The sequence below is a fragment of the Shimia isoporae genome (genome assembly GCF_004346865.1).
Lineage (GTDB): Bacteria > Pseudomonadota > Alphaproteobacteria > Rhodobacterales > Rhodobacteraceae > Shimia > Shimia isoporae.
The window spans coordinates 1-114095 of record NZ_SMGR01000004.1; the positions used below are offsets into that span (position 1 = coordinate 1).

112 protein-coding genes and 1 pseudogene (1 of these 113 running past the window's edge) are annotated in these 114095 nt (G+C 54.3%); 67 read left to right on the forward strand and 46 right to left on the reverse strand.

Translation table 11 applies throughout. The features are described 5' to 3' along the window. Window positions 1–82 (forward strand): annotated as a pseudogene (locus BXY66_RS16860) (IS5/IS1182 family transposase); the annotation flags it as partial. A gap of 9 nt (window positions 83–91) precedes the next feature. Here BXY66_RS16860 and BXY66_RS16865 read toward each other — a convergent pair. Continuing rightward, window positions 92–430, reverse strand: coding sequence for a Rossmann-fold NAD(P)-binding domain-containing protein (locus BXY66_RS16865; protein WP_207911346.1), 339 nt, complete (start codon window positions 428–430; stop codon window positions 92–94). Between the two features lie 147 nt (window positions 431–577). Between BXY66_RS16865 and BXY66_RS16870 the strand changes: the two genes are divergently transcribed. From BXY66_RS16870 to BXY66_RS16885, 4 genes are all read left to right on the forward strand, one after another. Beyond that, on the forward strand, window positions 578–1471 hold the full coding sequence (locus BXY66_RS16870) for a LysR family transcriptional regulator (RefSeq protein ID WP_132861577.1): 894 nt from the start codon (window positions 578–580) through the stop codon (window positions 1469–1471). 312 nt (window positions 1472–1783) lie between these two features. Next, window positions 1784–2899, forward strand: coding sequence for an AI-2E family transporter (locus BXY66_RS16875; RefSeq protein WP_132861578.1), 1116 nt, complete (start codon window positions 1784–1786; stop codon window positions 2897–2899). Next, window positions 2880–3974 (forward strand): HlyD family secretion protein, encoded by a 1095-nt coding sequence (locus BXY66_RS16880; protein ID WP_132861579.1) that lies wholly within the window; start codon window positions 2880–2882, stop codon window positions 3972–3974. The genes BXY66_RS16875 and BXY66_RS16880 overlap by 20 nt, the downstream gene beginning before the upstream one ends. Window positions 3975–3989: 15 nt before the next feature. Next, window positions 3990–5024 carry a hypothetical protein gene (locus tag BXY66_RS16885; RefSeq protein ID WP_132861580.1) on the forward strand — a complete coding sequence of 345 codons (1035 nt, stop codon included), beginning with the start codon at window positions 3990–3992 and terminating at the stop codon, window positions 5022–5024. 151 nt (window positions 5025–5175) lie between these two features. Here the strand turns inward: BXY66_RS16885 and BXY66_RS16890 are convergent, their stop codons facing one another. From BXY66_RS16890 to BXY66_RS16915, 6 genes are all read right to left on the reverse strand, one after another. Next, complete coding sequence (locus BXY66_RS16890; RefSeq protein WP_132861581.1) at window positions 5176–6813, reverse strand: class I adenylate-forming enzyme family protein; 1638 nt, start codon at window positions 6811–6813, stop codon at window positions 5176–5178. After that, window positions 6810–7592 (reverse strand): enoyl-CoA hydratase/isomerase family protein, encoded by a 783-nt coding sequence (locus BXY66_RS16895; protein ID WP_132861582.1) that lies wholly within the window; start codon window positions 7590–7592, stop codon window positions 6810–6812. Before BXY66_RS16895 ends, BXY66_RS16890 begins: the two co-directional genes overlap by 4 nt. An 18-nt stretch (window positions 7593–7610) precedes the next feature. Continuing rightward, window positions 7611–8399: an ABC transporter permease gene (locus BXY66_RS16900; protein ID WP_132861583.1), complete on the reverse strand. Its 789-nt coding sequence runs from the start codon at window positions 8397–8399 to the stop codon at window positions 7611–7613. After that, window positions 8399–9220, reverse strand: coding sequence for an ABC transporter permease (locus tag BXY66_RS16905; RefSeq protein WP_132861584.1), 822 nt, complete (start codon window positions 9218–9220; stop codon window positions 8399–8401). Before BXY66_RS16905 ends, BXY66_RS16900 begins: the two co-directional genes overlap by 1 nt. 67 nt (window positions 9221–9287) lie before the next feature. Next, window positions 9288–10340 carry an ABC transporter substrate-binding protein gene (locus tag BXY66_RS16910; protein WP_132861585.1) on the reverse strand — a complete coding sequence of 351 codons (1053 nt, stop codon included), beginning with the start codon at window positions 10338–10340 and terminating at the stop codon, window positions 9288–9290. 23 nt (window positions 10341–10363) lie between these two features. Continuing rightward, window positions 10364–11419, reverse strand: a complete 1056-nt coding sequence (locus tag BXY66_RS16915; protein ID WP_132861586.1) for an ABC transporter ATP-binding protein — start codon at window positions 11417–11419, stop codon at window positions 10364–10366. 75 nt (window positions 11420–11494) lie between these two features. Here BXY66_RS16915 and BXY66_RS16920 point away from each other — a divergent pair, with 75 nt between their 5' ends. Both BXY66_RS16920 and BXY66_RS16925 read left to right on the forward strand, forming a co-directional pair. Continuing rightward, complete coding sequence (locus tag BXY66_RS16920) at window positions 11495–12196, forward strand: TetR/AcrR family transcriptional regulator (protein WP_132861587.1); 702 nt, start codon at window positions 11495–11497, stop codon at window positions 12194–12196. A gap of 325 nt (window positions 12197–12521) precedes the next feature. After that, the gene (locus BXY66_RS16925) at window positions 12522–13826 is read left to right on the forward strand and encodes an FAD-dependent oxidoreductase (protein WP_132861588.1); all 1305 of its coding nucleotides are present in this window, start codon (window positions 12522–12524) and stop codon (window positions 13824–13826) included. Between the two features lie 67 nt (window positions 13827–13893). Here the strand turns inward: BXY66_RS16925 and BXY66_RS16930 are convergent, their stop codons facing one another. Next, on the reverse strand, window positions 13894–14415 hold the full coding sequence (locus BXY66_RS16930) for a glutathione peroxidase (RefSeq protein WP_132861589.1): 522 nt from the start codon (window positions 14413–14415) through the stop codon (window positions 13894–13896). Window positions 14416–14773: 358 nt separating this feature from the next. Between BXY66_RS16930 and BXY66_RS16935 the strand changes: the two genes are divergently transcribed. After that, window positions 14774–16024: an ABC1 kinase family protein gene (locus tag BXY66_RS16935; RefSeq protein WP_243694421.1), complete on the forward strand. Its 1251-nt coding sequence runs from the start codon at window positions 14774–14776 to the stop codon at window positions 16022–16024. 306 nt (window positions 16025–16330) lie between these two features. Next, window positions 16331–17083, forward strand: coding sequence for a hypothetical protein (locus tag BXY66_RS16940; protein WP_132861591.1), 753 nt, complete (start codon window positions 16331–16333; stop codon window positions 17081–17083). A gap of 152 nt (window positions 17084–17235) precedes the next feature. Here the strand turns inward: BXY66_RS16940 and BXY66_RS16945 are convergent, their stop codons facing one another. Both BXY66_RS16945 and BXY66_RS16950 read right to left on the reverse strand, forming a co-directional pair. Continuing rightward, on the reverse strand, window positions 17236–17985 hold the full coding sequence (locus BXY66_RS16945; RefSeq protein ID WP_132861592.1) for an SDR family oxidoreductase: 750 nt from the start codon (window positions 17983–17985) through the stop codon (window positions 17236–17238). After that, on the reverse strand, window positions 17982–18317 hold the full coding sequence (locus BXY66_RS16950) for a darcynin family protein (protein WP_132861593.1): 336 nt from the start codon (window positions 18315–18317) through the stop codon (window positions 17982–17984). Before BXY66_RS16950 ends, BXY66_RS16945 begins: the two co-directional genes overlap by 4 nt. Window positions 18318–18395: 78 nt before the next feature. Here BXY66_RS16950 and BXY66_RS16955 point away from each other — a divergent pair, with 78 nt between their 5' ends. Then, window positions 18396–18995: a TetR/AcrR family transcriptional regulator gene (locus BXY66_RS16955; protein WP_132861594.1), complete on the forward strand. Its 600-nt coding sequence runs from the start codon at window positions 18396–18398 to the stop codon at window positions 18993–18995. Window positions 18996–19171: 176 nt separating this feature from the next. Here BXY66_RS16955 and BXY66_RS16960 read toward each other — a convergent pair whose 3' ends face one another. The 3 genes from BXY66_RS16960 to BXY66_RS16970 are packed head-to-tail and all read right to left on the reverse strand — an operon-like array spanning window position 19172 to window position 21062. Continuing rightward, window positions 19172–20005, reverse strand: a complete 834-nt coding sequence (locus BXY66_RS16960) for an SDR family NAD(P)-dependent oxidoreductase (RefSeq protein WP_165929227.1) — start codon at window positions 20003–20005, stop codon at window positions 19172–19174. Then, window positions 20005–20427 (reverse strand): DUF6326 family protein, encoded by a 423-nt coding sequence (locus BXY66_RS16965; RefSeq protein ID WP_132861596.1) that lies wholly within the window; start codon window positions 20425–20427, stop codon window positions 20005–20007. Before BXY66_RS16965 ends, BXY66_RS16960 begins: the two co-directional genes overlap by 1 nt. Then, entirely contained in the window at window positions 20424–21062 is a 639-nt protein-coding gene (locus BXY66_RS16970; protein WP_132861597.1) for a DUF2306 domain-containing protein, read from the reverse strand. The genes BXY66_RS16965 and BXY66_RS16970 overlap by 4 nt, the downstream gene beginning before the upstream one ends. An 87-nt stretch (window positions 21063–21149) precedes the next feature. On the opposite strand from BXY66_RS16970, the gene BXY66_RS16975 reads away from it, so the two are divergent. The 4 genes from BXY66_RS16975 (at window position 21150) to BXY66_RS16990 (ending at window position 26376) form a co-directional block, all read left to right on the forward strand. Next, window positions 21150–22055 carry a LysR family transcriptional regulator gene (locus BXY66_RS16975; RefSeq protein ID WP_132861598.1) on the forward strand — a complete coding sequence of 302 codons (906 nt, stop codon included), beginning with the start codon at window positions 21150–21152 and terminating at the stop codon, window positions 22053–22055. Between the two features lie 352 nt (window positions 22056–22407). Continuing rightward, complete coding sequence (locus BXY66_RS16980; RefSeq protein ID WP_132861599.1) at window positions 22408–22896, forward strand: fasciclin domain-containing protein; 489 nt, start codon at window positions 22408–22410, stop codon at window positions 22894–22896. Between the two features lie 170 nt (window positions 22897–23066). Further along, complete coding sequence (locus tag BXY66_RS16985; protein WP_132861600.1) at window positions 23067–23960, forward strand: phosphate/phosphite/phosphonate ABC transporter substrate-binding protein; 894 nt, start codon at window positions 23067–23069, stop codon at window positions 23958–23960. A 10-nt stretch (window positions 23961–23970) separates the two neighbouring features. Then, window positions 23971–26376 (forward strand): response regulator, encoded by a 2406-nt coding sequence (locus tag BXY66_RS16990; RefSeq protein ID WP_132861601.1) that lies wholly within the window; start codon window positions 23971–23973, stop codon window positions 26374–26376. A gap of 78 nt (window positions 26377–26454) precedes the next feature. Here BXY66_RS16990 and BXY66_RS16995 read toward each other — a convergent pair whose 3' ends face one another. Genes BXY66_RS16995 through BXY66_RS17005 form a run of 3 tightly spaced genes read right to left on the reverse strand, consistent with a single transcriptional unit; the run spans window position 26455 to window position 29986 of the window. Continuing rightward, window positions 26455–27936: a heme biosynthesis protein HemY gene (locus BXY66_RS16995; RefSeq protein WP_132861602.1), complete on the reverse strand. Its 1482-nt coding sequence runs from the start codon at window positions 27934–27936 to the stop codon at window positions 26455–26457. Window positions 27937–27946: 10 nt separating this feature from the next. Next, on the reverse strand, window positions 27947–29194 hold the full coding sequence (locus BXY66_RS17000; RefSeq protein WP_132861603.1) for a COG4223 family protein: 1248 nt from the start codon (window positions 29192–29194) through the stop codon (window positions 27947–27949). Between the two features lie 45 nt (window positions 29195–29239). After that, a complete protein-coding gene (locus BXY66_RS17005; RefSeq protein ID WP_132861604.1) occupies window positions 29240–29986 on the reverse strand; it encodes a uroporphyrinogen-III synthase in 747 nt (248 codons plus the stop codon). Between the two features lie 76 nt (window positions 29987–30062). On the opposite strand from BXY66_RS17005, the gene tsaD reads away from it, so the two are divergent. Genes tsaD through BXY66_RS17030 form a run of 5 tightly spaced genes read left to right on the forward strand, consistent with a single transcriptional unit; the run spans window position 30063 to window position 33252 of the window. After that, window positions 30063–31160 carry a tRNA (adenosine(37)-N6)-threonylcarbamoyltransferase complex transferase subunit TsaD gene (gene tsaD, locus BXY66_RS17010; protein WP_132861843.1) on the forward strand — a complete coding sequence of 366 codons (1098 nt, stop codon included), beginning with the start codon at window positions 30063–30065 and terminating at the stop codon, window positions 31158–31160. Further along, entirely contained in the window at window positions 31157–32110 is a 954-nt protein-coding gene (locus BXY66_RS17015; protein ID WP_132861605.1) for an NAD(P)H-dependent glycerol-3-phosphate dehydrogenase, read from the forward strand. The genes tsaD and BXY66_RS17015 overlap by 4 nt, the downstream gene beginning before the upstream one ends. A 3-nt stretch (window positions 32111–32113) precedes the next feature. Then, on the forward strand, window positions 32114–32389 hold the full coding sequence (locus BXY66_RS17020) for a YciI family protein (protein WP_132861606.1): 276 nt from the start codon (window positions 32114–32116) through the stop codon (window positions 32387–32389). Beyond that, on the forward strand, window positions 32389–32808 hold the full coding sequence (locus BXY66_RS17025) for an EVE domain-containing protein (protein ID WP_132861607.1): 420 nt from the start codon (window positions 32389–32391) through the stop codon (window positions 32806–32808). Before BXY66_RS17020 ends, BXY66_RS17025 begins: the two co-directional genes overlap by 1 nt. Before the next feature lie 48 nt (window positions 32809–32856). Then, window positions 32857–33252 (forward strand): DUF1761 domain-containing protein, encoded by a 396-nt coding sequence (locus tag BXY66_RS17030; RefSeq protein WP_132861608.1) that lies wholly within the window; start codon window positions 32857–32859, stop codon window positions 33250–33252. A 235-nt stretch (window positions 33253–33487) separates the two neighbouring features. Here BXY66_RS17030 and BXY66_RS17035 read toward each other — a convergent pair whose 3' ends face one another. Continuing rightward, complete coding sequence (locus tag BXY66_RS17035; RefSeq protein WP_132861609.1) at window positions 33488–33829, reverse strand: DUF2853 family protein; 342 nt, start codon at window positions 33827–33829, stop codon at window positions 33488–33490. 353 nt (window positions 33830–34182) lie between these two features. Here BXY66_RS17035 and BXY66_RS17040 point away from each other — a divergent pair, with 353 nt between their 5' ends. From BXY66_RS17040 to BXY66_RS17060, 5 genes are all read left to right on the forward strand, one after another. Next, window positions 34183–35439 carry a DegT/DnrJ/EryC1/StrS family aminotransferase gene (locus BXY66_RS17040; RefSeq protein ID WP_132861610.1) on the forward strand — a complete coding sequence of 419 codons (1257 nt, stop codon included), beginning with the start codon at window positions 34183–34185 and terminating at the stop codon, window positions 35437–35439. A gap of 19 nt (window positions 35440–35458) precedes the next feature. Continuing rightward, entirely contained in the window at window positions 35459–36496 is a 1038-nt protein-coding gene (locus BXY66_RS17045) for a sulfotransferase (RefSeq protein ID WP_132861611.1), read from the forward strand. A gap of 35 nt (window positions 36497–36531) precedes the next feature. Continuing rightward, a complete protein-coding gene (locus BXY66_RS17050; protein WP_165929228.1) occupies window positions 36532–37245 on the forward strand; it encodes a WbqC family protein in 714 nt (237 codons plus the stop codon). Between the two features lie 92 nt (window positions 37246–37337). Next, window positions 37338–38321 (forward strand): Gfo/Idh/MocA family protein, encoded by a 984-nt coding sequence (locus BXY66_RS17055; protein ID WP_132861613.1) that lies wholly within the window; start codon window positions 37338–37340, stop codon window positions 38319–38321. 195 nt (window positions 38322–38516) lie between these two features. Beyond that, window positions 38517–39875, forward strand: a complete 1359-nt coding sequence (locus tag BXY66_RS17060; protein WP_132861614.1) for an FAD-dependent oxidoreductase — start codon at window positions 38517–38519, stop codon at window positions 39873–39875. A 164-nt stretch (window positions 39876–40039) separates the two neighbouring features. On the opposite strand, the gene ahcY is transcribed toward BXY66_RS17060, so the two are convergent. After that, on the reverse strand, window positions 40040–41422 hold the full coding sequence (ahcY, locus tag BXY66_RS17065) for an adenosylhomocysteinase (RefSeq protein WP_132861615.1): 1383 nt from the start codon (window positions 41420–41422) through the stop codon (window positions 40040–40042). Between the two features lie 58 nt (window positions 41423–41480). Next, window positions 41481–41816, reverse strand: coding sequence for a hypothetical protein (locus BXY66_RS17070; RefSeq protein WP_132861616.1), 336 nt, complete (start codon window positions 41814–41816; stop codon window positions 41481–41483). A 299-nt stretch (window positions 41817–42115) separates the two neighbouring features. Here BXY66_RS17070 and BXY66_RS17075 point away from each other — a divergent pair, with 299 nt between their 5' ends. The 3 genes from BXY66_RS17075 to BXY66_RS17085 all read left to right on the forward strand — a co-directional run bounded on the left by BXY66_RS17075 (window position 42116) and on the right by BXY66_RS17085 (window position 44259). Beyond that, complete coding sequence (locus tag BXY66_RS17075) at window positions 42116–43063, forward strand: glycosyltransferase family 8 protein (RefSeq protein ID WP_132861617.1); 948 nt, start codon at window positions 42116–42118, stop codon at window positions 43061–43063. Between the two features lie 93 nt (window positions 43064–43156). Beyond that, window positions 43157–43720, forward strand: a complete 564-nt coding sequence (locus BXY66_RS17080) for an HD domain-containing protein (RefSeq protein WP_132861844.1) — start codon at window positions 43157–43159, stop codon at window positions 43718–43720. A 47-nt stretch (window positions 43721–43767) separates the two neighbouring features. Continuing rightward, on the forward strand, window positions 43768–44259 hold the full coding sequence (locus BXY66_RS17085; RefSeq protein ID WP_132861618.1) for a GNAT family N-acetyltransferase: 492 nt from the start codon (window positions 43768–43770) through the stop codon (window positions 44257–44259). Here BXY66_RS17085 and BXY66_RS17090 read toward each other — a convergent pair. Beyond that, window positions 44256–44711 (reverse strand): Lrp/AsnC family transcriptional regulator, encoded by a 456-nt coding sequence (locus BXY66_RS17090; RefSeq protein WP_132861619.1) that lies wholly within the window; start codon window positions 44709–44711, stop codon window positions 44256–44258. The genes BXY66_RS17085 and BXY66_RS17090 overlap by 4 nt on opposite strands. Before the next feature lie 145 nt (window positions 44712–44856). Here BXY66_RS17090 and BXY66_RS17095 point away from each other — a divergent pair, with 145 nt between their 5' ends. Next, window positions 44857–45903, forward strand: a complete 1047-nt coding sequence (locus tag BXY66_RS17095) for a Glu/Leu/Phe/Val family dehydrogenase (protein WP_132861620.1) — start codon at window positions 44857–44859, stop codon at window positions 45901–45903. A 164-nt stretch (window positions 45904–46067) separates the two neighbouring features. Here BXY66_RS17095 and BXY66_RS17100 read toward each other — a convergent pair whose 3' ends face one another. Continuing rightward, complete coding sequence (locus BXY66_RS17100) at window positions 46068–46622, reverse strand: ActR/PrrA/RegA family redox response regulator transcription factor (RefSeq protein ID WP_132861621.1); 555 nt, start codon at window positions 46620–46622, stop codon at window positions 46068–46070. Window positions 46623–46689: 67 nt separating this feature from the next. Then, entirely contained in the window at window positions 46690–47319 is a 630-nt protein-coding gene (locus BXY66_RS17105; protein WP_132861622.1) for an SCO family protein, read from the reverse strand. Between the two features lie 84 nt (window positions 47320–47403). On the opposite strand from BXY66_RS17105, the gene regB reads away from it, so the two are divergent. From regB to trxA, 8 genes are all read left to right on the forward strand, one after another. Next, complete coding sequence (gene regB / locus BXY66_RS17110) at window positions 47404–48777, forward strand: sensor histidine kinase RegB (RefSeq protein ID WP_132861623.1); 1374 nt, start codon at window positions 47404–47406, stop codon at window positions 48775–48777. 87 nt (window positions 48778–48864) lie between these two features. Next, the gene (locus BXY66_RS17115) at window positions 48865–50346 is read left to right on the forward strand and encodes a PAS-domain containing protein (protein WP_132861624.1); all 1482 of its coding nucleotides are present in this window, start codon (window positions 48865–48867) and stop codon (window positions 50344–50346) included. A gap of 38 nt (window positions 50347–50384) precedes the next feature. After that, the gene (gene tsaE, locus BXY66_RS17120; protein ID WP_132861625.1) at window positions 50385–50849 is read left to right on the forward strand and encodes a tRNA (adenosine(37)-N6)-threonylcarbamoyltransferase complex ATPase subunit type 1 TsaE; all 465 of its coding nucleotides are present in this window, start codon (window positions 50385–50387) and stop codon (window positions 50847–50849) included. Continuing rightward, window positions 50842–51864 (forward strand): aminoglycoside phosphotransferase family protein, encoded by a 1023-nt coding sequence (locus tag BXY66_RS17125; protein ID WP_132861626.1) that lies wholly within the window; start codon window positions 50842–50844, stop codon window positions 51862–51864. Before tsaE ends, BXY66_RS17125 begins: the two co-directional genes overlap by 8 nt. Continuing rightward, the gene (locus BXY66_RS17130; RefSeq protein ID WP_132861627.1) at window positions 51840–52532 is read left to right on the forward strand and encodes a nucleotidyltransferase family protein; all 693 of its coding nucleotides are present in this window, start codon (window positions 51840–51842) and stop codon (window positions 52530–52532) included. Before BXY66_RS17125 ends, BXY66_RS17130 begins: the two co-directional genes overlap by 25 nt. After that, entirely contained in the window at window positions 52525–55452 is a 2928-nt protein-coding gene (addB, locus tag BXY66_RS17135; RefSeq protein ID WP_132861628.1) for a double-strand break repair protein AddB, read from the forward strand. The genes BXY66_RS17130 and addB overlap by 8 nt, the downstream gene beginning before the upstream one ends. After that, window positions 55449–58847 carry a double-strand break repair helicase AddA gene (gene addA / locus BXY66_RS17140; RefSeq protein WP_132861629.1) on the forward strand — a complete coding sequence of 1133 codons (3399 nt, stop codon included), beginning with the start codon at window positions 55449–55451 and terminating at the stop codon, window positions 58845–58847. Before addB ends, addA begins: the two co-directional genes overlap by 4 nt. Window positions 58848–58889: 42 nt before the next feature. Then, window positions 58890–59210, forward strand: coding sequence for a thioredoxin (gene trxA / locus BXY66_RS17145; protein WP_132861630.1), 321 nt, complete (start codon window positions 58890–58892; stop codon window positions 59208–59210). A gap of 49 nt (window positions 59211–59259) precedes the next feature. Here trxA and BXY66_RS17150 read toward each other — a convergent pair whose 3' ends face one another. After that, window positions 59260–60165: a hypothetical protein gene (locus BXY66_RS17150; protein ID WP_132861631.1), complete on the reverse strand. Its 906-nt coding sequence runs from the start codon at window positions 60163–60165 to the stop codon at window positions 59260–59262. 99 nt (window positions 60166–60264) lie between these two features. Between BXY66_RS17150 and hslV the strand changes: the two genes are divergently transcribed. From hslV to BXY66_RS17175, 5 genes are all read left to right on the forward strand, one after another. Then, window positions 60265–60822: an ATP-dependent protease subunit HslV gene (gene hslV, locus BXY66_RS17155; protein WP_132861633.1), complete on the forward strand. Its 558-nt coding sequence runs from the start codon at window positions 60265–60267 to the stop codon at window positions 60820–60822. Then, window positions 60819–61853 (forward strand): aldo/keto reductase, encoded by a 1035-nt coding sequence (locus tag BXY66_RS17160; RefSeq protein WP_132861634.1) that lies wholly within the window; start codon window positions 60819–60821, stop codon window positions 61851–61853. Before hslV ends, BXY66_RS17160 begins: the two co-directional genes overlap by 4 nt. Beyond that, the gene (hslU, locus tag BXY66_RS17165; RefSeq protein ID WP_132861635.1) at window positions 61850–63160 is read left to right on the forward strand and encodes an ATP-dependent protease ATPase subunit HslU; all 1311 of its coding nucleotides are present in this window, start codon (window positions 61850–61852) and stop codon (window positions 63158–63160) included. Before BXY66_RS17160 ends, hslU begins: the two co-directional genes overlap by 4 nt. A 152-nt stretch (window positions 63161–63312) precedes the next feature. Continuing rightward, complete coding sequence (locus tag BXY66_RS17170) at window positions 63313–64335, forward strand: alpha/beta hydrolase (RefSeq protein ID WP_165929229.1); 1023 nt, start codon at window positions 63313–63315, stop codon at window positions 64333–64335. Further along, window positions 64332–65546, forward strand: coding sequence for an MFS transporter (locus BXY66_RS17175; protein WP_132861637.1), 1215 nt, complete (start codon window positions 64332–64334; stop codon window positions 65544–65546). The genes BXY66_RS17170 and BXY66_RS17175 overlap by 4 nt, the downstream gene beginning before the upstream one ends. Here BXY66_RS17175 and BXY66_RS17180 read toward each other — a convergent pair. From BXY66_RS17180 to BXY66_RS17190, 3 genes are read right to left on the reverse strand one after another with little or no spacing between them, the layout of a single operon-like run. After that, window positions 65543–66130, reverse strand: a complete 588-nt coding sequence (locus tag BXY66_RS17180; RefSeq protein WP_132861638.1) for a Smr/MutS family protein — start codon at window positions 66128–66130, stop codon at window positions 65543–65545. The genes BXY66_RS17175 and BXY66_RS17180 overlap by 4 nt on opposite strands. Then, entirely contained in the window at window positions 66127–67164 is a 1038-nt protein-coding gene (mltA, locus tag BXY66_RS17185; RefSeq protein ID WP_132861639.1) for a murein transglycosylase A, read from the reverse strand. The genes BXY66_RS17180 and mltA overlap by 4 nt, the downstream gene beginning before the upstream one ends. Further along, window positions 67161–67817 (reverse strand): Tim44/TimA family putative adaptor protein, encoded by a 657-nt coding sequence (locus BXY66_RS17190; RefSeq protein WP_132861640.1) that lies wholly within the window; start codon window positions 67815–67817, stop codon window positions 67161–67163. The genes mltA and BXY66_RS17190 overlap by 4 nt, the downstream gene beginning before the upstream one ends. A 104-nt stretch (window positions 67818–67921) precedes the next feature. Here BXY66_RS17190 and BXY66_RS17195 point away from each other — a divergent pair, with 104 nt between their 5' ends. After that, complete coding sequence (locus BXY66_RS17195; RefSeq protein WP_132861641.1) at window positions 67922–68410, forward strand: FxsA family protein; 489 nt, start codon at window positions 67922–67924, stop codon at window positions 68408–68410. A gap of 57 nt (window positions 68411–68467) precedes the next feature. After that, entirely contained in the window at window positions 68468–68953 is a 486-nt protein-coding gene (gene secB, locus BXY66_RS17200) for a protein-export chaperone SecB (protein WP_132861642.1), read from the forward strand. 30 nt (window positions 68954–68983) lie between these two features. On the opposite strand, the gene dnaQ is transcribed toward secB, so the two are convergent. The 4 genes from dnaQ to BXY66_RS17220 are packed head-to-tail and all read right to left on the reverse strand — an operon-like array spanning window position 68984 to window position 71733. Beyond that, window positions 68984–69721: a DNA polymerase III subunit epsilon gene (gene dnaQ, locus BXY66_RS17205; RefSeq protein WP_132861643.1), complete on the reverse strand. Its 738-nt coding sequence runs from the start codon at window positions 69719–69721 to the stop codon at window positions 68984–68986. Next, window positions 69714–70307, reverse strand: a complete 594-nt coding sequence (coaE, locus tag BXY66_RS17210) for a dephospho-CoA kinase (RefSeq protein WP_132861644.1) — start codon at window positions 70305–70307, stop codon at window positions 69714–69716. Before coaE ends, dnaQ begins: the two co-directional genes overlap by 8 nt. After that, window positions 70304–71137 carry a shikimate dehydrogenase gene (locus BXY66_RS17215; RefSeq protein ID WP_132861645.1) on the reverse strand — a complete coding sequence of 278 codons (834 nt, stop codon included), beginning with the start codon at window positions 71135–71137 and terminating at the stop codon, window positions 70304–70306. Before BXY66_RS17215 ends, coaE begins: the two co-directional genes overlap by 4 nt. Beyond that, entirely contained in the window at window positions 71134–71733 is a 600-nt protein-coding gene (locus BXY66_RS17220) for a Maf family protein (protein ID WP_132861646.1), read from the reverse strand. The genes BXY66_RS17215 and BXY66_RS17220 overlap by 4 nt, the downstream gene beginning before the upstream one ends. Before the next feature lie 411 nt (window positions 71734–72144). Between BXY66_RS17220 and BXY66_RS17225 the strand changes: the two genes are divergently transcribed. From BXY66_RS17225 to BXY66_RS17255, 7 genes are all read left to right on the forward strand, one after another. Continuing rightward, complete coding sequence (locus BXY66_RS17225; protein ID WP_132861647.1) at window positions 72145–72594, forward strand: CopD family protein; 450 nt, start codon at window positions 72145–72147, stop codon at window positions 72592–72594. 122 nt (window positions 72595–72716) lie between these two features. Next, on the forward strand, window positions 72717–73988 hold the full coding sequence (gene rho, locus BXY66_RS17230; RefSeq protein WP_132861648.1) for a transcription termination factor Rho: 1272 nt from the start codon (window positions 72717–72719) through the stop codon (window positions 73986–73988). 10 nt (window positions 73989–73998) lie between these two features. Continuing rightward, entirely contained in the window at window positions 73999–75297 is a 1299-nt protein-coding gene (gene mnmE / locus BXY66_RS17235; protein ID WP_132861649.1) for a tRNA uridine-5-carboxymethylaminomethyl(34) synthesis GTPase MnmE, read from the forward strand. A 24-nt stretch (window positions 75298–75321) separates the two neighbouring features. Next, window positions 75322–77184, forward strand: a complete 1863-nt coding sequence (gene mnmG / locus BXY66_RS17240; RefSeq protein WP_132861650.1) for a tRNA uridine-5-carboxymethylaminomethyl(34) synthesis enzyme MnmG — start codon at window positions 75322–75324, stop codon at window positions 77182–77184. Next, window positions 77184–77807: a 16S rRNA (guanine(527)-N(7))-methyltransferase RsmG gene (gene rsmG / locus BXY66_RS17245; protein WP_207911347.1), complete on the forward strand. Its 624-nt coding sequence runs from the start codon at window positions 77184–77186 to the stop codon at window positions 77805–77807. Before mnmG ends, rsmG begins: the two co-directional genes overlap by 1 nt. Beyond that, window positions 77800–78609 carry a ParA family protein gene (locus BXY66_RS17250; RefSeq protein ID WP_132861651.1) on the forward strand — a complete coding sequence of 270 codons (810 nt, stop codon included), beginning with the start codon at window positions 77800–77802 and terminating at the stop codon, window positions 78607–78609. The genes rsmG and BXY66_RS17250 overlap by 8 nt, the downstream gene beginning before the upstream one ends. Before the next feature lie 15 nt (window positions 78610–78624). After that, on the forward strand, window positions 78625–79518 hold the full coding sequence (locus tag BXY66_RS17255; RefSeq protein WP_132861652.1) for a ParB/RepB/Spo0J family partition protein: 894 nt from the start codon (window positions 78625–78627) through the stop codon (window positions 79516–79518). On the opposite strand, the gene BXY66_RS17260 is transcribed toward BXY66_RS17255, so the two are convergent. The 4 genes from BXY66_RS17260 to rph are packed head-to-tail and all read right to left on the reverse strand — an operon-like array spanning window position 79508 to window position 82332. Next, the gene (locus tag BXY66_RS17260) at window positions 79508–79861 is read right to left on the reverse strand and encodes a YbaN family protein (RefSeq protein WP_132861653.1); all 354 of its coding nucleotides are present in this window, start codon (window positions 79859–79861) and stop codon (window positions 79508–79510) included. The two genes, BXY66_RS17255 and BXY66_RS17260, sit on opposite strands and share 11 nt — an antisense overlap. Further along, window positions 79861–81018, reverse strand: a complete 1158-nt coding sequence (gene hemW, locus BXY66_RS17265) for a radical SAM family heme chaperone HemW (RefSeq protein WP_132861654.1) — start codon at window positions 81016–81018, stop codon at window positions 79861–79863. The genes BXY66_RS17260 and hemW overlap by 1 nt, the downstream gene beginning before the upstream one ends. Continuing rightward, window positions 81011–81622, reverse strand: coding sequence for an RdgB/HAM1 family non-canonical purine NTP pyrophosphatase (gene rdgB, locus BXY66_RS17270; RefSeq protein ID WP_132861655.1), 612 nt, complete (start codon window positions 81620–81622; stop codon window positions 81011–81013). Before rdgB ends, hemW begins: the two co-directional genes overlap by 8 nt. Then, the gene (gene rph, locus BXY66_RS17275; RefSeq protein ID WP_132861656.1) at window positions 81619–82332 is read right to left on the reverse strand and encodes a ribonuclease PH; all 714 of its coding nucleotides are present in this window, start codon (window positions 82330–82332) and stop codon (window positions 81619–81621) included. Before rph ends, rdgB begins: the two co-directional genes overlap by 4 nt. A gap of 139 nt (window positions 82333–82471) precedes the next feature. Here rph and hrcA point away from each other — a divergent pair, with 139 nt between their 5' ends. The 3 genes from hrcA to BXY66_RS17290 are packed head-to-tail and all read left to right on the forward strand — an operon-like array spanning window position 82472 to window position 85213. Beyond that, a complete protein-coding gene (gene hrcA, locus BXY66_RS17280) occupies window positions 82472–83536 on the forward strand; it encodes a heat-inducible transcriptional repressor HrcA (RefSeq protein ID WP_132861657.1) in 1065 nt (354 codons plus the stop codon). A gap of 9 nt (window positions 83537–83545) precedes the next feature. Beyond that, window positions 83546–84106, forward strand: a complete 561-nt coding sequence (locus BXY66_RS17285; protein WP_132861658.1) for a nucleotide exchange factor GrpE — start codon at window positions 83546–83548, stop codon at window positions 84104–84106. A 54-nt stretch (window positions 84107–84160) separates the two neighbouring features. Next, on the forward strand, window positions 84161–85213 hold the full coding sequence (locus BXY66_RS17290) for a TPM domain-containing protein (protein WP_165929230.1): 1053 nt from the start codon (window positions 84161–84163) through the stop codon (window positions 85211–85213). Between the two features lie 2 nt (window positions 85214–85215). Here BXY66_RS17290 and mutS read toward each other — a convergent pair whose 3' ends face one another. Beyond that, window positions 85216–87828, reverse strand: a complete 2613-nt coding sequence (gene mutS / locus BXY66_RS17295) for a DNA mismatch repair protein MutS (protein WP_132861846.1) — start codon at window positions 87826–87828, stop codon at window positions 85216–85218. A 162-nt stretch (window positions 87829–87990) separates the two neighbouring features. Between mutS and BXY66_RS17300 the strand changes: the two genes are divergently transcribed. After that, the gene (locus BXY66_RS17300; protein WP_132861661.1) at window positions 87991–88860 is read left to right on the forward strand and encodes a ribokinase; all 870 of its coding nucleotides are present in this window, start codon (window positions 87991–87993) and stop codon (window positions 88858–88860) included. A gap of 51 nt (window positions 88861–88911) precedes the next feature. Here BXY66_RS17300 and msrA read toward each other — a convergent pair whose 3' ends face one another. Then, complete coding sequence (gene msrA / locus BXY66_RS17305) at window positions 88912–89574, reverse strand: peptide-methionine (S)-S-oxide reductase MsrA (RefSeq protein WP_132861662.1); 663 nt, start codon at window positions 89572–89574, stop codon at window positions 88912–88914. Between the two features lie 163 nt (window positions 89575–89737). On the opposite strand from msrA, the gene BXY66_RS17310 reads away from it, so the two are divergent. The 7 genes from BXY66_RS17310 (at window position 89738) to rfbA (ending at window position 95530) form a co-directional block, all read left to right on the forward strand. Next, complete coding sequence (locus BXY66_RS17310) at window positions 89738–90652, forward strand: D-amino acid aminotransferase (RefSeq protein WP_132861663.1); 915 nt, start codon at window positions 89738–89740, stop codon at window positions 90650–90652. 63 nt (window positions 90653–90715) lie between these two features. Then, the gene (locus tag BXY66_RS17315) at window positions 90716–91438 is read left to right on the forward strand and encodes a sulfotransferase-like domain-containing protein (protein WP_132861664.1); all 723 of its coding nucleotides are present in this window, start codon (window positions 90716–90718) and stop codon (window positions 91436–91438) included. An 83-nt stretch (window positions 91439–91521) separates the two neighbouring features. Next, window positions 91522–92079: a dTDP-4-dehydrorhamnose 3,5-epimerase gene (gene rfbC / locus BXY66_RS17320; protein WP_425057078.1), complete on the forward strand. Its 558-nt coding sequence runs from the start codon at window positions 91522–91524 to the stop codon at window positions 92077–92079. Window positions 92080–92084: 5 nt separating this feature from the next. Next, a complete protein-coding gene (gene rfbB, locus BXY66_RS17325; protein ID WP_132861666.1) occupies window positions 92085–93134 on the forward strand; it encodes a dTDP-glucose 4,6-dehydratase in 1050 nt (349 codons plus the stop codon). A 6-nt stretch (window positions 93135–93140) separates the two neighbouring features. After that, entirely contained in the window at window positions 93141–93803 is a 663-nt protein-coding gene (locus BXY66_RS17330) for a sulfotransferase family 2 domain-containing protein (RefSeq protein WP_132861667.1), read from the forward strand. After that, window positions 93775–94653 carry a dTDP-4-dehydrorhamnose reductase gene (gene rfbD / locus BXY66_RS17335; protein WP_132861668.1) on the forward strand — a complete coding sequence of 293 codons (879 nt, stop codon included), beginning with the start codon at window positions 93775–93777 and terminating at the stop codon, window positions 94651–94653. The genes BXY66_RS17330 and rfbD overlap by 29 nt, the downstream gene beginning before the upstream one ends. 1 nt (window position 94654) lies before the next feature. Next, complete coding sequence (gene rfbA, locus BXY66_RS17340; RefSeq protein ID WP_132861669.1) at window positions 94655–95530, forward strand: glucose-1-phosphate thymidylyltransferase RfbA; 876 nt, start codon at window positions 94655–94657, stop codon at window positions 95528–95530. Between the two features lie 9 nt (window positions 95531–95539). Here rfbA and BXY66_RS17345 read toward each other — a convergent pair whose 3' ends face one another. The 5 genes from BXY66_RS17345 to BXY66_RS17370 form a co-directional block, all read right to left on the reverse strand. Beyond that, window positions 95540–96394 (reverse strand): sulfotransferase domain-containing protein, encoded by an 855-nt coding sequence (locus tag BXY66_RS17345; protein WP_132861670.1) that lies wholly within the window; start codon window positions 96392–96394, stop codon window positions 95540–95542. 58 nt (window positions 96395–96452) lie between these two features. Beyond that, complete coding sequence (locus BXY66_RS17350) at window positions 96453–97106, reverse strand: hypothetical protein (RefSeq protein ID WP_132861671.1); 654 nt, start codon at window positions 97104–97106, stop codon at window positions 96453–96455. 123 nt (window positions 97107–97229) lie between these two features. Then, window positions 97230–98474, reverse strand: coding sequence for a calcium-binding protein (locus BXY66_RS17355; protein ID WP_132861672.1), 1245 nt, complete (start codon window positions 98472–98474; stop codon window positions 97230–97232). A 42-nt stretch (window positions 98475–98516) separates the two neighbouring features. After that, a complete protein-coding gene (locus tag BXY66_RS17365; protein ID WP_132861673.1) occupies window positions 98517–99119 on the reverse strand; it encodes a calcium-binding protein in 603 nt (200 codons plus the stop codon). A 60-nt stretch (window positions 99120–99179) separates the two neighbouring features. Next, window positions 99180–100175 (reverse strand): hypothetical protein, encoded by a 996-nt coding sequence (locus tag BXY66_RS17370; RefSeq protein ID WP_132861674.1) that lies wholly within the window; start codon window positions 100173–100175, stop codon window positions 99180–99182. 538 nt (window positions 100176–100713) lie between these two features. Between BXY66_RS17370 and BXY66_RS17375 the strand changes: the two genes are divergently transcribed. Together BXY66_RS17375 and BXY66_RS17380 are read left to right on the forward strand one after the other, a co-directional pair. Beyond that, on the forward strand, window positions 100714–101757 hold the full coding sequence (locus BXY66_RS17375) for a glycosyltransferase (protein WP_165929231.1): 1044 nt from the start codon (window positions 100714–100716) through the stop codon (window positions 101755–101757). A 29-nt stretch (window positions 101758–101786) separates the two neighbouring features. Beyond that, complete coding sequence (locus BXY66_RS17380; protein ID WP_165929232.1) at window positions 101787–103001, forward strand: glycosyltransferase; 1215 nt, start codon at window positions 101787–101789, stop codon at window positions 102999–103001. Here BXY66_RS17380 and BXY66_RS17385 read toward each other — a convergent pair. Further along, window positions 102992–103729, reverse strand: coding sequence for an ABC transporter permease (locus tag BXY66_RS17385; protein WP_243694422.1), 738 nt, complete (start codon window positions 103727–103729; stop codon window positions 102992–102994). The two genes, BXY66_RS17380 and BXY66_RS17385, sit on opposite strands and share 10 nt — an antisense overlap. Window positions 103730–104185: 456 nt before the next feature. Here BXY66_RS17385 and BXY66_RS17390 point away from each other — a divergent pair, with 456 nt between their 5' ends. Then, window positions 104186–105268 (forward strand): KpsE/RkpR family capsule polysaccharide export protein, encoded by a 1083-nt coding sequence (locus tag BXY66_RS17390; RefSeq protein WP_132861678.1) that lies wholly within the window; start codon window positions 104186–104188, stop codon window positions 105266–105268. Beyond that, a complete protein-coding gene (locus BXY66_RS17395) occupies window positions 105265–105966 on the forward strand; it encodes an ABC transporter ATP-binding protein (RefSeq protein WP_132861679.1) in 702 nt (233 codons plus the stop codon). Before BXY66_RS17390 ends, BXY66_RS17395 begins: the two co-directional genes overlap by 4 nt. 133 nt (window positions 105967–106099) lie before the next feature. Here BXY66_RS17395 and BXY66_RS17400 read toward each other — a convergent pair whose 3' ends face one another. After that, window positions 106100–106702: a sugar transferase gene (locus BXY66_RS17400; RefSeq protein ID WP_132861680.1), complete on the reverse strand. Its 603-nt coding sequence runs from the start codon at window positions 106700–106702 to the stop codon at window positions 106100–106102. A 215-nt stretch (window positions 106703–106917) separates the two neighbouring features. On the opposite strand from BXY66_RS17400, the gene BXY66_RS17405 reads away from it, so the two are divergent. Continuing rightward, complete coding sequence (locus BXY66_RS17405) at window positions 106918–107883, forward strand: hypothetical protein (protein WP_132861681.1); 966 nt, start codon at window positions 106918–106920, stop codon at window positions 107881–107883. A 32-nt stretch (window positions 107884–107915) separates the two neighbouring features. Here the strand turns inward: BXY66_RS17405 and BXY66_RS17410 are convergent, their stop codons facing one another. Together BXY66_RS17410 and BXY66_RS17415 are read right to left on the reverse strand one after the other, a co-directional pair. Then, the gene (locus BXY66_RS17410) at window positions 107916–108626 is read right to left on the reverse strand and encodes a sulfotransferase family 2 domain-containing protein (protein ID WP_132861682.1); all 711 of its coding nucleotides are present in this window, start codon (window positions 108624–108626) and stop codon (window positions 107916–107918) included. A gap of 25 nt (window positions 108627–108651) precedes the next feature. Continuing rightward, window positions 108652–111849 (reverse strand): glycosyltransferase, encoded by a 3198-nt coding sequence (locus BXY66_RS17415; RefSeq protein WP_132861683.1) that lies wholly within the window; start codon window positions 111847–111849, stop codon window positions 108652–108654. A 290-nt stretch (window positions 111850–112139) separates the two neighbouring features. Here BXY66_RS17415 and BXY66_RS17420 point away from each other — a divergent pair, with 290 nt between their 5' ends. Continuing rightward, the gene (locus tag BXY66_RS17420) at window positions 112140–113576 is read left to right on the forward strand and encodes a mannose-1-phosphate guanylyltransferase/mannose-6-phosphate isomerase (protein ID WP_132861684.1); all 1437 of its coding nucleotides are present in this window, start codon (window positions 112140–112142) and stop codon (window positions 113574–113576) included. A 20-nt stretch (window positions 113577–113596) separates the two neighbouring features. Here BXY66_RS17420 and BXY66_RS17425 read toward each other — a convergent pair whose 3' ends face one another. Beyond that, window positions 113597–114095: the 3' end of a type II secretion system F family protein gene (locus BXY66_RS17425; protein WP_132861685.1), read on the reverse strand. It continues 716 nt past the right edge of the window; only the last 499 of its 1215 coding nucleotides appear in the window; its start codon lies off the right edge, out of view — the gene reads right to left on this strand; the stop codon is at window positions 113597–113599.

Below are 114095 nucleotides of genomic sequence, written 5' to 3' on the forward strand. Positions count from 1 at the left end.
GGTGGCTACTCGATACGACAGGTGCCCAAAGGTCTTCCTGTCGGCAATCGCGTTGGCAGCCCTTGTCATTTACTGGTTATGAGTCCTGAGCCTAGTCCAGGACCTTTTGGTGGTCCAAATCGCGGATCGTGATGCCTGACAAGAAGCGCGAGAGGACTTTGGCAGTGTCGTAGTTTCCTTCATAGCCGGTGCCGAGGTGGATTTCGCCGGGTCGCAGGTATTGGGCGTGGCCGCCAAGTTTGGTCAACGCCGCCTCGAAGGAAACGCGGGTGCGGGTAGATTGTTCGGCAAAGATCATGCCTACAGAGTGACCTTTGAGAAGTTCGGGTAGGGTGCCTTTCTTGTCCAGTTTCTTGAACAGGAAGCCCAATTCAACCATGTCTTTCAGCTCGTCAACAGACCAATCCCAAGTGTCGAGAAAGTGTTTCATCATGTGCTCCATACGCGTTTTGGCGGGGTGACCAGTGTGGGGGTGAGCAGCGGTTTTCTGCTCTTGAAAATTAGGTAGTTGACGGTGTTCGCGATTGGAAATTACAAAACCCAAGGAGGGTATTAGCTGAAGTAATGAGGTGTGCTTATGCGCCATCACTTACCATCCCTGAACGCACTTCGCGTCTTCGAAGCTGCCGCCCGCCACATGAACATGAGCAACGCTGCGGATGAGCTCGGAATTTCACAGAGCGCCGTCAGTCAACAAGTCCGCCGCCTCGAGGAGTGGATGGGCACAGACCTTTTTCGTCGAGAGAAGAGTCGACTTCACCTAACTCAAGCCGGAAGCGATCTCGGGGCGCTCTTGAAGCGCCAACTCAATGAATTGTCAGAGACAATAAACGTGCTCTCGCAAACAAATGTTCCGGACAAGCTTGTCTTGCGCGTCGAGCCGGCTTTTGGCGCCAAGTGGCTCCGTCGCAGGTTACAGCCCCTTAGTGTTCATTTGGGAGGTGTTCATATGGAAATGCGCACGGATCATCTCATCCCTGCAAAGTTTCCAGAGGAGGCAGATGCCCTTATTCACTACGGTGAAGCGCCGGATTGGGCAAATGTAACAGTCTTTCCCTTGTTGGAGTTGCATGGATTCCCAGCCTGCAGCCCGTCATTGGTCCAGAAACATGGACCTCTCGCGTCCGCTGAAGACATTGCGTCTTACCATTTGTTGCACGGGGAAGATCGAACCAATTGGCGTGATTGGCTGAATGCGGCTGGTGTCGTCTCTGCCAGCCATCTTGGCGGCACTCTCTACGATGACTTCGGACTCACCATAGAAGCAGCGGTAGATGGCGAAGGCGCCCTGATTGCAGATCCTGTGCTCTGCGAACGCGAATTGGCCAACGGCATGCTGGTACCGCTTTCGAGTCGTAAAGTCTTTTGCGCGCGCTTTTTTCTCGCGATTAAGGACACTTCCATGCAGCGGGCCGTAGTCCGCAAAATGCGTGATTGGTTATTGGCAGAGTCGGATGCGATGAACCGATAAGTGAGACGATTTTCTGTCCTCTTAAAAGCCATACGTCAGTTAAGGGCGGAAACCGAAAGTTCGCTGCACGGCGCGTCAACGGCCGAATTTGGAGTAAAGTGTTACAAGCGAAAGGGACGTGATCTTCGTCTTTAGGAGCATGCCTTCAATATGTTCCGATGAACGCCTTCGCTCATCTGTTCCATTGGAAACAGACAAAATTCTTGAAAAAAAACGTTTTTTTGGGGAGTTTGGATCTGCAGCAATTTGAATTGATGTGACAGCGAAGCTGTAACGTCGCCGACAAAATCTCCTATTTAGAGAGGCGCTCTCATGGAAAGATCGACAGAAGACCTCAGCAAGGCCCTAACCGACGCCTTCACAGCTTCCCTCATTCGTTTCGCTTTAATCGCCTTTGTGCTTTTGGTGTGCACTTGGGTTTTTGCTCCGTTTTTGCCAATTATGCTTTGGGGTATTGTGCTTGCAGTCGCGCTCTATCCGGCCCAGACAGCCCTCCAGAAAAGGTTCGGATGGTCGCCCGGTCGAGCGGCCACTGTGATCGTTTTGATCGGCATTGTCCTCATCGGTGTTCCTACCTGGTCTATTGGCAACGCGTTCGCGGTTAGAACTCTTGAGGCCTATTCGGCATACGAGGCGGGAACCCTTACAGTACCTGCAGCAAACCCCGCCGTTGCCGAGTGGCCTCTGATTGGTGAAGATCTGCACGCGGCGTGGGTCGCTGCTGCCACCGATCTTCCCGATTTCTTGGAAACAAAACAGCCACAGCTGAGCAAATTCGCTTCGTGGGTGCTTTCCATGGCGTCCAGCACCGCGGGCAGTGTCTTCCAACTCATAGGTGCTCTTATCATTGCGGGTATCATGTTGGCGTGGGCAGAGGCCGGGACAAAATCGATCCGTCGCATTCTGATTGGGTTGTCTGATGCCCAGCTCGCGCCAGAGCTGCATGAACTCGCAACGAAAACAATTCGCCAGGTCGCAATTGGGATCATCGGCATCGCCTTTATCACGGCCATAGTGTTTGGCATCGTTGCCTTCATTGCAGGTGTGCCAGCCGCGCCTCTGTTGACCATCATCGCTCTTTTGCTGGCCATAATGCAGGTGCCGGTCACACTCGTCGCTCTCGTGGCTGCCGGGCTACTATGGGCAGGGGATAATTCGGTGCCTTGGAATGTGACCTTCACGATCCTTCTCCTAGCGGCAAGCATGACGGACAACTTCCTCAAACCGATGGTGTTGGGACGCGGGCTGGATGTGCCAATGCCCGTTGTGCTGATCGGCGCCATTGGCGGCATGATGGCCGGTGGCATTCTGGGAATGTTCATCGGCGCGGCGTTCCTGTCGGCCGGATATCAAGTGTTTATGAAATGGGTCGATTCCGAAAACCAACCCGCTGACGCAGAGGTCGCAAATGACGCAGGAGCAGGCTGACAAATCCACAAATCGCACCACAGCCATCATTTTGGCTGTGCTTGCGCTTGTGTTTGTTTGGTATCTGGTTGCTGACCGAGCAACCCCATACACGGCCTCTGGACGGGTCAAGATGTTCACCGTTCCGGTGGTCTCTGATGTGTCAGGTTTTGTCGTCGATGTGCCGGTTTCTCAAAACGCTTTGGTCGAAGCCGGGCAGACCTTGTTGCAACTCGAAACCACGCGGTTCGAGACAGCGGTGGAAGTCGCCGAAGCGGCATTGGAGGCCGCTGGTCTGAATGTCGGCGCAAGCACGGCAAGCGTTGCCGCAGCGACGGCGGGGCTGACCAAGGCGCGTGCGCAACTCGAAGAAGTGCGCACGCAGGCGGCCCGTATCTTTGAGCTGGAGCAGAAAGGCATTTACGCAAAGGCCCGAGGCGACCAAGCCCGCGCGGAGATCGAAACGGCAGAGGCAGGGGTGTCAGCCGCTGAAGCTGAACTGAACCGCAGTCGGGAGCAGCTTGGGCCGCAGGGCGCAGACAATCCACAAGTCCGTCAAGCAGTGGCCGCATTGGCAGAGGCACAGCTCAACCTCGAGCGCACGCAAATTCGTGCTCCGATGCAATCCGTGGTTGGAAACTTGCAAATTGATGCAGGGTATTACGTCAATGGCGGACAGCCGGTCATGACACTGATCTCTGGCGATGAGGTTTGGATCGAGGCCAATCTCTCGGAAAACAATCTCTCGCACGTCAAGCAGGGCGACCGTGTATCGATTGCTTTTGACGCTTTCCCCGGTCAGTTGTTTGAGGGCCAGATCCGCAGTGTAGCCGTCGGTGTTTCGACCGGCGAGCAACCCAATCTCGGTGCTTTGCCCATGCCAGAAGAGGTCACCGGGTGGCTGCGGCCTGCCCAAGTGTTTCCCGTGATCATTGAAACCACCAACTACGAACTGGCTGAAGACATCCGACAAGGGGCCGCTTTGCGCCTCAACGCGCGGGCAAACGTCATGGTGTTTACTCAGGAGAGCGGCTTGTGGAACGCGCTGGGGGCCATGTGGATCCGATTGGTGAGTTGGTCACTATATCTGTATTGACAGGGCACAATCCTGATGACGGATGACCAAGACACACAGGTTGGCTTTCATCGAATGGCTTTGCGTCTGACACTTGGTGTGGGCGGAGCTTTTCTGATTTCGCAGATTTGGCCCTGGCCGCTCAGCTACGTGATGCCGGTCTTTGTGGCACTGTTGCTGCAGGAAAAGCACCCGATGACCTACCGCGCAGGGATCGGCGCTGTCGGGTTGGCCTGGCTGTTGATGGCTATCGGCTATGGTATGGCCGTTATTCTCACGCCCTTCCCAGTGCTGTTTCTGGCCGCTGCGACTTTCCTGTTGTGGAGCCTGTATATGTTCATGCTGACGTCCGGCGCGCCGATGTTGGCCGTTGTCGGCGGCATCATCGGGGCTCTGGTCATACCAGTATTGGTGCCCAACCTGCCTGATGTCGCGCGGAGTGTAACAATCGGGTTGATGTTCAATACATTGGTCGCACTCTTGATCACACAAGTTGCCTTCCTTTTGGTGCCGCCCCTTCCAAACACACCGACTGAAGCGAAACCGCTGCCCAGTCGTGAAATGGCTGCATCGATGGCCTCGAAACTTGTCGTGGCCATTGGTCCAATTATGGCAGTGTTTTTGCTGTTTGGGTTGACTGACATTCTGTTGCTCAGCGTCGCGGCGATGATTGCTCTGTCCATGGGCGCCAAAGGAGGATGGTCCATGGGTATGGGGCTGGTGATTGCCAACTTGGCTTATGGCGGTGTCGTAATGTTGCTGTTTTACGAAGCGACGGTCATCGCTCCCGTACTACCGCTATTTTTGGCCACTAGTTTTTTCGTGGTCTGGATTTTTGCGTCCCGTATTGCACAAGGAACAGCGAAGTCCGCGATGTGGTCCAGTGCCCTCACTGGCTTCCTAATCCTCTCGGGCAGCATCATGTTGGCAACTGATGTCGATGCAGGCCAGAAGTTCGCTACCCGCGTTGGGCAATTGCTCGCAGCCGCGCTTTATGTCGCTTTGGCGTTCCAAACCGTTGATCTACTCTCGAGTGTTCTCAAGAGCAGAAGTAACCGAGAGGCGCCTTGAAGGCTCAAATGTGCCCATCGCACAGATTTTCCCTATCTGCGCGCTCGGTCGATAGCAAAGAACTTAGGGACTGGGACTTCTACAAACTTCAGATCGAGCGGATGAGTTCGCAATTCGCTGGCAGTCTTTGTCTATACCTGCTTTCAAGTCTTCACCGCTTGAGAAGGTCAAACGCTGTTTTCTCACTGATTTGCGCCATTGACTGGCAATCAAAGATTGGCCCAGAAACATCGCTCACGGTTATCTGAGATTTGGCGATCTTGTTGGTGGCGGTGCGTGGGAATTCCTGCACAAAACCTATATAGCGCGGACGCTTAAACGCAGCGAGACACTCGGCGTGGTTCTTGACAGCGGTAGCGGGCATATCGGCCTCTGAAAACCCCTCCGCCAGCTTCACCAAAACCATCACTTCTTCACGTCGCATGTCGTCGGGCACGGCAAAGGCGGCGGCTTCGGCAATTTGCGGGGCTTCGCGCATGGCGGTTTCAACCTCGGTTGCAGAGATGTTTTCGCCAGCGCGTTTGATCATTTCTTTCAGGCGGCCAACGATGCGATGATAGCCGTCCTCGTCTTTGACAAAGAGATCGCCAGAGCGGAACCAATCTCCATCAAAGCTGTCGGCGTTCGCATCGGGGCGTTTGTAGTAGCCCAACATGATAGCACGACCGCGAATCTGCAGCTCTCCGGGATCGCCGGGCGCACATTCCTGTCCGTCATCTCCGACCACACGGGTCTCGCGATAGGGCGCGGCGATGCCACAGGTGTTATTTTCCAATTTTTCCTGACTGTTCTGCGGACAAATGATCGCCGGGCCGACTTCGGTCATACCGAAGCTGTCGCGTGCCGCGAGATTGAAGCGTGCCTCGGCCTCGGCCCGGGCCGAAGGGCGCCAACCGAAGGCATGCACAAACTTGAGTGGGATGTTGGCATCCTCTGGTGCTGGCGGCACGGTCTTCAAGATCGGTTCCGGCAGCACACAATAATGCGCGTCATGTTCATGCATCCAGCCCAGGAACTTTGTAAGGCTCATTTTCGAGGCTACAATTGCCTTGCCACCAATCGCCATCGCAGACAGGAAAGACCATTGTCCGTCCATGTAAAAGAATGGCGCCCAGAAGAAGAGATTGCGGTTGCCATAGTGGTTGTGCACCTGCGCAATCGAGTGGCTGAGCACAATCCAATAGTCCTGTGTCAGCATGCAGCCTTTCGGGAAACCGGTGGTGCCGCTGGTGTATTGCAGGTTGGCGAGGTCAGTGGCCACGACAGGGTAGCCGGGGTCAAAATCCGCTAGAGGCCCGCCTTCTTCGAGGGCACCGAGATCTCCGTTCCGAACCACAATTGGCGTATCCAGCAGCGCGGGACGTTTGGACATGGCGTCAAAAGCGTCACGGAATTGATCCCCGAGGATCAGCGCCTGTGCGTCAGATTGGTTCAGGATATAGTCCAGCTCTTTGCCGCCGTAAGCAATGTTCACCGGCACAATGACCGCACCGATCTTCATGATCGCAAACCACAAGAGCACAGAGGCTGGTCCATTGGGGAGCATCACTGCGATATGTGCGCCTTTGCGATAACCAAGGGCCAACAGATTTGCTGCCACCCGGTTGGAGCGTTCGTGCAAGGCGCGGTAGCTGAGTTGTACCCCGTCCTGAAAATAGTCCACAGCAATGGCTTCGCCGTACTTTTTTGCCTGTTCCGCACAAAAGGCCGGCAGACTTTCCGGGAAACCGGACGCGGCGAGGTTCGCTGCCAAACCGTCAACTTCGATCTGTCCTGGGTGTTTGGTCATTCTGCGGCACCCTTTTCGGCCAGCGGAGGCTGTGTAGGCTGAACAGAGCGGGCAAGGCGGTACATATGACCCGCGGTAGCCATGGCATCGGATCGGCTCATGTCAAAGCTGCGCTGGTAGCTTTCCATCTCAACGCGAACACCCAAAGGCGGGTGAGATGCAATGCGTTCGGCCGCAGCCTGCGCGGTTTCCATCAGCTTCTCCGGAGCAACAACCTTGTTCACAAGGAACATGCGCGCTGCCTCCTCGGCATCTACTTTTTCTCCAAGCAGCAGCAACTCCATTGCCGCCGTGTGCGGGATCATGCGCCCAAGCGACAAAGCCGCGCCCGCGCCGCCCATGCCAAAAGCAATTTCCGGCATTCCGAAGACGGCATTGCTGGCTGCATAGCGGATGTCGCTAAGCAGATTGAAATAGATGAAGCCTTGCCCGAAACAATACCCGTTCGCCGCCCCCACAATGGGTTTGAAACGCGCCATATTCATAACTTCGTGTTCCCACCCAGGATACTCTTCGGTGTCAAAGGCCCGCGAAGGGGTCAGGTGACGCTCTACAACCTCTTCGCGGCTGCGGTCCGGGCGTTTGGATTTGATATCATCTCCTGCAGAAAACGACCGCTCGCCGGCACCGGTAAAAACACCACAGCGCACGTCGCGGTCAGCAGTGAATTCCTGCAGGATCTCAAACATCTGCTTGTGCATCGAAGGCGTGAAGACATTTACCGGTGGATTATCGATTGTGATCGTGGCGACATGGCCGGATTTTTCGTATTTCAGCATCTTTTCTATTCTCCGGTCTTAGTCGTGGTGTTTGGTTTCGGTGCGGCGGCGAAGGAGTTCTGCTCCAGTCATGGCGACGGTTGTCACCAGCACAAAGAACACGCTCACTGCAGCGATGGTCGGATTGATTTCAAACCGCAGGTCGTTCCAGATCCGCATTGGAAGCGTCTCGGCGCTCGACATCAGGAAGAGCGAGATGATCAACTCGTCAAAGCTGACAAAGAAGGCAAAGATGCCAGCCGAAAGGATTGCCGGTGTGAGAGGTGGGAGAGTTGCGGTCAGAAAGGCGCGTACGGGGCCTGCGCCCATGATGCGGGCAGCTTTTTCAAGTGTCGGATCGATCTGCCGATAGGCAGAACCGACCATCAACACCACAAACGGCAGACCAATGGCGGCATGGGCACAGATCAGGGTGAACTCGTTGTCGCTCACACCCATGCGGATTGCGAAGATAAAGACGCCCAGCGCGACGATGATGTTGGGCACGATGGCGGGTGCCACGAAAACGCCTGTCAGGATGCCCGCGGTTTTGGTACGGCGGCGGCCAAGCCCGACGACGGACAGGGTACCGACAAAAGTCGCCAGAAGGCTGGCGCCAAGGGCCACACGCAAACTGCGGAAGGTGGCGGCCATCCAGACAGGATCACTGAAATAGGCCTGATACCATCGGAGACCGAACTCCTGTGGTGGAAAGCTCAGAAAGCGCCCGTTGGAAAAGGAGATCGGCACAACGATCAGGATCGGGAAGAAAAGGAACAGCACAACCAGCACATAGAAGGTCAGCAGAAGCGGGTTTCTGTCACGCATCAGTGCGCCTCCTCGTTGTGGTGCACAAGTCTCGTCGACAGGCCGCGCACCACCGTCAGGATCAAGAGTGTCGCAACCAAAAGTACGATCGCGAGCGCCGCAGCAAAACCCCAGTTGGTCTGGCTAACCTGGCTGCTGATGACGTTGGCCATCAGCACATCTTTCCGGCCGCCAATCAAGGCGGGCACAATGAAGAAGCCCATAGACAGGATAAAGACAATCAACGTGCCGGTGATCGCACCCTCGGCAGAAAGCGGAAGAAAGACTTCGCGGAACGCTTTGCGCGGGCTGGCGCCCATGATGCGCGCCGCGCGCAGCAGGGATTGGTCGATTTCGGTCATGGAGGAGAAACAGGTCACAATCAGGATCGGCAGCATGATTTGAACCATACCCACATAGACTGCGCCTGTGGTGAAGAGCATCTTGACCGGTTCGTCGACAAACCCAAGCGCCATGAGAATTTGATTGATGATGCCCTCTTTGCCTAGCACCACCATCCACGCATATGTGCGGGCCAAAATGGACATCCACATCGGGACCAGCACAAGAAACATCAGGAATGGGCGGCGGTTTGGTGGTTGGCGCACGATGAAATAGGCAATCGGATAGCCAATCAGCAAACAGGCCAACGAGACAACCGCAGAAACCTGAAGCGTGTTCCAGAATATCCGCATATAGGCGCCACGAGTCGCGAACCTCTCGAAATGATCCATCGTGAAAACGGGATCAAACAGCCCCTGCTGAAACACGATCCCGACCGGGATCAGAAACATCACAGCAATCAGGACGATGCCCGGTATCAATGTCAGCCGCTTGCGCATGACGAGGCTCCGATAGAGGAAAGGAAGGCCACCGGAGGAGGATTCGGTGGCCCCGGGGGTAACAAGATTATTCGAAGATCCAGTCTTCCCAGCGCTCCTTCAGTTCTCCAAGATGCATACCCCAGAACACCGCGTCGGTGACGAACTGGCCGCTGACGTTGTCCGGATGTGTTGGCATCATCGCGCCTTTTTCGGCAGGCAGGTGGTCGTACAAACCGTTCACCATGCCTGGATATGGCACCATCGAAGCGAACTGCGCCGCGCGCTCGGGATCAGTCATCATGTAGCTGATGTATTGCTGGCCCAATTCCGCTTTCTCTGAGCCTTTCACGATGGCAACGTAAGACGCCTTGATACCGCCGCCGTTCCAGTTGATTTCAACCGGTACACCTTCTTCAGCCAATTTGGTGATGCGGCCGTTCCACGCCGATGTGTAAGCGACTTCGCCGTCGGACAGCATCTGTACCGGTTGCGCGCCAGCAGTCCACCATGCGGTGACATGTGGCTTGATTTCATCCAGCTTGGCAAAGGCACGGTCCTGCCCTTCTTCGGTCGCCAACACGGTGTAAATATCAGCGGGCGCCACGCCATCTGCGAGCAGCGCGAACTCAAGGTTGTCTATCGGCTGGTTCTGAAGTGCACGGCCGCCGGGGAACGTTTCCACATCCCAGAAATCCGCCCAGGAAGTCATCTGCTTGCCTTCAGGCAGCTTGTCGGTGCGCACCGCCATAATGGTCGAAAAGGTTGCAGCGATTCCGGCGTCTTCGAGTTTCGCCTCCGCCGGAAGCACGCCATCGGGGTCCATCGCGGCCCAATCCAGCGGCTCCAGCCAACCCGAGAGAGACGCGGTAGCGTATTCAATCGGGTTCAACTCGGCTACGTCCCAGGTGACCTTGCCCGCCACTTGCATCGCTTTCAGTGCAGACGCGCGGTCAGAAGTCGCGAGTGCATTCACAGTGACGCCTGTTTCTGCGGTGAAGGGATCGTCAAAAACTCCCTTCATGACTTGCGCCAGACCGCCGCCGGAACCGGCATAGGTCAGACTGTCCTCTGCCACGGCGGCACCTGCCACCAAGGTTGCGCCAAAGGTCAGCGCCGTAAGTTTGGTTGTCAGTGTCATGTCTCTCTCCCTGTTATATTTTCTCAATCAGCCAGAGGCGCGGCATCTGCCGGATCAAAGGCCAGCTTGATCGCTTCGCCCGCATGCGGCATCCGGTCATGCCCTGACCGTTGGCTGCGCACTTCGAGCAACCGGCCCGAGGTAAGGCGCACCATCTGCGCGACCACTGGACCGAAAAAAGTTTCTTCCTGCACGACGCCTTCAAAGATTGTCTTGTCAGCGGGCTCTTCCCCCAACACCACGCGGATTCGCTCTGGGCGGAGACTGATTGCGACAGCGGACTCGTCGGACATCGGAATATCGATGCCCATATCCGGCACAGACGCGCGGCCATCTTTGACATCTCCAAGACTGAACATGTTGGACTGGCCGATGAAGTCAGCGACAAAACGCGTGCGCGGACGATCATATAAGGCCTCAGGCGCATCGATTTGTTCGATCTTGCCGCCTTCGAGAATGGCGATCCGATCCGACATGGTCAGCGCCTCGGTCTGGTCATGGGTCACAAAAAGAACCGTTGTTCCGATCTCGCGGTGAATGCGGCGGATCTCTCCCTGAAGCTCTTCGCGCAGCTTCAAATCCAACGCGCTAAGGCATTCGTCCATCAGCAGAACCGGCGGCTCGAACACGACGGCACGGGCTAAAGCGACACGCTGCCGCTGCCCACCTGAGAGCGCTGCGGGTTTGCGTGCCGCAAATTCGCCCAACCGCACCATTTCGAGGGCGGCTTTCACGCGCTTGTCGATTTCGGGCTGGGGCACCTTCCGCATTTTAAGCGGAAAGGCGACGTTGTCGGCCACCGTCTTATGCGGGAAAAGTGCGAAGCTTTGGAAAACCATGCCCACGTTGCGATGCTCCGGCGCCACTCCGGTCAGGGGTCGATCATCGATAAAGACCTCTCCCGATGAGGCGTCCGAAAACCCCGCGAGGATGTTGAGAGCGGTAGACTTACCAGATCCGGAGGCACCAAGAAGCGTCACGAATTCTCCCGGCGCGATATCGAGATTGAAGTCCGAAAGCGCCACCGTCGCCCCGAAGGACTTGGTCACATTTTCAAAGCGAACGCGGGAACCCTGCATGCGTGATCCATTTTTGAACATCGTGTCTTATTTTCAAAGGTTGACCAAAATTAGACACTGTGTCAATAAAAATTCATGCAGACGAAACTCGATACTGAAGTTCACGAAAAAATATTTTCTTTGGAAGGGTTTAGCGCCGCCGAAGTTCTAGAAGATCGGGCGCGGGCCATGCAAAATCGCCGCAAGCGCGTCCGTACCCGAGCGGCATTGTTGGCCGTTGCAGCGCGAGAAATCGAAGTTGTCGGATATGATTCACTCACTGTGGATCACTTGGCAAACGCCGCAGGGATGGTGCGCGGAACGTTCTACCTCTACTTCCACAGCCGATCAGATATCATCAAAGCGGTATTGCGAAAGTACTGGGCATTGATGCGCGTACACCGACCTCGCGGTGGCGGGCTGGACCTGAAAGCCTCTATCCATCGCGCCAACACCTACTCCGTGATGCTGGCCGCGAAAAACCCGCGCCTTTTGGAAGCGAGAGAACGATTGTTGCGGGAAGAGCCGGAGGTTGCCGCCCGAATGGCATCGGTTAATCGAATTTGGTCCGAGCGCATCGTGCGCGACCTGATCAAACGCGAGTTAACCGCGCCAGACGATACCGATCATCAGTTTATTCGGCTCAAAGCACGCGCGGTGATCAACATGTCTGACACACTCCTGTCCGACGTGCATCGTCTGTCGGGTTGGGACGACGCTGAAGGTCCGATAGACCACGACCTGATAATCCGAGTGATGGACGATCTTTGGTACCGGTCACTCTACTTGACGGAATAGACGGCAGCTTTGATCGGAACCTCGGCTTATGAGACTACGTTGGCTCACAAAGCGCAAAGTTCAAAGCGACGCCAAGCTTTCTTGCACCCATCAGGAAAACTGACGTTTGGCGTATACGCAGCGAAAGCCTGCTGTTCGCATTATGCAGCTGGGCCGAGTGCGGCGACATACTGGCCACACACGCCATTTCTGGAACATGGCTGCGCCGAAACCGATGGTTTGTGTTGCGCACCACCAAACTTTCTTTTCTTGACGGATTGTGCGTGCAGGATCAGCGTCGAGACGGAACGGACTGCTTTCTCAACACTCGGGAAACCAAACAGCGATGAAGACAGAACACACTGAAGTCCTTGTTATCGGCGGCGGTACCGCTGGTTTCGGGGCTGCCATCGCGGCGGCGCGTGAAGGGCTTCAGGTCACATTGTTGGAAGCGACCAGCAAGATCGGCGGCGTAATGGCCTTCTGCCCCGGTATGCCTTGGGGCGGTGCGTACCCGATGGATCAGATTATCGGCGGCATAATTGAAGAACTCACAGATCGCCTCATATCGATGGACCCACCAGCCGCCGAAAAACGCGCCTGCACGCTAGACAATTTCGGGCCTGAAATCATTTACGACCATGACATGGCGACGCTCACAATGTTCGAGATGCTCGAGGAAGCAGGCGTACGTGTCAGGCTGGGAACCATCGCGCTCGAACCCGACATGGACGGCACTAAAATTGCATCGGTCTCCTGCTGTGATCGACATGGGCCTTTCGTAATTCAGCCAAAGATCGTTATCGATTGCTCCGGAGACGGCGACATCTCCGCAAAGGCTGGAGTGCCATATGTTCTTGGTGATGCATCCGGCAACATGATGGCCGTGACGATCTCCTTTTTCATGATTGGGGTCGACTGGGACCGCGCTTTCGCCAATCCGGACCCGTACTTTCAGAAATACGCAGCGATTGGTGTCGCAGATGGCAGGTTGCACAAGGATCTAAGGAAGCTGTACCTCATGCGAGGATTTCATGAGGGCACCGTCTTTTGCAATTCAGTCCATGTCCGCGATGTGGACGGCACCGACTCATTAGCCGTGGGTGCCGCGACCCAAGAGGGGCGTCGTAGGTGCCGCCAGCTAGCTATGTTTCTACGTACTGAAGTTCCAGGTTTTGAGCGTGCGCATATGGCAATGCTTTCACCAACAGTCGGCGTGCGTGAGACGCGTAAATTGCAAGGCATTTACCGCCTGACGGGCAAGGACTTGGCACGTGCGACCAAGTTCGCAGATGGGATCGTCGCCTGTGACAATCCTATCGATGATGTGATGCGCGCCGAGGGTGACATGACTCATCTCGCCGCCCTCCGATCTGGGCAATACTATACAATTCCGTTCCGGTCTCTGGTTCCCGAGGAGATCACGAACCTGATGTTCGCGGGCCGCATTTTGTCAGCAGATGCTGTTGCTTTCGCCTCAGTACGCGGCATGCCCCAATGCATGGCAATGGGACAAGCCGTCGGAACAGCAGCGGCGATGGCCATACAATCAAACATCGCCGTTCAATCAGTCCCGACTACCAACCTCATTCAGCGCTTGTCTTCAAATGGCATCAACCGATTGAACGTGCTTGAACACGACGTTCCGTGACAGTTGCGCAGGCAATTGCGTGGACCTGGCCAATGCCGGTTTTCAGCTGCCGGGTGTGAAAGTTCGTTCAGTCCAGCAAAGCTTCTATCTGGCCGACGATCTTGTTAGACATCGGTTCTGTTTTTGAGCTGTATGTGGCAACGACCGTACCCTCTGGGCCAATCAGAACCTTGCTGAAATTCCAGCGTGGCACATAATTCTCTTCCTCACGCAAGGACGCAAAAAGAGGATGCGCCGTCTTGCCTTTTACGGAAGTGATCCCGGTCATCGGCATATCGATGCCATACTGCAATTCGCAAAACTCTTTGACTTCTGCGTTCGATCTCAACTCTTGCTTAAAGTCGTCAGAAGGAACCGCAAGCACCACCAGGCCTTGATCGCGATAGGCATCATACAAGTCTTGCAGACCACGATATTGCTTGGTGAACGCGCATTGAGAGGCTGTGTTCACCACCAACACGGGCTGGCCTGCCCAATCGGACACCGCAATCTCTCCACCGTCGATAGACTCAAACGTCGCGGATAAATCCAACGCGTCGGCCGTTCGTGCCAAGGACATCACCGCAATCAAAGCAATCAGATATTTCATCTCAGCCCTCCATTGATAGTTTTACGTCATGGAAACGGGTTCGGATGTCATTGCTGCATTTGTTGGTCACTCATCAACGAATAGAACTCACCAACGAGTTGTTGCAGAGAGATCTTATCACGACGTGAGAGCGTATGACTTCCGTCATCAGCCAACTGGCGGGGGAGGCCCTGCGTTTCATGGTATTGCACGCGTCACTTCTGGTCCGGCATTCGTGAAACCCCCCGCTCAAACGGCGCAAGAGCAAATTTTTGGGCACGATTTGATCGGGAAGAGCGATATGAGTGTTTTCAGAACCACCCCACGTGCTTCGAACGTGCCCTCGGGACGACTGACTCGTTTGGCCCTCTTGGGCACCATGACGACGAGCGTTGCGGGCAACATGGCAGTGGCCGGTTTGCGTGAGGCTGCGCGTGGGAAAAAGCTGGATGCGAAAGACCTCTTGCTGACACCCTCAAACATACGACGGATTGCCGATGATCTCGCGCGGATGCGGGGTGCGGCCATGAAAATTGGCCAGCTTCTCTCTATGGATACCGGTGACATTCTACCACCAGAGCTCAATCAAATCATGGCGCGGCTCCGAGCAGATGCGGATTACATGCCACCAAAACAACTCAAAACCGTTCTGAACAAGAGCTGGGGCGACAAATGGTTGAGGCAATTTGAACGCTTTGATGTACGGCCAGTGGCGGCCGCATCAATTGGCCAAGTTCACCGCGCCAAAACGCGGGACGGGCGAGACATGGCAATCAAGGTTCAATATCCCGGTGTCGCCCGCAGCATCGACAGCGACGTCGCCAACGTCGCCGCGCTGATCAGGGTGTCAGGACTAATCCCAAAGGGTTTTGAGCTGAAACCATACATGGAAGAAGCTCGTCGCCAGCTGCATGAAGAAGCGGACTATGAGCGCGAAGGCCAGTTTCTTCAAAGCTTTCGGCGGCTGTTACGGGACGACAACGCTTTCGTCGTTCCCGAGCTTCACGCGGACTACACAACCAAGCACGTGCTTGCGATGTCCTTTGTAACCTCGCACCCCATTGAGGACGCCTTCAAACTGGACCAGAAGCAACGAAATCAGATTACGGAAAATCTAGTGACCCTCTTGTTGCGGGAACTTTTCGAATTTGGCTTGATGCAAACCGACCCAAACTTCGCCAACTACAGGTTTGACCCAATTACAGGCCGGATTGTCTTGTTGGATTTTGGCGCCACTCGACGCTTCCAGTCCAAAATTGTGGATCAATATCGGCGGCTCTTTCAGTTTGGCATTGCCGGGGACAGTGAAGGTCTTCGCGCAATTGCGCTGGAAATCGGCTTCATTGTACCGGAGACAGAAGCTCATCATCAACAAGCCCTGCTCGACATGATTGAAATGGCTTTCACCGCGTTCCGCGACCAAGAAGCATTCAACTTTGGAAACACGGTGCTCGTGCAAAAAATGAATAACGCAGCGAACGCTTTGGCCGCGGACGGTTTTGTTCCGCCACCCGTTCCAATGGACGTCCTGTATCTTCAACGAAAATTCGGCGGCATGTTCCTGCTGGCCAATCGTTTGAAAGCACACCTGCCAATCACGGAAATTGTCAGACGTTTTGTACCAATCTAACCGCGGCGCAATTGTTTTTCTGCGGCTCCTTCACCCGAAACTGATTAGCTTGACTGCGCTGGTGCACCCATGGGGCCGAAGGGAACACTCTGAAACCTAAAGGTTTTGCCAGCAAACTTTATACCGTCTCGGTTGCAAAGGCACATTGTGGCCAGTGCAGCAACCATGCTCGTTACCTGCCGTTGATGATGCCCTGCGTCGGCTAGCCTGCCACGGCCGGTGAAGTGAGGATGCGCCGGTAAACGGTTTATCAAGACTACTTCAGCATATAACGCGAAACATCCCGCGAGTAGAAACCCGGTTAATATGTCTTCAGTCTCATCACTACGTTTCAGTCTTCTGATCCTTTGCCTTGCGGCTTCAGATGTGCAGGCAAACAATGTCTCGCTGATCCAGAACGGTTTCTTTGGGCAGCGCGCCTCCCACAGCGACACCTCTCAGGTTGAGGCGCACCGCCCTGCCCTTGTGCAGCCGTCGGGTGCCCATCTCGGACGTGGCGCGGTGGCACTGCGCCCCGGGGTTGCGAGCCTTTTTCGCGGTCGCGCAAGCGGTGGCCTTTTTGCGCCAGTGCTGGCCGTACCGTCCACTGCCAAGCAGCTTTTGACCCTTATCGCTGGAGCGGAAGCCGGCAAAGGCGAGTATGATGCTGTGCAGCATGGTGCACGAACGCAACCTGGCAAACGGCCAACCGAGATGACGATCGCCGAGATTTACCAGTGGATCGAAGACACCCCGGGACAGCCTCATGCAATCGGGCGCTATCAGCTTATCCCCGCCACTTTGCGACGTCTCGTCGGTCATCAAGAAGTGCCGCTCAGCGAGCGATTCAGCCCGGAATTACAAGATCAGCTTGCACTCCAGCTGTTGGAAGAGGCCGGACTAAGCGATTTCCTGTCCGCCGATATGCCGCGCGCAGATTTCATGCTCAATCTGGCCAAAATCTGGGCGGGTCTGCCCACATTGAACGGCAGATCTTACTATGAAGGCTATGCTGGGAATAGCGCAGTCTACACTTGGGATTATTTCGATACCCAATTCAGAAAGATCTTTCCTGGCTGACACCGGAACCAGTTTAGGAGCCCGCGCGCATTGAAACGCTGAACGTCCGGGTTAGTCGCACTACGGGCACCTCGGGGACCTGCTCTGTTGCAATTTGGTCTATGCTGCACGGCGTTGAAAATATTGAGAGTTATCGACCAAACTTCGATATTCTATCGCATTACCCGTTCCGCGACTTTAGGCGACACCCGATGTAAAAGGCGCAGCAGTTTAGCCTTGGAAACCCAGATTTCGTCTTTTTCTTTTTCAAGTCCTGAAATGACTTCGGCGGCAGCTTGTTGTGCCGAGATTTTTCTGGATGCCCTCCCAGCAGTCATGTCCGTCTCAACCAGAGCCATGATGGCTTCAACAACAATAATATGCGCTGCACGCTGACTACATTGATATCGCAAGGCCTTTGTAAATGACCGGACGGCTGATTTTGTCGCGCTGTAAACCGGGGACGCAGCTTTGGGCGCAATCGCAAGACCAGAACTGATGTTCACAATTGCTGCACGCTCGTGATGCTCGAGCAAAGCCAGTATGCCCAACGTGAGTGCTACGACCGCATCAAAGTTTGTCGCTATTTCCAGACGCGCCAAATCGATGTTTGGCCTCTGATCAAACCCGAATAGGTCCATCTCGAATTGGACACCTGCATTGTTGATCAGGATGTTGATGTCCGGGTGATCCGCTGCAAGACCGGCCACGAGCGCATCGACCTCAGCTGAGGAAGAGATATCCGCGACCCAAGTCGTAACGGCGCTCGGGAATGCTGCACTTAGCTCATCCAGTTGGCGCTGGTTTCGACCAACGGCGACCACCTCGCAACCTTTGGCGACCAGTTGCTTCGTTAACTCCAGTCCAATCCCACGTGCGCCGCCAGTGACAAGCGCCTTGCTCTGGCTGATATCGAATTTCATGTGCTACGAGCCAACTCAGATTCTTGAAAAGCCTGAAAGCCGTTTTCCAGTGCCGGAATAATGTCGAGGATTTCGAAATAGGGCTCAGAGAGCAAAGCTGTGTTTCGGAACCGCTCCATAACGAAATAATAGGAACCCATGTCATCCGTTTCGAAAACGGCGAGGTCGGAACAAACACCGCTAAACGCCTCTGCGTCGTAAAATCGCATTTTGACCCGTTCATCTGTCGCCGCTTGACCAAGACAGCTTGACGCAATTTGGTCCCGCTCCTTCAGCGAGAGGGACAGCCACTTAGGAGTGGCGCGTAGAGAAACGAAAATTGTCCAATTCATAGTGGTTGCCTTTGCGGTTGCGTTTCACACAATGATGAGTAATTGCTCGGGTAATCCAACTCGTATTTCAGGCAGACCATGGACCCCGCGATAAACCCCAGAAAAAAACCAAAACAAGAAAGGGCGCGCGCAACTTACGAGGCCATTCTGGAAGCGGCTGCTCGCATTCTTGTGCGTGGCGGCCTTGATGCATTGAATACCAACCGCGTCGCGGAGGTCGCCGGTGTCAGCATTGGGACGCTGTATCAGTATTTCCCAACGAAGCAGGCAATCTTGACCGAGATAATCCGCGAGAAAAGAAAGCTATTGCTCGATGATCTGAGGGTCGCGTCTGACAACATGAAGAACGAGACGTTCGATGAAACTTTGGACAAGCTGCTTTCGGCGGCGATCGCCCATCAGTTGCGCTGGCCAAAACTGGCAAGAATCTTGGAATTTGCAGAGGCTTTTCTGCCTTTGGAAGCCGAAACCAACGAACTTAACCTGGCAATTCATGACGTAGTTGCGGATTTTCTAACCCATGCAGGTCACCCGGAGCCTGACCAGAACGCACGTGACCTCGTCTCGGCTCTAAGAGGCCTAATTGACGCAGCGGGTCTAGCTGGTGAAACCGACTCGGCGGCCCTGTTTACTCGGGTGAAGAAACTGGCCACTGGCTTTTTGGCGCATGATCAGTAAGCCATTCTGCAAGAAATACACGTTGCCCAGCTTCCAATAGGAGTGAAGGCGGTGCCGAAGAGGCGCAAACGGCCCATCGGTGCGCAATCAATGAGCAGCTGAGAGCCCAATGTAGCTGATGAAGAGACGAATTCTAAGGTCGGCGCGGGTATTTTCGCCAACGTGAATGGACCGAGCTAAATCAGTTCTTCGCTATGCTCCCACAATTTTTTCCCCATCACATCATCGACAGCCCAAGCGCGTGGATTTGTGATCTTTGAATTGCGCAAGTAAACACCGGAAACGCCGTCGAGATCATGAGATGCACAAGCATAAATAGACGTGCGGGCTCCTTTGACGGGATTTTGCAAAGTAAGCGACAGGACATGTTTGAGTCCCCACCCGATCCACCCGTTTTGCGTGCCCAAATTGGTAGAGACTTCACCCGGATCGACAACATTCGAGGTCACACCGGTCCCTTGAAGCCGGTACGCGAGAGTATGCCCGAACAGGCAGTTTGCAAGCTTCGAATGGCTATAGACTTTGAGCGCAGAAAATCCGTCCTCAAAGGTCACGTCACTGAAGTTTATGGACTTCACCAGCATATGCGCACCCGATCCAAGGGTAACGACACGAGCCCCGCCCGCCTCTTGCAAGAGATCAAGCAACTCCGTCGTCAGTAGGAAATGTGCAAGGTGATTGACCGCAAACATCTCTTCGTGCCCGTCCACCGTCAACCGGCGGCTTAGGTTGAAGACACCCGCATTGTTGACCAGAACGTGCACGGGGCAATCGAGCGCGCGTACTGCGGCGGCAATCATGCGCACCTGTGCGAGATCGGCCAAGTCACCAACAATCAGTCGCGCTCGATCTTCGCCCGTCGCCAGGCGAATACGTTCCGTCACACGCCGGCCCTTGTCGCGGTTACGACACACCAAAATGAGATCGGCGCCGAGACTCGCCAAGGCGTATGCCGTTTGCTCACCTATTCCGCTGGTCGCACCCGTGACAACACATGTCTTTCCGCGCATCAGCTCGCCTCGATCGCGGTTTCTTCCAGCGGCTTGGTCTCCCATCCCCACGCCAACCACCAGATGACACAGAATGTGACAATTTCGATGGCCGCAAAAATGAAATCGTCGGGATCGCTCGGGCGTGACGCGAGGGTTCCGAGTATAGCAATCGGCGCGAGAAACAAATTGAGACGACGCGCAATGCTTGGGCGGGCAAAACTGGAAAACAGGAAGCCCAACAACAGCAACTCGACGATGATGGCCCCGACAACCAGAAGCCCTTCGGACATTGCCACACCATTGAGATGCCCCGTCAGAATCTCTTCGATCGTCGAAGACATGGTGAGCTCATGGACGTCACGGAAGAGAATATTGAGAATTGCGAACAGCCACAAAAGCGACAGTTTTGTACCAAGTAACAGGGGATTTTTGTAACTCATCTATCATTCCTTTTCAGTGACTTATGGTCCAACTGGACCTCGACAAAGGCGAGGCAGGCCAGCCAGCTAACGCCGAATGCGAATGCGCGGTGAACTCCTTCCGGATTTTCGCCAATGGCGTGCCAGAAAAAGACGACATAGGACTGAACGCCAGTCGCTACGCACAAGGCGTAGGCCCGCATCATCCATTTGCGGTGGTGTCCAAGGTGACGCGCTCGAACAGCCCGGTAGCCCATGACGATACACGTCGCGATCCCCGACGCGGCGAAGACCCGAATGACATTCAGCACCGGCCCGTCTTGGGGCGCGTGCGGGTAGAAGAACGTCAGCCAAATCGCCGAGAGTCCTGTAAGCAAGGCGGCGCAGGCCGCGAAGCGACCTGCCGCTCGATGCCAACCCAGGGTCCGAGGGTTTCCGTGGGTAGTGAACTGGAACGCGCCAAGCCCGACAAAGAGAAAGGCGCAAACGATATGGGCGACAAAAACGGCCTGAAGGCCCGTCGATACAGGCGGATAAGCAGTGAGTGGAGTCTCTACGCCCGCGATCTGGAGGAGCCGCGCCAATCCTGCGGCAAGCGGCAAGGTACAGATCGCGATCAATTTTGCTGGAAGCGGAATGTTTCTGAGCAGTGACATTGGTCTCTCTTTTCTTTTGAGACCAAATAACCCATACAAATAAACAACATAATTGCGCAAATATCTATACTAGGCATACGTAAATATATGAATATTCACGGGAGAGAGTTCGACTGGAACCATATTCGCGCCTTTCTAGCCGTCGTAGAGGAAGGGTCTCTTTCCGGTGCCGCACGGGTGCTTGGCCAAACTCAACCAACTCTCAGCCGTCAGATCGGCAACCTCGAAGAGGCCCTAAACGCGAGTCTCTTTATCCGCGGAACACGCGCCGCGCGCCTGACCGATACCGGAGCAGCACTTTTTGAACAGGTGCAGACCATGGCCGACGCGGCCACCCAAATTTCACGAATTGCAAAAGGGCGGAACCAGACACTCGAGGGCACGATCAGGATCGCCGCAACCGATGCGATGGTGTCCTACGTCTTGCCGCAATGCCTCGACACGCTCCGCAGGAACCATCCGGGAGTGGATGTCGAGCTCGTTCCCTCCAACGCTCTGGCAGATCTGACTCGCCACGAAGCAGACATCGCCGTGCGACATGTAAGACCGTCGCAGCCCGATCTGATTGCGCGACAGATCGGAGAATTTGACGTTTCTCTATTCGCGTCCGAACGGTACCTCACCGCGTTGGACGGTGACCTGACATCTGAGACAGTCGCCAACGCCGATTTCATTGGCTTCGAACACCGTGACCGATTGGTCCGGCAAATTCGTGATCTAGGGTTGGACGTCTCGCCTGCCAACTTCAAAATCGTCGCCCATTCAGGCGTAGTTCTGTACGAACTCGCCGCGGCCGGCCTTGGAATAGCACTCTTGCCGTCGGTGGTCGCCACACGGCATTTCGGACTGACTCGTGTCCTGCCTGATCTGGGGGAAATGCGTCTGCCAATTTGGCTGGTCTCCCACAGAGACGTTCAAACCAACATGCGGATCCGCCTGTGCTACGACCTGCTCGCAAACGCCCTGAAAGACTACCTGAAAGCTGACGGTTGACGACGGTCGTGTGAAAAAGCCGCAAAATAGGGAACAAGGCCTTGTGACGCCCGGCGCTTTCTGTGTGCCATGCTCAATGTTGCTCTGCCATTTTTTCACCCACGTGCCTGTGATTGATTTGTGATCAGCTTCGCCGCCATGAAAGCCCCACACCCAGATCCGCAGATTGCGCGCCCTGCAATTTCGCCCTTAAAACAAAGGAAAATGCGCAACCTGCGTCTCGTCTGACCTATTTGTGATCCGTTCGAGTTTGGCGCTACCACCGGAATTCCACCGATGATCCATCCCAACCGGGTTGCCGTAGCCCGACACATCAGCATTCCCGCTGGCAATCATTTTTGGGAGACAACTTATGTTCCGTCGTCAATTCTTGGCAGCCACTGCTGCCGTAACGCTTTTCGCCTCCGCACCTGCCTTCGCCGATGGCCATTCAAAAGACATCGTCGACACGGCCGTTTCTGCGGGCTCGTTCACCACTCTGGTCGCAGCGGTTCAGGCGGCGGGTCTCGTGGACACTCTCAAGGGCGATGGCCCATTCACAGTCTTTGCACCGACAGACGAGGCGTTTGCCGCTCTGCCCGAAGGTACCGTCGAAATGCTCCTGAAGCCCGAGAACAAGGACCAGCTGATTGCCGTTCTGACCTACCACGTTGTACCGGGCAAAGTGATGAGCGGTGACCTGTCCAACAACATGATGGCACCAACCGCTCAAGGCGGTGACGTCACGATCATGACCGAAGGCGGCGTGATGGTGAACGAAGCCAACGTTGTTACCGCAGACATCGGCGCATCCAATGGCGTTATCCACGTCATCGATTCGGTGCTTCTGCCGAAGTCGTAAGGTCTTTCAATCTTCAGAAACGCCCTTTGCCACCGGCAGAGGGCGTTTTTTGTGGGGCAAAACTCACCCAACGTCAGCGCAAAGCCGCTGAAAGGCCGAAACTCCATAAAATTAAGCATCAATCAAGATTTTGAGTCTACCCGTCAAGCAACGGGAACAAGGACGTAGAAATGAACTTGATGAAACGCCTGGCTTTGGCGCTGGTGTGTCTGCTGCCCACGCATGTGGTGACGGCTGAAACACTCGTTCTCGGAAGCCTCGAAAATGACATTCGTCGCGAGGTGGTCCGTTTCACTCCGCTTGCAGAGTATTTGAAACAAGCGTTGGCACCGCACGGCATCACTGACGTGCAAATCACGGTCAAACAAGAAGATCACGACATTGCAGGCGCGATCGCGAACGGTGACATAGACCTCTACTTCGACACACCAGTCGTTGCAGCCAAGGTCGCGCGCGATTCCGGAGCCGTGCCGCTGTTACGACAGTACCGCGACCGTCACGCCGCCTATCGCTCGCTCATCGTTGTACCTACGGATGGTCAGATTCAGTCTTTGAACGACCTAGTTGGCCGCAAGATTGCGTTTGAGGAACATTCGTCCTCTTCCGGCTTTCTTCTGCCCGTCTATCTTCTGGACCAAGCGGGACTTGAGGTCGCCAAACTCCGCACCCGTAACCGCAATGTACCAGACGGCAAGGTCGGCTACGTGTTCACCCGTGACAGCGCCAACACCATGTACTGGATGGTTCGTGGCTGGGCTGACGCCGGTGCAATGAACGACATCGACTTCCGCCATCTTGATGCAGCATTTCCCGGACAGTTCCGCGCAATTGCCGAAAGCCCGCTGATCCCCCGCGAGGTGGTCATGCAACGCCCGAGAATGGATCACGATTTGTCAGATGCGATCGCCGAAGCGCTGACCACAATGCACCACACCCAAAAGGGTCGCGAAGCAATCAGGGCCTTCTCCGATATGGACCGTTTCGTGAGCTTTCCCAGCGTCTACGACACCTTTCAGCCGATCTTTGCGATCCTCAATCGCCTGACGACCATTGGCATTATCTAGGAAGACCGATTTGACCTACGTTTCGCATATGGATGCGCCGTCCTTCTGGCGCCGGGCAACCCACGGTCTTCGCCGCCGAATGCTGTTCTATTTCGGCGCGCTGTTCACGGCCTGCGTCACCGCGCTGATCATCTCCAACACGTTGACACAACAGCAATTGGTGGAACAGAGGTTTCAAGAACGTGCCGAGTCCCTTGGCAAGCTGATCCTCGAAGTGTCGCTGCCCTACCTGTTCGAAGGACATCCGTCCGAACTGGACGTCATCTACGAGGAGCTCGAGGAGCAACCCGACGTGGTGTCGCTCTCGCTCGTAGATGCGGAGAACCATCTGATCGTAACAGGTGCAAACTTCGGCCACTCGCTGTTCCTCGGCAAGATTGAAGATCCACTTGTGGAAGAAGCGCGCCGCACAAACCAAGTCGCCTACCGCGACAACGACGGTCTGATTGAAATCGCTTTGCCTGTGAACTACGGCAACTTCAATTTTGGCACCATCCGGTTCGATCTGGACGGGACGATAGCATTGCGAGAGGTCGCCCTGTTGCGACAGCGTAACATGATGCTTGGCACCCTGTTCATCCTCGCCGGTTTGGGGCTCAGCTTTTTTGTGTCGCGCCGCCTGACAAATCCGCTGGCAAAGCTCACGCAGGCCACCGAACAAGCTGCCGCTGGCAGCCTTGATCACCGCATCACGATCCGCACCAACGACGAAGTCGAAAGCCTTGCCAAGTCTTTCAACACAATGATGGATCACCTTGCGGAGAGGGTTCAGAAACTTGAGGACACCAAGGAACAACTCAAGGCCTTTTCTGACGAAGTGCACCAGAAAAACCAGCAGCTGCAAATTGCGGTTGAAACGGCACAGCATGCTGAGAACGCCAAGTCACAGTTCCTTGCCCGCATGAGCCACGAGATCCGAACGCCAATGAACGGTGTTTTGGGCATGGCAGAACTCTTGTCCGATACCGATCTAAATCCGGCACAGCGCGGCCTGTTGGAGTCGATGCACTCTTCCGGATCGTCCCTGCTCAATATCATCAACGATATTCTGGACTTCTCCAAAATTGACAGCGGCCACATGACGGTTCGTCAGGAACCTTGCAAACCTGTAGATGTGATCGAAAAAACCGCTCAGATCTTGGCGTTCCAGGCATCTGACGCCGGCGTTGATCTGATCACCCGTATTGATCCGACCCTGCCGGAACACATTCTTGGCGATAGCCCTCGCCTCAAGCAGATCATCATCAACCTGGCCGGAAACGCGCTGAAATTCACCGACGAAGGGTACGTGATGATCGACGCCCGTCGCGTTGAGGATGACGACGGCCGAGCCCACATGCAGGTCAGCGTCTGCGACACGGGTGTCGGCATTCCTCAGGACAAGATCGACACAGTCTTTGACCAGTTCACCCAAGTGGACGGCAGCTACAGCCGTAAACATCAGGGTACCGGTTTGGGTCTCGCGATCTCCAAGGGCTTCGCAGAATTGATGGGCGGTCGCATCTGGGCGACGTCCTGTGTTGGCGAGGGATCAAAGTTCTGCTTCTCGATCCCGATCGTCGAACCATCCTCTGATCAGGTTCCGGCACCCACCACGGTGGACCTCGAGAAAATGCGGGTCCTAATTGTCCAGAAAGAGCCGATGGCCCTGTATGTGACCAACGAACAGCTGGAACACTGGGGAGCAAAACCGGAGGCCTGCGAGGATGGCGCCACCGCGCTTTCAACGCTCAAGGACGCAACAAAAACAGATGCTCCTTTCGACGTGGTTCTGGTCGAGAGCCGCCTTCCGGACATGAATGCAGAAACCTTCCTTCGGGCCTGCCGGACACTCAAGGGAATCAAGCAACCGCGCGTGATTTTTATCAACGAGCTTCAGGACAGCATCGAAGATGGCCACGCGCCCGACGTCACGCCCGACGCTGAGCTGCAGAAACCAATTCTGCTCGGCAACCTTCTCCGCTCGTTGACCAATTGTCCCGAAGCACAGGACGATTTCGGACCTGAGAAAGAAGCGAAAGACGTTGAGGTTGCAAAAGAAAAGAAAGACATCAAACCGATCCTGATCGTTGACGACAACCGCACCAACCGTAAGTTGATAGAGGTTTTCCTCGACCGTCACGGCCTGCCACATGCAAGTGCGGAAAACGGGATCGAAGCGATCGCGCAGAATGAAAGCCTGCGTCCCGACCTGATCCTGATGGATGTTTCCATGCCGGTGATGAACGGCCTGGATGCTGCGCGCAAAATCCGCGCACGCGAACAAGGCACCAACGACAGTCCTACGCGCATCATCGGTCTCACTGCCCACTCTGCGCCCGAGGACAGACAAGCCTGTCTGGACGCCGGAATGGACGAGCATATGGCCAAGCCGATCAAGTTGGCCTTGCTCAAGGAAATTGTCGCCGAGTTGTAAAAACCGGCTTCCGGGCGAATTGAAAAAAGGCGGGATCCCATGATCCCGCCTTTTTCACTTGTCCCTTCAAGCGGATCCTCATCCGGCCTTCGTGTCAGTCTCCTCGACCACCTCGGCGTCTACGGTTTCGACATCCTCGTCAGACGTCTCGCTTTCTTCCGCATCATCGCGCGTCTGATCGGCGATCGCGCCAACGATCAACGGTAGCATTTCGACACCGGAGCCGGACTTCGCCTCGGTCTCTGGCGGGGCTACCCAACTCAGGGTGTCAAAGCTGCCGCAATTCGCACACGTAGGCGCCCATTCCGCATGAATGTTGTGGCAGTTGTCGCAAACCCACTGAGGACCTCGCGGCGCTGTAAGCGCCTTCGCCAGAAAGCCCTTGACCACCGCATCGTCTCCCCCTTCACCACGCACAATCGCCGCCATAATGGTCAGCGAGCGCTGCGTTGGCTCCTTTTCGTAAAGGTCGCCCAGCGCGCGGCGTGCCTCAGGGAAATCTTCCGCCGCAATCTGCAACTCGGCATTCAACATCCGGGTCTCGGGATGATCCTGTGTGGCCTTGGTCAGTGTCTTGAACCGTTTGATCCGTTCTTGAGGAGTCTCGTTCGGCTCAATTGCGGCAAAAGCAGCGGCGAGATCCGGATGCGGACTCACATCCCATGCCTTACGCAACAGGCGGGCCGCGTTTCGAGGACGGCCTTGTTCTATATATCCTTTCGCCGCCAATGCTGCTGCGGGCACGAGATCAGGCGACAACCGGTTTGCCTCGATCGCGCGTTCGCGGGCTTCGATGGAGCTATCTTCGTCAAGAATACCTTTAGCCTCACCCAAGGCCAGAACCGCATCCCGTCGACGATGTACGTCTCGCGGCAACGTGCCATGCTTGAGTTTGGCATTCAGGGTTCCGCGCGCACCACTCCAGTCTTCATTCTCCGTCTGAAGGCGTAGGAGTGTATCCTGCACTTCCTCATGCCTTGGTTTTAGAGCAAACGCCGTTTCCGCAAGCTTGAGGGCCACATCGGTTTTGCCTTCAACCAGCTTCTGCTTCATCAGGCCGCGCACGCCCACGAACCGCGTGTTGTCGTCCTTGAGCAGGGTTTTGTAGACTTCCTCCGCCTTTTTGGTGTCACCGCTCATCTCAGCGGCCTGCGCCACGATCAGGTTGGTCAGTTCCGGCTTTTTCAGGAACTTTTCCGCCTTGCGGGCCTTGTCCATGGCCAGGCGCCCTTCGCCCGAAGACAACGCCATAAGACCGTCGGCCAACGCCTGATAACCTTTCTTTTCGCGGTTGCGATCGAAATAGCGGCTGATTGCGGTCTCGTCGCCATTCAGAAATTTCAATGTCGCCACCAAGAGCGCAAGCAATTTGATCGCCAGCCACGTGGCCGCCACCAGCGCGATCAAGGCCAAAGCAGTCTGGAACGGTCCAAGCGTGAACTCGACACCGCCCATGGTGATCATCACCCCGCCTTCGCTTTCAAGCAGATGGATCGCGCCAAAGGTCACAGCCCCGATAATGGCGACAAAAACAAGTATCTTAATCAAAGACCACAGCATGTTCTGACTTTCAGTTTGTGTTCAGGGCTTGCGCCATTGCTTCGGCTGCCTCGGTCGCCGCCAGTCGAGTTTCCGCCTGCGCCCGCCATTCCGCAATTTCAGCTTTGGGAGCATCGGCGAGACTGTCCAGTTCGGCCAATGCATCAAAAAGTTGCCCATCGCGCAGCGCAGCTTCCGCACGGCTCAGTATGGCATCGGTATCAGTGCCGTCCTTGGCTTCTACAGACCGCGCACCAAGCTGGTTTTTCAAAAAATTCCCAAGCGCGCTGCCCTGGGCATCATCAATTTTCTCCGCACGGGCCTTTGCCAACGCCGCGCGCGCAGCCTCAGGATAGCCCTCGATCAAAGCCGCCAAGGTGATCACGCCGGTACCAGCATTCTCTGCAAGCACCTCAGGCACCTCTTCACCAGTTGCGGAACGGTAGTCCACCAATGCACCGCTGTAAGCCGCACCGCTATCCAAAGCCGCCACAATCCGTGTTGTTGCCGACCGCGCAAGCGCCGCTTTGGCGGACAGATCGGCCTTGTCTTTCAGCTGTGCCGCTTCCGCCTTCTGCTCGGCTACCAGCGCCTTCAAGTCCTCGACCTCTCGCTCGTATGCGGCAATTGCCGCGGCCCCAAGGCCTTCGTTCAATGGTCGTTTCTCAATGTCGTTCAGCCGGCTGTCAAATTCGGCCACAGTCTGCGAAAGCGTGCCTAATTCGGTCGTGTAGGCGTCCAGAAGTTCACGTAGTTTCGCCACCTCCGCTGCCGCATCACTGGCGTTTTGCGATGCGCTCGAGGCACGCTCAGATGCCGACCCGGATTGCTCACCCAAAGAAGCAAGCGCTTGTTTTTGGGCTTCCAGCTCGACGGCCACCTTTGCCAACGTTTCTTCGGTGTCTGAACCGATCCCCAACTGGTCACCAAAAAAAACAGCGCCACCAAACCCGATAGCCGCGGCCACGACACCACCCAACACCATGGGAGCAAATCCGCCGCGCTTCTCTGGCGCTGAAGCAGCGTCAGGTGTTTCTTCTACGTCGGGAGCATCAGCATCAGGCGCCGTCTCTTCCACAACGTCTGATACGGCTTCGCTAACCACATCTTCCGTCGCCTCGACCGGTTCGGCATCAGGTTCATCAAGCTCTACAGGCGTTTCCCCGTCCGCGTTCGTTTCCTCGTCAACGAGTTCGGCGTCCTCGATCTCTTCAGCCTTGGCGTTCTCAGCCTTAACCTGATCGTCTTCCGGTTTGTCGGTCTTGTCAGAGTTACCCACCTGAAGTCCTTTCGAATCCGGTTATTTCGCAGTTGCAGCACCAATCTAGGTCAGGCGACTGCGCTCCTCAACATGAACTGCCGCGGCCAACAGTCTCGACACTGCGTCAATCATCGAATTGACATCAGATTTTTCCGCCACAACGACGTCTTGGGTCAAATTCTCGCTCAACGCCTCGGCAACAGCTGCGCTCATTGCAGCCACAAAAACGTGCGACGTCGTCGTCAGAAGCGCCGCCTCTTTGGAAAACTGCGCCGCCGTCCGCGGAGAAAAAAGGGGAACTATTACCGGATTTTCCCGCAACAACAATGATTTGGCCGCTTGCGTCAACGGAACCAACCGCTGTTCGTAGACGACCGCTTCCCCTGTCTCAACTTCTGCTGCGCAAAGTCTCTTGGCAATGTCACCACGAGCAAAGGCACCCCGAAAGTGCAATAAGGGACCGAAGACCTTGCCCGCTCGCTTGTCGGCCAAAACCCGCTCGACCAAAGCCTCCGCATCACCGCCTGCCGCAATCGCATGCCACCCTTTTGCCCGTGCCGCTTCCGCAGTTGCCTCTCCAACGCACCATGCAGGCAGGTTTCCTTCAGGTGCGAAGGCGACACCATTCGCAGAGGTAAAAATAACGCCCGACACGCCGGCCAGCGGCACACCTGCATCTGTCGGTTCCACCTTCATCAAAGGAGAGATTACCACCGGAGCGTCAATTCCCGCCCCTTGCAACGCCGCCGCAAACCGCTCCGCCGCAGCCAAAGGGCGCGAGATCAGGATGGTTGGGGACAATTCACTCATGAAAAATGCGCCGGGATTGTTTGAACCGCCTTCCGGTGTTACCTGCCTGACAGCACCGGTGCAACGGCAAGGACAGATGACAAAGCCTCTCACAATCCTAGGACTGGAAAGCAGCTGCGACGATACCGCCGCCGCAGTCTTGCGCCAATCAGGTGACGATGCGCCGGAAATTCTGGCGTCGATTGTCTATGGACAGACCGAATTGCACGCGCCGTTTGGCGGAGTCGTGCCTGAAATCGCCGCACGGGCACATGCCGAAAAGCTCGATCTCTCTGTCCAAGAAGCACTCTCCGCCGCCAACCTAAGCTTGTCCGAGATCGATGCCATCGCAGTCACGTCGGGTCCGGGTCTAATCGGTGGAGTGCTCTCAGCTGTAATGTGCGCAAAGGGTCTGTCCGCCGGGCTGAACATTCCCCTTGTCGGCGTGAACCATCTTGCCGGCCATGCGCTGACCCCGCGTCTGACCGATCAGGTGACTTTCCCTTACCTCATGTTGCTTGTTTCAGGTGGCCACTGCCAGTTCCTCATTGCGCACGGTCCCGAAAAATTCACACGTCTGGGCGGCACAATAGACGATGCACCAGGCGAGGCTTTTGACAAAACCGCACGTTTGCTCGGACTGCCCCAGCCCGGCGGCCCGTCTGTTCAAAAAGAGGCCGAGGCAGGTGATCCGAAAGCACACCGTTTCCCGCGCCCTTTGCTGGATCGTCCGGGATGCGACATGTCTTTCTCTGGTTTGAAAACGGCACTGCTGCGCGCTCGGGACGCAATCATCTCAGAAAAAGGCGGTCTGACGATCAAAGATCGCGCTGATCTTTGCGCCAGCTTTCAAGCCGCCGTGGTTGATGTGCTGGCGGAAAAGACGCGGCGTGCGCTCGAGGTCTACATGGCCGAAAACCCGTCTGAACCGTTGCTCGCCGTAGCCGGCGGAGTTGCTGCAAATTCGGCAATTCGGGCAAGGTTAGAGACTGTTTGTGCGGAATCTGGTGCTGCCTTTACCGCACCACCTTTGGCCCTCTGCACTGACAATGCCGCCATGATCGCTTACGCAGGTCTTGAGCGATTCAAATCCGGTGCACGGGATGACATGGGTCTGTCCGCACGTCCGCGCTGGCCACTTGACCAAACAGCGCCGGCACTGCTGGGCAGCGGAAAAAAAGGAGCCAAAGCATGATTTCGGTTCTTGGCGCTGGAGCTTTTGGTACCGCACTCGCCGTCGCCATTGCTCGCAACGATAATCCCGTGACGCTTTGGGCCCGCGACCCTTCTGCGACTGCTCTTATGCAAGATACGCGTCAAAACCCTCGATTGCCTGGGGTCTCGCTGCCTGAATCCATTACCTTCACATCTGATTTCTCGGCAGCACTCTCGGAAGTTGTTCTGCTCGCGGTTCCGATGCAAAAACTTCGAAGTCTGTTGCAGGAGCACCCCGAGCTTGCAGGACGGACCCTCGTTGCCTGTTGCAAGGGGGTTGAGCTCGGCACGCAATTGGGCCCAGTGGCCGTGATCCGTGATGTTCTACCCGACGCCATACCGGCCATTCTGACCGGCCCCAGTTTTGCTGCCGACATTGCGCGTGGCCTTCCAACGGCACTGACACTAGCGGTTGCAGACGAGACGGCCGGAAAAAACCTGCAACGCCGCCTGAAGTCGCCAAATATTCGCGTTTATCGCACAACCGATACTGTCGGCGCGGAACTGGGCGGCGCGTTGAAGAACGTGATTGCAATTGCCTGTGGCATTGCCATCGGCGCTGGTCTTGGTGACAGCGCCCGGGCCGCGCTCATGACACGCGGTTACGCCGAAATGCAACGCATGGCCCGTGCGCTGGGCGCCCAGCCTGAAACTCTGTCCGGCTTGTCCGGCTTCGGTGATCTCACCTTGACCTGCGCGTCCGAACAGTCGCGCAACTACCGCTTTGGGCTTTCGCTGGGGCGGGGTGAAACCTTTGATCCGACCGTCACCGTCGAAGGCGCCGCCACTGCCCGTGCGGCTCTGGATCGGGCCAAAACCATGAACATCGAGATGCCCATCACGGCCGCCGTTGTCGCAGTGCTGGATGGGGACTTGCAAATTCGCGACGCCATGGAAATGCTGCTCGCAAGACCACCCAAGGAGGAATAACTTATGCTGATCGCGCTCATCGCCAAGGACAAACCCGGCGCTTTGGAGATCCGCAAAGCCAACCGTGACGATCACGTCGCCTACCTCAAAGGGTCCGGCGACACGATCATGATGGCCGGCCCGTTTCTAGACGACTCTGGCGACATGTGCGGATCACTTATCATCCTGAACGTAGCGGACATGTCCGAAGCGGAAAATTGGGCTGCGAACGACCCCTACAAGGCTGCCGATCTCTTCGAGAGCGTCGAACTGAAGCCTTGGAACAAGGTTCTGGGCTGATGCGCTACTGGCTGTTCAAATCCGAGCCGTCGACCTGGAGTTGGGACCAGCAAGTTGCCAAGGGAGATGTAGGCGAAGAGTGGGACGGTGTACGAAACTATCAGGCACGCAATTTTATGCGGGAAATGGCCGTGGGTGACCGCGGCTTTTTCTACCACTCGCAAAAGGAGAAATCCGTTGTTGGCATCGTCGAGGTTTGCGCAGAAGCCCACCCCGACAGCACAACCGATGACGAGCGCTGGGAATGCGTGGACATCAAAGCTGTTGCGCCAGTGAAAACGCCCGTCAGTTTGGACATGATCAAAACAGACCCGCGTCTTGCGGACATGGTTTTGGTCAGAAATTCCCGACTTTCCGTTCAGCCGGTAACCGAAGCAGAGTGGCAGATCATCTTAGAGATGAGCGGTTCTCAAACCTGATTTTTCCGGCATACTCCCCGAATAAACCTAAAAAACGGGGAGACAGTTATGGAATATGTCGCAGTGCTGGCCGCAGCAGTGGCCTCATATGTGTTTGGATCAATCTGGTATATGGCGCTGGCCAAACCTTGGATGGAAGCCGCCGGTGTGGAAACAGGCGACGACGGGCGCCCCGTCAATTCCAAGGATCCAACGCCACACATCCTGGCCTTCGTCTGCGCCATAGTAGTGGCTGGAATGATGCGCCATGTTTTCGCCCTTTCCGCTATCGATACCGTGGACAAAGGGCTGACTTCCGGCCTTGGCATTGGTCTGTTTCTGGCCGCTCCGTGGATCGTCACGAACTATGGTTTTGCCGGTCGTCCGCGCAAACTGATGCTGATCGACGGTGGCTACGCCACTATCGGATGCACCATCATGGGCACTGTGCTTACACTGTTCTGAAACGCACACGGGGGTCCCGACGACCGCGCCAGAACCCCCGTGACCCCACGCGCTCCCATACCAACGCACGTGTATTCAAACTCTCGGTTCTGGCCGTCCTGGCCCGATGCTCTTTTGCTACCCCACGGTCGCTGAGTCGCACAAACACGAACTGCTTAGAAGTTGACTCAAAGGGCAGAAATGCAAGGCGCCCGCCGACGGTTGCGGCGGGCGTTGCTGAAGTCTCTGGGCAATCTCAGCCGTACACGGACTCTTTGCCGAAATGCTTAGTCAGCATGTAGTAAACCACTGCGCGATATTTATTGCGCTCCGATTTGCCGTATGTCTCGATCACGGCATTGATGCCTTCCATCAGTTCCGGACCATCTTTCAGCCCCAGCTTCTTGACCAGAAAGTTATCTTTGACAGTTTCCAGCTCGCTCTCCTGAGAGCTCGCAACGGTGGACGCGTCATCATTATAGATCGCCGGACCACAACCGATCGTGACTTTGGTCAGCAGGTCCATATCGGGTGTCATCCCGCATTTGTTCTTCAGATCATCCGCGTATTTTTCGATCAACTCGTCGCGTTTGCCCATTTTTTTCTCCCAGGTTTGGCCCTCAAGCCTTGTTCATTTTGGCGCCCTTTTTGGCTGGTTCGGACAGTAAACAGGGAACTGGTACAGACAAAGGGAAATCTAGTACGCATTTCCCCTCAAACCACGAAACGCATGTTAAAACATGAATGGGTCGGTCCATTAGCTTGGCAATAGCTCGCAAATCAATCGGCCAAGAAACGCCCGCCAACTGACATAATCATTGAAAGCGGCTTGGTGATTTAATAGGTCCGATTAACTAGGATTCAGCTTTTCTGTCCGAACCGTAGCTACTTGCCACGTTCAACAGTCTTTTGGTGTACAACCGAGTCCACGCAAACCGGAGCGCATGCATCGTGTCCAACTATCCTTTTAAGGCCTCGTCTGACGACAACTCCGAAGGTGGGGAATTCCAAAAGTCCCGCACACCTGCCGGCGAGTATGGCGTTAGAACCTCCGGCCTTGTTGAGATTGCGTCAAGCCATGGAGTTCCGAAGCCAACGTCCTGCGATGACATTCCCGTTCCTATGCCCGATCTGGAACAACCTCTGCCGTTCATCGAAAACAAGGCCTATGATCACAGCCGCATTGCAGATTTTCTGTCCCTGTCCGTCGCACGCAATCACCATGCAAATGGTGGTCCCGTCGCCGCCCTGCTGGAAAAGGTCGTTGCGGCAATAGTCGGCTTGCCCGACAGCCGCGAAGTCGTGGCCGTCTCCAATGGCACATTGGCGCTGCATCTGGCAGCCGCCGCGCATAGCCCCGACGGCACGCCATTGCGCTGGGTCGCAAGTGCCTTCAACTTTTTCTCCTGCGGCGTCGGTCCCCTCAGCAACACACGCATCATTGATTGCGACGAAAACGGGCGATTTGATCTCGACCGACTGAAATCACTGCCTGAAGACAGCTATGACGGCGTCATCTATACAAACGTCTTTGCCCAACAATCGGATTGGGACGCGGTTGCCGACTTCTGCGCAAGTCGGGGCAAAGCATTCATCGTCGACAACGCCACCGGTCTTCTCGACCGCCCCCGAAGCGCCCTCTCCTCAGATGGACCGATCGAGACAATCTCAGCCCACCACACAAAGCCATGGGGTGTCGGTGAAGGCGGCTTAGTTATTTGCGATAAGACACAGGCAGCACGCATTCGCGCTCTGGCAAACTTTGGGTGGTCGCATGACGAAAACTGGAACGGCTTGGCCAACAATGCCAAGATCAGTGACCTCGCAGCGTCGGCAATTCTGGATCGCTTGGAAAAAATGGAGTTCTGGGCTGCATTGTATCACGCTCAAGACGGAAGAATGCGCGAGATCGTCGCTGACGCAAATTGCGGTGCGGCGCCGTTTTCCGTCAAAGTACCAATCCATTCTCCCAGAACCCACACCCCGTTTCTTGCAACAAACCCAGTAGATGTTTTTGCAGAGCGTGCCGCCGGTCCTGTGATCCTGCGCAAATACTATCTGCCAATGAAAACCAACCATCCGGCCAACGAGCCTGCACCAATGGCGGAGTCGCTCTTTGCACGCATATTCTGCCTGTCCAATGCGCCGGAAATGTCTCTGATCCCCAGCGCCAAGATCGCGGACCAAGTCCGCCGCTTGTGCGAATAATCCCAAGAGCCCGCAATTCATGCCCGTCAAACTCACCAGCCCAATTGTTCTTTTGTGTTCCGAACGCTCGGGCAGCAACTTGATCGCCAAAGTTTTTGACGCGCACCCGAAAGTAAGCGGACCCGGCGCAGCGCATCTCTTCAAGGTCATGAGCGAAGTGGCACATACCTTTGATCCCGATAGCGAGGATCTTCGCGAAGCGGTTCTGGAACTCTTTCAAGCCAAAGTCAGCGCGTGGCAAATAGATGAAATGGGCATCGAAACGCACCGCGGCCTTTTGGAAAATTGCGAGACCGCTGCACAGATGTGCGCCTCCCTCTATCAGGCCGAAGCCGACAGACAGGGCAAGCAGCACGTACTGCTAAAAGAAAACTCGGCTTTTGCATATCTGCCTATGTTGTCGGGAATATCCAGTGATTTGCGGTTGCTGTTCATGGTCCGCGACCCTCGTGACATGGCCGTGTCATGGATCAACGGACCGGTAATGCGCGGAGGTGCGATTAGGGCCGCAGAGCGTTGGCTGAAAGATCAAAGCGGGACGTTCAGAACCTTTGCCACCACTGGCGCCGACATCAAAAAGGCGACCCTGCGGTATGAAGACCTGCTTGCTGACCCCGAGATCCATCTCAAGCGTGTGTGCACTGAACTAAAGCTCGACTTCTCAGAGGAAATGTTGCGCTTTTCAGAGAAAAGCACCTCGGCCAAAAAAGATTCCGGAAGGTCCTCCATGTGGTCCAACCTGAACAAACCCCTGATCTCGGGGAACACGCAGAAATTCCGAAAATCGCTGACGACCGAACAAATTCAATACATCGAGACCGTTTGCGGAGACTACATGGAGGTGTTGGGGTATCCTTTGGTGAACGACCCTGCGACTCTACCAGGCACACCTGAGGAACTGGCGGAACTTCGCAGATCAATCGAGCCGATCGAACCGTACGACAAACCCGCTTATCAGGAACTGCCACAGGAAGAACGTGACCGGTTCGAAAAATGGTCGCGTCTCTATAAGCAGCTCTCCGCGCGCGCGCCGCGTCCCGTTCAAGTGAGCAAATGATGACCACATCCGGAAAAAGCGGACGCATAGCAATTATGCAGCCCTATTTGTTTCCTTACATTGGCTACTTCCAACTCATGGCGGAAGTTGACGAATTCTGGTTGCTAGACACTGTTCAGTTCATTCGCAGAGGCTGGATGAACCGCAACAACCTGAATTCGGCAACCGGGAAAAAACTATTCACGATCCCTACGGCGCAGGCAGACAGGGATGCACCAATCACAGCGATCAGCTATGCGCCTGACGCCGGTCGAGCCGTAAAAAAGCTCTGCGCTACAGTTGGCCACACCTATGCTTCAGCGCCCTTCAAAAATCAGGTTCTGGAGATATTGGAATCCGTGCAGACCGCTTTGGAAGCCTCCAACGCAGGCCCAGACTTTACCGACGTTACCGAACTCGCTCTTCAGAAGTGTGCACATCGAATTGGCATCAAGACGCCCATTCAACGCGTTTCACAATTGGGACTTGATGCGACGCTTTCCGCTCAAGATCGCATTGTCGCCGCATGCCGCGAGATCGGGGCGCGACAATATCTCAATATGATCGGTGGAAGTGACCTGTACGATGCAGAAACTTTTGAACAAGCAGGGATAGAGCTTCTATTTCTCGAACCTGCTTTGCAGCACTACGATCAAGGGTCTTCCGACTTCTTGCCCGGTCTCAGTATCCTCGATGCGATCGCGTATGTCTCACCCGACGCATTTCCAGAATTGATAAGCGCTGGCAACGTCGTAAAATCAGGCGTTTGACCTCGCTTTCGACCAACGGAAAGGCGTTCGCCTTTTTTTGGCGACGCCTCAAACCGAAACAAAATCCAAACCAGTAAAAGGTGCCATCACACATGATCCGTTGGGGAGTTGTCGGAACAGGGTTCATTTCGCACGCCATGTTGGGCGCAATTGCAAAATCCGAAAGATCCGTCACAACGGCTGTCGCCGGTCGGAACGAAACCGCCTTGTCTGGCTTGCAGGCTCAATACGCGATCCCCAATGCCTTCACGGACATTGCCGATTTGCTGTCCAGTGATGACGTCGACGTGGTTTACATCGCGCTGCCCAACCACATGCACGCCGACGTTACAACGGCGGTGATAAATGCAGGCAAACCCGTTCTGTGCGAGAAGTCCCTGACGGTAACCATGGCCGATGCCAATAGACTGTCAGAGGCGGTAGAACCTTCGGGCCTGTTTTTTGCCGAAGGTCTGATGTACCTGGCCCACCCCTTGATAACCCAACTTGTCTCTCTGCTTCAGGATCCCTCTTTTGGGGACCTGCGTTCGGTCTCCGGCAGCTATGCAGCCGACATCTGGAAAGTCGTGAATCCGGCCGGTGGCGGCACACTCTATAATCTTGGCTGCTATCCTGCTTCCCTGCTGCATCTTGTGGTGCAAACCATGTGTGGCGAAAAGGCGTTTGCCCAACGCCGGATCGCAGCATTCGGCAGTCTGAACAAGGACGGGAATATTCAGGATACCGCAGCCACGGTCCGCTTTGACAACGGCGTCATGGCCACATTGCAAAGCACGGACAGCCACGGAATGTCGCATAGCTTCGAGATTGTGACCACCAAAGGGATGCTCCGCTTTGCAACCAATCCGTGGCTACCGGCAGCAGGAGACAACCGCATGATCTGGCAGCCTTTCGAGGGACCGGCGCGGGAGATTGTGGTCACGGATGACAACGACGCGTTCTATCACCAGACACGCATGGTCGAACGCGCATTGGCGTCGGGTGCCGCAGAAGCTCCTCGCCCCTCACCGCGCCTTAAGGACAGCATGGAAATCATGCAATTCCTGGCAGATTGGGAAGCGGCGGCTCGAGGATAGACGCCTCTAGCGGAATGAGAGTTGGCATTTCCCTGTGAAGGATATGACCACAATGCGGTCTGTGCTGCTGTTCTTTGCTGCAGCGAGATCGACCATTTTCTGGCGCGGTTTCTTGAACTGAACCGTCGCTAAACAGATAGAATTGCGCACCCAGCTCGCTTAGCCGGAAATTGAGTCAACTTGAATGAGGCAGAAATGAAGATCACCGAACCTTCCCGTCAGATAGACGTCGTACATCGCACGGATGTGTTGGTTGTAGGCGCGGGCCCCGGTGGTTTGGCTGCGGCCTTGGCTGCAGCGCGGTCGGGCGTGGACGTCACGCTGGTGGAACGCTTTGGTTGCTTTGGCGGGAACATTACGACCGTTGGCGTCGAGGGCTTTGCTTGGTATCGCCATGAAAAGACCGTTGAAGCGAACGGCGTCGGGCGTGAATTTGAAGAACGGGCCAAAGCGATGGGTGCCGCCGTTCCTGAATCGCAATCGCTAAGCTATGAACTCGACAGTGAAGGGTTCAAAGTTGTTGCAGATCAGTTGGTTGAGGAAGCTGGAATAACACCAATGCTGCATCGTCTATTCGTCGCTCCGATCATGGAAGGCGATCGGATCACCGGAATCATCACAGAATCCAAGGCTGGGCGCGAGGCGATCTTGGGAAAAGTTGTGATCGACGCAACAGGAGACGCAGATATTGCCCATCGGGCGGGGGCGCCGGTGACACATCCCCCGCGCGAAGAGTTACAGGCCGCCAGTGTTATGTTCCACGTCGCAGGCGTCGATAAGGCCCGCTTTATGGAGGACGTGCGCGCCAATCCGCAAACCTATTCGGATTGGTCATCGGGAGAATGGACGGTCGAGACCGACGGAAAGGAAGACGAAATGTTTTCGCCCTTCCTGAAGAAACCATTTGAGACTGCGCGCAAGGCAGGGGTTATCCCCGCCGATCTGACGACCATCGCGGGAACATGGGGCGCTGTGCATGATAGCGGTGAAATGACTTACATGAACCTCGTCCATCTGGACAATTGCGATGGTACCGACCCCGGGGATCTGACTCATTTTGAAATTGAAGGTCGACGTCAGGCGATGATGGCCATCGAGGCACTGCGCCGCTTTGCCCCGGGGTGCGAAGGCGTCCGTTTACGTAACTTCGGAATGACTTTGGGCGTGCGGGACACGCGAAAAATTGATGCGGCCTATAACATGACCGAAACTGACGTGCGCAACGAGGCGCGTTTCGAAGACAGTATCGGCATTTATCCAGAGTTCATTGACGGTTATGGAATCCTGATTTTGCCAACAACAGGGCGCTATATGCACATTCCGTACCGGTCATTGCTGCCGAAAAAGATCAAGGGATTGCTGGTGGCAGGACGCGCTACCGGCGGAGACCGCATCGCCCATGCGGCCACGCGCAACATGGCTTGCTGTGCAGTAGCGGGCCAGGGCGCTGGCATCGCGGCGGCGCAGGCGGTCAAATCGAATACAGAGCTGGATAGCGTCGATCTAGTTGCCATCCACAAAGAGTTGGATCGGCAGGGCGTGCGCAGGGTGTAACTTAGTATCAAATCTCGTTGAATCGAGCTCGGACGATAGTACAGCCCGCACAATTCTGCTCTTTGGGCTCTCATTTTCCCTTCGCTGCAACCGCAGCTTAATTTAAAAAGCAAAACGGCGCCCCAATCAGGAGCGCCGTCTTAATCTCTCAATCAAACACTTGATTAGTAGCGGTAGTGCTCCGGCTTGAACGGGCCCTCAGGCGTTACGCCGATATAAGCCGCCTGCTCCGGCGTCAGCTTCGACAGTTTCGCACCCACCTTGGAGAGGTGTAGCGCAGCCACTTTCTCGTCCAGATGCTTGGGCAGGATGTAAACTTCGTTGTTGTACTGCTCACCTTTGGTGAACAACTCGATCTGCGCCAGCACCTGGTTGGTGAAGGAGGCAGACATCACAAACGACGGGTGACCGGTGGCGTTTCCGAGGTTCAGCAGACGCCCCTCAGACAGCAGGATCAACCGGTTGCCGTTTGGCATCTCGATCATGTCCACCTGCTCTTTGATGTTGGTCCACTTGTGGTTCTTCAGGCTTGCTACCTGAATTTCATTGTCGAAGTGGCCGATGTTGCCAACAATCGCCATGTCCTTCATCTCACGCATATGCTCGATGCGGATCACGTCCTTGTTGCCGGTGGTGGTGATGAAGATGTCTGCATCCAGCGACTCTTCGAGCAGCACCACTTCAAACCCATCCATTGCCGCCTGCAAGGCGCAGATCGGGTCGGCTTCGGTCACCTTCACGCGCGCACCTGCGCCCGCCAGCGAAGCAGCAGAGCCTTTGCCGACGTCGCCGTAGCCACAAACAACAGCCACTTTGCCTGCCATCATGGTGTCTGTGGCGCGGCGGATGCCGTCAACGAGGCTCTCTTTACAGCCGTATTTGTTGTCGAACTTCGACTTGGTCACAGAGTCGTTCACGTTGATCGCAGGGAAGGGCAGCTGGCCGTTTTTCTGCAGGTCATACAGACGGTGCACACCGGTGGTGGTTTCCTCGGACACACCCATGATCGCTTCGCGGGTTTTTGTGAACCAGCCCGGGCTTTCCGCCATGCGTTTAGCGATTTGCTTGTGGATGACTTCTTCTTCCTCGGAGGTCGGCACGCCGAGGTCTTCGCCCGCTTCGGCGCGCGCGCCCAGCAGGACGTAAAGCGTTGCGTCGCCGCCATCGTCAAGGATCATGTTCGGGCCCTCAGGGAAAAGGAACGACTTGTCCAGATAGTCCCAGTGCTCTTCCAGAGATTGACCCTTGATTGCAAAAACAGGCACGCCAGCTTGCGCGATTGCAGCCGCAGCATGGTCTTGGGTGGAGAAGATGTTGCAGCTCGCCCAGCGCACGTCCGCGCCCAAAGCCACCAGCGTCTCGATCAGACAGGCGGTCTGGATCGTCATATGAAGCGATCCGACAATACGCGCGCCCTTGAGCGGCTGTTGTGCGCCGTATTCCTCGCGCAGTGCCATCAGGCCCGGCATTTCGGTTTCGGCAATATCAAGTTCCTTGCGGCCAAAATCAGCCAGCGAGATATCTTTTACAATATAGTCGGTCGCCATTGCGCCCAGCTCCTTACGGGTTATCCATTCGCGCTGAGATAACACCGAAGGGCCTTTTCTACAACGGCACCTCGCCCGGTTTGATGGCGTCACTTTGTAATAGTTGTCCCTGACGCCAGTCGGTACCGGCGGCAACGATGCAGCTCACGCCCTGTGGGTTGGTCAAGATAACTGTGAAAGTTCCGGTTTTCTCTGAGGCCCAGACCTCGACCAGAGTGGTCTGGTTGGTGGTTGCGCCCTGCAACCCTCCGGCCGTAAGAACCTCGGAATATTTGTTCGCGAGCCGCTCCACCACACGGTTGCGGTCAGCACAATGCAGCCCCTGCGCGGACACCGGTGGCGCCGCCGCGGCCATGCCGAAAAGCACGGCTCCACTAATCAGTCGTTTGAACATGACGACCTCCTGCTCATTCTGGTTTCAGCAAATGTGAGGAGGACACGCGGGAGGAAGCAATGAAACGTGCCCCCCTCGCTATTGATGTCGGTATCGCCGTGCCGATTTTCAAAACACGGTTGATCACGATGTTTTGCTGGCAGCCCGCGATCCCGTCATGGGAAAAAGGATGCCTTTGAAATGTGGCTTTTTTGGGGCAATCGTGATTTTCTACAATTCAGCAGGCGCACCGGTCCCGCACCAAATTTTGTCTAACCTTCTGTATATATTTATGAATATCTACATCGACACCATTGAATATGCTCCAGCCGGGATCACTTGAAACAGGCAACGCACTTGCCTTTTGCACCGATGCTGCCGGCCTTCCGGCGGCTCTCTTTGCAGCGCACAGCGTTGCGCAAATGTCGGCGCCAAATGCCTTCGATATCTGGATTTGCAGTTTTGAGCCTCTGCCCATCCCCGAACCTTTGGCCGCGACCGGCATTCGTAACCACACAATAGCCAGACAAGCGGACCTCGCTCATCTGCCCGACACGGGTATTCCTCGCTCAACCTACTTGCGATTGCACCTGCCACAGGCATTTGGCGCGCGATATGACAGAATTGTTTATCTCGACTTTGATACCCGCTGCATGGCGACCGATGTTCACCGCCTTTTTGGCATCAATCTTGGGCCGCATGCCTTCGGCGCGGTGCTGGACAAGATGCAATGGCACCATCCCGACGAACCCGTCCTCGATTTTCGCAATCACGGTATCGAATGCACCCGATACATCAACTCGGGCGTGCTGCTGATAGATGCGGCCGTCTGGCGAACCCGAAATCTAACCGATAAAATCCTCGATAGTTTTGACGCCGCAACCCATCGTATGTTCAACGACCAAAGCCTCATCAATCTCGCCCTGCAGGGCAACATGGCCGAGCTCAGCCCAGTCTGGAACTGGCAACTGCCAATGCAGTTTCCAAAGGTGAAAACAAAAACACCGCCAAAAATCTTGCACTTCACAGGGCGGCGCAAACCTTGGGAAATGGGCAGGCACCAAAACGACATGGATCGCCAACATATTATCGCCTACCGGGACTTCTTTGCCGAGCACGACCTTGCGCCAAGCTTCGACATCGATCCGTCCGCCATGCGATTGCCAAGCCACATCCGCCTCAAGCGCGCTTACAAATCCTTCATGTGCCAACGTCGGATCGACAAATTGATGCGCCGTTACCCAGACCCGTTCCAAGCCCTGATTTGACGTTGCGCGCACGTCTCTCCATCGGCTAGCACTCAGAAACCAATTGAATGCACCCACCAAAGGACATCCCTCGTGGCAAGAGCCTGGCAACGCATGCTTTCGGGACGCAGGTTAGACCTGCTGGATCCGACTCCCATGGATATCGAAATCGAGGACATCGCTCACGGGCTTGCCTTTGTTGCGCGATGGAACGGTCAGACGCAGGGCGATTTCGCCTATTCCGTCGCTGAACACTCACTGTTGGTGGAACAGCTCTTCGCCCGCATGTACCCGTCCGCTCCCATAAAGTGGCGCCTTGCAGCCCTGCTTCACGACGCTCCCGAATATGTAATCGGTGACATGATTTCGCCTGTGAAAGCAGCCGTTGGTCCCTCTTACGGTGAACTGGATGACCGGCTCACAGCCGCCATTCACTTGCGATTTGGTCTGCCCGCGGCTACCCCGAAACGCATAAAGGCCCAAATCAAAAAAGCTGACAAAGTAAGCGCGTGGATGGAGGCAACGCAGATTGCTGGTTTCTCCGTGAGCGAGTCCAACAAACTCTTCGGCCGCCCCGACCCAACCGTAGTAGAAGGTCTCAATATCCGCCTCAGGCCACCCGTCGAAGTCCGAAACGAATATACAGCCCGTCACGAAGAGTTACTTGCCAAAATCTAAGTGTTGGGCTGAATTAGTCTCTGTTTCTCCTACAAGTCAGATTGCCTATGTCTCAAATTACTATCCGAAAGGGCGCCGATCTCGACTTGCGCCAGTCCCTGAATCTTCTGAATGAAATTATTGCGATCGGGGGAACCACGGCTCTCACCAAACCACTCACTCGCGAAGACCTCCGCGATTGGCTTATGGCAGATCCGGACAGTGCGGCATGGCACATTGCCGAAGATCAGGATGGCACGCTTCTCGGGTTTCAATGGATTGGTCCATGGGGGGACCTTCCCCCAGAGGCCTGCGAAATCGGTACATTTGTGAAAGCCGGCCGGACCGGTCTTGGCATCGGCTCAAAGCTGTTCGAGGCCACAAAAGTCGCGGCCAGAGCGATGGGCTATGACTGGATTGATGCAGAAATCCGGGCCGATAACACCGGCGGCCTGACTTACTACCAATCGCGCGGTTTCGAGGACTACAAACGCAAGGACGGCATCGCTCTTGATGACGGGACGATCGTCTCCAAGTGCCTCAAACGCTACCGGCTCTAATCTGACGGCAACACATCCCGCTGAACCATCGCCCTCAAAGCGAAATTGGATCGCATGTTGCGAATGCCTTTAACCGCCATCAAGCGGTGTTCAAGGAAAGCATCGAAGGCATCAAGGTCAGCAGCCACAACGCGCAAAAGAATGTCACGCGATCCCGACATCAAATAACACTCCATCACCTCTTCAAGCGGGCGAATGGCCCTCTCAAAGGCCTCGATCGCCTCTGATCCCTGCTTCTCCAGTTCAACTGACACGAAAATTGTGACAGGCAGGCCAACTTTCCGCGCATCCACGCGCGCGCCATAGCCCGTGATCACGCCATCAGCCTGCAGGCGCTCCAACCGACGGGCGCAAGGTGTGGCCGACAAGCCGACCGACTCGGCAAGGTCCGACAACTTCATGCGACCGTCGGATTGCAGTGACTTCACAATTTTTCGATCAATGGCATCCATAGTGATTTTCCCCACACTTTTGGCCTAGATTAGGGAAAGTCCCCAAATTTTACCAGGTGGTCGCCAGATATTTGGTCAAAACTCGTGTTGGCATTGTGCGAAATTCTCTCAACTTCGCGCTCAGGATGACCCAAAGGAAACCAACATGCAGATCACACCCGTTCAGGCCCCTTCCCACGAAACCGTTTTGCGCGTGCATGACGCCGAAATCGGCCTGACTGGTTTCATAGCCCTGCATTCCACACATCTGGGTCCTGCGGCAGGCGGCCTGCGTATGCGCCCATATGCAAGCGAAGATGCCGCTCTGACAGACGCGCTGCGACTGAGCCGCGGGATGACCTACAAGAACGCTGCCGCGGGTCTTCCACTGGGTGGCGGCAAGGCCGTGATCATGGGTGACGCCTCCAAGAAAACACCAGAACAACTGGTGACTTTTGCGCGCGCCGTTCAATCACTTGAAGGCCGCTACTGGACCGCCGAAGACATGGGCATGAGCCCGTCCGACATGGAACTGATGACGCAGGAGACCAAATTCGTCGCCGGCCTGCCAAATGGTGCGCACGCTTCGGGTGATCCGTCTCCGATCACCGCGCGGGGGATTTTCAACTCCATAAAAACCACCGCGCGTCACCGGTTCGGGTCTGATGACCTGAACGGGCGTACGGTATCTGTCCAGGGTCTCGGCCATGTAGGTGGATACCTCTGCCAATACCTGAACGAGGCAGGTGCAAAACTGATCGTTGCAGACATCGATACCGATCGCGTTCAGGAAATCTGTGCCCTCTATGATGCGGAGGCAGCAACCGCCGAAGATATCCTCACGGCAAAGGCTGATATTTTCGCACCTTGTGCAATCGGTGCAATCCTGAACGAAGCCTCGATTGCCAATCTGAATGTCGAGGCCGTTTGCGGTGGGGCCAACAACCAACTCGCCACCCAAGAAGACGGTGGTCGCCTGCACGCGCGCGGCATTCTTTATGCCCCAGACTTCGTGGCAAACGCCGGCGGCATCATCAACGTTGCAACCGAGATCCTCGAAGTCGCGGACCGCGCGGCCTATGTGGACGAAAAACTCGCGACACTTGATGTGACATTGGACGCAATTCTGACCCGCGCCAAACAGATGGATTGCAGCCCCGACGCGGTAGCGACTTCAATTGTCGACGAAATGCTCGCGGCAAAGGCCGCCTGACTTCCTCCAAAGAAGCTGATGCCGACGAAGCATCAGTACCGCCCGCGTTTGCGGGATGACTCACCCGGCCTCCCTAGGGGCCGGGCTTTCTTTTGGAATTTTTGAAAATCGCACCGACGTAATACCGACGTCTTGCCGACGCGATGCAGACGCAGCTTTTGGCCCTACCTCGGGCTCCGCTTCGCCAAAATACGTTGCAAGGTGCGTCGATGCATGTTGAGTCGCCGGGCGGTCTCCGAAACATTCCGATCACACAATTCGTAGACTCGCTGAATATGCTCCCAGCGCACCCGATCCGCACTCATCGGATTCTCAGGAGGAGGTGGTAGCTCGTCCTCAGCGCTCAGCAGAGCATGCATGATGTCGGTGGCATCGGCCGGTTTGCTAAGATAGTCCGTCGCACCGATTTTTACTGCCGCAACTGCCGTCGCAATCGCACCATAACCGGTCAGGACAACCACGCGCGATTCCTCACGTTTTTCGCGAAGCACCTCGACTACATCGAGGCCGTTTCCGTCTTCCAGTCGGAGATCAACGACAGCATAGGCCGGCGGCCGCGCAGTTGCTATCGCCTTGCCCGCTGCAACCGATCCGGCGGTTTCAACCTCGAACCCGCGCTTTTCCATTGCCTTCGCCAGACGCCTCAGAAACGGCTCGTCATCATCTACGAGTAGAAGAGTTTTATCCGGCCCGATCTCCGGCAGCTCTTTGTCCGCCATGCCTCATCCCCTTGAGAATTTCACAAGTATTAGCGGCACAGACAAAGAGGGTCAAACGCACCGCCTGCTACATCTTGTCTACGAAGCACCCAACGCGCTGGGCCATATCCTCGGGCGTTGTGTCGCGGCGGAAGTATTCCACGAACCCATGACCGGGCAGGGTAAGGTAAGTGAAGGTCGAGTGGTCAACGAGGTAATATTCTTCGTCACCCGCCTCCGGCTCCTGCTTTTTGTAATAGGTGCGGTACGCCTGACTCGCTGCCTTTACCTGCTCCAAAGATCCCGTGAGTCCAATCATCCGTTCATGCAAATAACCCGCATAGTCCTTAACAACCTCGGGCGTGTCGCGCTCTGGGTCAATCGTAATGAACGCGCCGTTCACGATTTTCCCTTGCTCTTCAAGGAGATCCATTGCCTCGGCATTGCGGCCTGCATCCAGCGGACACACATCCGGGCAGAAGGTATAACCGAAGTAAATCAACGTGGGTTCCGTGAGAACGTCAGCATCCGTAACTGATCTACCATCCCCATCTACAAGCGTGAACGGCCCCCCAATTGCACTGGTGCCGCCCGCAACTTGACTGGTCCGACATTGTGCAAACTGGTCAGCGCCTTCATTCGGACGAGACAAAAACCACATCCCGCCAAGGGCCAGGATCATCACAAAAACAGCAATAGCCGCCAACGCGCGCAACATTATTGAATTCCCAATGCCAAGTTGATTGATAGGTGTCAGAGACCTAACAATTGCACGTCTGAACTCAAGGGTACAACACGCCGCATGACTGATTTCTCCACCGAACTCCTGTCCAGCGACCGCCGCAGCAACTGGGTCCGCTTGCGCACAATCATTCTGGTACGCTGGATTGCCATATTCGGACAGGTCGCAGCGCTGCTAGTCTCCCAGTTTGCCTTCGGTCTCGAAATTGAATACGGGCTTTGCTACCTCGCCGTTGGCGTATCGGTCATCGGCAATCTCATCGCGATATTTGTGTTCCCGGAAAACAAACTGCTCAGCCAGCCCGAGAACATGTTCATGATCCTGTTTGACATTTTGCAGCTGGGATTCCTGCTGTTCCTGACCGGTGGTCTGAACAACCCGTTTTCCTTTTTGGTGGTTGGTCCGGTTATCGTCTCCGCGCTGGTGTTGTCCGTTCGATCGTCTTTGGTGGTTGCTTCTCTTGCGATTGTGATGGTCACTCTGCTGCTGAATTTCTATATGCCGCTACGCACCGAAGAATTTTTCATTCTCCGTATTCCGAATGTGTTCCTCTATGGAAACTGGTGCGCGATCGTCATCGCAATTCTGTTCTCTTCGCTCTATTCGCGCCGTGTTGTCACCGAGATGTCTTCAATGGCAGATGCTCTGGCTGCCACCCAAATGGCTCTGGCTCGAGAGCAAAAGCTGACCGATCTCGGCGGCGTTGTCGCCGCCGCCGCGCATGAATTGGGAACACCGCTGGCGACCATCAAGCTGACAAGTTCGGAACTGATGGAGGAACTCGACGGACAACCAGAACTGCGAGAAGACGCGGCCCTGATCCGCGAACAGGCCGACAGATGCCGCGATATTCTCAGATCCATGGGACGAGCAGGGAAGGATGATCTACACATGCGCCGCGCTCCACTTTCAACCGTGGTGGAAGAGGCAGCCGAACCGCACATGGAAAGAGGGAAGGCAATTTATTTCGAGCATCTTGATCTTATTGACGGGCCAGAGATTCCGCGCCAACCCGAGATCGTGCATGGTTTGCGCAATCTGATCCAGAATGCCGTCGACTTTGCACACTCCACCGTTTGGGTGGAAACCGAATGGGATGAGGAGCGGGTTTTCGTTCGGATCATGGACGATGGGGAGGGTTTCCCACCGCATTTGATCGGCAGGATCGGCGATCCTTTTATTCGTCGCCGTCGCAGCGAGCCTGAAAAAACAGCAAGACCGGGATACGAAGGTATGGGCCTTGGATTGTTCATTGCAAAAACTTTGCTGGAACGCTCCGGTGCTGAATTGAGTTTTGCCAACGGAACCCGTGAGGAACAACATCACGCCGAAGACGGATTGGGCGCCATTGTCGAAGTCGTGTGGCCCGCGTCAAATTTCGCCCCGGCGGCCACCACCGAACCTCTTGGACAGAACCCGCGTCACGAAGCTTAGGCCGATCACAACCTTGCGAGCGTTAACACTCTGTTAACCTTCTTCCCACGATCCTGAAGTCAGCACTTCACGATTGCGGGAAATGCTATGTTTGATTCGAGTATTGATTTTCTTCTTGTCGCTCTGGGTATGTCAGCCGTTTTCCTGACCCTCGGGTTTTTGACACTGTTCCTGGGACCGCGACCCGCCAAAGCGGCGACCGTGTCTGAGGCCGTTTGCATCTATCGCAATGGCATTCTGATTGAGGCCAACCCTGAAGGTATGCGTCAATTGGCGGTCCATGGCGGCGGCTCCGACACGAATTGGCGCGCGCTACGTAGTATGCTTTCTGATCGCTTCCCGGACTTCCCTCAAAATCAAGGCACGTCCCAAGCGCAGGACATTACCATTCTTGCACCAACAGATAGCCGCGACACATCCTTTGTGACCATTGACCAAACAAATGACACCGCCCGCGTGACATTCTCTCTGCAGCATCCAGAAAAAACCGACACACGCCGGATTGAGACCGATATCTCCTTGCGTGCGCCGTACCCCATTTGGACTTGCGATGCACAAGGTTCAATTTCTTGGTGCAATGACGCTTACCGAGACCTTGCCGCGCGCATGGGATACGGAAACCAAACCCTTCCTCAACTGTTCGAAACAGCCAGAAATCAGGACGGCGCCACGCCTTTCAGAACCGGGATCGCGATGCCTGATGGTTTAACCCTTTGGTTTGATGTAGCGCGGATCTCCATTGGTTCCAAAACTGTGTTTTTTGCCTCCGACGCAAACACTGTTGTGTATGCAGAGATGGCGCAGCGCAACATTGTTCAAACTCTGTCAAAAACATTCTCGCAGCTTCCAACAGGCTTGGCGGTTTTTGACCGTGGCCGAAAACTCATCCTGTTCAATCCACCACTCGCAACCTTCACCGGCCTGACACCGCCGTTCCTCTCAGCAACACCCCATATCACGGATTTTTTTGACCAACTTCGCGAAAAAAGAATTGCCCCCCAACCCAAGAGTTCCAAACCCTGGCAGAAACATGTCGCTGACATCATTCACGCGACAGAAGCAGGGCAATTCAACGAGTCGTGGGAGCTGCCCGACGGCAAAACCTATCGCGTCTGCGGCCGTCCTCTACAAGACGGCGCCATCGCTCTCATGATAGACGACATTACTGCCGAGATGACGCTCACGCGTCGGTTTAGGTCAGAAATCGAAGTTGCCCATGCAGCCATCGACGCATTGGACGATCCCGTGGCGCTATTTTCACGCTCCGGCGATCATCTCCTCTGCAATACATCCTACAGAAATTTCTGGAAGGTCGATCCCGACTCCACTTTCGCTGATTATACCATTCATGATGCCACCACCCTTTGGGCTGGCGAGATCTGCGACTCGCCAGCCTGGAGAGCCTTTGAGGAAGCCGCGCTCACCGACAGCCCGCGTCAGCTCTGGACGGGCACTCTTCCGCTTCGTAGATTTGGAGTAATGCAGGCAACTCTCACTCCCATTTCCGGAGGAGCCACACTGGTCACGTTTCGCCGAGCGGCCGAAGTAAAAATCACACAACCTGCATGACAGGTTGCGGGCAGGTGTCACCAATGTAAATTGACGCAATGACGTCGATCTCACTTTCTTCTGCGGATGAAACAGCCGCTTTGGCGGTGCGCCTTGGAGCGCACCTCAAACCAGGGGATGTTGTGTTGCTCGAAGGGGACATCGGTGCAGGGAAAACACACTTTGCACGCAGCATGATTCAATCACTGCTCGATGTGGTCGAAGACGTTCCGTCCCCTACATTCACGTTGGTTCAGGTATACGAAACAACGGAATGCGAAATTTGGCATGCCGACCTCTATCGGCTCACGTCTCCGGACGAAGTGGTCGAGCTGGGTCTGGTTGATGCATTTGATGAAGCTATCTGTCTGGTAGAATGGCCAGACCGACTTGCCGAGTTGAAACCCGAAGATGCCTTGACGGTGCAATTCCAACTTGGCCACGAGGCAGGCACCCGTTTACTCAACTTGTTCAGCCCCTCGCCGCGCTGGAAGACGTTGATCAAGGCGCTTGTCGATGCCTGACCGTTCCGATCTGCTGGCACAATTCGTTGAACAAACCGACTGGCGGGATGCCAGTCGCACTATTGTTGCAGGAGACGCCTCCAACAGACGCTACGACCGATTAAAGAAACCAAACGGTGCCACGTCGATATTAATGGACGCGCCACCGGAAAAAGGCGAAGACGTGCGCCCGTTTATCGAAATCGCACAATATCTCCGCGACGTCGGAGTATCTGCTCCTGATATCCTCGAAGCAGATGTTTCACGAGGATTTCTCATCATCGAAGATCTGGGCGACGCTCTGTTTGCCAAACTGATGGCGACCGAGCCAAACAGGGAGTTAGAACTGTATCAGGCCGCGACGGACGTCCTTTTGCACCTCCACAGCAACACGCCACCAGATACTCTGGAACCGTTTGACGCATCGACAATGGCGTCAATGATAGACCTCGCTTTCAGCTGGTACACTCACGGCGCGGACAGTTCCTGGGCGGACGCCTTGGAGGAGCTCAATGATGTCTTTCCAAGAATTTTACAGGAGCATGTCGCGCCGCCATCGGTTTTCATGCACCGCGACTATCATGTGGAAAACCTTCTTTGGCTACCCGACCGCGCTGGCACCGCCCGCGTTGGAGTGATTGACTTTCAGGACGCAAAGATTGCCCATCCCGCCTATGATCTCGTCTCACTGTTGCAGGACGCTCGACGAGACGTTCCCAAAGATGTCGAGGCAGTCCTATTGTCCCGCTATATCTCTCGATCCGGACAGGACCCCGAAGACTTTTTAGCCGCTTATCATGTTTTAGGCGCACAGAGAAACCTGCGCATCCTTGGTGTTTTCGCGCGGTTGTGTATGCATTTTGGGAAACCACACTACTTGCAATTCATTCCTCGCGTTTACAGTCTTTTGATGCGTGACCTGGACCATCCGGCCCTTGTTCCTGTCGCTGGACTTTTGCGTCGGACTTTGCCGGATCCCACACCTCAAACTCTGAAAAAACTGAAAGAAAAATGCGCGACTTTCCCAATGCCGTAATGCTCTTTGCAGCCGGATTCGGCACCCGTATGGGAGCCTTGACCGCAAACACACCGAAACCGTTGGTGAAGGTGGCGGGAAAGGCGTTAATCGATCACACCTTAGACCTCGCGCGCAAAGTGGATCCAGCTACCATCGTTGCCAACACACATTATTTGTCCAACCAGATCGAACGCCACTTAGAGGGCACCAGTGTGGTGGTTTCCAACGAAACACCAAACATTCTCGAAACCGGCGGAGGACTGCGCCAAGCTTTGCCTTTGCTTGATTCCAATCCGGTTTTTACCTCTAACACAGACGCCATCTGGCATGGCCCAAACCCCTTCCAAGTTGCACTCGATGCCTGGTACCCCGATGTCATGGACGCTTTGCTTGTCTGCGTGCCGCCAGGTTCCGCACTAGGCCATAAAGGGCAGGGGGACTTTACTCTTGCCGAGAACGGTCTCCTGAAACGCGGCCCAGGGGTGATTTATGGTGGCGTACAAATTCTGCGGACGGACGGCCTATTTGATATTGAACAAGCGGCCTTCTCGCTCAACCGTCTTTGGGATCGAATACTTGCCAACGGCCGCCTCTTCGGAGTCTCCTATTCCGGAAAGTGGTGTGATGTGGGATCCCCCGAAGGCATCATACTGGCCGAAAACCTTTTGAGCGAAACCGATGTTTGAACCAACAGACATACCCAGAGTTTTTGGCGTCCAGCCCGGCGCAGACTTTCCGAAGGCTCTTGTCGACGGTTTACGATTCCGCCTTTCAGGAAAACCACCTGAGGACACTGCAAGGGTCGACGTTATACTCAACACATCGCGCATGGCACGTCGGGTATCATCGCTGTTCGACGACGGACCCGCCATTCTCTTGCCACGTATCCGGGTCCTCGGCGATTTCTCTAGAGGCGTTGCCGCCGATCTTCCTCCGGCGGTTTCGCCGTTGCGGCAACGCTTCGAACTCATTCAGCTGATTACACGCTTGCTGGACCAGGAACCGGACTTGGCGTCGCGGGCATCCATCTACGATCTCGCTGACAGCCTTGCCGGGCTCTTTGACGAAATGGCTGGCGAGGGTGTGCCTATTGACGTCATTGAAACGCTCGACGTTTCTGACCAGTCCGGGCATTGGGCTCGAGCACAACATTTCTTTGCGATCGCGCGGCACTTTCTTGAAAATGTGGACACCGCGCCCGGCCAAGAAGCAAGACAGCGGCTGGCCATAGAGCGATTGGTCGCGAAGTGGGCAGACAACCCACCGCAACATCCCGTCGTCCTTGCGGGCTCTACGGGATCACGCGGTACGATGATGTTGCTTATGCAGGCGGTTGCCAAGCTGCCACAGGGGGCGGTTGTCCTTCCTGGTTTTGATACAGACATGCCTTCCAATGTTTGGGACCGGATGTCGGATGCACTAGAAGCTGAAGACCATCCTCAGTTTCGGTTCCGCAGATTGATGGACGCTGTGAGTATCGGACCACAGAAAGTGCAGCCGTGGCACGAATGCAACCCGCCAAACCCGGCGCGAAACAAACTGATTTCACTCGCCTTGCGCCCAGCTCCGGTTACCGATCAGTGGTTGAGAGAAGGGCCATCTCTTGGAAGTCTGAGCAACGCTGTAAAAGACCTGACGCTCATCGAGGCAACCACTCAACGCGAAGAAGCTCTCACCATAGCTGCACGCATGCGTAAGGCCGCCGAGGAAGGTCAGACTTGCGCCCTGATCACCCCAGACCGCATGCTGACCCGTCAGGTGTCTGCTGCCCTTGACCGGTGGCGCCTGATACCGGACGACAGTGCCGGCCAACCCTTGCAACTGTCTCCCCCTGGCCGATTCCTGAGGCATGTTTCGTCTCTATTTCAGCGAAAATTGACCTCCGAGACACTTCTGGCTCTGCTGAAACATCCACTTACTCATAGCGGCGCAGAGCGCGGCAATCACTTGCTCTGGACCCGTGAATTGGAACTCTGGATCAGACGCAAAGCGATAACCTATCCGGACGCGGACTCTTTGCTCGGGTGGGGGCGGACACAGGATTTTGTCAAAGACACCTGGATGGACTGGCTGGTCACCAGCTTCTGCAACAAGGAATGGACTGGTGATGTGGACCTTGCCCAGCGGCTTGAAAGTCACATCAAGCTCGCAGAGCAAATTGCTGGCGGACAAAGCGACGGTTCAGGTGAATTATGGCTTGAGGGATCGGGGAGAAAGGCCGCGCAGGTCATCGAAGAGCTTCGCAGGCACTCTGACGTAGCTGGTCCCATTTCCGCCTCGGACTACAGCGACATGTTTGGCGCAATTTTGGCCAGAGAAGAAGTACGTGATCGTGATGAAGGCCACCCGAACATCTTGATTTGGGGCACCCTAGAGGCCCGCGTACAGGGTGCTGACCTTGTCATACTTGGTGGTCTGAACGAAGGAAGCTGGCCTGAATCTCCGAACCCCGACCCTTGGCTCAATCGCAAAATGCGGCACGACGCCGGACTTTTGTTGCCAGAGCGGCGCATTGGCCTGTCTGCGCATGACTTTCAGCAAGCGGTGTGCGCGCCCGAAGTTTGGATCACCCGTTCCATCCGGTCTGATGAAGCGGAAACCGTGCCCTCGCGCTGGGTCAACAGACTGCTCAACTTGCTTGGCGGCTTGCCAGAACAGAACGGTCCCGAGGCGCTTGAGGATATGCGGAACCGCGGACGAGAATGGATAAACCATGTGCGCACACTTGAAACCTTTCGCGAAGTACTTCCGGAAACACGGCCCTCTCCCGTACCACCAAAAGCCGCTCGCCCTCATCGTCTTTCAGTGACTGAAATTAAGAGGCTGATACGGGATCCCTACGCGATTTACGCCAAACACGTCCTTCGACTTCGACCGATGGACCCTTTGATGCGGACTCCCGACGCACTGCTGCGCGGTATCGTTGTTCACGAAATCCTGGAGCAACTGATCAAGGAAAGTGCCGACAACGGTATTTCAGTCACACGCGAACGCTTGATGGCAATATCAGAGACTGTTCTTGCCAAAAACGTGCCTTGGCCCACGGCCCGCGCGCTTTGGAAGGCAAGGCTCGAGCGGATTGCAGACCATATTGTCGCGCAGGAAGCCTTACGCCGCCAACGGGCTTTGCCATTTGCTTTTGAGGCACGGGCCCAAGACCGGATTGAAGAACTCGACTTCACGCTCACCGGCACCGCTGACAGATTGGATCGAACCCCGGACGGAGACCTCATCCTTTATGACTACAAGACCGGGACTCCGCCAAGTGCTGACGAGCAAACCTATTTTGACAAACAACTGCTTCTAGAAGCTGCGATGGCCGAGCATGGCGCGTTTGCCGAAATCGATCCGGCAGACGTTGCAGATGCCATTTATATTGGTCTCGGTCCTAAACCCAAAGATCAACCAGCGCCGCTGGCCGAAACACCACCCGAAAGGGTCTGGGAGGAATTCACCCGCCTCATCGGTGCCTACCTTACTGACGGAAAAGGCTTCACAGCCCGGCGTGCTATGCGCACCGAGGCAGACGAAAGCGACTACGATCAACTGGCGCGTTTTGGAGAATGGGATGCGACAGATGATCCGAAGCCGGAGGTGTTGATATGACACAGATGAACGACGCCTCCCGCCGCCAAATCACGGCAGCCCGTCCGGATGCGAGTACTTGGCTTTCTGCGAATGCAGGGTCGGGCAAGACGCGCGTTCTGACCGATCGCGTGGCACGCCTTTTACTTGAGGGCGTGTTACCTCAGCATATTCTCTGCCTGACCTATACCAAGGCCGCCGCCAGCGAGATGCAAAACCGGCTTTTTGCTCGACTTGGCAGCTGGGCAATGAAGGATGACGAGGCACTTGCCCATGAATTGGCAGATCTTGGTGCAGGTTCCCGACCTGCTCCTGAAAGTCTGGCCAATGCGCGAACGCTTTTTGCAAGAGCCATTGAAACCCCCGGTGGCTTGAAAATTCAGACGATCCACTCCTTTTGCGCATCACTTCTTCGGCGTTTCCCTCTCGAAGCAGGAGTTTCACCTTTGTTTTCCGAGATGGAAGACCGGGCTGCAGCGCTCTTGCGGGAAGAGATCGTAGAAGACATGGCAAGCGGTAGCGACGCCCCGCTCATTGAGGATTTGGCACGATATTTTACGGGTCAGGACCTTGAAGGTCTGACGGGGGAAATCACTCGCAAGGCCGATCTCTTTCGGACCCCCAAATCACGTGCTGAATTATGTTCCCTTTTTGATGTCGCACCAGACATCACCGCGGCTTTGGTGCTGGATTCGGTCTTTTTGGGTGGAGAGTTGGATCTCCTACAGGCTTTGGTCGCGCTTTTGCGAACCGGCGGTGTGAACGACAACAAAGCGGCCGACAAACTACAAACACTCACGGAATGCGACGCGGCAACACTTGCCGTTCTAGAAGACGTTTTTCTCACTGGTGCAGGGTCAAAAGAACCGTTTTCGGCCAAAATGGGAGCCTTTCCCACCAAGAAGTTGCAAGCGGCCAATCCCGAACTTATCGCCAAACTCCAATCTTTGATGCTCCGTGTTGAAGCCGCTCGTGAAAGCCGCATCGCCGTAACGGCAATCGACAGAAGTCTTGCCTTACATCGGTTCGCGCACAAATTTGTCCAACACTATGATCACCAAAAACAACTTCGGGGCTGGCTCGACTTTGACGATCTGATCCTGCGCGCCCGCGCGCTTCTGAGTGACCGCAATGTGGCTGAATGGGTTTTGTACCGATTGGACGGGGGTATCGATCATATCCTGGTCGACGAAGCTCAAGACACCAGCCCCGTCCAATGGCAAGTCATAGAAAGGCTCGCACAAGAATTTACGTCCGGATCTGGCGCACGATCAGACATTACGCGGACGATCTTTGTGGTCGGAGACAAGAAACAGTCGATATACAGCTTTCAAGGTGCAGATCCCGCGGAGTTCGACCGAATGCGCGGCGAGTTCGCGGCACGACTTGAACCGTCTGGCCACGCCCTTCAGGACCTGAGTTTGGAATACTCGTTCCGGTCTTCTCCAGCGGTTCTGAACCTTGTGGATGAGACGTTTAAAGATAACGTTGCTGCGGGTTTTCCGGAAGGCAATCGCCACATCGCCTTTCATGAACAGATGCCCGGCAGGGTAGATCTTTGGCCTGTGGTCGAACCCACTCAAAAGCCGGAAAAAGATGATTGGTTCGATCCTGTGGATCGTCTCGCGGACACCCATCACTCCGTAATTCTTGCTCGCCGAGTGGCCAAACAGATAAGACGGATGATCGATGACGGTGCCACAATCGCTTCAACAAGAAACAAGGATGGCATGTTTTCGCAACGGCCTGTTCGCGAGGGTGATTTCCTGATTCTAGTTCAGAGGAGATCCGATCTTTTTCACGAGATAATCCGTGCCTGCAAAACAGAGGGTCTCGCCATCGCCGGCGCGGACCGACTGAAAGTGGGCGCTGAAATGGCGGTGAGGGACTTGGGATCTTTGCTCAGCTTCCTTGCAACGCCAGAAGATGATCTTTCGCTGGCCACCATCCTACGCAGCCCGCTTTTCGGGTGGTCCGAACAACAACTCTTCGACCTCGCTCATCGACGCGCTCCGAAACAATACCTATGGGAAGCCTTGCGAAAAAAGCGGGAGAATTTCCCGGAGACACTCGCTGTTCTTGACGACCTTCGCGGCCAAGCAGATTTCCTGCGTCCATATGATCTGGTCGAGCGCGTCCTGACGCGACACGAGGGACGAAACAAGTTACTGTCACGGCTCGGTGGTGAGGCTGAAGATGGGATAAACGCTTTGCTTTCGCAGGCACTGGCGTATGAAAAATCGGCCATCCCAAGTCTCACTGGTTTTCTGCAATGGATGGAGACTGACGACCTGGAAATCAAACGCCAGATGGACAGTGCCTCCAATCGCATCCGTGTTATGACCGTACATGGTTCCAAGGGTCTTGAGGCGCCAATCGTCATCATGCCCGACACAGGCCGCAGAATTACCCGCTCCGATGCCCAAGTGATGAATGTTGACGGCACCGCGCTTTGGAGCATGTCAAAAGATACTGCGCCAAGTCAGATGAACGCCACGCGCGAAGGTTTGACACAGAAACAAGAAGCAGAGCGTCTGCGCCTGCTCTATGTGGCCATGACGCGAGCCGAAAAATGGCTGATTGTTGCCGCTGCTGGCGAACTCGGTAAAGACGGCAAAAGCTGGTACGACACTATCGGCACAGCTATGAAGCGGTCAGGTGCCGTGCCTCACCCAATGCCTGGTGGCGAGGGTCTGCGCATTGATCATGGCGACTGGTCCGGGATCGTCGAGAAAACGATCGACGCGACAAAGACTTCCAAGCCTGACCTACCTCAGTTTCTCGCCACACCTGCTCCAGAGGCGGTTCCGACAAAAACATCTTTGTCGCCCTCTAGTCTTGGAGGTGCCAAAGCGCTTCCTGGTGACGTGGGCCTCGACGAAGACGCCGCCATGCGCCGCGGTTCCCAAATTCACCTGTTGCTGGAACACTTGCCGGACCACGACCAATCCAAATGGCCGGAGATTGCAGCAGCGGTTTTGCAAGACGACCTCTCGCTAGAAACCGATGCCGAAATGCAGGAACTCCTAGCCGAAGCTTCGGATGTTTTGACGGCGCCTGAACTCGCGTGGCTGTTTGCTTCACAGACGTTGGCAGAAGTTCCTCTGACAGCAGAACTCGGTGATCAGAGAATGCACGGAATAATCGATCGCCTGGTGGTGGAGCCAAACCGAATCCTTGCGATCGATTTCAAGACCAACGCAACAGTTCCCCCGACGGCTGAAGAAACGCCGGAAGGGTTGCTGCGGCAAATGGGAGCCTATGCCCACGCGCTCGCTCAAATCTATCCAAACCGCGAAATCCAAACAGGAATTCTCTGGACGCGCACGGCAACCTACATGCCGCTGACACACGATCTTGTGACAAATTCTCTGATGACCACAGGATACCTTGACGCCGTAACCGCGCAAACCTAGGTTCTTTCGAACCCAAAGCTTCCCTCTTTCAGGAGATCCCAAATGGCAACCGTCGCCGTCACCGACGCCACCTTTGAACAAGAAGTCACCAACTCCGACGTCCCTGTTGTCGTCGATTTCTGGGCCGAATGGTGTGGCCCATGCAAGCAGATCGGCCCTGCGCTGGAAGAACTTTCCGCCGAATACGACGGTAAGGTGAAAATTGCCAAGGTCGACGTAGACAGCAACCCAGGCACCGCAGCTGCACTGGGCGTTCGCGGTATTCCCGCTCTCTTCATCTTCAAAGATGGTCAGGTTATCTCGAACCGCGCGGGCGCAGCACCAAAAGCCGCGCTGCAGAGCTGGATCGACGACTCCGTATGATCGCAAAGCGATAAAATTTCAAAGGCGTCCCTTTGGGGCGCCTTTTTGTTTAGACTGGCCATCCCAGTGTTTGAAAACGCGCGCGGATACGGTCTTCGGCTTCGGGTCGTCCTGCATTTATCGACATTTTTTGCAGAAACCACCAAACGTACGGCGCATAGTCCGGTGCCGAGGTCCGCACCGTTTTGAACGCCTCAGAAACACCCAGAAGCTCGACGTTGGCCGCAATATGGTGAAAATCAATCAGACCAAACAACACACAGGGCTTTCCAAAGAAGAACCCGGCGAAAGCCACGCTGGAATTTTGCGAAACCACGTAATCGCAACGTGGCAGCAGTGCTTCCATACCGCCCATTTGTAATTCGAGCTGCGAATACTCTGCTTCAAGCCGTTCCAGAACCGCAAACTCCTCCTCGGAATAGCTTTCCTTGGGGTGCAATGCAGCAATCACTTTCCGATTTGGTTCCTGCGCGAGAGTGTGGCCGATCATCTCGACTGGGCTGCAGTACTGGAACGACCGTTTCTCAAGAATTTTACCCTGCAGCGGAACATAGACGAATCCGTCGTGGCCAAGATTGTGAAGCGGTTCGTCATAGAGGCGTTTTTGCCAGAACCGATAGAACCGTAACGCTTCATCAGGATCGATGCCCTCCGGATCGAAACGTGCTTTTGCCACATCCCAATGCCAGCGCTCATGCGTGCGTTCGATTTGCCAGAAAGGATAGTAATAGTTCCGTCGTATGGTCACGGAATTGCGCGTGAACGGTCGCTCCATGTGAAAAAGAGAATAGCCGCTGCGTCTCGGATCGGCCAAATGTGGAGGCTCAAAAACCACTTCGAAGTCTGCCGACCGCAATACCCCTGCCACTTTATTCAGGAAGTTATGCTCTCCCGCCTCGGCGCTTTGTCGAAGGCCCTCAGGCAGATAGAACCGGACTTTATTGGAGCTGCTCATGTTTGCGACGCTAAGCACAAGCAAGCTCACGGGCAAGACCCGCCCTTGCCTCACTCGCAGTGCGGGCTCATATAGGGCAGGAATAACGAGGAGCGCTTTATGTCAGACGATCAATTCCCAGGTTGGCACGGCACAACAATTATGGGCGTCAAAAAAGGCGGTGAAGTGGTCATTGCCGGCGACGGACAGGTTTCGCTCGGTCAAACCGTCATCAAAGGCACCGCCCGCAAAGTGCGTCGCCTGTCGCCGGGCGGCTACGACGTTGTTGCCGGCTTCGCTGGTTCAACTGCCGACGCATTCACACTACTCGAACGCCTTGAGGCAAAGCTCGAAGCGACACCCGGCCAGCTGGCTCGGGCATCTGTAGAGCTGGCCAAGGACTGGCGCACAGACAAGTACCTGCAAAAGCTGGAAGCCATGCTGATTGTATCGGATGGGGCAGATATATTCGTCATCACCGGTGCTGGCGACGTGCTTGAACCAGAACACGATGTAACCGCGATTGGATCGGGCGGAAACTACGCGCTTGCTGCAGGCCGAGCCCTCATGGACACAGATCTGACCGCAGAAGAAGTTGCGCGCAAAGCAATGGCAATCGCTGGCGACATCTGCGTTTACACCAACGGCAATCTGACCGTGGAATCTATAAAGAAATGACCGATATGAAATACACACGTCTTGGCAATTCCGGCCTCGTCGTCTCCCGCATGTCCTTAGGGACAATGACTTTTACACACGGCTCCGACTGGATCCCCGGTGTCGCCAAAGTTGACCTGCAACACGCTCAGCAGATGGTCGATCTTGCGTTGGATCGCGGTGTGAATTTCTTTGACAGCGCTGACGGCTATTCCAATGGCGAAGCCGAGGACATCCTCGGCAAAGCGTTAAAAGGAAAACGGGATCAAGCAGTGATCTGTACCAAACTCGGATTTCGCCAATCCGACAGGATCACCGATGCAGGGCTTTCGCGCAGCCATATCATCGCCTCCGTAGAAGGAAGCCTGCGCCGTTTCGGAACCGAATGGATCGATCTTCTGGTTCTGCATAAAACCGACTTCACCACCCCTTTGCAAGAAACTCTCTCCACCCTTCAAAACCTTATTGATGCCGGCAAGATCCGTCAGATCGGTGTCTCAAACTGGCCGGCATGGCAATTGGCTCGAGCGATCCAGTTCCAACGTGACAATGGCATGCAGCAATTCATTGCAGGCCAGTATCTCTACAACGCAGTTGGCCGCGATATCGAAGTGGACGTACTGAAGCTCGGCAAGGAAATGGGCGTCGGCCTGATGGCTTGGTCTCCACTTGCTGGCGGTCTACTCACTGGTAAGTACGATCCCGCCGACCTTGAAAAGGGCGAAGGACGTCTGACAGAAGGAAATTTCCTACAGGTGTCACCGGAACAGGCGACGGCTACACTGAACGCATTGAACGCTGCTGCGGAAGAACACAGTGCCACCACAGCGCAAATCGCACAGGCCTGGATTCTGAACAAACGCCGCGATCACACTGTGATCCTGGGCGCATCCAAGATAAGCCAACTTGAATCCGGTATTGCGGCTGCCAATATCTCACTTTCCGAAGCGGAGATGGACTCGATCAACGCCGCTGCTGCACCCGCACGTCGCTACCCTGAGTGGTTCGACGATATGATGACCGACGAACAATTCACAAAGGCGCTCTCGTGACCGATCTTACCCCCCGCGAAATCGTTTCCGAACTCGACCGTTTCATCATCGGCCAGAACGACGCGAAGCGCGCCGTCGCCGTCGCGCTGCGCAATCGCTGGCGTCGCAAACAATTGTCCGATGACCTGCGCGACGAGGTCTACCCGAAAAACATCCTGATGATCGGTCCGACAGGTGTCGGCAAAACCGAAATCAGCCGCCGGCTGGCAAAACTTGCCAAGGCTCCATTCATCAAGGTCGAAGCCACCAAGTTTACCGAAGTCGGCTACGTTGGTCGTGACGTGGAACAAATCATCCGGGATCTGATGGATGCCGCTATCCTGCAGACGCGGGAATATATGCGCGAAGACGTCAAAGCGCGGGCGCACCAGGCCGCCGAAGACCGCGTGATCGAGGCGATTGCCGGTTCTGACGCCCGCGAAGGTACCCGCGAGATGTTCCGCAAGAAACTCAAGTCAGGCGAGCTGGATGATACTGTGATCGAACTGGACGTTGCTGACACCTCCAACCCAATGGGCGGTCTTTTTGACATTCCCGGTCAACCCGGCAGCCAGATGGGCATGATGAACCTTGGCGACCTCTTCGGCAAAGCCATGGGTGGGCGCACCACACGCAAGTCCATGACCGTGGCAGAAAGCTACGACATCCTGATCTCGGACGAGGCAGACAAGTTGCTCGACGACGAGACCGTCAATCGTGCGGCTCTGGAGTCGGTCGAGCAAAACGGCATCGTTTTTCTGGACGAAATCGACAAGGTTTGTGCTCGTCAAGAAGCCCGAGGTGGTGATGTTTCACGCGAAGGCGTTCAACGTGACCTGCTTCCGCTTATCGAGGGCACTACGGTTTCGACCAAATACGGTGCCGTGAAAACGGACCACATTCTGTTCATCGCTTCAGGCGCGTTCCATATCGCAAAGCCATCCGACCTGTTGCCCGAGTTGCAGGGGCGCTTGCCAATCCGCGTCGAACTGCGAGCGCTGACCGAAAAAGACTTTGTGCGCATCCTGACCGAAACCGATAACGCGTTGACGCGCCAATATACTGCCCTGATGGGAACCGAGGAGGTCACTGTCACCTTCACAGAAGAAGGCATTCACGCACTTGCGCGTATAGCTGCCGAGGTGAACCAATCCGTGGAAAATATCGGTGCAAGACGTCTCTACACCGTTATGGAGCGCGTTTTCGAGGACCTCAGCTTTACCGCACCTGATCAATCTGGCCTTGAAGTAACCGTTGATGCTGCATTCGTCGAAAAACACCTCGGAAACCTCGCAAAATCCACTGACGTAAGCCGGTACGTCCTCTGATTTTGCGGCTGGCCCCTTTAAGCGAACCACTGCATAGTCCCGCCAAATACCTTTGGCGGGACTTTTCTGTGCGTATCGCGTTGCTTTTTTGTTTTCTGGGATTTCTTTCGGCATGCAGCGAAGTCGTGCATGCCCCAGTCTACCCGGAAGCCATGAACAGCCCGGCAAAGACGCGTGTTTTCGTTGCCACAAGCCGCGGTCAGGATGCATCCGGTTTCTACGATAGATCACGCAGTACCAGCCCGACCTATCTTGAAACGACAATTTCGTTGCCTGCTAACCGCCGTCCGGGAGATGCGCCAGCTATTAGCAATCGCCCGGACTTTGCAGAACACTACGTTGTTGCCGACCAGCGACAGTTCGACTCGGCTGACGAACTTGCCACGGAAATCCGTCGGGCGTCTCGCACGCAAAGCGGCGGCGGTTCAGAGGTCGTGGTATTCGTACATGGCTTCTACAATTCCTACGCCCATTCCCTGTTTAGGGTCGCCCAAATCAAACAAGACCTCGGGGTCACAGCTCCCGTTGTCAATTTCAGCTGGCCCAGCGCGGGCAGAGCGCTGGCGTACAATTACGACAGCGAAAGCGTTCTTTTTGCTCGGGACGATTTGGAGAAACTGCTTTTAGCATTGTCTCGCAAAGGACCTGATCGGCTTGTTCTTGTCGGGCACAGCCGCGGCTCTCTACTGATCACAGAAGCTCTACGCCAAATGGAGATTCGCAGCCCTGGATGGTCAGAACGCAATCTCAGCGGACTTCTGTTCATCGCGCCGGACATGCCCGTCGAAGTTTTCTTAAGAAGCATGGAACAGTTCAAGTCGGTTCCAACGCCGTTCATGATAATGGCTGCGCGAAATGATCGGGCTCTTCGCTTATCCAGCCGGGTCAACAGCAGTAACCTGCGTCTGGGTCAGATAACCGATCCAACCGAGCTTGGCGATCTGCCGATTACCTTGATTGATGTATCCAAGTTCTCGATGTCCGGAAACAACAACCACATGCTCTTCGCGGAGTCTGCCGCTCTGATTTCACTGGTGCGTGACCGTAGAGCTCTCCGGATTTTGACGGAGTCTCTGGACCGCGAAAATCTGAAAAGTTTAGAGAAAAGTGTTCAGGTGGTTGGCGAAGCCGTGTCGGTTCAGTTGGTGCCGACCGATAGCAGTCCAAGTCGATGATCGGCAGCGACAACTTTCTTCGGAAAAATGTCCGCTGGCTCGCCGCCGGAGTGTTGCTCACGTTTCTGTCTTGCTTCGGACAAACATTTTTCATTTCGCTCTTTGCGGGAGAGATCCGCACGGCGTTCGACCTGAGCCACAGCGCTTGGGGAAATATTTATGCCGTCGGGACACTTGCTTCCGCGATTGTCATGGTCTGGGCTGGTGTGCTGACAGATCATTTCCGCGTACGCGCACTCGGGGCGATCGTGCTGGCCGTTCTCGCGGCCGCCTGTCTTGCAATGGCTGGTGCTCGCACCGCTTGGACCCTTCCGTTCATCATCTTCGCGCTTCGATTTCTGGGGCAGGGAATGGTCAGTCATATTGCGGTTGTCGCAATGGCGCGATGGTTTACCGCGGCGCGAGGGCGCGCGCTTGCGATCTCAGGTCTGGGCTTTAAGTTCGGAGAAGCGTTTCTGCCAATAATTGTTGTTTCGCTGCTGAGCGCTGAAACTTGGCGGAGTATCTGGGTCATTTCTGCTAGCGTCGCCATCGCCGGAGTGCCCCTGCTTATCTGGCTTCTGAAGAAAGAACGAACGCCCAGCGCGATGGCAGTTTCCGACGACTCTAAAGGTATGGAGAACCGTCACTGGACCAGAAATCAGGCTCTCGCTCATGGACTATTCTGGCTGATGGTGCCTGCGCTATTAGGGCCATCAGCCTTCAGCACCGCGTTTTTCTTCCAGCAAGTCCACTACGCAGAGATAAAAGGATGGGGACACTTTGAACTCGTTGCCCTCTTTCCCGTTTTCACACTGGTTGGTGTCGCCGCAATGTTTGCATCCGGTTGGGCGCTCGACAGGCTCGGAACGGCTCGGTTACTGCCATGGTTTCAGCTTCCAATGGTGGCGGCATTCATTGCTTTCGCGACAGCCGCTACGCCAATTGGTGTCTTCGTTGGTCTGGTGCTCATGGGATTCACAGCCGGTGCCAACGGACCGTTGACCTCAGCCTTCTGGGCGGAGTTTTACGGCACGCGTCACATTGGCGCGATCAAGTCCGCAGCGGCGGCGGTCATGGTCTTGGGATCAGCAATCGGTCCATCGATAACAGGAACACTGATCGATCTCGGTGTTGGCCTTGAAACACAGTATCTCGGTGTTGCGGTGTATTTTCTGTTTGTCTGCGCAATGGTCGCTTTCGGTATGAACCGATATGCCCATTCTCGCTAGCGACGCCTCAAATAGACGTAATAAGCACCGCTACCACCGTGGCTGATGTGGGCTTCTGCCACCTGCATCACGCAGCCGGATAACGGTGGAAGGGCAAGCCATTGTGGAACTTGATGCTTCAGAACGCCCCGTCGGATCGGAATCGGTCCGTCATCAAACTTGTCTTTCCCTTTTCCGGTAATCACCAGAACCAACCGTTTTCCACCACTGTGCGCACCCATAATAAATCGATTGAGTGCCCCATGTGCCTGCTGCGCAGTCATACCATGCAGATCAATTCGAGCCTCAGGTTTCAGTTTCCCACGCTTCAGCTTTCCAAAGGCCTTTTTGTCCATCTGAACCGGTTGTTTCGCCATACGCTCCGAAATACCAGGCAACAGATCATGTCCTGACCGCCCAGTGCTCGCCTTTGAACCAACCTCGAAGGTCGCGATAGGACGCGCCGCCGGTTTCTTTGCATTCGGTTTGGGTTTCGTCTTAGCCGGCGCATCAACGATCCGCGCCTCAGGCGCCAATCTCTCCGCTGTGCGAGCTACTTTGCGCCATAACTCCAGGTCGTCATCCGATAGTCTACGCCGTTTCAAAGAATGGACTCCGGCAACATCGCATAGGCCCGTTGAATGGGCAGAAATACTACCATTCGGCCCGGGTCTTTGAGTTTACCTGCCGCCTTGCCAGCAACATCCCCGGTTCCAAAGAAAATGTCCGCACGCTGCGCGCCCTTGATTGCAGACCCGGTGTCTTGTGCGATCATTAAGCGACGCATTGGACCTTCACCGTCTTTCTCCAGCCATACGGGCGCACCCAGCGGTGTAAATTTAGGATCCACGGCAACGGTGCGCATGGTTGTAATCGATCTGTTCATTGCACCAAGTGGGCCTTTGTCGGCAGCCACTCGGTTCACTTCACGGAAGAAAACATAAGAGTCGTTGTGCCGCAGCAGTTCGGCACCTGCGACAGGATTCCGGCGGACCCAGTTCTTGATCACTTCCGCGCTCACTTGATGACGGTTGTAGACGCCGCGTCGAACCAACTCTGCCCCAATTGAACTGTAGTTGCGGCCGTTTGAACCGCCATATCCAACGCGGATCGTTGATCCATCCGCCATCTTGATGCGGCCGGAACCCTGGATTTGGAGAAAGAACAATTCAACCGAGTCATCGACCCAAGCAATCTCAAGCCCTCGCCCCTTTAATACTCCCGACGTCTCAAGTTCGCGACGGGTGAGCCATGGGCCCGCGCCTCGCGCTTCTGGCGGCATCCGATAAACAGGAAACCGGAATTGCCCGTAAGGGCTTCGCGCTCCATTGAGTTCCGGTTCAAAGTAGCCTGTAAAAAGCGGTTCCGCCCCATCCTCGATCAACACCGGACGAAACAGCAATTCAAAAAACTTTCGAGCATCCTTGATGCCCGCCGCTGCAGAGCAAACGCTGCGCCAGTCCGGCGCATCAAAATCCTGGCACGTGTTCAGAAAAACGGTACGGGCGGCCTCGTGATCATCCTCAGCCCACCCGTCAAGTTCCTCAAAGGACAGAATTTTTAGCGATGTCTCGGACACCGCGGTACCTCCTGCCATCACAAGGACAGCGGTCAGTGCTGCCCGTAAGCTCTGGATCATTCGCCCGTGGCGACAAGCTGCCAGTTCGGGTCATCAGAGCCCATCACGCGGGCAAAGGTCCAAACGTCTTTCTGGCGCTTGATCTGCGTCTCACTGCCTTCGATGATTTCCCCGGCGCGATCCCGCACAACAGAGGTAAGCTCACCGATAAATTTCACCGAGATTTCACCTTCTCCAGACTGTTCATCATAACGGGCGGAGTGCAGCATCATCTCGCGGACACCGATAAATTCGGCCTCAATGGTCAAGCCTTGTGCTTCACGACCATCCACCACCTGCGCGAAACTCTCGTAAACGTCTTCACTCAGGAACGGAAGGATCGACGCCATGTCCCCTTTTTCGAAAGCCATAAGGATCATCTCATAGGCTCCGCGTGCGCCCTGCAAAAAATCGCTGACCCCGAACTGCGGTTCGATCGATTTCATCTTTGCCAACGCGATCGCGCTCTCACTGCCTTCTTCCGCGTGGTCAAGGATGTCGCGGTCTGGACCGCCCTCAATCACTTCCAGATCAGGTCCGCGGCGTTCTGGCGCGACAGTGGCCTCGCGGGGCGGCTCAAACCCTTCGCGCGTTCCCAAAACGTTGCGCAATCGCAGGATCAGGAACACGGCGATCCCGGCCAAAACCAGAAGACTAAAGAAGGGTGAGTTCATCGGAACCTCATGATGGGCATTTAAACATTGCTGGTTGCGACTTATGTAAGTCACGCGACGGGTCAAGTCCACCTTGGCCACCTAACGTTTGGAGTAAAGCAGACATGTGGCTTTTGTTTGCCTTTGTGGCGGTTCCTTTGATTGAAATCGCCCTTTTTATTAGTGTCGGTGAAGCGATTGGCCTTTGGCCGACCCTTGCAACCGTTGTTATCACAGCCTTTTTGGGTACTTGGCTGGTGCGAAGCCAGGGTTTGGCCGCCGTTGGCAATCTACAGCGGTCCTTCGCCGAGTTGGACGATCCGACCGAACCACTGGCACACGGAGCGATGATCTTGATCTCAGGCGTATTGTTGCTGACGCCCGGATTTTTTACTGATGCCATCGGCTTTTCCTTGCTTGTCCCCTTTGTTCGCTCTGCTGTGTTTCATTACGTGCGCCGACGTGTGACGGTGCAAAGTTTCTCGATGGGCACCAGTCACAACACTTACAATCCACATCCAAGGGCTTCTGATGACATCATCGACGGTGAGTTTTCAGAGGTCGATCCCGCCCAGCGCCCGACCCATCAATCATCCGGCTGGACAAAGCATTGAGGCAGCGCGGCTGACCTGATAAGCAGCCTTCAAAACCTACGTTTTATGGAGTTTCAAATGTCGGAAAACGGCACCGAGGCCGCTCAGGCGCCCCAAATCAAAATGAACGTGCTAACGCAGTTCGTGCGCGACATGTCTTTCGAGAACATTCTCGCCCAGAAAGGCGCCTCTGGTCAGGCGCAACCAGACGTTCAGGTTCAAGTAAATCTGGACGCCAAAAAGCGCCCCGCTGACAATCAGTTCGAAGTCGCGATCAAGCTCAACATCACGTCTAAGAACAAAGAAGATAACAGCGAAATGTTCATCCTCGAGCTGGACTATGCTGGCATCTTCCACGTCGAAGGCGTGCCAGAAGATCAACTGCACCCGTTCCTATTGATCGAGTGCCCGCGCATCCTGTTCCCGTTTGTCCGCCGCATCGTTTCCGACGTAACCCGCGACGGTGGTTTCCCGCCGCTGAATCTGGACAACATCGACTTTGTCGCGCTGTACCGTCAGGAAATCGCGCGCCGCTCAGAAGAGCAAGGCCAGCCGGTCAACTAAGAATTCAGGCGCTGCCCTTTTCGGCAGCGCCTATCCCAGCTTGGACCAAAGAGCGTCCTCACCCATTTTCTCCACAAAATCCTTATGGGCCGCGTCTTCTTCTGCTGTAAGGCGGGACGCCAGTTTTTGTTCGCGTGGGGCAGGGCGCCAGTCATCTTGCACAGAATTCCCCGAACTCTTGCCGCCAGAATCCGAAGCAAGAACCAGGTCGGGCTGCCGTCCACCAATAAGCTCAAGGTAAACTTCGGCGAGAATTTCAGAGTCCAGAAGCGCTCCGTGAAGAGTACGCGAGGAGTTGTCGATCCCGAACCGTCTGCAAAGCGCATCAAGCGACGCGGGTGATCCAGGGAACTTGTTACGCGCAATTTCAAGTGTGTCCAGCGCGCGGCTCATCGGGATTTGCGGAAGGTTCAGCCAACCCAATTCCGCATTGAGAAACTTCATGTCGAACTTGGCGTTGTGAATAACGAGCCTGCTGTCTTCACCAATGAAATCGAGAAACTTCTGCCCGAACGCAGAAAACACCGGCTTATCCAAGAGCGTCACTTCACCGGGCTCGGCCGGTCGTGGAACATCCAAAATATCCGGTCCGATCCCGTGAACGCCAAACGCCTCCTCGGGCATGCCTCTTTCAGGATTGATATAGACATGAAAGGTCTCACCCGTCGGCAGGTGGTTATACAGTTCGAGCGCACCAATTTCGACAATCCTGTCGCCTGAGAACGGGTCAAATCCTGTGGTTTCGGTATCAAGTACGATTTCACGCATGTGCCAACTGCTCTCTGATGGTGCTCACGATTTTCTCGACCTGCGCGCGTGCATGGTCAAGCGTGTCCGTCAGGACAACATAGTCAGATTTCGCAACTTTGTCGTCGTTCGGCATCTGTTTGGCCAGGATTTGTTCGAACTGAGCTTCAGTCATTGTTCCTCGTGCCAGAACCCGCTCTCTCTGCAATTCCGCAGGAATAGAGACACATACAACTGCATCCATCGCAGCATTTCCGCCCGTTTCGAAAAGGATCGGGATATCAAAAACAAGAATATCGCTTTCTGCTTTGGCGACAAACTCTGCGCGATCTTGGGCAACCAAAGGATGCACAATGCCTTCGATCTTCTGCAGGAGTTCCGGGTCCCATTGGATTTCTTGGCGCAATCGATCGCGCGAAACAGCGCCATCCACGATTGCTTGCGGGCAAATCTCGCTTATCGAGGCGATGGCCGCACCTCCATGCGCATAAAGTCTGTGAACCGCCGCGTCTGCATCCCAAAGTGCGCAACCCAGATCCACAAACATCTGCGCCGTTGTCGATTTTCCCATACCAATCGACCCTGTGAGACCAAGCTTAAAGGTCATGCCAGAACCGCACGACGTGTCGCCAGATCAACAGTTGGGCGCTTACCGAACCATCGCTCAAATCCCGGAACCGCCTGGTGAAGCAACATTCCTACGCCATCAACGGTGACACACCCCTTTGCAGACGCTGTTTCCAAAAGCGCTGTGCGCAGGGGCGTGTAAACAAGGTCGGTCACCAAGGTTTCAGCTCGCAATCCATCCAGAGGAACCCGCAACTCCGACTTTCCTGTCATGCCAAGAGATGTTGTGTTGACCAGAGTGTGGGCTTGTTCGACGATGTTGCCTGCCTGAACCCATTCAACGACTTTCACACGTGCACCAAAATCATCCCGAAGGTTGTCACTTCTCACCCGCGTTCGGTTTGTCAGCAAAATCTCGGGCGCACCAGCATCTAACAGCGAAGCGACAACCGCGCGTGCGGCACCACCAGCACCAAGAACAACAGCCGGTCCACCTTTGGGATCCCATTCCTTGGCGTTCTGCTTCAAGTTTTCTATGAAACCATAGCCATCTGTATTGTCGCCAAGGATACTACCGTCTTCTCGGAAAATCAGCGTGTTCACGGCGCCTATGAGCGTGGCGCGATCTGTAATCTGGTCGACAAACTGCATAACCCGCTCTTTGTGCGGGATCGTCACATTGCAGCCGACGAACCCCATTTTTGGCATGGCCTTTAGCACATCACCCAAATCATCGGCTTTTACCTCTAAAGGGACATAGTGTCCGGGAAGCCCGAGAGAGCGTAGCCAATGACCGTGCAAAACGGGTGATTTCGAATGCGCTATCGGGTCGCCAATCACCCCGGCGAGCGGGATTGATGCCAAGGTCATTTCTCTAAATCTCCCCGTGTCGTCAGATACGACAGTATTTCAACAAGCGGCATGCCGAGAACTGTAAAATAGTCGCCGTCGATTTTTTCGAACAAGCGAACGCCTTCTTCCTCGAGTTTATAGCCACCAACAGAGTGCCGGATGCTTTCCCAGTTTCGCGCAAGGTAGCCTTTCAGATAGCTGTCGCTGAAATCACGCATGAATAGCCGCACAACCCCGACAAATCGCCAAACCGGTTCGCCGTTTTCATATAGTACAGCAGCCGAGTGCAACATGTGGCGTTGGCCACGTAATTGCTCAAGCTGTGCTTTCGCTGCTTCAGGGCTATCAGGTTTGGAAAAAACCCTGCCCTGAAAATCCAACACCTGATCACACCCCAGAACCAACGCGCCTGGAGACTTGGCGCTGACCTTACGAGCTTTGGATTCCGCCAGCGCATCCGCTATATCGCGAGGCGATGCGCCTTCTGCCTCCAGCCCGCGTCTGATCATCTCTTCATCAACGCGCCCCGGATTTATGTCAAAGTCCACACCTGAATTCCGCAGGAGCGTGGCACGAATTTCCGATCCGGAAGCTAGGACGAGTTTTGCTGGCATGTGGACAACTCCGTGGACAGATCGCCGTGAGGAAGGAGAATTCTTTCTGGAAAGATGTGCGGGATTTTGCAAGCGGTGGATTTCCCGGGAACCCCAGAACTCCATTCAGAGATTCCCGCACAGTGGATGGGGAAAACTCCTGACGCGGGGATCAACTGAATTATCCAAGTTCATCCGCAGATTTATCCCCAGCGAAATCAAATTTGTAAATCGGCCAAGCCCTTGTTTTTATGATTTTAAATTTCTCGAAATCAAAATGTGTTCAAAACTCATCTGAACATACTCATGTGTGGATAAGTCTTGGGGAAAACCTTTAATCCACAGAAATGAAGCCCCCAACAAAATCATCATCCTTTTCTATATTTCTTTATTTATTTAGAGAGGACCGAGAGGATCACGGAGACCAAGACCATGGGATACTTTCTTGTCGATATTTACCCGTACGTGCTCTCCCTTCATATCATGGCGGTCATCTCTTGGATGGCAGGGATCTTCTATCTCCCCCGTTTGTTTGTGTATCACGCCGAGCGAGCAGAGAAGGGCGACAATCTCGACGAAACGCTGAAGATCATGGAGCACAAACTCCAGCGATATATCATGGCGCCGGCCAGTGTTGTCACATGGATGGCCGGTCTCACTCTCGTGTTTACTCCCGGAATCGTGGATTGGACCGCTATTTGGCCATACACCAAGGCGATCTGTGTTATCGCTATGACGGGCTTCGATCACTGGCTCATGCAGATGCGAAAGAAATTCGAACGAGATGAGAATACTCTGACCGGCCGTCAGTATCGGATGATGAACGAAGTGCCGACCATCCTGATGGTTGTGATCGTGTTGTCTGTTGTGGTGAAATTCTAACGAGAATTGACTCGCCTCGAGTCAGCGCTTAATTATCTCCCCAACTGGCCCGTCCGGGTCACGTGTCTTCCACATACAAAAATGACGAACCGCTCCCCCAGGGGCGGCGACAGGATATTTTCATGACACAGGAAAAGCTCGCTCTTGGCGACCTGAAGGCAAAAAGCCCCAAAGACCTTCTGGCGATGGCCGAGGAGCTCGAAATCGAAAACGCATCCACGATGCGCAAAGGCGAGATGATGTTCCAGATCCTGCGCGAACGCGCGGATGATGGCTGGGAAATCTCTGGAGAAGGTGTGCTCGAGGTACTTCAGGACGGCTTCGGTTTCCTGCGCTCACCGGAAGCAAACTATCTTCCGGGTCCTGACGACATCTATGTGAGCCCGGAAATGATCCGTCAGCACTCCCTGCGCACTGGAGACACCGTTGACGGTGTTATGACGGCCCCTGGCGACAACGAGCGCTATTTCGCGCTGACAGGCGTGTCTCAGATCAACTTTGAGGCCCCTGAGAAGGCCAAGCACAAAATCGCTTTTGACAACCTGACACCTCTCTACCCGGATGAACGTCTAAAGATGGAGATCGAAGATCCGACCATCAAGGACAAGTCCGCCCGTGTGATCGATCTCGTTGCACCAATCGGTAAAGGTCAGCGTTCCCTGATCGTTGCGCCGCCGCGGACTGGTAAAACAGTGATCCTGCAAAACATTGCGCACTCAATCGAAGCCAACCATCCAGAATGCTATTTGATCGTACTGCTCATCGATGAACGTCCTGAAGAGGTCACCGACATGCAGAGATCGGTAAAAGGCGAAGTTATTTCCTCGACCTTTGACGAACCTGCAACCCGCCACGTTGCGGTGTCCGAAATGGTCATTGAAAAAGCCAAGCGTCTTGTTGAGCATAAACGAGATGTTGTTATTCTACTCGACTCAATCACAAGACTTGGTAGGGCGTTCAACACTGTCGTGCCGTCATCGGGTAAAGTTCTGACCGGTGGTGTGGATGCAAATGCATTGCAACGACCCAAACGCTTCTTTGGTGCCGCTCGTAACATCGAAGAAGGTGGTTCCCTTACCATCATCTCGACGGCTCTGATCGATACCGGTTCGCGTATGGACGAAGTTATCTTCGAAGAATTCAAAGGTACTGGTAACTCCGAAATCGTTCTCGATCGCAAAGTGGCAGACAAACGTGTCTTCCCGGCGATTGACATTCTCAAGTCCGGCACCCGGAAAGAGGATCTTCTGGTCGACAAGGGTGATCTGGCGAAAACCTTTGTTCTACGCCGCATCCTCAACCCCATGGGTACAACCGATGCCGTCGAGTTCCTGCTTGGCAAACTCAAGCAGACCAAGACCAACTCCGAGTTCTTTGACTCGATGAACACCTAAGGGATCTGTGATGGCCTATGTGCCGGATACAATTTTCGCCTTAGCAACGGCCCCCGGTAAAGCGGGGGTCGCTGTCGTTCGAGTGTCCGGAACCCGCGCGACTTCCGCGGGCAGGGCGCTTTTGGGAGAGCTTCCCGGGCCACGCTTCGCATCCTTGAAGACACTGAAGGACGGCCAAGGCCGACGTCTTGATCAGGCTTTGGTTCTCTATTTCGAGGAGAAGGCAAGCTTCACGGGTGAAGATGTTCTCGAACTGCATTTGCATGGGTCTACAGCGGTTGTGAACGCGGTCCTACGTGAGCTTTCCGAAATGGAAGGCCTTCGTTTGGCCGAAGCAGGTGAGTTTACACGACGGGCATTGGAGAATGGTTGTCTGGACCTGGCGCAAGTTGAAGGTCTTGCTGATCTTATAGACGCAGAAACCGAAGCCCAACGACGCCAGGCCCTGCGCGTTTTGTCAGGTGATCTTGGTGACCTCGCGGGCAAATGGCGCACTGACCTGATCCGTGCCGCAGCCCTGATCGAAGCAACAATTGACTTTGCTGATGAGGACGTTCCCGTTGACGTGACGCCTGAGGTCGAAGCGCTGCTGGCAGGTGTCCGTACGGAACTGGATCGGGAAATCGCCGGAGTCGAAACAGCAGAGCGCATTCGAACAGGCTTTGAAGTTGCAATTCTAGGGGCGCCGAATGTCGGAAAGTCCACTCTTTTGAACGCCCTCGCTGGACGTGAAGCAGCAATAACTTCTGAGTATGCTGGCACCACACGAGACGTGATTGAAGTTCGTATGGAGCTGAATGGCCTGCCTGTGACGTTGCTTGACACGGCCGGCCTTCGCGAAACGGACGATCACGTTGAGGGCATCGGAATTCAGCGCGCCCGCGAAAGAGCGGAAGCCGCAGACTTGCGGGTATTTTTGAAGTCCGATGAGCAGGAACTAGACTTTGTTCCCATGCCAAATGATGTCATTCGGCTCGCCAAAGCCGATACATTGGAGAATCAGCGAGACGCTATCTCCGGAAAGACTGGTTTTGGTATTGGCGAACTTGTTGGTGAGATCACCGAAAAGCTTTCGGAGCAGGCTGGTAGGTCCGGCGTTGCGACGCGTGAACGGCATCGGATTGCTATGAAGAGGGCTTCTGAATCTCTGGATGCCGCGCGGGCCGTTCTCGCCTTGGGTCCTGATCATTATGATATTGGTGCAGAAGAGTTACGCACCGCGATTCGTGCTCTTGATTCTATTGTCGGGCACGTCGATGTAGAAAACCTGTTGGATGAGATTTTCTCGAGCTTTTGCATTGGCAAATAGCGATCGGAGAGGGGAGTGTTTCACGTGAAACATTTTGACGTCATTGTTGTTGGTGGTGGTCATGCCGGCGCTGATGCGGCTACAGCTTCAGCTCGCATGGGCGCACAGACAGCGCTTGTGACGCTGAAAAAATCTGGTATCGGCGTGATGTCTTGCAACCCTGCTATTGGCGGGCTTGGTAAAGGCCATCTCGTGCGTGAAGTAGATGCACTTGATGGTGTCATGGGGCGGATCGCGGACAAAGCGGGTATACAGTTTCGTCTTCTGAACCGAAGAAAAGGGCCTGCGGTTCAAGGGCCTCGCGCACAGTCTGACCGAAGGATCTATCGCACAGAAATGCTGTCCGAAATTGAATCGACACCTAACTTGACGATTGTCGAGGGAGAGGTCACCGATTTCAGAATGGAAGGACAAGCCGTTCGGGGAGTTGTTCTCGCTGATGGCGTCGAAATTCAGGCTCATGCGGTTGTGCTTACAACCGGCACTTTTCTCCGTGGTGTGATCCATATCGGCGATGTCTCTCATTCAGGCGGTCGGATGGGCGACAACGCATCGATTAAGTTGGCGGAACGCATCGATAGTTTCGGTCTGCCACTGGGTCGATTGAAAACCGGAACACCGCCACGATTGAATGGAAAAACCATTAAGTGGGACCTGCTCGACAGCCAACCCGGCGATGATCTGCCAGTCATGTTCTCTTTTTTGAATAAGGCGCCGACGGCCCGTCAGATTGCATGTGGTATCACTCACACAAATTCAAAAACACACGACATCATCCGGAATAATCTTGATCGATCGGCAATGTATGGTGGCCACATCGAGGGTGTTGGTCCGCGCTATTGCCCATCTATAGAAGACAAAATCGTGCGCTTTGCAGATAAGGATTCCCATCAGATCTTTTTGGAGCCTGAAGGTTTGGATGACGACACAGTGTATCCGAACGGTATCTCCACGTCATTGCCTGTGGATGTTCAGGAAGACTATGTACGCTCAATCTATGCTTTGGAGGATGTTGAAATTCTCCAACCTGGTTACGCCATCGAATATGACTATGTTGACCCGCGTGCATTGGATGCCGCACTAGGCGTCAAAGGTGTAGAAGGTCTTTATCTTGCAGGCCAGATCAACGGCACCACTGGATATGAGGAAGCCGCTGCTCAAGGTTTGGTCGCTGGGCTAAATGCGGCTTTGTCCGCGCAGGGCAGGGATCCTCATTACTTTAGCCGATCTGACAGCTATATCGGGGTGATGGTTGACGACCTGATTACCCGGGGCGTGACGGAGCCCTACCGTATGTTCACCAGTCGGGCTGAATTTCGCTTGTCTCTACGTGCTGACAACGCTGACCAAAGACTGACACCAATCGGTGAAACCCTGGGTTTGATCGGTGAAGACCGACGTCGGATTTTTGGAGCGAAGTTGGAGAAGTTGGTTTCTGGGCGCGCGCTCCTCGAAAAGGAGGCGCTTACTCCACGAGAAATCAATGCGGCGGGCATTGCGGTCAACCAGGATGGTAATCGCCGAACGGCCTTTCAGGTCCTCGCCTTTCCCGAAGTTGGTTTTGACGATCTCTTGCCAATCGACCCTGCCTTCGAGGACGTTGACCTGGAGACTCGCGGGCAACTGGAAAAAGACGCACTTTATGCCAACTATATCGAGCGCCAGAAGCGAGATGTTGAGGCGATGAAGCGTGACGAAAGCCAATTGATCCCATCGGACTTCGATTTTGATGGAATCGAGGGGCTATCCAACGAACTCAAAAGCAAATTGAACAACGCCCGTCCTGCAAACCTTGGGCAGGCAGGTCGACTCGACGGAATGACGCCCGCTGCCTTGACGCTCTTGTTGGCTAAATTGCGTCAGGCCAAACGGGAAAAGTCGGCTTGATGGCAATTCCCGACCGAATTCTGGCTGACCTCAATGTTTCACGTGAAACATCTGAACGACTCAAACAGCTTGCCGACATGCTGATTAAGTGGAATCCGCGCATCAACCTGGTGTCCAAATCCACAATTGCGGATCTTTGGACCCGCCACATTTTGGATTCGGCCCAAGTACTGAAAATTGCTCCACCCACAACATCACACTGGGTGGACATTGGAAGTGGCGGTGGTTTTCCAGGTCTTGTTATTGCGCTCATGTGCGCCGAGCCCGAGGCGCCCCAAAAAGTGACGCTGATCGAGTCAGATCAGAGAAAATGCGCCTTTCTGCGGTCCGTGTTGCGTGAAACTGGAGTTCCAGCCACTGTAATCAGCCAAAGAATTGAGCAAACTGAGCCGCAGAAAGCATCTGTTCTGAGCGCTCGCGCACTGGCCGATCTGAATATGCTTTTTGGCTTTGCCGAACGCCACCTTTCCACCGGAGGACTGGCGCTGTTTCCCAAAGGTGCCACTTGGGAAAAAGAAATCGCCGATGCAAAGGAATCGTGGTCTTTTCAAGTGGATGCCATTCAAAGTATCACGGAACCCCAGGCAGTAATTTTGAAGGTCGGAGAACTCAATCGTGTCTGATCCGTCGCGGCCCAAAGGCCCCAAAATCATCGCGGTCGCAAATCAAAAAGGCGGTGTTGGCAAAACAACGACGGCCATAAACCTCGCTTCCGCACTCACGGAAGAAGGCTGTAAAGTTTTACTGGTCGATTTGGATCCTCAAGGCAACGCTTCGACGGGCCTGGGAGTGGATATTGAGGACCGGGAATACACCACCTATGATCTTATTCTGGGGGAAGTAGAGCTCGGCGATGTCATTCAGACATCTGACGTTCCTGGAATGTCTATCGTGCCAGCAACTGTAGATCTCAGCTCCGCTGACATTGAGCTCATGTCCAACGAAAAGCGCAGCTTTCTTTTGCACGATGCTCTGCGTCAAACGCCAATGGACCGGTATGAATTTGACTACATCCTCATTGATTGCCCGCCGTCGCTGAATTTGCTGACAGTGAACGCTATGATTGCGTCCGACTCTGTTCTTATCCCGCTCCAAAGCGAGTTCTTCGCTCTCGAGGGTTTGTCTCAGCTTATGTTCACGGTCAGGGAGGTGCGACAAACGGCCAACGAGGCCTTGCGTATTGAAGGCGTGGTTTTGACAATGTTTGATGCGCGCAACAACCTGTCCCAGCAAGTTGAGCAAGATGCGCGCGATAACCTCGGAGACCTGGTTTTCGAAACAAAAATCCCGCGAAATGTGCGCGTTTCAGAGGCGCCCTCTTTTGCACAGCCTGTGACGGAGTATGATCCAGCTTCCAAGGGGGCGGAGGCTTACCGCCTTCTTGCCAAGGAACTCTTGGCCAAACACAACAAAATAGCGGCGTAATTGGGGGAGCACCAAATGGCTGAAAAGAGAAAGACGCGTGGTTTGGGCCGAGGGCTGAGCGCTCTGATGGCAGATGTGACCGAAGATAACTCCCGCCAGCAGACCGAGGAACCTTCTCGGCGACCCGATATGGTCGTTCCGATTGAACAGATTGTGCCAAATCCGGATCAGCCGCGAAGAGATTTTACGCCTGATCAACTGGAAGAATTGGCAAACTCAATCCGGGAAAAGGGCGTTATTCAGCCCCTGATCGTGCGTAAGAAAGGCTCTGACAAATTTGAAATTGTCGCAGGTGAACGCCGGTGGCGGGCGTCTCAGATGGCGCAGCTGCATGAGCTGCCAATCGTTGTGCGGGAGTATGACGACACGGAAGTGCTCGAAATTGCTATTATTGAAAACATTCAACGAGCTGATCTGAACCCGGTTGAAGAGGCGATGGGGTATCGTCAGCTGATGGAGAAATTCGGCCACACTCAAGAAAAGCTTTCCGAAGCGCTTGGCAAGAGCCGCAGTCACATAGCCAACTTGATGCGACTTTTAAATCTACCGGATGATGTGCTTGCACACCTCAAATCCGGAGAGCTATCAGCCGGGCATGCCCGGGCACTGATTACATCAGACAACGCCAGCGATCTGGCGAAGAAGGTCATCAAGGGTGGTTTGTCGGTTCGTCAGACCGAACAATTGGCTAAAAAAACAGGCTCTCTCGTCGAGCAAAATAAAAAATCCCGACCAAAGACCCGTAAGGACGCCGACACAGTCGCTCTAGAAGGCGATCTTTCGGCGAATTTAGGCATGAAAGTCAGTGTAGACCACACAACTGGCGGAGAATCTGGAAAAATTACCGTTTCTTATCAAACACTTGATGAGCTGGACGAATTGTGTCGAATTCTGACTGCTAACCGTTAGGTCGCGTCCAGATGAAAAAAAGTACTGCGCTCAAAACCACTGCTTGAATGGCCAAAACGGTAGTTTTGACACCTAAAACCAGCGAAACTCCAAAAACAACGGCAATAGACAGTGTTGCTGCCCTTTTTGCACTTGGACGGATCGCACCACTGCGTTGCCAGTCTTCGATCATCGGGCCAAATGACTTGTGTGCCAAAAGCCAGTTGTGAAGCCGTTCTGACGAGCGCGCAAAACAAAAGGCGGCGAGCAGGAGAAACGGTACGGTTGGCAACAAAGGCAACACCACCCCAACCAGGCCAAACGCAAGCGCAAGCAAACCGCCAATCAGCCAAAGGATGCGCATCAATCTGCCAGCAGTTCGGCCAGCACCGAATTCAGCACCATGCGCCCTTGTGGCAAGACCCGCAATGTGTCGCCTTCTCGCGCGATCATGCCAAGATCAAACAAACTTTCCATGCGACGCCCTTCCAGCGGTTGTCCAGCCAACGCCTCGTACCGTGACAGGCTCACACCTTCGGTCAAGCGCAATCCCATCAAAAGAAGTTCAGCGGCCTGTCCCTCTCGTGAAATCGCTTCTCTCAGGCTCTCTCCGGTGCCGGCTTCCGACGCCTCAAGCCATTTGGACGGATTGCGCCAGCTTTCAATTGCTTGTCGCTGACCGCTCAGGGTTAAGCGCGCATGGGCGCCCGGACCAATCCCGACATAGTCACCGTAGCGCCAATAAATCCTATTGTGGCGAGACTCGGAGCCCTCAGCCGCATAATTTGATACCTCATAGGGCAACATGCCTGCTTCAGCGCAGACTTCCTGCGTTACCTCATACATGTCGGCTGCCAGATCGTCCTCGGGCAAACCACGTAATTTGCCACGCTCGTACCTGTCCCCAAAGGCGGTGCCTTGTTCAATTGTGAGTTGATATAGTGACAAGTGGTCAATCGCCATAGACAGCGCTTCCCGAAGTTCGGATTTCCAATCTTCAAGCGTCTGATCCTGTCGGGCATAAATCAGGTCAAAGCTGACCCGATCAAAAGCATTTCTCGCAATATCAAAGGCTTCTTTTGCTTCACTAACCGTGTGAATGCGTCCCAAACGCTGCAAATCGCGATCATTCAATGCCTGAATGCCCATCGAAATCCGGTTCACGCCACCATCTCGAAAGGCGACAAACTTGCCAGCTTCCACCGATCCTGGATTCGCCTCTAAGGTGATCTCCATATCATTGGATGTTGGCCATAGTTGCCGCACCCTTTCAAGAATGGCCGCAACCATTTCGGGGTCCATCAAACTTGGTGTGCCACCGCCAAAAAATACCGTGTTTAAGACGCGGCCAGCAGTCTCTGCGGCAATCCGGTCCAGCTCGCTCAAATAGGCTCTAAGCCAGCGCGATTGATCAATTTCGCGGCTCACATGGCTGTTGAAATCGCAATACGGGCACTTGGCCTGACAGAACGGCCAATGGACATAAAGCCCAAACCCGCCATTCTGCCAATCGTCACTCAAAACAACCCTTCACAAAGGCTTCTACCGCTCGTCCGCGGTGGCTGATCTTGTTTTTCTCCCAGCGATCCATTTCGGCAAAGGTAATGTCGTGCCCGTCTGGAACAAACATCGGATCATACCCAAACCCGTCTTTGCCGCGCATGGGCCAAACGAGATGCCCCGGTGCGACCCCTTCAAAAACTTCGTCATGACCGTCAGGCCAGGCAAGCACCAAAGTCGACCGGAATTGCGCCAATCGCGGATGCGGCGCGTCAATCGCCTCAAGCTCATTGTGCGCACGTGTCATTGCCAGAACAAAATCGCGACCGTTTTCTGTTTCTGCCCAGTCCGCTGTGTAGACACCTGGCGCTCCGTTTAATGCGTCGATGGTAATCCCACTGTCATCTGAAAGCGCCGGTAGGCCAGTTGCTTTCGCTGCCGCATGGGCCTTGATCCGTGCGTTTCCGACAAAAGTGTCTTCGGTTTCTTCTGGCTCCGGTAGATCCATTTCTGCGGCACCAACTACACTCACCCCAAAGGGCTCAAGAAGATGTATCATCTCCTCGAGCTTGCCTTTGTTGTGGGTCGCCATCAGCAGCTTTTTGTCCGTGAACTTTCGGGTCATGCGACGGCGGCTTCCTGTGCGGCAATAAGTTCAGAGACACCTTTCTCAGCCAAATCAATGAGTTGGTTCATTTGGTCGCGGGAATAGGTCGAACCTTCTGCGGACATCTGCGTTTCAATCATCTGGCCATTGCCGAGCATGATGAAATTGCCATCAACACCGGCTTCACTGTCTTCAGGGTAGTCCAGATCAAGTACTGGTTGGCCCGCGTAGATACCGCAGGACACCGCTGCGACCGGCGAAATCAACGGGTCACTTACGACATCGCCCGCTTTCATCAGAGCATTCACCGCGAGGCGCAACGCGACCCAACCGCCGGTGATAGAGGCGCAACGAGTACCGCCATCCGCCTGAATAACATCACAATCCACAGTGATTTGACGTTCACCCAGCGCAACCCGGTCAACGCCGGCCCGAAGCGACCGACCGATCAGGCGCTGGATTTCAACCGTCCGGCCACCCTGTTTTCCGGCAGTCGCCTCACGACGCATACGCGATGATGTCGAACGCGGCAGCATTCCATATTCCGCCGTAACCCAACCAAGTCCTGACCCTTTGATAAACGGAGGAACACGAGCCTCCAGAGAGGCGGTGCAAAGCACATGCGTATCGCCCATTTTGATCAGACACGATCCTTCGGCATGTTTCGTGACGTTGGTTTCAATCGACACTTCGCGCATTTCATTAAGCTGACGACCGGAGGGGCGCATGGGCAGACATCCTTTTGCTGTTTGGCCAAGGCATACGCGCGCGGGCAGGGTGGGGCAACCCTGTTTGCCATACGGTCAACGCTCCCGATTGACCTTGGCGCCATGTCCCCTTTAATGGGCATACCAAGGCGAAACACCGATGACAGACAGCAGCAAAATCTTCGATGAAATGAACAGTCGCTCGCGGGAAGTGTTCCGCCGCGTTGTCGAGGGATATCTGGAAACCGGCGATCCGGTCGGCTCCCGTACACTCACACGTTCGCTATCGGAAAACGTCAGCGCTGCAACCATTCGCAATGTGATGCAGGATCTCGAGTATCTCGGTCTTCTCGACAGCCCCCACATATCCGCAGGTCGGGTTCCAACGCAGATGGGTCTGAGAATGTTTGTGGATGGACTTCTGGAAGTAGGAGACCTCGACACTGGCGATCGTGAAAAAATCGACGCCACAATGGGAGATACAGGTGGCGATGTCGGTTCTTTGCTGGATCGGGTGTCCACCGCCCTTTCGGGTGTGACCCATGGTGCGTCGCTCGTCCTTGCTCCCAAACATGAGGCGCCGATCAAACACATCGAATTTGTGTCGTTGGCGCAGGATAGAGCGCTTGTCGTTCTCGTCTTTGCAGATGGCCACGTTGAAAACCGTCTGTTTACGCCGCCCGCCGGACAAACACCTAGCTCACTGCGCGAAGCTGCGAATTTCTTGAACGCTGTCGCCGAAGGGCGGACTCTTTCCGAGCTACAGTCAGCGGTACAGGAAGAGATCAAAACCCGCCGGCAGGAGATAGATACTCTTGCCCGTGACATGGTCGAAAACGGTCTCGCTCTCTGGGCAGATGGGGACGAACAACCTGAACGTCTGATCGTGCGCGGGCGGTCGAATCTTCTTGGTGCAGGAGAGGACGAAGGGGATCTTGAACGCATCCGGACCCTGTTTGATGACCTCGAGCGCAAGCGTGATATTGCCGATTTTCTGCAACTTGCCGAAGAAGGCGACGGCGTTCGCATTTTTATTGGCTCTGAGAACAAACTTTTTTCACTTTCGGGTTCCTCTTTGGTGGTGTCTCCCTATATGAACGCTGATCGAAAGATCGTGGGCGCTGTCGGGGTCATCGGACCAAAGCGCCTGAACTATGGACGTATCGTGCCGATTGTGGATTACACGGCGCAACTGGTCGGAAAACTGCTCTCCGATCGCGGTTAGAGGTGCATTATGGCAGAGCCGAAAGAAGAAGAGTTTCTGGACGACGTATCCGAAGCAGAAGCAGAAGAATTTGCCCAGTCGCTGGACGATCTGGAAGACGAAGCGGTTGAACTGGACGAGCTTCGCGCAGAGCGCGACGAATTGAAAGATCGCTGGATGCGTGCGCTCGCAGATGCCGAGAACGCGCGCAAGCGTGGCGACCGGGCGCGTCGCGAAGCCGAACAGTACGGTGGTTCCAAGCTTGCCCGTGACATGTTGCCTGTGTTCGACAATATGAAGCGCGCTGTTGAAACCATCACTGACGAACAAAAAGAAGCATCTGCCGCCTTGATAGAAGGTATCGAACTGACGATGCGCGAGCTTCTGAAAACGTTCTCCAAGCACGGCATTGAAATTGTAAGCCCCGAAGTTGGCGACAAGTTCGACCCGAATGTTCACGAAGCCATGTTCGAGGCACCCGTGCCCAACACCAAGGCAGGCGATATCATTCAGGTTTCTGCGCAAGGCTTTATGCTGCATGATCGCCTTCTGCGTCCCGCACAAGTCGGCGTGAGCTCTAACCCGGGCTAAACAAGTTTTGAAATCCTTGCTAAAAAGCTCCCGGAAACTCGGGAGCTTTTTCTTTTGCGCAATTTCGTTCTGACACTGGTGACATTGATTAGCGTTGCCGTCCCGGCCATAGCCGCCGACCTCCCATCTTATGATGAGCTCTACGTCAATGATTTTGCCTTCGTCCTGAGCCAGGACGAAGAACAGGTTATCCGAGAAAAACTTGTCGAAATCCGCAATGATCACGGGATTGAGTTCACTGTTGTCACCATCGACAGCATGTTCAGCTATGGTCACAACGGTCAGATCGAACCCTTTGCGACCGACCTTTTCAATCATTGGGGCGTCGGAGACGCGTCCCGGAATGATGGTGTCATGATGCTGATTGCTCTCAACGATCGGGTCATGCGGATCGAAGTTGGTTCGGGGTACGGGTCGGACAAAAACATTCCGATGAAAAACATCATCGACTCGGTGATAACCCCGCATTTCAAGAAAGATGCCTACTTCGAAGGAATCAATCGGGGTGTGGACCACGTATTTCGCAATCTCACCGGTTATTGGCCCGGCGAAGCGGATGCGACAGGAATGGAAAAAACGATCAACGCCGCTCGGCGAACCGTCGACGGCATCGGGGCCTGGATTTATGCAATTTGGGCCGCACTGGCGGGCGGAGCATATGTCCTTTTTAGAAAATGGCAGCGAAATCGGCCGCGCCGATGCCCGAACGACGGCTCCAAGATGGAGCGCATTCAGGAAGACCTCGACGATGACTACCTCAAAGCGGGTCAAATCACAGAGGAACGCCTGAAAAGCGTGGACTACGACGTCTGGTGCTGCATGCGCTGCGATCACCACACTGTTGAAGGCTACAAGAGTCTGTTCACACGCTACGGTGCCTGTCGGTCGTGCGGTTACAAAACGCTCGAAAGCGACAGCACCATTCTAGAGTCTGCGACGACAACATCTACCGGACTCAAGCGCGTGGATTACAACTGCAAGAACTGTCACGACAGTTGGAGCGTCAAGCGTGTGATCCCAAAAAGATCTGAAAGCTCGTCCTCATCCGGAGGATCTTCGTTTGGCGGAGGAAGTTCTTCCGGAGGCGGTGCGTCCGGAAGCTGGTAACCTCAATCGCCTGCCAGTTCTTTGAGCTCATAAATCAGGTTCAGCGCTTCTCTGGGGCTCAGGGTGTCCGGATGCACTTGTTCTAACTTCTCTTGTAGAGGTGACGGACCCGAAGGTGCGGCGGCCACTGGAGCGGGCGTGGCTGCAAACAAAGGTAGATCATCGATCAAGGCCTTTTGAGCTTTACCTTCACGCTCTCCCTTTTCCAAAGCGTCCAGAACAACGCGAGCACGCTCAACAACGGCGGAAGGCAAGCCAGCCAGCTGTGCAACCTGCACACCGTAGGAGCGATCAGCCGCACCTTGCGTGACCTCATGAAGAAAGATCACTTCGCCTTCCCATTCTCGAACCGCAACCGTTGCGTTATCCACGCCAGACATCTTGCCAGCGAGCTGGGTCATTTCGTGGTAATGCGTTGCAAACAGCGCGCGGGATTTATTCACATCATGCAGATGTTCCAACGTGGCCCAAGCAATCGACAAGCCATCATAAGTCGCCGTCCCACGGCCTATTTCGTCGAGAATGACCAGAGCCCGATCGTCAGCCTGATTGAGAATTGCGGCTGTTTCCACCATCTCAACCATAAACGTGGAGCGACCACGTGCGAGATCGTCGCTTGCTCCCACGCGGCTGAATAACTGGCTAACCAAACCGATTTTAGCCCTGTCGGCAGGCACAAAGCTCCCCATCTGCGCAAGCAATGCGATCAAGGCGTTTTGACGAAGAAAAGTCGATTTACCAGCCATGTTTGGACCAGTCAGCAACCAGATGCTCGCGGCATCCCCTCCGGAAAGATCGCAATTATTGGCTACGAACGGATCGCCGACTTTGCGCAATGCGGCTTCGACGACGGGATGCCGCCCGCCTTCGATTGCAAAATCCCGGCTGTCGTCGACATCTGGCCGTATCCAGTTCTCGTTGACCGCCAGTTCCGCCATGGCGCTCGCCAAATCGAATTCCGCAAGTGCTTTTGACGCTGTGGATATCCGCGCCGAACATTCAAGAATGGCCCCTTTTAAGGTGTCATAGAGCCGCTTTTCGATCTCTAGAGCGCGATTTCCCGCGTTCAAAATCTTGGCTTCCATTTCGCTCAACTCAACGGTGGTGAAGCGTACCTGGTTTGCCGTTGTCTGACGATGAATAAAGGTTTCGCTAAGTGGCGGTGACATCATCGCATCGGCATGTTTGGCCGTGGTTTCGATGAAATAGCCCAGAACGTTGTTGTGTTTGATTTTGAGGGACGCGATTCCGGTCTGATCCGAATATTGCGCCTGCATGCCGGCGATCACCCCACGACCCTCGTCTCGCAACTCCCGGCTTTCGTCGAGTTCCGCATCAAATCCTGGCGCGATGAACCCGCCATCCCGCGCCAAAAGAGGCGGTTCCGCAATCAAGGCATCTTCCAAGAGGTCGAGTAACTGGTCATGACCCTCAAGCGACATCCTCGCTTCAGCGAGATCCGCCGGAAGCTCTCCAAAATCGCGCTCGGCAAGCTCGCCAGCCTGCCCAAGGCCGTTACGAACAGCGGCAAGGTCTCTTGGTCCACCCCGATCCAGTGATAATCGCGAAAGCGCGCGATCCAGATCCGGCACTTTTCTGAGACTGTCGCGCAGGTCCGCAGCGACACTCCTGTTGTCTGCCATGTAGGAAACAGAGTCCAGCCTCCGCCGTATGTCGGGAATCGATAGCGACGGAGAGGACAGCCGCCGTTCAAGCAAACGCGCGCCACTCGCAGTAACGGTTCGGTCGATCGTCGCCAGCAAAGATCCCGCCCGCCCACCTGACAGGCTTGCCGTCAGTTCCAGATTGCGGCGTGTCGCTGCATCAATCTGCATTACCCCCTGCGTGGCTTCGCGCACTGGTGGCTGAAGCAGCGGGAGTTTGCCCTTCTGTGTGATTTCCAGATAGTCAACGATGGCCCCAAGAGCACCGGTTTCGGCGCGACCAAAAGTGCCGAAAGCCTCCAAAGAGGATGCCTTGAATAAAGCAGAAACACGTTTTTCCGCTGAAACAGAGTCGAAACTGCCGCGTGAAACGGACGTTATAGAGACACCCATATCGTCGGCAACGGAGTTCACATTTCCTTCTGCGCCCTCGGCGACCAGCAACTCACTTGGCGCCAATCTTGCAAGTTCCGGTCCCAGACGGACTGGTGCCATTGGCGTCACGTGAAGCGCGCCGGTGGAAATATCGGCCCAGGCCAAAGCCGCTTCATCACGCACTATGGAAAACGCAGCCAGGAAGTTGTGTCGCCGCGCATCAAGCAAGCTATCTTCCGTCAGAGTTCCGGGAGTCACCAAACGAACAACGTCGCGCTTGACCACGGCCTTGTATCCGCGCTTCTTTGCTTCTGCCGGGCTCTCCAGCTGCTCACAAACAGCCACCCGAAATCCTTTGCGGATAAGCGTCAGAAAATACCCTTCGGCTGCATGGTGCGGCACCCCGCACATTGGGATGTCGGCTCCGTCATGCTTGCCGCGTTTGGTCAAGGCAATGTCCAGAGCCTCCGCCGCCGCCACAGCGTCGTCAAAGAACATCTCGTAAAAATCGCCCATCCGATAGAACAGCAACGCATCGGGATATTGCGCTTTGATCTCCAGATATTGCGCCATCATCGGCGTGACGCCCGGCTTGTCGCCCTTCACTGCTCAGAACCCCCCAAGGTTTGGTTCCATTGAAATAGCAAACCCCTGCCTTGGAGGAAACGCGCAAATCCGACATTCTGAGATAGACAGAGCATCACAAAATTGATCATGTGGTCAAAAAGGGTACGGCTTATGGCAATCTACAATCTCGGTTCCATCAACGCGGACTATTTCTATCGCGTACCCCACCTTCCCGGCCCCGGAGAAACCCTTGCTGCGCAGGGCTTGAATCGCGGCCTCGGAGGCAAAGGTGCCAACATGTCTGTCGCGGCAGCACGGGCAGGTGCACGCACGGTTCATATCGGTGCCGTGGGTAATGAGGGCCTCTGGGCACGTGATCAGATGATGGAATCCGGAGTCGATACGCGACATGTGTCCGTTCTATCAGATGTCCCGACGGGGCACGCGATCATCAATGTCGATGCAAGCGGAGAAAATGCGATCGTTCTGTTGCCGGGGGCGAACCATGAAATTCCGGAAGAAACGCGCGCTGCGGCTTTGGCGGAGGCGTCTACTGGGGACACCTTTTTGGTACAAAATGAGACACTAAATCAGGCCGAAACCGCCAAAATGGCGCGTGAATTGGGATTGTACGTCGCGTATGCTGCTGCGCCTTTCGATGCAGACGCTACTGCAAAGATTTTGCCGTATTTGGATTTTTTGATCCTCAACGAAGTCGAAGCCGCACAGCTCGAATCTGCAACCGGCAAGACGGCAGGCGCGCTGGGCGTACCGGATGTCATCATTACACTCGGAGCCAAGGGCGCGCGCTGGATCACACAAACAGAAAGCCGAGACTTCCCGGCCATGCCGGTCACTCCTGTCGACACGACGGGAGCCGGCGATACCTTCACCGGTTACGTTCTTGCAGCACGAGATCGTGGTTTACCGATGGAGCAGGCAATTATGCTCGCGTCGCGTGCCGCCGCATTGATGGTCACGCGACATGGCACCGCTGATGTCATCCCGGATCTGAAGGACGTGGATGAGGCGCGGTTTTGATCCCGCGCCAAAAATCTAACCGTCGTACGAGCAGCTTTTAACTGCTGCCTATCAGTTTCCAACGAAGGGTGCCGCGCTTCCCCAAAGCGCCTTGACCTTGGCATCACGTTTGCAAGCCTTGCGATAACGTTTGTAAGCTTCGCTTTGCTTCTTCGGGCCAAAGCGGGTCAAAACGATGTTTTCGCCCTTGTAGTAATCTTGATGATAATCTTCGGCGTCATAGAAACGGCCTGCGTCCAAAATCGGGGTAACGATGTTGCGCCCCAACGCAGCTTGCGCTTCGGCCTTGGCCGCTTCAGCAAGCGACTTTTCGCGTTTGTTAGAGACGAAAATAGCGGTGCGGTAGCTGTCGCCGCGGTCACAGAATTGTCCACCAGCGTCCGTGGGATCGACTGATCTGAAGAACAGATGCAGCAACTCCTCGCGCGAAACTTTTGCAGGGTCATAAATGATTTTGACCGCCTCGTAGTGTCCGGTCCCGCCTTTTGTAACCTGCTTGTAAGTCGGCTTCTTTGTGGAGCCACCGGTGTAGCCCGAAACGGCCTCTTTTACACCGGGAACGCTTTCGAAGTCTTTTTCAACGCACCAGAAACAGCCACCTGCCACAACGAGCGTTTCGCTACCCGCAGCATGGGATTTATGCCCTTGAACCGCGGCTCCTACGAGGATCAGGACAAACAAAACAGCGGACTTCAGGTTCTGTAATCTGGACATGAGGTGACTCTCCTTTGTCGCCACCCTGCGTACCCGCAGTAAAAGCCTCAATCCCATGAAACCAAATGTCACGCTGTGGTGAACGGCTTTGATCGCATTTTCCGACTTGGCCTCTCCGTAACTCCGCTCTAGCGTCGCCTCACCAGCGAAGGGGAAAGAGCAAATGACCGACCACGTCACAACCCACCAGGCCGCGGAAGACGCCCGAAACGAGGAAATACTCATTTGGCTTAACGGCAGGGTAGTGCCAAAATCCGAGGCGGTAGTTTCCGTTTACGATAGCGGCTTCATGTTGGGAGATGGGGTGTGGGAAGGGCTACGCCTTTATGACGGGCACTGGGCGTTCCTGAACGAACATATTGACCGGCTATTTGAAGCTGCGAAAGCGATCGATCTGGACATCGGGATGGACAAAGCTGCGGTGGTTCAGGCGCTTGAGGACACCCGCGCGGCAAACAGCATGACATCTGATGCCCATGCTCGTCTGATGGTTACTCGTGGCGTGAAAACCCGTCCGTTCCAGCACCCGGGGCTAAGCCAGCAGGGTCCCACCATGACCATTATTATGGAACACTCAAAGCCCTCGCTGCCTCGTCCAATTCGTTTGGCTACGGTGCCGCACGTTAGGGGGCTTCCGATGACGCAAGATCCGAAACTAAACTCGCATTCAAAACTCAACTGTATCTTGGCGTGCATCGCCGCCGAGAAAGCTGGCGCCGATGAGGCGCTGATGCTTGACGTGAATGGATTCGTGAACACCACAAATGCCTGCAACTTCTTCATCGTGCGAAAAGGGGCTGTTTGGACTTCTACTGGTGACTATTGCATGAACGGCATCACGCGTCAGAAGGTGATTGATGTGTGCCGCGCTGACGGGATTCCCGTGTTTGAGAGGAACTATTCACTAGTCGATACGTATGGCGCCGACGAAGCATTCCTGACCGGGACTTTTGGTGCCCAGACGCCTGTGAGTGCCATCGACGGCCGCCAGATCGGTGACGGCGAAATGGGTGAAATGACCAAACACATCCGCCGGCTTTACAAAGATCTGGTTGCCAGAGAAGCAGCCAAGAACTGAAATTCCAATACAGACGTTTTACCGACGTAAAACCGACGCTTTGCAGACAGGAGAAAGCGCCTCATGAAAATCGCCATGTGGAGCGGCCCCCGCAACCTTTCGACCGCCATGATGTACGCATTTGGCAACCGCTCAGACTGCGCGGTGGTGGATGAGCCGTTTTATGCAGCATATTTGAACATGACCGGTATCGATCACCCCATGAAAGAGGATATTCTTACCTCGCAGAGTCAGGACCCACATGACGTGGTACGCGATCTATCCGGACCAATTCCGGATGAGAAAAAGGTTTATTATCAGAAGCATATGACACAGCATATGGTCGAAGGTGTCCCGAGAGACTGGATGCGTGACCTGACCAATGTTTTTCTTATTCGCCATCCAGCCCGCGTCATTGCTTCATACGCAGCGAAAAGGGAAAATCCGACGATCTCGGACATAGGCTTCGAACAACAGTCAGAGCTTTTTGATCTCGTGTCCGATTGGGGACAGACACCAATCGTAGTCGATAGTCACGACATCCGCGAAAACCCCCGCGAGATGCTCAAAAAGCTCTGTAAGTCCATAGACTTACCATTTTCGGAAGACATGCTTTCTTGGCCGGAGGGCGGGCACAAGGCCGACGGCGTCTGGGCATCTCACTGGTATGGCGCCGTGTGGAAATCGACAGGTTTCGCAGGTGCTGAAGGACCGCTACCTGAGGTGCCGGACTATCTCCAACATGTGCTGGACGCAGCACTTCCACACTACGAGAAAATGAAATCTGTGAAACTATACAACACGTAGTGCTTCCAGTCGTGGCAATGGGGTTTTCCTGCTGACCTACCGCGTGTATGCAGTGGCCAACGTTGGTTTTAGGACTCATTCGTATGTTGGAAGTTGCCGAAACGCGCCTACCTGGCGTGGTCCTGTTGACCCCTGCCAGATTTGGAGATCATCGGGGGTTTTTTTCCGAAAGCTGGAACAAAAAGCGCATGGCGGATGCCGGCTTGGATATTGATTTTGTTCAGGATAACCACTCGCTTTCGAGTGAAGCCGGAACAATCAGAGGTCTTCATTTTCAGACACCGCCACATGCGCAAGGAAAACTGGTTCGATGCGGTCGCGGAGCGCTATTTGATGTAGCCGTCGACATTCGCAAAGGAAGCCCGACCTACGGCGAATGGGTGGGCGAAGAGCTAACTGCCGAAAACGGCAAACAGCTTTGGATTCCAGCCGGTTTCGCACACGGCTTCGTAACCCGTGAGCCAGACACCGAAATTGTCTACAAATGCACAGATTACTACTCTCCTGAGTGTGACGCGGGTCTGCGATGGGATAGTTGCGGCGTCGATTGGAATTTCGATGGCAATCCAATCCTGTCTGAAAAAGACACGTCCGCGCCGGTTCTGGATGACTTCGATAGCCCCTTCACATTTAAGGAATGAGCAGCATGAAACTTCTTGTTACCGGAGGCGCTGGATTTATTGGGTCAGCAGTAGTTCGATTGGCTGTTTCGCGCGGGCATGAGGTCGTTAATCTTGATGCTTTGACTTACGCGGCTTGCTTGGAAAACGTGGCTTCCGTTTCGGATAGCCCTCTGTATTCGTTTGAGAAAGCCGACATCCGCGATCGTGAACAACTGGATCAGATTTTTGCGGCTCACAAACCAGATGTTGTCATGCACCTAGCAGCGGAGTCTCACGTCGACCGTTCTATCGACGGGCCGGGAGACTTCATCGAAACCAATATCACCGGCACCTACAACATGCTTGAAGCCGCCAGAAGCTATTGGGTAAATGCAGGCAAACCTGAGGCCTTTCGCTTCCACCACATATCCACGGATGAAGTATTCGGCTCTCTTCCGAATGATCCGAAGGTGCAGTTTACCGAAACGACGGCCTATGACCCACGCAGCCCATATTCCGCATCCAAAGCCGCATCGGATCACTTGGTACGGGCGTGGCAAGAAACTTATGGGCTACCGGTTGTATTAACTAACTGCTCCAACAATTACGGCCCGTATCATTTCCCCGAGAAACTGATCCCCGTTGTTATTCTGAACGCATTGGCTGGAAAAGAACTTCCGATCTATGGCGATGGTTCCAATGTGCGCGACTGGTTGTATGTCGAGGACCATGCAGACGCTCTGCTTTTGGTTGCCCAAAAAGGGGAGCTGGGGCGCTCTTACAATATTGGTGGCGAGAATGAACGAACAAACCTTCAGTTGGTGAAAACACTCTGTTCGATACTGGACGCGCAACACCCAAAAACTGACGGTACGTCTTATGCCGATCAAATAACTTTTGTGACCGACCGGCCCGGTCACGATGCGCGATATGCAATTGATCCAACTCGAATCCGTGAGGAACTCGGATGGCGTCCAAGCGTAACGGTTGAAGAGGGGTTGGAAAGGACTGTCACGTGGTATCTTGAGAATGAAGACTGGTGGCGACCTTTGCAAGAACGTCATGGTGTCGGACAACGATTGGGCACTGGGTGAATTGGTATGCCGATTGCTAGAATTTCTGGCAAACTGATTTACTTCGCGCATGTTCCCAAATGCGCAGGTACCTCTGTGGAGAGGTATCTTGTACGGCGTTTTGGGAAGCTGGCTTTCCACGATACGAAATTTGGCGGACGGCCCAATCGCCTTCGATGGACAAAAAGTTCACCACAACACGTTCCGTTGAATGCATTGAATAGCTTGTTTCCAAATGACTTTTTTGATGCGAGCTTTGCCGTCGTTCGGCATCCTATTGACCGGCTTGCGTCAGCTTTTCTTTTTCAGCGGGAGATTGAGGGTCAGATTCCAGACAATACGACCTTTGGGAGTTGGCTGGAGGATGCTGCCTCTGAAAGGAATCGCCGGCCTTTTGCGTTCGACAATCATGTACGTGCTGCCGTAGATTTCATCCCGGAAAATGCCGATGTTTTCCGACTTGAGGACGGTTTGGAGGATGTTGTTTTCTGGCTAGATAGACAAGCTAAATGCGCTGATGGCCCACGGGAAATTGGATCTGAAAACGTTTTAAAGACGCGCCTGATTTGGGAAGAACGAGAACCGGTTGAGTTCGCACTATCAAGCGACGAACGAGAGTTAGTGTATTCACTCTATGAAGAAGATTTTGTGAGATTTGGATATGAACGAGACGCCAAAACAAAGTATTGAGGCGCCCATTCTGGTGTTTGGCCGCACAGGACAAGTAGCGACTGAACTGCAACGTCAAAGCGATCGGGTGATCGCACTGGGCCGCGATGAGGCGGACTTGAGCAATCCGGAAGCATGTGCGGCGATCATCGCGGAAACCGACGCCGGCGCTGTGATCAATGCGGCTGCATACACGGCCGTTGACAAAGCTGAAGAGGAAGAAGCGCTAGCCACTTTAGTCAACGGTAAGTCGCCGACTGCTATGGCGAACGCATGTCTTCGTCGAGACATTCCTTTTGTACACATTTCAACGGACTACGTTTTCGAAGGGTCTGGCACTGCTCCTTGGAAAACAAGCGACGATGTCGGCCCGCTTGGGGCGTATGGGCGTTCCAAACTGGCCGGTGAAGAGGGGATTCGTGCAAGCGGTTGTTGCGCCGCAATTCTGCGGACAAGTTGGGTGTTTTCCGCGCATGGCAACAACTTTGTCAAAACGATGTTGCGTCTTTCCGAGGAGCGGGACTCTTTGACAGTTGTCGCCGATCAGATTGGCGGACCGACGCCTGCGGCGGATATTGCAGCAGCTTGTTTAGAAATTGCCGATAACATGATCTCCGGTCAAAGTGGTGGCACCTATCATTTCTCCGGAGCACCGGACGTGAGTTGGGCAGATTTTGCGCGTGAAGTTTTTGCCCAAGCCGGTCGCAAGGTAAAGGTGTCCGACATTCCATCGATCGCATATCCGACGCCAGCTGAGCGCCCTATGAATTCGCGAATGGATTGTTCTGACCTGGAACAGGATTTTGGAATTTTCCGCCCTGATTGGCGGGCCGGCCTTTTGGCTGTTTTGAAAGATTTAAAAGGTAACTGACATGACCAAACGCAAGGGTATCATTTTGGCAGGCGGGTCTGGCACTCGGCTTTATCCTATCACGATGGGTGTTTCGAAGCAGCTTTTGCCGATTTACGACAAGCCTATGATCTACTATCCGCTGAGCGTGTTGATGCTTGCTGGCATTCGGGAAGTTGCCATTATCACGACACCCGAAGACCAGAGCCAGTTCCAACGCCTTTTGGAAGATGGCAGCCAGTGGGGTATGGACTTTACGTTCATCGTTCAACCCAGCCCGGATGGTCTTGCTCAAGCGTTTATTCTTGCAGAGGAATTCCTCGATGGTTCTCCGTCAACGCTGGTACTTGGTGACAACATTTTCTTTGGGCACGGGCTTTCAGAGCTTCTTGCTCGAGCAAATGCCAAGACCGATGGGGGTACTGTATTTGGTTATCGTGTTGCAGATCCTGAAAGGTACGGCGTCGTGGATTTTGACGCCGGAGGCAACGCGGTATCGATAATCGAAAAGCCTGACGTGCCACCTTCTAACTTCGCAGTGACTGGCCTGTATTTCCTTGATGGAAAGGCACCAGAACGCGCGCGCGCTGTGAAACCGTCGCCACGAGGTGAGCTAGAGATCACTTCACTCTTGGAGATGTATCTCGACGAAGGAAGCTTGTCAGTTGAACGCATGGGGCGAGGATACGCCTGGTTAGACACAGGAACACATGGGTCCTTGCTCGACGCCGGAAATTTTGTGCGTACCCTTGAACAGAGGCAAGGCCTTCAATCCGGTAGTCCGGATGAAATCGCATTTGATCAAGGGTGGATTGATCGAGAACAATTGGCTGCGCGCGCCAAACTTTTTGCAAAAAACGCTTATGGTCAATACCTTGAGCGCTTGCTGCTGGGGTAATTCTTACGCTCAGGATGCGGTGATCTTTCCGACCGCTGCATCCCAGATGCTCGTGTCAAAGCCAGCCTCCGATTTTACAAATTCATAGACTGTGCTGTAGTGCTTGCGCATTTGAAGCATGCTTTCGCTTGGATACAGAATTTTCGCGGGCGAAGCATTTACCACTTTTCCCGTGTCGAAAAGACTTGGGTCTATCTTCAGGAACTCCGCGATACGGTTCAGTTCAGAATCCTCAAACATTGTTTCAAAGAATCCTAGATATATGTTTTCGCTTGAAAAAACTTTGCGCAGGTTTCTCACGGTAAGGTGATAGCTGCTACGCAGTGCGTCTTCCTCGCTGCCCACCTGTCGCAACAATTTTCTGTTCGCTTCAGCTTCGGTTACATCTTGAATTTTGCCTTGATCTCTCAAGTGATTGCGCATTGCACTTTCGGCGCGAGTAATGGGCTCCCGCATCAAAAAGACTACTTTGACCGTGATACCAAGACGGTCGAACCTGTTCCTAATTTTTCTCAACACTTGAATAGGCAGCCCTGAGTAGGAGGGTGTAATATCCGCCGACATTCCGGTTGGGTTCGGAATTATTGCGTTAAAGTGCGCAAAATATTGGTTTGGGTCGGCCAACATGGCCAAACGCTTCATGATGGGGTGGCCTTCGTATGATTCATGACCACTTTTGAGAAGGTCCATGGCTTTCAGTTCGACATTCGTTCTGAAACCCACACACTCTGGGAGGTGTATCGCATCAAAAATATGATGCTCTTTGGTGAAACTACGGGTGAAACTGGGTTGTTTGTCCAGTTGAGCGTGTAACCAAGTAGTTCCGCTCTTTTGAGCCCCGACGCCAAGTATGAAAGTTCTCAATTTTCGCCTCCAAGAAAGACGGTCACACCTAGTCGAGTGGCAAGTCCAATGCGGTCACTTAAGCAGCGGAATTTGCGTCCGAGGAATTCTCAGGACCAAAGCCTTCTTTGCAGTAGTCTTCGAAAGACTTGTACGACTGCTCTGACATAAAGCCATCGAAATCGAATTTTTCATAGTTGGCTTCAAGACCAGTCCAATCGGCAAGTTCCTCAACAAATTGCTCTTTGTTCCGCGCTGCCTTTTCATAAGAAATCAAAAGAGAAGGGCAGCCCCGCATAAGAGAAAGCGCGAGGTTTTTTTGCTGTGCCAACAGGCTTTCGTGAATGGCCTGAAGTTCGCCAACTGGATGCCAGCGGTTTAGCCCTCGGGCATTTGATACTGCGTCGCGATATACGCAGATCAAATGTGGCTTTCGTATCGTTCCCCAAAGTCGGTCCACATAGTTTGCAGCCTGCGGAAATTTCCAACCCCAAATTTCGTGCAACTCGTTTTGTTCTTCAATGGTTTTACGCATCTCGGGAATCGGTTTGCCTGCGAAAGCAGCGCTCTCTTGGTTTTGTGAGTCCACGTCGGGGCCAAGGTGCAAGCCCATTCCACGCAAAACGCCACCCACCATGGACGTGCCACCCCGCATAACACCGTAAACAATATAGGTGCGCGGGCCTTCCTTAAGGCTCTTGCCTTTTGTGATGATGGCGCTGCTTCTTTCCATTACAAAAACCCTTGTTACCAGTTAGGCGATCAGTTCCAAGACAGAAGCTCTGATAAACTCTAATTGTCTCGAGGAATATCCCCGATTTCATTTTGACGGAATGATAATTTGATGGCCAGAATGTCAAAGGAAAAAGTCGTTTTCGTCAAGGTCTGCCAAGCTTACGCCAATCAAAGTGATACTGCCCATATTAGGTATGCTGATGACCACATTTTCACCACCCGAGGAACGGATGTGATCTGACAACAAATCTGTGAAGCTCGTAACCTCAGAGACTGATGTCAGGTCAATTTTCTCATTTTCATTCAGCGCGTTGAAGTCAGCAATCGTGTCATGGCCGTCCCCGGTCCGGAAAACAAAGACATCCGCGTTGCTCCCACCTACAAGCCAGTCGTCTTCTGAACCCCCAACTAAAGTGTCAAAACCAGTTCCGCCTAACAAAGTATCGCGACCTTTGTTCCCGTCCAGGCGATCATTCCCAGCTTCACCTAAAGCCTGATCCGTACCGTCACCACCAACGAACCTGTCGTCCCCAGTTCCACCCCAAAAACGGTCATTTCCTTTTCCTCCGTCGCCGTAGTCGTTACCGCTTTCCCCAAAAAGCCGATCTTGACCTGCATTTCCCAAAAGAATGTCGTTTCCTGACTGTCCGATAAGCGTGTCAGCAAAAAGTCCACCATCGATCAGTTCATCTCCGGAGCCACCTTCAAGGAGGTCATGTAAATTTCCACCAAAGATGCTGTCGTTTCCATCACCGCCAAGGATAGTGTCCTGTCCACCATACCCCCGCAATGTATCGCTGCCGCTTCCTCCTTCGATCCGGTCTAATCCGAGCCCACCATGAACATCGTCATTACCTGAACCGCCAAACAGAACGTCGTTGCCACTTCCACCAAACAATCTGTCGTTTCCGGTGCCACCATCTATGGTGTCAAACCCGCGCCCGGACGCCAGCCAATCACTTCCTTCGCCACCCGACAGGCTGTCGTAGCCTGCACCTCCCAAAATACTGTCATCACCCTGTGCTCCATAGATTGAGTCAGGACCTTGCTCGCCGAAGATCGTATCGTTTCCATCGTCGCCATAAAGAGAGTCAGCTCCCCTAGCGCCATGAATTTGGTCATCGCCAGCTTGACCAAAGATGGCATCTTTGAACTGCGATCCAGCGAGAATGTCCGCGCCTGATGTGCCCGTCAGGGCCCCTCCAGTAGAGAGTTGCTCCAACAATTCATCCAGGGTGAGAACTACGTCCAGAAACTCAAAAATTTCGATGTTTGAAACGATATCTGTTCCGTTCGAAAACTGAATCGAAAGGCTTCCGTTTCCCAAATCGAAAACAGATGCTAACGCTCTAGCAGAATCAAACACTGCGCGGTCCGAGCCTTCGCCACCATCGAGGGTATCGACTCCCTAGCCGCCTGCCAGGTGATCGCTTCCCGCGCCACCCAGTAGCACGTCATTGTCGGCACCGCCCAGCAAAGTGTCTGCGCCTTCGTACCCCGAAATTGTGTCGCGCCCTAGGCCACCCGACAAAACATCGTTTCCTGATGTGCCATCAATCGCTTCGTCGTGAGAAACTGGGTCTTGCGGATCGGTTTCGACAATTAAGGGTGGGCGGTGAATGTCTTCCACCATTGCCGATTTTAGCGCTTCCAGCGATAGCGCAACCCCGTTTGACAATATGTCCAACGTTTCATTGCCGTAAGTTATTCGAGCACCTGAATAATTGAAAGTGACCGCTAATCTTGAGAAGGAGTAAAGCCCAGGCATGGAAGTCAGATCCAGCCGATCAATTCCAACTTGAAAATCTGAAATGACATCATGGGATCCGTCGGAGCCCAAAACAAAAACATCAGAGCCACTTCCTCCAGATAAACTGTTCTCACCGTCTCCATCCATGATGATATCGTTGCCACCACCGCCGTGAATACTGCCGTTTTCGGACAATACGAGAAGGTCATCATTCTCGGTACCCGCAAGGTAGCCTGATTGTGCGCTCTTAACTTCGCCCAAGTTTGACACGGCTAGCGTTAGTTGGGTAATCCCGGTCTCTGCGCTTGATCCGGCAAACAACTATATTTCATCTCCGACTAGCACGGCTTTAAGAGATGATATGTTTTGTAACGCCGAAGAACCGCTGTCAGCGATTGTACTGAGGGGCAAAAGGCGTCCACCAGGGAGCAGACTCATTACTGAGATACCGTCGTCGGAACCCGTGGCAAAGATGAAAACATGCCCGTTTACAGTTATGGTATCTATTTCCGTTACGCCCGCAAAACGGCTGAGAGACGAGTCCAAAGCATGATCCTTAACCGTCAACTGGCCGTCGTTCGCCACCTCGAGAACTGAGAGGCTGGAGCTATCCGATGCTGCAACAACAAGGTAGTTTGTGCCTTCAATTTGGGCGGGAACCATTGCGGTAATTGTCTGAACGGGAAACGAACCATCATTGGCACCGATTGATCCGATGTATTGAGGAATCCCGCTGGCATCTATTTGATAGGCAGCGAGGCAGTGAGACAGTGTTGATCCGCTGAATAGGAAGTCTCCTGACGGCGTTTTGATGCGAGCCATACATGATATTCCGGACCCGTGCATCGGGTCACCGGAAAAGGTTTCCGTGACAAAGTTCAAGCCACCTTGGGTATCTTGCGAATACACGGAAATACCGCCTGTTGAAGGCTGGGCCACGTACAAAAGCAGAGTGTCATCCCAACGATAGCCCAACAGACATGCACTTTGGTTGTGGTGATCTATATTGTTGAGGAAGGTGCTCACGCTACCCGACATGCTGGCGCTGGCTGTGTGCTCCAAATGGGTTATCACAGGTTGGGCCAAACTATGTGGAGACACATCGGGGCCAAGTGTTGTGCGTGATTCAGACAGAAGCGACAAGGAGTCTGCCTCGGCAAGGCTATTGTTCTGAGTCACCAACCTTGTTGCAGTGCCATTTCCATGATGAAGGACAATCGGTTGCCCTGTTTGAGTATCTGACAAAATTGACAGATTTTCGGACGGAACCGATAAACTTCCGCCAGCTAAAACGCCTGCGAGTTCAAATGAAATCATAAATCGAATAGTCCTGAACAAGTTCAGAGAAAGATTTCGCTATCGTGCCGTCGTAACTTGGGAAACCACTGCCAAAATTGTGGCGAAACCGCGGACAAAGAGTCAGAACTTTCGAAAACCAAATTCAAAATTGTTGAGGTTTAGCCGCTAATTGGCTGGTAGCCGATCCAGACGCATGGTCGAATATTGAGGAGTTTTCTGACTATGCCTGCGAAAGGCACGAGGATAAGAAGAGAGCAGACAGCTTGGAGTAGCGGACGGTTCGATGGTTTTGTTTGACTTGTTTGGGCGGGACAAGATCGCTCGGTTTTCTCGGGCGTTGCGCGAAGAAGGGTTTTTTGGTGCTATCCGGAGGACCCGTAAGTACATTGCCAACCGTTTTTCCGGGCGCGGCATTACTGGACTGGTTCAAAGTGGTAGTCCGAACCCGAGAGCACCTTCCGAATATCTAGCTCCCATCTGGTTGGAACTCGCGGAAAAAGACGCGTTCCATGTGACTAAGTCACCTGCAATTCTTAGGAAACGACGAAAAGTTGCTATGATTGGCGATCTCAATTTGCCGCAATGTCGAAAATATCGGGTTGAGCAACTAGACGAGATTTGGCGTTTGGCGGACGTCGATTACAGCTATTCGCACTATGAAGACGTGCCGCGCTCGACAACAATCCTGCAAGACGCCACTCATGTGATGTTCTATCGGCTAAGTACGACGCCTATCACTAGCATGCTTTCCTACGAGGCGAGGCGGTTGCGTTTGCCAATTCTGTACGATCTGGACGACCCTTTGTTTTCAGTTTCTGCATACGGAACCTATGAGAACATGAAGGCTCTCCCGGATTGGCAAAAGACACACTTCATGAATGAGGCGCCGAAGTATCTTGATGTTATGAATGCTTCCGACCTGTTGTCTGTATCGACCCCTGGGATGAAGTCTCACGCAGCTCTTTATTCGTCTCGGCCGACCTTTGTACGCAGGAATTTTGCGGATGCTGCGGCCCTTTCCACAGGCGCTCGGGTGATTTCAACGAAGACGCCCCAGAACGGCTTCAGAGTCGCGTTTGCGAGTGGCTCTCAAGGGCACGAAATTGATTTCAACATCATCGTGAATGACATGATCCGGTTCCTCGCTGGAAATTCTGACCGTCAATTGGTCATTCTAGGTTACTTCGACAAATCGTTGTTGCCTGCGGATTTGCGTGATCAGGTCGAAACTCACTCTTTCTCGGACTACGCGACTTACCTAAGAACTCTTAGCTCCGCGGACTGCGCGGTCATGCCGCTGGCAGACGATTTGTTTAATCGATGCAAAAGTGCGGTACGTGTACTTGATGCGGCATGTGTTGGCGTGCCCAGCATTGTTGGTCAGGTCAGTGACATGTCTACAGTGGTAGAGCATGGTCGGACAGGTCTCGTTCTAGAACCCGCTGCGAACTGGGGCGACGCCCTGGAAACTTTGGCCACAGACCGCAAGCTGACAAAAGAAATGGGTAAAGCGGCGCGGTCGCAACTTGAAGCCAACTGGAGTGCGCGACTTGACGCGCCCGTAATTGATCCCGAAATCCTGCGCTGGGTTACGTCATGAGACACGATACCGTCGTACCGCATGTCGTTGTGATCAACGTGTACTTCGCGCCCTATACTTATGGTGGTGCGACGGTGGTTGCTGAACAAGTTGCATTGCGACTTCAAAACAACCACGGGTTTCAAGTCAGCGCAATTTCCGCAATGTGCCGCGCGGATATGCCCGCATATTCCGTTATTAAATCCGAGCGTGATGGTATTGCGAACTATATTATCAACATGCCGGCGGATCGCAGTTACTCAGTGACCTACGACAATCCTGAAGTAACGGAAGTAATCGAACGGATTTTGCGCAGAATAGAGCCCGACGTCGTTCACCTGCATTGTCTTCAAGATATTGGTGTTGGTGTTTTGCCAATGCTAAAGCGCAATAGTCTGCCGATGGTTTTGTCCACGCACGACTTTTGGTGGCTTTGCGAACGTCAGTTTATGATCAAGATGGACGGGAACTACTGTTGGCAAGATCCCGTAACAATTCAGGGATGCAGAGGGTGTGTGGATGATTGGGAGCGGGCCAAAAGCCGCGTCGGCCGTCTCAAAGCAGCAGCTGCGCTGGCAGATGTGGTCACGTTCCCGAGCGAGTTTGCCAAAGACTTGAGTGTTCGGTCCGGCTTGACCGGAAATCGTACCATTGTCTGGGAAAACGGCGTCAGGATGCCTGGCGCTACTTTTTTTGAGCAGCAGGAAATGCGCAGGCAAAACAGCGGGAATCGTCTTGTTTTCGGTTTCGTTGGCGGACCTTCACAGATCAAAGGATGGCCCATATTACGGCAAGCATTCGAGCAAATATCTCGCGATGACTTTGATGGGTATCTAGTCGAAGGCAGCATGGACGGGAGTTGGTGGCGGGATCTGGACACATCGAAACTGAAGGGGAAGTGGATAATTCATCCGCGCTTCGCGCAGGAAGAAATGGATGAGTTTTATTCGAAAATCGATGTCCTTCTGTTCATGTCGCAATGGAAGGAAACTTTTGGTTTAACGATTAGAGAAGCACTGGCCCGCGGCATTCGTGTGATCCAAACCGATAGCGGTGGGACAACTGAACACAATGCCGTCGAACCCGAAAAACTGCTAAAAATCGGCGATGGACCGGAGAAGCTTCTTCCTCACCTTGAGGCAGCGTTGGACAATTCATTTGCCACCCCAGAACCGGTAAAAGTTACAGACTTTGAGACACAGGCTGCTGAGATGGCGGAATGCCTTTCCGAGTTGATAAAAAACGCCAAGCAGGGTCAGCGATAAAGCAGGTCTCTCGAATTCTTGTGCAAGAAGGTCATGCCGATCAAAAGCGGCAGCGCAGAAAAACATATCACGTACAGAGGCGAGACGTACGCTGCATCATAGTTGAAGAAAATACTGCTCCTAATCATGCCGACTATGTGGATCAAGGGATTGAACCAAAGGTAGTCGCTGTAGGGTGGTGGAACCACTTCATAGAGGTAGAAAACGCAGGAAATGATAAGCAAAGGGCGGCGAATAACGGAGTAAATCCGCTCCCATTCCGGAAATCGCAAAAACATGTAGCAGTTGAAGGTCCCCACACCCGCTGAAAGTAGGGTCAGGAGAAACCATGCAAATATGATCTTTGGGTAGTTCACTGCAACGCTTTGGTCATAGATGAAAACCGTTGCAGAAATGACCAAGCCAAAAACCATAATCTGGGTCAGAGTGTTCAGGATCAATCTGCCGAGTAGTGCGTCCAAGTAGGAGACCGCTGGAAAAGAAAGCAGTGATCTGGAGAACTCGATAGATAGCGCGACTTTTCCCGAGATATCGAGGAAGGCAAGAAAGGGTAAAAGGCCGGTGGCATAGAAAAGCGCAAAGCTGGTGCCAAGATCCGGTTTCCTGAGAGCGATTGAGAAAATCGCTGTCAACAATATGATGCCCGCGACCGGTTGGAGAATTGCCCACAGATAGCCAAACGCTGTGCGACCAAAGGTTGTCGACATTTCCCGAAGTATGAGCGCCATCAAGGTGCGTAAAGTGCGGAACGACCTAGGCTTTTGTGCAACGAAGTCAATTTGTGACATTTCAGGGGGTGCTGGCTTTCCGAAGCGACATGTTATAGCTCCGATTTAGTGCAATTTGGGTTTAGAGTAAACGAGAGAGCTGGTTCCGGCTCTTTTTGCCCGAGCATTCGGTGAGATCTTAAGACCCGAAAAACAGGTTCTGTTATGTCCGAGAATACAGTTGAACAGCCATCAACCAAGCCGGTTGAACAACCCGATGAGCAGGACAAAAGCAACGCACCGACGCAAGGACGCCGCGCCAATCAACAAGGTGGTCACCGAGGCGGGAACAAAGGTGGCGGGAGCAGGAACCCAAATAGGAAGCAGGCCGCTAGAAATCGCGGGCAGGGACAAAGGAACCGGGCTGCAACGCAAGCGCAAAAGGTCGCCGGCCCCGCGCGCCGCAGACGGAGACATGTGCTGCTGGTGCTAGCATTCCTTCTCTGGGTCGTGGCGCCGTTTTCGGCGGTGGTTTGGTACCTTTATACGATCGCAGACGATCAGTATGCGTCTTACGTTGGTTTCACTGTTCGTACAGAGGAAGTCAGTTCTGGAATTGAAGTTCTGGGTGGAATTACTGAGCTCTCCTCCGGAAACAGCTCCAAGGACAGCGATATTTTGTACAAATTCATAAGTTCGCGTCAGATGGTGGAAGCTGTTGATGCCGAACTGGGCTTGGAAAGTATCTACATCAATCCTGATGATCCCGTTTTTGGCCTAAAAGAAGACAGTACCATTGAGGACAAGCAAGACTACTGGAAACGGGTAGTCAAAGTTTACTACGACACCCGAAGCGAGCTGATCGAACTTAGAGTTGTGGCCTTTGACGCTATAAGCGCACAACAGGTTGCTCAGGCGATCGTCAATGAAAGCACGCGGATTATTAATGATCTGACCGCGATTGCTCGGGAAGACACCACACGATACGCCCGTGAAGAACTGGATCGCACAATCGCGCGCCTTAAGGAGGCGCGACAAGCGATCAATACTTTCAGGGCACGCACACAAATCGTTGATCCATTAGCAGACACCCAAGGGCACTTGGGGCTTTTGAACAACCTTCAGACCCAGTTGGCTGCTGCGCTTATCGAATTGGACATGGTGCGGCAAACTGCCAGAGCAGGTGATCCGCGCATCACACAGGGTGAACGACGTGTCCAAGTTATTGAAGAGCGCATCGCCGAAGAGCGAAAACGCTTTGGTAGCGAGTCTGAAACTGAAGACGATACCTATTCCAGGTTGGTGGGCGAGTACGAAGAACTTGCTGTCGAGCTTGAGTTTGCCAACAGCAGTTATCTGTCTGCTCTGGCGGCATATGACACGGCACTTGCCGAAGCGCAGCGGAAGTCGCGATACTTGGCGGCATACGTTAATCCAACTTTGGCGGAGTCGGCAGAATATCCGCAGCGAGTTCTTATTAGCGCCCTGACACTTGGCGCTTTGCTCTTGAGTTTTTTGATCATGACCTTGGCATATTACTCGTTGCGAGATCGGCGATGATCCGTATCGAAAATCTCTGCAAGGCGTATCACATGAATGGGCGCAGCAAGGTTGTCGCGGACAATCTCAATGCAGACATTCCGTCCCGTACGGCCGTTGCAATTTTGGGTCGCAATGGCGCAGGCAAATCAAGTCTATTGCGCATGATCGCGGGCACGATGTCTCCGGACAGTGGGAGAGTTATTTCAGATGGTTCAATCTCTTGGCAGGTAGGCTTTGGAGGCAGCGCACATCCACAGTTGACCGGATTGCAAAACACGCGGTTCGTAGCGCGTGTTTATGGTGTGGACAGCGATGAGCTTGTTGAATCGGTCAGGGAATTCGCGGAACTCGGCGAGCATTTTTTCCTTCCGGTCCGTAGTTACTCCTCGGGAATGAAAGCGCGGCTTTCCTTCGGTTTGTCCATGGGGATTCAGTTTGACACTTATCTTGTTGATGAGATTACCGCCGTCGGTGATGCGTCCTTCAAGCAAAAGAGCGAAGACGTCTTCATGGAGCGCCTGGAAAAAAGCGGTTTGGTGATGGTGTCACATTCAATGCAAGCCGTTCGGCGTTTGTGCACCGAAGGCGCCGTGATCGAAGACGGAAAAATGACGTATTACACAGACATTCAGGCGGCGGTTGATCACCACCTTGAGAATGTTGCCAAAAGGCGCGAGGCGCGGGCGATGGGTGCAGAAGGGCCGGCTTTGGTCTGATACTTTTTCAGTTTTCTGAATTCTGGATTTTTGCCAGTTTCCGAGGCCTGTATCGAAGCTGCAACGCGTCGGTATTGCGTCGGTTCCGCGTGTCGACGAGCCGATCTGTACTCTGTCTATTAAGTTTCAGAATCTATCGGCGACCGAACACGGTTTGGAACATGATTGAGAAGTCCCAACAAACATTGTGGTTGTCTCGGTAAATCACATCCAAAGCAGCCTTTCGGGGAACACAGGCGCGAGCGTAAATCCGGTCTGTTTCTTCAGGTGTTTTACAGCGGCTCAAAAGTAATGCTTCGTGTTTGTGGTAAACCAGTGAGGCAAGCCCGGTGATGCCAGGCCGGGCCTTGAGAACCTCTGAATATATTTCCGGAAAGCGTTCTACGTATCGGCGCAGGGGTGGGCGCGGACCCACGAGCGAAACGTGGCCCAGCAACAAGTTCCAAAGTTGCGGAAGTTCGTCCAACCGTTTTGCCCGCAGCATCGCACCGGTTGCCGTCACTCTCGACGTTTTGTCCCCCCCAGTGGCCATGCCGTCGTTGCTGCCTTGGTGCATTGTTCGAAACTTGACCAAACCAAATGCCTTGTCCGGTGTTTTCATGCGCTCGCTGACAAAAAAGATCGGTCGACCCTCGCGGAGCAGGATCAACAATGCCACCCAGAGGATCAGGGGCAGAAGCACTGTACCGAGCACCAGCGCAGAAAGGATGTCTATCAAACGTTTGAAAGGGGTCATCGTTTGTTTCCGTGCACATTGGGATCGATCTACAAAACTCAAACAATCCGCTATCGAAAATTCCGCAATTTTCCGAAAGTCAGATTAGCTCAGCAGAGATCGGAGAGAAATAGGGAGATAGACCTGCTAGGCATTGTGCCTTATCAATGAGATAGCGTTGTGCCAACGATGACGTGTGGTTCGTTTAGTGGGTGGCGACAATAAGGAAGACGGAAGTGACTTTCAAAAACGTAACTCTGCATATCGGTCGCCATAAATCCGGAACGTCTTCTTTACAGCATTGGTTGGGTCTAAATCGGGAAACTCTTGCGGATAACGGTGTGCTCTATCCATTGAGCGGGGCGTCGAACCAAATTGCACATCATCAAATTGCCGAAGCACTCAAACAGAATGCAACGCAGGACGTGATGGCGATCGCCGAAGATATTCTGAAAGAACGAAAAGGACAGGAAACTTTGCTACTGTCCAGCGAAGCGTTCCAGAACCTTGAAGACCTCGATGGCATGAAAAACATGCTCGCCCACCTTGGGGCCGAGAACGTCACAGTCATTTGTTATGTCAGAGAGCATTTGGACTATGCTGTTTCCGCTTATCGCCAGCTGGTACATGCTCAAACAAAATCGCCGAGCTTTTCAAAGTACTGCTTCAGGTTTCATAGCATAGCACCTTTCTTCCAAAGGTGGCGCTCGGTTGGAGACCTGCAACTAGCGCTGTATCACCGTGATCTATTGAAGAATGGCGATATTATCGAGGATTTCTGCGAAAAGACCGGCCTGCCTTTCAAGGAAATGCATCTTGGGGACCGAAATCCGTCGATCGGTGGAAACCTTCTGGTTTACAAGCTTTTTGCAAACCGCCTTGGTATGGAAGGTCTCACATACGCGGCAATGCGTGAACTGGCTCTGGCCGAGCCGCGGTTTCGTTCAGCATTCTTTGTGTCCGATGAGGCTGCAGCCAGTTTGCGCGCTAACAGCAAGTACAATGCTTCGATCGAAGTTGAGTTGGGGTTGCCGCCTCTCAAGTCTTGGGAAAAGTACCGGAAGTTGCCGGATTTGGAAACGCTTGAAAGCGATTTCGAACATATATCAGAGGCAACCCGAACCCAGTTTGACGAAGAAATGCTGACAAAAGCGAAGCGTTCCCAGCGCGTTTTTGTCCTTTCGCCCGACGTTCTGCAATAGATGCCGTTGTATTGATATTTGGAGAGCCGCTTTCAGCGGCCTCCGAATTTGTCCATCGCGGTTTCCCAGATCGCGCGGTCATAAACATTGGCTTCGATCAGCCGACGCAGCAGGACAGGGTCTTCTTCCTGTTCAGGCTTCGCGTCCGTTGTGTTGGCTTTAACATTCTCGGCCTCGAAATCCGGGAAGTGCGGAACCATTGCCTCGCGCAAACGTTTTAGCGTTCCGTCAAAATCTTCAACAAGCCCCACAACGGAAAGCGAATTAAAGCCTTCCATTGCACGCTGCAACTCTGGCACTTTTGCGGGGAACATAGTGGCCAAACGATCCGATTGGAAATTCCGGCACTGCCGGTCGCCTTTCCGGGCAAGCCGCGCGTCAACGTAGCCAGCCAGATCGGTTTCCTTAGCGAGATTAGCACCCCAGGAATCTGACTTTTGGTTCCGTTCGAACCGATAGGCAGATCGGATGCGGGAGATCGGATCTCGCAACATCATTACCGTGATGATGTTCACGCCGGCAATCTTGGGAATCGGTCCAACAGCGGTATGCGTCGAGAACACAACAGCATTAGGGTTTCCGAGAATCCATTGGGTAACCAAAGGCGTGTTGTTTCCGCCTTTGGTGGGGAATTCGTGAGTGACCCATTTGTCGCCGAAATTCTTCTTGAATATCCGATCCAGCGACGTGCCTGCGTTTTTGAATAGGTGATAGTGCAGGACGATCGTACGAGTTTTTGGCATTTGTCGCTCTTAGTTCCTGTTGTCCTTAGATGTGCTGGAACATGTCAACGCATTCAAACGCGTTGCGCATGTGATCCTTACCCGTTTCAAACGAGAAGGTTTCTTTGATGTAGTTGCGCGCGTTCTCGGACATGGAAATCCAAAGAACGTCATCCTCGGCAAGGCTTTGGATGGCCTGAACCCATTCTTGTTTCGTGCGTACAATAAAGCAGTCATGGCCGTGGCGCAGGCCAATGCCTTCGGCCGCTGTCGGGGACAAAACACAGGGGATGCCATGCGCGAGCGCGCTTAGCACTTTGCCTTTGATACCCGCTCCGGACAGCAACGGAGCAACAAAGACACGGTGCTGATGGAATGCATCTTCGATTTCCTGAACGAAACCCACGGGGCGCAACAGATCGGATGCGAGGTGTTTGGCGCCATCGGCCATGCCCGAGCCATATACCGCAAGATCGAAATCAGCCGCTGAGGTGTTAATGGCTGGCAGGATTTCTTCTGCAAACCACTCTATTCCCTCCATGTTGGGGTGGTGTCCAAAGCTGCCGAGGAACGACATTCCCGTGCGGCCTTCGATTCCGGGGATAGTGTCAGGAACATCTACGACCCAAGGGCATTTGGTCACAGGAACGGCACCTTCGAGATGTGAGGTGATGACTGCGTGTTCTGCATCGTTGTACGAGAGGATCACGTCTACATCGCGCATAATGCGAAGTTCCATTTCACGGACGTCTCGCATGCCGTTCATCATCTCTTCGCTGCCTTCGCTCAATGCGCGGCGCAACTCACGCAGGAAATGGAGGTCTGCGTTGTTGAATAGTACTTTGGCATGGGGTGCTACACGGCGGATGATCGGAAGCGTTTCGTTGGCCACATAATAGCGTGTGATGTAAAACGCGTCGAAATCAGCCCCATACTTCTCCAGGAACTCGGATACCGACAAGAAGAAGGGAGCAATAATGACTTCGACACCCATCTTCTGAAGTTCTTCCGTGTACCCGCCGAAACTTGCGAGGTTTTGCGGCAGGAAGGTTACCTTGTAGCCCAAAGACTGGACCAACTTGATTTCCTGGATTGCGGCATAAGAACCGGCATCACGATCCGGTCGAGGCGTGGTGTAGTCGATGAACAAAACACGCCCAACAATGCCACGGTCTTTTTCAAGGTCGGGTCGAAAACCTTCATTTTGTCCGTGGGAAGCATAAGCTTTCACCCACTGACGTTTGAACTTGGGACGGTTGACCTCTTGGTAGCGTTTGTAACCGGTCGTTACATCAGTGCCCGAAGTCATCCCCTCGTAGTGATAGACGATGGAGGCGGGGATGAAGAAGGTTTTGTACCCCGCATCGCGGATTTTGAAGGAGAAGTCAGTGTCCTCGAAATACATCGGTTCGAGATAACTCGACAGTCCGCCGACTTCGTTCCAGATTTCGCGGGTGGTCATCAGTGCCGCGCCAGAGAGATAGTCGACCTGACGGGCATAACTGAACTGTGGCGCCCAGGCGTTTTGGCGGTTTCCGTAGTTCCATGGGTTCCCCGTACCCCAAACCATGCCGCCGGCATCCTGCAACTCTCCGTTAGGATAAAGCAGTTTGGAGCCAACGGCTCCCACGCCGTCAAAACGGTCGAAGCCTGAAATCAGCTCATCCAGCCAACCCGAAGTGACTTCGACGTCATTGTTCAGCAAAACAACGTATTCGCCCTTTGCCTGTGCCACACCTGCGTTACAGGCGCGGATGAACCGTTGTGCCTCGGCATTATGGATCACCGTGATTCCGGAAACGAAAGTCTCCAGGTCTGCGGTTTCGTCCGTCGAGGCATCGTCTACGACGATAACTTCGAAGGAGGCATCATTTTGGGCGAGCAGCAAGCTGCACAGGGCGAGGTAAGTCACTTCGACTTTGTTGTGCGCCGGTATTACAATCGAAACATCGGGTTTAGAGACCTTCGGAAAGGCAAGCGGTTTGAGTTTTACGTTGTCATACCCTCTTTCGACGACTGACAGCGCGTAGGCTGCCTGTTCGCGAACGGCATTGCTTGCGTTGGACGCCAGAAGTCGCTTGAGCGACTCGTAGCGGTGCTGGGCTTGCGCCATAAGTGCGCCGCCATAAGGGTACTGGCCTTCGCGCAGCATCACATCTACCGGTGTCAGGTGACGAGGCAGAAGCACGTAGGTTGCAAAAAACACCTGACTGCCGGTTTCGTCCCGCACTTCAATCAGTTTGTGAGTACCATCTCGGAATTCATCTGGTACTCTTATGAAACTGGAGTCGGTACCGATAAACACGCGCTGGGCCTGCTTGCCATCCAGATAGATCATAAAGTCCCGGGCATGGCTGGCTCGGAAAGTTAGTCCAGCGCCATCTGCGTTTTCCAGAATGACCTCTACATCTTCACCCTGAAGAAGAGGAAGGCTCTTACCACCCGAAATGAGTTCCAGAGTACTGTCGTGGTGCAGACGGTCGGGCAATTCCGCCACAAGCCAGTTGGGCATTTTGCCACCATCGCGTGCGGCGAGGCGACGGCTGACCACCAACGGCTCCTTCTGAACTGCGCGCGTGACATGGGGGTTCGCCAGAAACAGGAAAGGTTCAACTTCATGCTCCTCAGAGATATACTTCTCAAACTCGAGCGTGATGTTCAGCGTGACCGGCTCCATGTAGCGCGGCAAGTTGAAAGAGATTTCCTGATACCCAACCGCATGCTTGCCGCCGCGAAGGGCGTTGGAAAATTTCTCTTCGAACAAAGGTTTGGGGGATTGGGACCCTGATTCGGTCACCGTGACAATAATTCTTCCGCGGGCGCGATGGGCTGCTACCCAGGTCCGAAAAACCATTTGGTTGCTGTGAGGCATGTCTACCTGCAAAGGCGCGGCGATTTTAAACTGTGCAGGTGTCCCATAGTCGTTGACCATCAGCTGCAGTGTTTCGCCGTTCTCGATAGACCAATCTTCAAGGTTGTTGACCCAGGCAGAAGCGTAATCCTCGTCCTTTCCAGTCAGCGGATTTATCTTTTTTACCAATGGGTAATTCGAAAAATCCGGGCGGTACTCCACAGGAAAGCTCAACCGTTTCGAACCGCCAAAATCCACTGCATGAAAGTCGGATCCTGACTGACCCTGACGTAGTGCCAGTTTGGCTGAGTCGGTTTGCGAGCCTACGTTGGCGTAAATTGAGCCTTCGTAAAGAACCACTTGCTGGATTTCCTTGGGCAACTCTGTCGACATACCAAACCATCCTCTTACTGCGACGAAACTGGGCGCTCTTAGAAACTATTCTAAAGTATCGAGCAATCTCAAAAGTCTTGCGACACTATTCTCTTTGAACACTGCACATTGTTGCTTTTTATGGTGGGATAAGAGAGTACTTCGGTGAAAAAATGGACAGAAGGTCACGAACGTAAATCAGAAGACTTCGAGAAGGGCTGTTATCTCGCGCTCTTCCAGTAAGACCCACCAAAAGTTGTCTCAAAACAAGTTTTCACCTCCCACCCACAGTTTTACGAGTAGGATCAGCCTTGACCCACAATGATGTCATTACCCCCGTACTCCTTTCCGGCGGTTCTGGTACGCGGCTTTGGCCGCTTAGCCGCAAGAGTTATCCCAAGCAGTTCTCACCGCTTTTGGGTGAAACCTCTCTGTTTCAACGTTCGGCCGAGCGTCTGAGTGGTCCGGCGTTTGCTGCGCCCATGGTTTTAACCAATTCGGACTTTCGATTTATCGTAACAGAGCAACTCGCTGGCGTCGGAATTGATCCCAGTGCCATCCTCATTGAGCCGGCTGGCCGCAACACTGCACCAGCGGTATTGGCAGCTGCTCTCTGGCAGGCGAAAACCGACAGTGACGCTCTGTTGCTTGTTGCACCGTCGGACCATGAAGTACCAGATGCCGAAGCCTTCCGTGCTGCAGTCGCCGCCGGTGTGCCAGCGGCCAAAGACGGCCGACTGGTCACCTTCGGCATTAAGCCGACGCGTCCAGAGACCGGATATGGATATCTCGAGTTGTCTGAAGATCCGGGCGACTTCGCAGCTCGCCCATTAGCGCTTTCGCGTTTCGTCGAGAAGCCCGACGCCCAGCGTGCCGCAGAGATGCTGTCGGCTGGAAACTATCTTTGGAACGCTGGAATTTTCCTGTTCACGGCGAAAACAATAATTGCAGCATTTGAAGCCCACGCACCGGAACTGTTGGGGCCTGTGAAAGCTGCGGTAGACAACGGCAAGCCTGATCTCGGTTTCTTGCGCCTTGATCCAGAGGCTTGGGACGGTGCCCAAGACGTATCGATCGACTATGCCGTTATGGAAAAGGCTGACAATCTTAGCGTTGTGCCATTCGGTTCCGAGTGGTCTGATCTCGGGGGATGGGATGCCGTTTGGCGAGAAAGCGGACCCGACGATAAGGGTGTAGCGACGCACGGCGCAGCCACGGCAATCGATTGTGAAAACACGCTGCTGCGGTCAGAAGATGAAGGTTTGGAGATCGTTGGACTTGGTGTGAAAGACTTGATTGCAGTAGCGATGCCTGATGCTGTTTTGGTCGCGGATGTTTCGCGTGCGCAAGAGGTCAAACAGGCGGTGACGGCTTTGAAGGCCAAAAAATCACGCCAGGCGACAGCCTTTCCGAAAGATCACCGACCATGGGGTTGGTTTGAAAGTCTGGTCATCGGAGATCGCTTTCAGGTGAAACGTATTCATGTTCATCCTGGCGCGGCGTTGAGTCTGCAGAGCCACCACCACCGTTCAGAGCATTGGATCGTTGTTGAAGGCACGGCCAAAGTGACAGTTGACGAAGAGGTCAAACTCGTCAGCGAAAACCAGTCGGTCTACATCCCGTTGGGTGCAGTTCACCGAATGGAAAATCCCGGCAAGGTGCCGATGGTTCTGATCGAGGTCCAAACTGGCACCTATCTGGGTGAAGATGACATTATTCGCTACGAAGACGTTTACGCGCGCGGGTAAGCCTTGTGCGTGGCGGGTATTTAGCCCGCCACCACAGCCTGCAGATCGAAGATCGGTAGTAGCACTGCCAGCACGATCAACAGAACAAATGCCCCAACCAACATCATCAACATTGGTTCGAGCAAAGCGGCGATGCGTTTCCGTTCACTCGTTAGATCGCTTTCGACCAGAATAGCGCTCCGCTCTGTCATCGGTGCCAAACGGGCCGACATTTCGCCAGCACCGATCAATTGACGCGCGACAGGCGGAATAATGGAGAGGCGGTCTAAGGCGTCGGACAGGCTTGCGCCTTCTTGCAGTGCGATCAGGACACTTTCCCCTTCGGTCTGGAACCGCGCAATGTCCAGAACCCGAGCAGCATTTTGTACTGCCACCGGAACGGTTTGGCGACTTGCCAGCACCAAGGCGAGTGTGCGCAGATATTGCACCGCGGCGGCGCGACGCATTAGCCGGCCGATCAGAGGCAGGCGCAACAGGAAACGATCACGGATTGTCCGAAGCGCTTGGAGCCGACTGGAT

Excerpts from the sequence above, each read along its gene's own strand:
- tsaE (WP_132861625.1), top strand. The coding sequence starts at position 50,385 with ATGACGTCGATCTCACTTTCTTCTGCGGATGAAACAGCCGCTTTGGCG.
- BXY66_RS16910 (WP_132861585.1), bottom strand. The coding sequence starts at position 10,340 with ATGACACTGACAACCAAACTTACGGCGCTGACCTTTGGCGCAACCTTG.
- coaE (WP_132861644.1), bottom strand. The coding sequence starts at position 70,307 with ATGACCTTTAAGCTTGGTCTCACAGGGTCGATTGGTATGGGAAAATCG.
- rph (WP_132861656.1), bottom strand. The coding sequence starts at position 82,332 with ATGCGCCCCTCCGGTCGTCAGCTTAATGAAATGCGCGAAGTGTCGATT.
- ahcY (WP_132861615.1), bottom strand. The coding sequence starts at position 41,422 with ATGGCGACCGACTATATTGTAAAAGATATCTCGCTGGCTGATTTTGGC.
- BXY66_RS17310 (WP_132861663.1), top strand. The coding sequence starts at position 89,738 with ATGACCGACCACGTCACAACCCACCAGGCCGCGGAAGACGCCCGAAAC.
- secB (WP_132861642.1), top strand. The coding sequence starts at position 68,468 with ATGTCGGAAAACGGCACCGAGGCCGCTCAGGCGCCCCAAATCAAAATG.
- rfbB (WP_132861666.1), top strand. The coding sequence starts at position 92,085 with ATGAAACTTCTTGTTACCGGAGGCGCTGGATTTATTGGGTCAGCAGTA.
- BXY66_RS16900 (WP_132861583.1), bottom strand. The coding sequence starts at position 8,399 with ATGCGTGACAGAAACCCGCTTCTGCTGACCTTCTATGTGCTGGTTGTG.
- mutS (WP_132861846.1), bottom strand. The coding sequence starts at position 87,828 with ATGATGGCGCAATATCTGGAGATCAAAGCGCAATATCCCGATGCGTTG.
- BXY66_RS17175 (WP_132861637.1), top strand. The coding sequence starts at position 64,332 with ATGATCGGCAGCGACAACTTTCTTCGGAAAAATGTCCGCTGGCTCGCC.
- BXY66_RS17285 (WP_132861658.1), top strand. The coding sequence starts at position 83,546 with ATGGCAGAGCCGAAAGAAGAAGAGTTTCTGGACGACGTATCCGAAGCA.
- BXY66_RS17150 (WP_132861631.1), bottom strand. The coding sequence starts at position 60,165 with ATGAGCAGCTCCAATAAAGTCCGGTTCTATCTGCCTGAGGGCCTTCGA.
- tsaD (WP_132861843.1), top strand. The coding sequence starts at position 30,063 with ATGACAAAGCCTCTCACAATCCTAGGACTGGAAAGCAGCTGCGACGAT.
- BXY66_RS16955 (WP_132861594.1), top strand. The coding sequence starts at position 18,396 with ATGGACCCCGCGATAAACCCCAGAAAAAAACCAAAACAAGAAAGGGCG.
- BXY66_RS16935 (WP_243694421.1), top strand. The coding sequence starts at position 14,774 with ATGACGACGAGCGTTGCGGGCAACATGGCAGTGGCCGGTTTGCGTGAG.
- BXY66_RS17170 (WP_165929229.1), top strand. The coding sequence starts at position 63,313 with ATGAACAGCCCGGCAAAGACGCGTGTTTTCGTTGCCACAAGCCGCGGT.
- BXY66_RS16895 (WP_132861582.1), bottom strand. The coding sequence starts at position 7,592 with ATGCTGAAATACGAAAAATCCGGCCATGTCGCCACGATCACAATCGAT.
- BXY66_RS16885 (WP_132861580.1), top strand. The coding sequence starts at position 3,990 with ATGACGGATGACCAAGACACACAGGTTGGCTTTCATCGAATGGCTTTG.
- BXY66_RS16915 (WP_132861586.1), bottom strand. The coding sequence starts at position 11,419 with ATGCAGGGTTCCCGCGTTCGCTTTGAAAATGTGACCAAGTCCTTCGGG.
- BXY66_RS16870 (WP_132861577.1), top strand. The coding sequence starts at position 578 with ATGCGCCATCACTTACCATCCCTGAACGCACTTCGCGTCTTCGAAGCT.
- mnmE (WP_132861649.1), top strand. The coding sequence starts at position 73,999 with ATGGCCTATGTGCCGGATACAATTTTCGCCTTAGCAACGGCCCCCGGT.
- BXY66_RS17050 (WP_165929228.1), top strand. The coding sequence starts at position 36,532 with ATGCAGCCCTATTTGTTTCCTTACATTGGCTACTTCCAACTCATGGCG.
- BXY66_RS16995 (WP_132861602.1), bottom strand. The coding sequence starts at position 27,936 with ATGCTGTGGTCTTTGATTAAGATACTTGTTTTTGTCGCCATTATCGGG.
- BXY66_RS17060 (WP_132861614.1), top strand. The coding sequence starts at position 38,517 with ATGAAGATCACCGAACCTTCCCGTCAGATAGACGTCGTACATCGCACG.
- BXY66_RS17315 (WP_132861664.1), top strand. The coding sequence starts at position 90,716 with ATGAAAATCGCCATGTGGAGCGGCCCCCGCAACCTTTCGACCGCCATG.
- BXY66_RS17400 (WP_132861680.1), bottom strand. The coding sequence starts at position 106,702 with ATGACCCCTTTCAAACGTTTGATAGACATCCTTTCTGCGCTGGTGCTC.
- BXY66_RS16925 (WP_132861588.1), top strand. The coding sequence starts at position 12,522 with ATGAAGACAGAACACACTGAAGTCCTTGTTATCGGCGGCGGTACCGCT.
- BXY66_RS17375 (WP_165929231.1), top strand. The coding sequence starts at position 100,714 with ATGATTGGCGATCTCAATTTGCCGCAATGTCGAAAATATCGGGTTGAG.
- BXY66_RS16950 (WP_132861593.1), bottom strand. The coding sequence starts at position 18,317 with ATGAATTGGACAATTTTCGTTTCTCTACGCGCCACTCCTAAGTGGCTG.
- mltA (WP_132861639.1), bottom strand. The coding sequence starts at position 67,164 with ATGATCCAGAGCTTACGGGCAGCACTGACCGCTGTCCTTGTGATGGCA.
- BXY66_RS17300 (WP_132861661.1), top strand. The coding sequence starts at position 87,991 with ATGGCAATCTACAATCTCGGTTCCATCAACGCGGACTATTTCTATCGC.
- BXY66_RS17330 (WP_132861667.1), top strand. The coding sequence starts at position 93,141 with ATGCCGATTGCTAGAATTTCTGGCAAACTGATTTACTTCGCGCATGTT.
- BXY66_RS17225 (WP_132861647.1), top strand. The coding sequence starts at position 72,145 with ATGGGATACTTTCTTGTCGATATTTACCCGTACGTGCTCTCCCTTCAT.
- addB (WP_132861628.1), top strand. The coding sequence starts at position 52,525 with ATGTTTGAACCAACAGACATACCCAGAGTTTTTGGCGTCCAGCCCGGC.
- BXY66_RS17195 (WP_132861641.1), top strand. The coding sequence starts at position 67,922 with ATGTGGCTTTTGTTTGCCTTTGTGGCGGTTCCTTTGATTGAAATCGCC.
- BXY66_RS17095 (WP_132861620.1), top strand. The coding sequence starts at position 44,857 with ATGCAGATCACACCCGTTCAGGCCCCTTCCCACGAAACCGTTTTGCGC.
- BXY66_RS16875 (WP_132861578.1), top strand. The coding sequence starts at position 1,784 with ATGGAAAGATCGACAGAAGACCTCAGCAAGGCCCTAACCGACGCCTTC.
- BXY66_RS17105 (WP_132861622.1), bottom strand. The coding sequence starts at position 47,319 with ATGTTGCGCGCGTTGGCGGCTATTGCTGTTTTTGTGATGATCCTGGCC.
- rho (WP_132861648.1), top strand. The coding sequence starts at position 72,717 with ATGACACAGGAAAAGCTCGCTCTTGGCGACCTGAAGGCAAAAAGCCCC.
- BXY66_RS17415 (WP_132861683.1), bottom strand. The coding sequence starts at position 111,849 with ATGTCGACAGAGTTGCCCAAGGAAATCCAGCAAGTGGTTCTTTACGAA.
- BXY66_RS17160 (WP_132861634.1), top strand. The coding sequence starts at position 60,819 with ATGACCGATATGAAATACACACGTCTTGGCAATTCCGGCCTCGTCGTC.
- hslV (WP_132861633.1), top strand. The coding sequence starts at position 60,265 with ATGTCAGACGATCAATTCCCAGGTTGGCACGGCACAACAATTATGGGC.
- BXY66_RS16970 (WP_132861597.1), bottom strand. The coding sequence starts at position 21,062 with ATGTCACTGCTCAGAAACATTCCGCTTCCAGCAAAATTGATCGCGATC.
- BXY66_RS17080 (WP_132861844.1), top strand. The coding sequence starts at position 43,157 with ATGCTTTCGGGACGCAGGTTAGACCTGCTGGATCCGACTCCCATGGAT.
- BXY66_RS17410 (WP_132861682.1), bottom strand. The coding sequence starts at position 108,626 with ATGCCAAAAACTCGTACGATCGTCCTGCACTATCACCTATTCAAAAAC.
- BXY66_RS17085 (WP_132861618.1), top strand. The coding sequence starts at position 43,768 with ATGTCTCAAATTACTATCCGAAAGGGCGCCGATCTCGACTTGCGCCAG.
- BXY66_RS17015 (WP_132861605.1), top strand. The coding sequence starts at position 31,157 with ATGATTTCGGTTCTTGGCGCTGGAGCTTTTGGTACCGCACTCGCCGTC.
- BXY66_RS17115 (WP_132861624.1), top strand. The coding sequence starts at position 48,865 with ATGTTTGATTCGAGTATTGATTTTCTTCTTGTCGCTCTGGGTATGTCA.
- BXY66_RS17020 (WP_132861606.1), top strand. The coding sequence starts at position 32,114 with ATGCTGATCGCGCTCATCGCCAAGGACAAACCCGGCGCTTTGGAGATC.
- hrcA (WP_132861657.1), top strand. The coding sequence starts at position 82,472 with ATGACAGACAGCAGCAAAATCTTCGATGAAATGAACAGTCGCTCGCGG.
- BXY66_RS17130 (WP_132861627.1), top strand. The coding sequence starts at position 51,840 with ATGCGCGACTTTCCCAATGCCGTAATGCTCTTTGCAGCCGGATTCGGC.
- BXY66_RS17215 (WP_132861645.1), bottom strand. The coding sequence starts at position 71,137 with ATGACCTTGGCATCAATCCCGCTCGCCGGGGTGATTGGCGACCCGATA.
- BXY66_RS16880 (WP_132861579.1), top strand. The coding sequence starts at position 2,880 with ATGACGCAGGAGCAGGCTGACAAATCCACAAATCGCACCACAGCCATC.
- BXY66_RS16890 (WP_132861581.1), bottom strand. The coding sequence starts at position 6,813 with ATGACCAAACACCCAGGACAGATCGAAGTTGACGGTTTGGCAGCGAAC.
- BXY66_RS17385 (WP_243694422.1), bottom strand. The coding sequence starts at position 103,729 with ATGGCGCTCATACTTCGGGAAATGTCGACAACCTTTGGTCGCACAGCG.
- BXY66_RS16980 (WP_132861599.1), top strand. The coding sequence starts at position 22,408 with ATGTTCCGTCGTCAATTCTTGGCAGCCACTGCTGCCGTAACGCTTTTC.
- BXY66_RS16945 (WP_132861592.1), bottom strand. The coding sequence starts at position 17,985 with ATGAAATTCGATATCAGCCAGAGCAAGGCGCTTGTCACTGGCGGCGCA.
- msrA (WP_132861662.1), bottom strand. The coding sequence starts at position 89,574 with ATGTCCAGATTACAGAACCTGAAGTCCGCTGTTTTGTTTGTCCTGATC.
- BXY66_RS17030 (WP_132861608.1), top strand. The coding sequence starts at position 32,857 with ATGGAATATGTCGCAGTGCTGGCCGCAGCAGTGGCCTCATATGTGTTT.
- BXY66_RS17100 (WP_132861621.1), bottom strand. The coding sequence starts at position 46,622 with ATGGCGGACAAAGAGCTGCCGGAGATCGGGCCGGATAAAACTCTTCTA.
- BXY66_RS17370 (WP_132861674.1), bottom strand. The coding sequence starts at position 100,175 with ATGATTTCATTTGAACTCGCAGGCGTTTTAGCTGGCGGAAGTTTATCG.
- rsmG (WP_207911347.1), top strand. The coding sequence starts at position 77,184 with ATGGCAATTCCCGACCGAATTCTGGCTGACCTCAATGTTTCACGTGAA.
- rfbD (WP_132861668.1), top strand. The coding sequence starts at position 93,775 with ATGAACGAGACGCCAAAACAAAGTATTGAGGCGCCCATTCTGGTGTTT.
- BXY66_RS16975 (WP_132861598.1), top strand. The coding sequence starts at position 21,150 with ATGAATATTCACGGGAGAGAGTTCGACTGGAACCATATTCGCGCCTTT.
- BXY66_RS16930 (WP_132861589.1), bottom strand. The coding sequence starts at position 14,415 with ATGAAATATCTGATTGCTTTGATTGCGGTGATGTCCTTGGCACGAACG.
- BXY66_RS17125 (WP_132861626.1), top strand. The coding sequence starts at position 50,842 with ATGCCTGACCGTTCCGATCTGCTGGCACAATTCGTTGAACAAACCGAC.
- BXY66_RS17395 (WP_132861679.1), top strand. The coding sequence starts at position 105,265 with ATGATCCGTATCGAAAATCTCTGCAAGGCGTATCACATGAATGGGCGC.
- rdgB (WP_132861655.1), bottom strand. The coding sequence starts at position 81,622 with ATGACCCGAAAGTTCACGGACAAAAAGCTGCTGATGGCGACCCACAAC.
- addA (WP_132861629.1), top strand. The coding sequence starts at position 55,449 with ATGACACAGATGAACGACGCCTCCCGCCGCCAAATCACGGCAGCCCGT.
- BXY66_RS16940 (WP_132861591.1), top strand. The coding sequence starts at position 16,331 with ATGTCTTCAGTCTCATCACTACGTTTCAGTCTTCTGATCCTTTGCCTT.
- BXY66_RS16985 (WP_132861600.1), top strand. The coding sequence starts at position 23,067 with ATGAACTTGATGAAACGCCTGGCTTTGGCGCTGGTGTGTCTGCTGCCC.
- BXY66_RS16865 (WP_207911346.1), bottom strand. The coding sequence starts at position 430 with ATGAAACACTTTCTCGACACTTGGGATTGGTCTGTTGACGAGCTGAAA.
- BXY66_RS17075 (WP_132861617.1), top strand. The coding sequence starts at position 42,116 with ATGCTCCAGCCGGGATCACTTGAAACAGGCAACGCACTTGCCTTTTGC.
- BXY66_RS17220 (WP_132861646.1), bottom strand. The coding sequence starts at position 71,733 with ATGCCAGCAAAACTCGTCCTAGCTTCCGGATCGGAAATTCGTGCCACG.
- BXY66_RS17005 (WP_132861604.1), bottom strand. The coding sequence starts at position 29,986 with ATGAGTGAATTGTCCCCAACCATCCTGATCTCGCGCCCTTTGGCTGCG.
- BXY66_RS17035 (WP_132861609.1), bottom strand. The coding sequence starts at position 33,829 with ATGGGCAAACGCGACGAGTTGATCGAAAAATACGCGGATGATCTGAAG.
- BXY66_RS17025 (WP_132861607.1), top strand. The coding sequence starts at position 32,389 with ATGCGCTACTGGCTGTTCAAATCCGAGCCGTCGACCTGGAGTTGGGAC.
- BXY66_RS17090 (WP_132861619.1), bottom strand. The coding sequence starts at position 44,711 with ATGGATGCCATTGATCGAAAAATTGTGAAGTCACTGCAATCCGACGGT.
- BXY66_RS17190 (WP_132861640.1), bottom strand. The coding sequence starts at position 67,817 with ATGAACTCACCCTTCTTTAGTCTTCTGGTTTTGGCCGGGATCGCCGTG.
- BXY66_RS16920 (WP_132861587.1), top strand. The coding sequence starts at position 11,495 with ATGCAGACGAAACTCGATACTGAAGTTCACGAAAAAATATTTTCTTTG.
- BXY66_RS17055 (WP_132861613.1), top strand. The coding sequence starts at position 37,338 with ATGATCCGTTGGGGAGTTGTCGGAACAGGGTTCATTTCGCACGCCATG.
- BXY66_RS16960 (WP_165929227.1), bottom strand. The coding sequence starts at position 20,005 with ATGCGCGGAAAGACATGTGTTGTCACGGGTGCGACCAGCGGAATAGGT.
- BXY66_RS17255 (WP_132861652.1), top strand. The coding sequence starts at position 78,625 with ATGGCTGAAAAGAGAAAGACGCGTGGTTTGGGCCGAGGGCTGAGCGCT.
- rfbA (WP_132861669.1), top strand. The coding sequence starts at position 94,655 with ATGACCAAACGCAAGGGTATCATTTTGGCAGGCGGGTCTGGCACTCGG.
- BXY66_RS17350 (WP_132861671.1), bottom strand. The coding sequence starts at position 97,106 with ATGGAAAGAAGCAGCGCCATCATCACAAAAGGCAAGAGCCTTAAGGAA.
- BXY66_RS16965 (WP_132861596.1), bottom strand. The coding sequence starts at position 20,427 with ATGAGTTACAAAAATCCCCTGTTACTTGGTACAAAACTGTCGCTTTTG.
- BXY66_RS16905 (WP_132861584.1), bottom strand. The coding sequence starts at position 9,220 with ATGCGCAAGCGGCTGACATTGATACCGGGCATCGTCCTGATTGCTGTG.
- BXY66_RS17045 (WP_132861611.1), top strand. The coding sequence starts at position 35,459 with ATGCCCGTCAAACTCACCAGCCCAATTGTTCTTTTGTGTTCCGAACGC.
- rfbC (WP_425057078.1), top strand. The coding sequence starts at position 91,522 with ATGTTGGAAGTTGCCGAAACGCGCCTACCTGGCGTGGTCCTGTTGACC.
- regB (WP_132861623.1), top strand. The coding sequence starts at position 47,404 with ATGACTGATTTCTCCACCGAACTCCTGTCCAGCGACCGCCGCAGCAAC.
- dnaQ (WP_132861643.1), bottom strand. The coding sequence starts at position 69,721 with ATGCGTGAAATCGTACTTGATACCGAAACCACAGGATTTGACCCGTTC.
- BXY66_RS17260 (WP_132861653.1), bottom strand. The coding sequence starts at position 79,861 with ATGCGCATCCTTTGGCTGATTGGCGGTTTGCTTGCGCTTGCGTTTGGC.
- BXY66_RS17070 (WP_132861616.1), bottom strand. The coding sequence starts at position 41,816 with ATGTTCAAACGACTGATTAGTGGAGCCGTGCTTTTCGGCATGGCCGCG.
- trxA (WP_132861630.1), top strand. The coding sequence starts at position 58,890 with ATGGCAACCGTCGCCGTCACCGACGCCACCTTTGAACAAGAAGTCACC.